We start from the raw sequence: 85,196 nt of genomic DNA, 5'->3' as shown, positions 1-85,196 counted from the left end.
CTTGTCGATCACCTACGTGCCCGTCATGTGCTCGCTGGTGTTCGACCCCGAGAAGCCGGTCAAGCACTCGCCCATCATCACCTGGCTCCACAAGGTGTACCGGCCGCTCCTGGACCGCGCGCTCGGCCTGCGGGCCGTCGTGGTCGGCGGCTCGGCCGTGCTCTTCGCCGTCGCCGTGGCCAGCTTCGGCGGGCTCGGGGCCGAGTTCGTCCCGCGCCTGGACGAGGGCGACATCGCGGTCCAGATCATCCGCCTGCCCTCGGTCTCGCTCACCGAGTCCGTCGAGATCGCGGGCGACGTCGAGCGACGGCTCATGCAGTTCGACGAGGTCGAGACCGTCGTCGGCAACACGGGGCGGGCCGAGATCTCGACCGACCCGATGGGCGTCGAGATCACGGACGCCTACGTCATCCTGAAGCCGAAGGACGAGTGGCCCGAGGTGGACGGCGACGCCCGGACCAAGCCCGAGCTGGTCGAGGCCATGCAGGAGGCCGTCGAGGACGTACCGGCCGGCGTCCAGTTCTACCAGCCCATCGAGATGCGGACCAACGAGCTCATCGCGGGCGCGCGCGGCGACGTCGTCGTCAAGATCTTCGGCGAGAGCTACGACGAGCTGACGCCGCTCGCGGAGCAGGTCCAGGCCATCGTCCAGGAGACGCCGGGCGCTACGAGCGTCTCGATGGACCAGACGACCGGCTCGCCCCAGCTCGTCATTCGGCCCGACCGCGCGGCCTTGGCCCGCTACGGGCTCACCGTCGCCGCGCTCAACCGGATCGTCCAGACGGCCGTCGGCGGCGCCACGGCGGGCGAGGTCTACGAGGGCGAGCGGCGGTTCGACCTCGTCGTCCGGTTCCAGGAGGCCGCGCGGCGGAGCCCGGCCGACATCCAGGCGCTCCCGGTCGTGACGCCGACCGGCGCGCGGGTCCCGCTCGGCCAGCTGGCTGAGGTCGAGGTCACGTCCGGCCCGGTGTCGGTCTCGCGCGAGGAGGGCAGCCGGTTCGTCTCCGTCCAGTCGAACGTGACCGGCCGCGACCTGGCCGGGTTCGTCGAGGACGTCCAGACGCGCGTCGCGGCCGAGGTCGCGCTGCCGCCGGGCTCCCGGATCGACTACGGCGGGCAGTTCGAGAACCTGGAGGCGGCCACGGCCCGGCTGGGCCTCGTGGTCCCGCTCGCGCTGGTCCTCATCTTCGTCCTGCTGTTCCAGACGTTCGGGTCGATCCGGCTCGCGGCGATCATCTACCTCTGCGTCCCGCTCTCCGTCGTGGGCGGCGTGGGGATGCTCTACCTCTTGGGGCTCCCGTTCTCGATCTCGGCGGGCGTCGGCTTCATCGCCCTCTTCGGCATCGCGGTCCTGAACGGGCTCGTGATGGTCGGGGCCATCCGGAAGTTCGAGATCCACGGGCTTCCCCGGCGCGAGGCCGTGCTCGCGGGCGCCGACGAGCGGCTCCGCGCCGTCGTGACCACGGCCACGCTCGCGGGCGTCGGGTTCACGCCGATGCTGCTGGGCAGCGGCGCCGGGGCCGAGGTCCAGCGCCCGCTGGCGGCCGTCGTCATCGGTGGACTGGTGACGTCCACGATCTTGACGCTCTTCGTCCTCCCGACGGTCTACGCCTGGTTCGGGTCCGGGCACGCGCCCGCCAAGCTCCCCGGCGGCGCCGACCCCGGGTCGAGCCCGGGGCAGGCCGTGGACGCCGACCTCGACCACCAGCTCGACGCCGAGATCGACTCGGACTGGGCGCCGAACGCCCCCGACGTCCGGCGCGCCGACGCGGAGGCGCACGGGCCGGACGGCCACGCGCACGGTGACGGCCACGGCGCGGCCCCGTCCGAGCCACGGCGGCGACCGGGGTTGGGTCCGGCCCTCGGGCTCGTGCTGGCGCTCTTGGGCGCGGGCGCGGCGCAGGCCCAGGGGGTCGGGCCGCCGGGCGGCCCCGCCACCCCGCTCACGCTCGCCGGGGCGCTCGACCAGGCCGAGGCCGTGGCGCCGGAGCTCTCGCTCGGCACGGCCGCCATCGCTCGTGAGGCGGCCCGGCGCGAGAGCGCGGGCATCCTGCCCGCGACGGAGTTCTTCCTCGGCATCGACCGCGTGCCCACCATCGACGGCGGGTTCGGGGGGACCGAGACGTCCGTCGGCGTGGGGCAGTCGTTCCGGCTGCCCGCCTTCTACCGCGCCCAGCGCGGGGCGGCCGACGCGCTCCTGCGCCAGGCCGAGGTCGAGCGCGGGGCGCTCCGGCGCGGCGTCCGCCTGCGGGCGGCGCTCGCCTACGTCGAGGCCGTCGCCGCCGACGCCCGCCTCGCGCTGGCGGACTCGTCGGCGGCCGTCGCCCGCTCGTTCGCGTACGCCTCGAACCGGCGCCAGGAACTCGGCGCGACCGGGCCGCTCGAGCCGCTCCAGGCCGAGGTCGCCCTCGCCCAGGCCGACCGCGCCCGCGCCCAGGCCGCGGGCCAGGCCCGCGCCACCCGCGCCGCGCTCGGGACGTACCTCGCGCGTCGCGACAGCATCGCGCTCGCCGACGCGCTCCCTGAGCCGACGGCCGACCTCCCCGACATCGACGCGCTGGCCGCGTCGGGCGCGCTCGACTCGCTCTTGGTGTCCGCCAACCCCCGGCTGGCCGCCGCCGAAGCGGCCGTCCGCGTGGCCGAGGCGGAGGCGCGCGCGGTCGCCACCGAGCGGCTCCCGTCGTTCGGGGCCGAGGCCGCGCTCCAGACCGAGGGCGGCGCCGTCGGCTTCTTGGGCGGGCGCGTCGGCGTGGCCGTCCCGCTCGCGCGGATGGCGAACGACGCGCCCGACCGCGCCGCCCAGTCGGCCGTCGAGGTGGCCCGGTTCGAGCGCGACCGGCTCCTGGTCGGGCTCGCCGCCGACCTCCGCACGCGCGTGGCCTCGCTCCGCGCGGCCGTCGCCCAGGTGCGGCTCTACCAGGACCGGCTGGTCCCCCAGGCCGAGCGCGCTTACGCCATCGCGATCCGCCTCCGCCGCGAGGGGGCCGCGACCTACCTCGAGGTGCTCCAGGCCCAGACGGCGCTCGTCGAGACGCGCGCCGACGCGCTCGAAGCGCGCCTCGACGCCGTCCGCCTCCGCACCGAAGCCGACGCCCTCCTCAACCCCGACTTCTAACCTCATGAACCGCCTCATTCTCCTCCTTGCCCTGATCGCTGCCCCCCTCGCCGGGTGCGGCTCCGACGCCGACTACCCAAGCGACGACCACGCTGGCGACGACCACGCTGGCGACGACCACGCTGGCGACGACCACGCTGGCGACGACCACGCTGGCGACGACCACGCTGGCGACGACCACGCTGGCGACGACCACGGCGCCTCCGACTCCAACTAGACCCGTCTCCGGGCCGCCCCGGATCCCCCGACTCCCATGAACCGACTCCCGCTGTATACCCTCCTCCTCTCTCTCTTTGCCCTCCCCCTCGCGGGGTGCGGCTCCGACACCGAGGCCGCCCCGGTCGAGGACGACCACGCCGGTGAGGCGCCCGGCGCCCACGACGACGAGGGCGGAGCCGAAGCCGAAGAAGAGCACGGCGACGAGATCACGCTCACCCCCGAGCAAGAGGCGACCGCAGAGATCGAGACGGCCGTCGTCCAGGCCGGGGCGCTCGCGGCCGAGATCCGTGTGCCCGCCCGGATCGTCCCGACCGAGACGGGCCAGGCCCAGGTCGGCGCGTTGGTAGACGGCCGGGTCGTCCGGCTCCTGGCGGCCGAGGGCCAGGCGATCCGGCGTGGGGCGGCCGTCGCCGTCATCGAGAGCCCGGAGGTCGCCCAGCTTCAGGGTGAGTACCTCCAGGTCCAAGCGCGCGTGACCCAGGCGGCCCAGCAGCAGCAACGGAGTCGCCAGCTCGCGGCCGAGGACTTGATCTCGGGCACGCTCCTGGAACAGGCCGTCGCCGACGCCCGCGCGACGGAGGCCCAGGCCGCTGCGCTCGCGGGCGAGATCCGCGCCCACGGGGGGGCGGTCCCCTCGGGGCCGGGCGCCGTCACCGGCCGGGTCACGGTCTCGTCGCCGATCTCGGGCGTCGTCTCGGAGCGCCAGGCCGAGCTGGGCGCCTTCGTCCAGGCCAGCGCCCCGCTCTACGAGGTGGTCGCGCCCGGCCAGGTCTACGCCGACGCCAGCGTGTCCCCGGACGTGGCCGCCGCCATCGGGCGCGGCGACGCGGCCGTGATCGAGGCGCCCGGCGGTCGGCGGTTCCGCGGCGTCGTCCAGTTCGTCGGGGCCGAGGTCACGGGCGAGACCCGAACGGCGACCGTCCGGCTCCGCGTGACGAACGCGACGGCTGAGCTGCGGCCCGAGACGTTCGTGACCGTCCTCTTCGACGTCGAGGCCGGGACCGAGGGCGCCGAGGGCCGCACCGCGATCACGGTCCCGACCGAGGCCATCGACCGCGAGGGCGCCCAGGCGTTCGTCTACGTGCCGGTGGACGGCGAGGCGCGGACCTACGCCCGCCGTGCGGTCACGCTGGGCGAGGCGACCGGCGACCGCGTCGAGATCACGGCGGGCCTGGAGCCGGGCGAGCGCGTCGTCGTGGACGGCGTGTTCGCGCTCAAGAGCTTCCGGAGCCGCGGCGAGCTCACCGAGCACGAGCACTGATCTCTCCTCCTCTCATGACTTCCCCCTGACCATGAAACGGACAACCGTCCTCGCTCTCGCCGCCACTGGCGGGCTCCTCCTCTGGCGCCGAGCACGCTCTACCGACGACCCAGGCATCCTCGGCCCCCAGGCCGTCCGCGACCTCTACGACCGGCTCGGGCCCGTCTACGACGCCGCTGCGGCGTGGACCCACCGAATCGGCACCGGCGACTTCTACGGGCGCGCCGTCCGGGCTCTCGACCTCCAGCCCGGCGAGACCGCTGTGGACCTCGGATGCGGGACCGGACCCAACCTACCCCACCTCGTCGAGGCAGTCGGACCGACCGGCCGCGTCGTCGCCGTGGACCTCTCGCCGGGGATGCTCGCCCAGGCCCGCCAGCGCGTCGAGCGCCACGGCTGGGCGAACGTCGAGCTGGTGGAGGCCGACGTACGGGACTTCTCGTTCCCCGAGACCCTCCACGGCGTCGTTGGGCTGTTCGCGCTCGAGATGGTCCCCGAGCACGACGCCGTGATCGCTCGGGCGGTCCGGGCTCTCGTGCCCGGTCGGCGGATCGCCGTCGGCGGGCTCCGCCGCCCCGAGCGGTGGCCCGAGTGGGCCGTCCGGCTGGGCGAGCTCGTCAACCGCCCGTTCGGGGTGAGCCGGGCGTACGAGGATGTCCAGCCGTGGCGCGCGGTCGAGGCCCACGCCGACACGGTCTCGTACGAGGAGGACGTGCTCGGCGCCGTCTACCTCGCCGTCGGCCAGGCCCCCGACCCCGAGTGCCCCCGAGTCCCATGAGCACCTGGATCTGGGCCGCCGTGCTCGTGGCCTCCGCCGTCCTCACCCACTGGGGAGCCGAGCGCCTCGCGAAGCCGCTCGGCAAGCTGACCCGCCAGTGGGGCATCACGGGCGCCGCCGCCGGCGCCCTCGTCGCCCTCTTCACGGCCGGCTCCGAGGTCGGCATCAACACCACGAGCGCGCTCCGCGACGTCACCGACATCGGGCTGGGGATGTCGCTCGGGTCCAACGTCTTCGCCGTCCCCCTCACCGTCCTCGTGGTGTACCTCGCCACGCGGAAGCGGCGGCTCGGGGGCGACGACGGGGAAGGGAACGGCTCGGGCTCCGACGGCTCGGGCTCCGAAAGCGAGTCGGGCTCCGAGGACGGCGAGGCGTCGGAGGAGCACCGGCGCCACGTCGAGCGCCACGTCCTCCACGTCTCGAAGGAGGTCGTCACCGTGCTCACCCTGCCCTACTTCGGGCTGCTCGCGCTCGTGGCCGTGCTCACGCTCCCGGCGCCCTGGCGCGGGCTCCAGCCCGTCGACGCCGTGATCCTGCTCGTCGGCTACGCCCTCTACCTCGCGCAGGCGATTAAGCGGGGGCGGGGCCAGGGCGAGGACGTCTCGTGGTCGCGGAAGGAGATCGCCCTCGCCGTAGCCGGCGTGGCGGCGATGGGCGTGGGGGCCTACTTCGTCGTCCGCGCCAGCGAGAATCTGGCCTCCGGGCTCGGGCTCTCGGAGATCGTGACGGGCCTGTTCATCACCGCCTTCGCCACGGCGCTCCCGGAGCTGTTCGGGGCGTGGAGCATCGCCCGGAGCGGGCAGGTCACGGCGGCGACGTCTAGCGTGATCGGCGACCACGCCGTGACGATGACCGTCGCCCTCGTCCCGCTCGCCCTCGTCGGGCTCCCCGTCGAGAACCTCCGACTCTTCGCCGTCAACCTCGCCTTCGTGGGCGCCGTGCCGGCGCTCTACGCCGCGTTCATCTGGTGGGGCGGGGCGGAGACGGGGTTCCAGCGGTGGCAGGTCGGCGCGCTCGCGGCGGTGGTGCCGGTCTGGGCTGCCGTCGTCTACTTCTGGGCGCTCTAACCGCGGACGGGATGAACCGGACCCCATACCACGTCGAGACCACGGACGGCACCGCCGAAGAGCGGCTCGCGCAGCCGCTACGGCACGGCGACCCGTCCCGGACGGCTCTGCCGTTGGGGGGCCGCCGCTTCCGGGGGAGCGGACGGCCGGGTGGCCGGGCGCAGTCCCTTCCTCTGGGGCCGCCACACCTTCACGTACCGCGAGACGACGTACGACCCGCCGACCAGGAGCGCGGCCACCGCCTGGGCGCCGAGCGACTCGGCCGTGGGGAAGACGGCGAACCACATCCCCATCCACGCCGGGATCGCGACGGGCACGGGCGTCACGCCGACCCACGACGCCTGCTGCATCTCCTGCACGCTCTCGCCCACCATCACGATCAGCACGCCCGCCAGCATGACGCCCGTGAACACGAGCATCTTCTTGTACGGCAGCCGGTGGTGGGCCACGAACGTGAGAACGCCGACGACGGCCGTCAACGCGAGCCCGATGGCGACCCCCTGCGACACGACGCCGGAGCCCGCCTGGAGCCGCATGTTCTGGAGGAACAGGACGACCTCGAACCCCTCGCGGTAGACGACCGAGAACCCCAGGAGCGCGAACCCCCACGCCGCCCGCCGGTCGTCGTCCTCGGCCAGGGCGAGCAGACGCCGACGGCGCTTGTTGTGCATCGAGATCCACCCGGTCCAGTAGACCTTGTGGAAGAACCAGTTCATGATCACCAAGAGCACGACGACGGCCAGCAGCCCCGTCGCCGCCTGGACGTCGAGGGCCGGGGCGTTCACGGCGTCGAGCAGCGCGATCACGGCGAACCACGTCGCCACACTCGCGGCGAACGCCGCGGCGGCCCCCCACGTGATCGGCCGCCGGTAGACCCGGTGCGCGCCCATCATGCTCGCCGTCACGGCGGCGAACACGAGGATGGCCTCCAGGCCCTCCCGGAAGACGATGAGGCCCGTGTTCATCACGACCGCGCCGGCGCTGAGGTCGGTCGCGAGCGGGTCGGGGTTGCCGGCCGACGTCACCCCCTGCCACACGAGGGCGCCGAGCACGGCGAGCGATCCGAACGCGAGCCCGACGGTGAGGGTCTTTCTCATGATCTAATAGTTTAGACTCGATCTAGATAAGGGTGAATCCATCCCCTCACAGCCTCGGTTCGCACGCCTCTCCTCCATTTCACAGTCGGGTCACGGAACGCCTTTTCCCTACGGTCGCCGCCCGCCACCTCCTATGAACCGCACCACCTACCACGTCGACAAGATGGACTGTGCCGCCGAGGAGCGGCTCGTCCGCATGGCCCTGGACGGCGTCCCGGGTGTCGAACGCCTAGGGTTCGACCTCCCGGCCCGCCGCGTGGTCGTCGTGCACACGGGCGACGCCGCGCCCGTGACGGCGGCCCTGGGCGAGCTGGGGCTCGGCGCCGACCCCGTCGGCGAGACCGCCCCGGCGACCGACGGCGACGCGCCGCCCTCGACCGAGGAGCGCGGGCCGCTCCGGATCGCGCTCGCCATCAACGCCACGTTCTTCGTCGTCGAGTTCGTAGCGGGCTTGGTCTCCGGCTCGATGGGCCTCGTCGCCGACTCGCTCGACAACCTCGCCGACGCCCTCGTCTACACGCTCAGCCTCGCCGCCGTCGGCGGGGCCGCGAGCCGCAAGAAGCAGCTCGCGCGGTGGAGCGGCTACCTCCAGATCGGCCTCGCCGTCTTCGGGCTCGTCGAGGTCGTCCGCCGGTTCGCGATCGGGGCCGACGTGCCGGACGTGGCGACGATGGTCGTCGTGGCGTCGCTCACCCTGCTCGGGAACGTAGCGACGCTCCTGGTCCTGCGGAAGGCGCGCGGCGATGGGGAGGCCGAGGCCCACGTCGAGGCCTCGTGGATCTTCACCTCCAACGACGTCAAGGTCAACGGGCTCGTGATCGCCTCGGCCCTGGTCGTCTGGGCGACGGCCTCGCCGGTCCCCGACCTCGTCGCGGGCGCGCTCATCTTCGTCGTCGTCGCCAGCGGCGCCCGGCGCATCCTCGCCCTCTCGCGCTAACCCCCACGAACCCCTCCGACATCATGCACGAGATCCTCCCCCGGACCGACGGGAACGTCCTCGGCGTCCGCGTGAGCGGTCCGCTCACGGCCGACGACTACGTCCGGGTCCGGTCGGCCCTCGGCCACGCGGCGGGCGCGTCCCGCACGGTCCGCCTCCTCGTCCACGCCCCCGCCGCCGGGCACCCCGAGCCCGTTGCGGCTGGCGGAGCCGGCGACTCCGGTCCGTCGCACCCCGTCGCCGTCGAGCGGCTAGCCCTCGTCGGCGACGGCGAGTGGCACACGCTGACGGCCTGGCTGGACCGGCTCTTCGTCCCGGACGAGGTCCGCTCGTTCTCCGAGGCCCTGCTCGACGAGGCGTGGGCCTGGGTCCTGGACGGCGCCGACGCGTCCCACTCCTAGCCCCCCCGACGACCGTGCCCACCCCGCCCCCTGATCCTTGCGGCACGCTGCTGGAAGGCCTCGTCGAGGCCCTGCGCGAGGCCGCCCCCACGCTCAGCGAGGGGCTCCCGTACCCCCAGCGGACCGGGATCGCCGACGTAGTCCCAGGCGAAGCCCTGGTTGACGGCCCCGGGCGGTGCTCGCTCACGGTCACCGTCCGCGCCGTCGGCGGCGTCGAGAAGGGCTACGCCCTCTCGGTCGAGGGGGCCGCCCTCGTCGTCCGCGACGGGGCCGAGTTCGAGGACCGCTTCCGACTGGCGACGGCGCCGGGCGAGCGGCCCCGCGAGGCCGACGTCCAGCGGCTCTTCGACGCGCTCACGGCCGACCTCGGCCTCCACTTCGCCACCGCCTCCTGACCCATGCTCGCCGACGTCCTCCCGTTCCTCGCCATTCCGGCCGTGGCCGCCGTGCTCGGCGGGGTCATCGCCGCGTTCCGCCCTCCCGGAAAGCGCCTCCAGAGCGTGATCCAGCACTTCGCGGCCGGCGTCGTGTTCGCCGCCGTCGCGGGCGAGCTCCTCCCGGAGTTGATGTACGAGGCGGCGGCGCTCCCCACCATCGTCGGGTTCGTGCTGGGCGTCGGGCTCATGCTCGGCGTCAAGAAACTGACCGAGGGCGGTCCCGCCGAAGGGGCGCCCGAGTCCGCCCCGACCAACACGCGGGGGCTCGTGGCGACGGTAGCGGTGGACATCGCCATCGACGGGCTCCTGGTCGGCGTCGGGTTCGCGGCCGGCGCCGAGGCTGGCCTCGTCGTCACGATCGCGCTCTCGCTCGAGGTCCTGTTCCTCGTCCTCGCGACGGCCGCCGCGCTCGTCGGGGCCGGGGCCTCGCGGGGCCGCGTGCTCGCGACGACGGCCGGGCTGACCGTGCTCCTCCTCGCCGGGGCCGTCGGCGGCACGCTCGCCGCGGGCGCGCTCACGGGCGGCGTCCTCGCTGGCGTCCTCGCTTTCGGCGTCGCGGCCCTCCTCTACCTCGTCACCGAGGAACTCCTGGTCGAGGCCCACGACACGCCGGACACACCGCTCGCAGCGGCCACCTTCTTCCTCGGCTTCCTCGCGCTCCTCCTCCTCGAGATGGCCCTGTGACCTCCCCCCGCGTCCCATGAGCGACTTCCTGACCGTGCTCCTGCTGACCGCCCTCCCGGCGGCGGCCAACTTCGGCGGCGGGCTGCTGGCCGAGGTGGTCCCCCCGAGCGACCGCGTCCTCCGTCTGGCGCTCCACGCCGCCGCCGGCATCATCATCGGCGTGGTCGGGATCGAGCTGATGGAGCAGGTGCTCGGCGTGGGGCAGCCGTGGATCCCGATCCTCGCCCTCGTCGCGGGCGGGGCGGTCGCCGTCGGGCTCGACGCGGCCGTCGAGTACGTCCAGGGCCGGTTCGGCGGGGGCGCCACCGACGCGAGCGTGTGGATGATCTACCTCGGCGTCTCGGTCGACCTCTTCTCGGACGGCGTCTTGATCGGGGCTGGCTCGACGATCAGCCTCGGGCTCGGGCTGCTCCTGGCCCTCGGGCAGGTCCCGGCTGACGTGCCGGAGGGGTTCGCGACCATCGCCACGTTCCGCCGCGCGGGGATCCCCCGGCGGCGGCGGGTCCTGCTCGCCGCCTCGCTCGCCGTCCCCATCGTCCTCGGGGCGACGGTGAGTTACTGGGCCGTCCGCGATCTCCGGGAGATCTACAAGGTGTCGCTCCTGGCCCTCACGGCCGGCGTCCTCCTCACCGTCGCCGTCGAGGAGATGGTGACGCAGGCGCACCAGACGGAGGACAGCCGGTGGGACTCGCTCGCGCTCGTCGGCGGGTTCGCGCTCTTCGCCCTCGTTGCCGCCTACTTCGGCTGACGTCTCCTTCTCCTCCATCCCCAGACCCCCATGACCGCGACGCTCTGCCTCCCCTTTGAGGAGGTCTTCCCGGAAGTCGACGAGGCCCACGACGCCTGCGTAGGCCGCCTCGTCGGCACGCTCGAATCTCACGACGGGGTCGCCATCGTCCACGTGGTGACGGGACCCGGCGGCACGCCGACCCGGCTGTGCGTCCACCATGACCCGGCCGTGATCGGCGCCGACTTCGTGCGCGAGGTCGTGGACGCCGTCTCGGAGAGCCTCCGGACCCACTTCGGACACGTCCACGCCCGGACGTCCAGCGTGGGCGAGGCCTGCCTCGCGGCCGAGCGCGTCCGGCGCGTCTCCGGCGTCCGGTCCGTCGAGACGACGGACGACGGGGGCCTCCACGTCGAGTACAACCGGGACCGGACGAGCGAGGCCGCCGTCCGATCCGCGATTGAGGAGGTGTCGCCCTCCGGCGTCGAGCCCGGGGAGGCCGATGCATAGCGCTCCCCTCCGCGTGGCCGCCGCGCTCCTCGTCGCGCTCCTGAAACCCGGGGGCGCCTCGACGGCCCGTGCCGAGGCGGTCCCAGGCAGGGACGTGCCGGTCCGCCTCGCCAGCGCCTCGCTCGCCCTCGTCGCCGTCTGCTTCGGCTAAACCGTGTCCCTAATCCACGTCTCTCTGCTAGCCGCTCTAGGGTCCGCACCCGTCCGCCCGCTCTCGCCGACGCCCCGCGAGATGCGGGGCGTCGGCGCCGCACGCGGTCTGTCCCGGGCGACGCGGCTGCGGACCGCGTCAACGTCCTGAACCCCCCCACTCCATGGCCGTCAAGCTCGCCCCATCCATCCTCGCCGCCGACTTCACTCGCCTTGAGGCGCACGCGCGGGAGGCCCTCGACGCCGGGGCCGACTGGCTCCAGGTGGACGTGATGGACGGCCACTTCGTCCCCAACATCTCGTTCGGGACAGCGGCGGTCGATGCGCTCCAGCGCCTGCGGCGCGAGCGGGGCGTGGTCGTCGACGTCCACCTCATGGTCGAGCGGCCGGAGCGGTACCTGGGGGCGTTCGCCCGGGCGGGCGCCGACGTGCTCACCGTCCACGTGGAGGCGACGGCCCACGTCCACCGGGCCGTCCAAGAGATCAAGGGGCTCGGCGTGCGGGCCGGCGTCGCCCTCAACCCAGCGACCCCGATCTCGGCCGTTGAGGAGGTCCTGCCGGACCTCGATCTCGTCCTCGTGATGTCGGTGAACCCCGGCTTCGGGGGGCAGGCCTTCATCCCCCGGAGCACCGACAAGGTCCGCCGCCTCCGCAAGGCGATGGACGAGGCCGGCTCCGGCGCCCACCTCCAGGTCGACGGCGGCGTCTCGCCCTCGAACGCCCCCGACCTCGTGCGGGCGGGCGCCGACGTGCTCGTCGCCGGGAGCGCCGTCTTCGAGGGCGACGTCCGCGCGAACGTCGAGGCGTTCCGGCGAGTCTTGGATGAGAAGACCTGATACGGCGCGCCCTCCACCACCTCTCACACCGATCGTCATACTCCAGCACCTCTACCCAATGCCCGACCCCCTCCGACTCGACCTCGACGTTCTCTTGCCCGACGCGCCCGACGCCCGGGACGCCTGCGTAACCCGCCTCACCGACGAACTGGCGGCGACGCCCGGCGTCGAGCGCGCCCACGTCGTCCCGGCCGACGGCGACCACCCCGCCCAGCTCTGCCTCCACTACGACCCCGACGCGGTCGCGCTCCCGCGCCTGCGCCGGGCCGCCGAGCGGACGGGCGCCCGCATCACCGAGCGCTACGGCCACGTGCTCTGGGGGGCCGACGGGCTCGGCCACCAGCGCCGCGCCCGGACCGTCACCGAGCGGCTCCGCCAGCGGCCCGGCGTCGTCGAGGCCGAGGCGAACGCGACCGGCCCGATCCGGATCGAGTTCGACCGCGAGGCGACGACGGAGGCCGACCTCCGCCGCGCCCTCGCCGACCTGGGCGTGACCGTCGCCCCGGAGCCCGCCGAGACTCGGGCGCTCGCCGAGAGCCCGCCCCCGGTCGGCGACGACCACGCCGGCCACGATCACGCGCCCGGTGAGGGCCACGCGCCCCAGGCCGAGGACCACAGCGGCCATGACCACGCCCCAGGCGCCCACGGTGGGCACAACCACGGCGGCATCTTTGGCGAGCGGACCGAGCTGATCTTCGCCCTCCTGTGCGGCCTCCTCGTCGGCGTCGGGTGGGTGCTGGAGGCGTTCACGGACGTGACGGAGTGGGTCCCGACGGCGCTCTTCATCGGGGCGTACTTCTTCGGCGGTTGGTTCACCGTTCGCGAGGCCGTCGATTCGATCCGAGCCGGGCGCTTCGAGATCGACTTCCTGATGCTCGTCGCGGCGGCGGGCGCCGCCGCGCTGGGCGAGTGGTTCGAGGGCGCGCTCCTGCTCTTCCTCTTCTCCATCGGCCACGCCTTGGAAGGCTACGCGATGGGCCGCGCGCGGCGGGCCATCGAGGCGCTCGCCGAGCTGGCGCCCGCGACGGCGACCGTCCGCCGCGACGGCGTCGAGACGGAGGTGCCCGTCGAGGACCTCCGCGTCGGCGACACCGTTGTCGTCCGCCCCGACGAGCGGGTGGCCGCCGACGGGTTCGTGATCGAGGGCACGAGCGCCGTCAACCAGGCCCCGGTCACGGGCGAGAGCGTGCCCGTGGACAAGCAGCCAGTGAACGACCCCGACGCGGCGCTCGCCGACGCCGACCTCGCGCCCGAGCACCGCGTGTTCGCGGGCACCATCAACGGGTCGGGCGCGCTCGCCGTCGTGGTCACCAAGACGTCGTCGGAGTCCACGCTCGCCCGCGTCGTCCAACTCGTGGCGGAGGCGGAGACCGAGCAGAGCCCGACGCAGAAGTTCACCGACCGGTTCGAGCGGGTCTTCGTGCCGTCCGTGCTCGCGCTCGTCGTCCTGCTCATCGTCGGCCCGCCAATCCTGAACGCGCTCGGGGTGATCTCCGAGGCGTTCAGCGTCTCGTTCTACCGCGCGATGGCGGTCCTGGTGGCGGCGTCGCCCTGCGCGCTCGCCATCGCCACGCCGTCCGCCATCCTCTCGGGCGTCGCTCGGGCCGGGCGGAGCGGCGTGCTCGTCAAGGGCGGCGGGCCGCTCGAAGCCCTCGGCGGCCTGACCGCCATCGCCTTCGACAAGACGGGGACGCTCACCGAGGGCGAGCCCCGCGTGACCGACGTGGTCCCGGCCGAGGGCGCGACCGAGGCCGAGCTGGTCGAGGCCGTCGTCGCGGTGGAGAAGCTGAGCGAGCACCCGCTCGCTCGCGCCGTCACACGCGACCTCGGGAACCGGGCCACGGGCGGGGCGGCGGCCCAGGACTTGCAGAGCGTGACGGGCCACGGCGTCCGTGCCACAGTCGCGGGCGAGCCCGTCGCCGTCGGCAAGCCGGCCCTCTTCACGTTGGACGGCGGCACGGCCGCGCCAGAAGCGCTCCTGGAGCGCGACCGCCAGCTCAAAGCCGACGGCCGCTCGACGATGCTCGTCCAGCGCGGCGGCCGGTTCCTGGGCGTCGTCGGGCTGATGGACACGCCGCGCGAGAGCGCGAAGGACGTGATCCGCCGCCTCCACGACCTGGGTATCGAGACGACGATCATGATCTCGGGCGACGCCCAGGTCGTCGCCGAGTCGGTCGCCCGCGCCGTCGGCATCGACGAGGCGCGCGGGGATCTCTTGCCCGACGACAAGGTGGCCGCCATCAAGGAGCTCCGCCAGCGGGGCGAGGTCGCGATGGTCGGCGACGGCGTCAACGACGCGCCGGCGATGGCGAACGCGACGGTCGGCATCGCGATGGGCGCGGCAGGCTCCGACGTGGCGCTCGAGACGGCCGACGTGGCGCTCATGGCCGACGATCTCTCGAAGCTCCCGTTCGCCGTCGGCCTCAGCCGCAAGACGCGCGGGATCATCCGGCAGAACCTGTGGATGAGCCTCGGCATGGTCGCCTTCCTGGTCCCGGCGACGCTGTTCGGTCTCGGGATCGGCCCGGCCGTCGCGCTCCACGAGGGGTCCACGCTCGTCGTCGTGTTCAACGCGCTCCGGCTCCTCGCGTACAAAGAGGCCTGATCGCCTCCCCCTCCGGGTCTCAAGGAACGGCCCGGAGTGGAGACGCCGCTCGGCGCTCCTGGGCGCCAACGTCCGACCCCTGGACCAGGACACCGGCCGGTCCGATGCTCGTCTCCGTACCGGCCTGACGAAGGGCCTGGCGCGTGAAGGTCCCTGCACCCACGTTCAGCCCCTACCCTTCAAGGCCCTTGCCTCCCCACCGCGACATGCCCCGCACCATCGACGTCTACACTGCCCCCTGCCCGCTCTGCGACGACGCCGTCAACCTCATCGAGCGTCTGGCCGCGTCCGAGGACACGGTCCGCGTCCGCCCGCTCACAGACGCCGAGGCCGCCGCGGAGGCCGCCGCCCTCGGCGTCCGCGCCGTCCCGGCTGTCGCCGTCGACGGCGCGCTCGCGTCGTGCTGCCAGTCCGGCGGCGTGACGGAGGAGGGCCTCCGCGCCGCGCTCGCCGCGTAGCCGCCGTGGCCCTCACCCGAAGTGCCCTCGCTCGCGCCGTCGGCGTCGCCCCATCGGCGGTCCGCTACTACGAGCGGGTTGGGGTCCTCCCCGAGCCCGCGCGGACGGCGAAGGGGTACCGCGTCTACGGACCCGAGGACGTCGATCGGCTCCGGTTCGTCCGACGCGCCCAGGACCTCGGGTTCACGCTCGCCGAAACCACCGGGCTCCTCGACCTCGCTGTGTCCGCGGGCGACCCCTGCGACGGCGTCCGCGCCCGGGCCGAGGCCCATCGTGACGACGTCGCTGCCAAGGTCCGCGACCTCGAGCGGATCCGCGAGACGCTCGACACGCTCATCGCGGCGTGTCACGACCACGCGCCGACCGCCCCGTGCCCCATCCTCGACGCCCTCCGCCACGATGACGACTCGACCGATGACCACCCCACCGATCAACGCAGCGCCTGATCCGGGCGTCCGCCGGGGCCTCGCCGTCGCCCTCGGCGCGGCCGTCGCCGCGAGCGCCTGCTGCACGGTCCCGCTCCTCCTCGTCTCGCTCGGCGTGGGCGGGGCGTGGGTCGGCTCGCTCACGGCGTTCGAGCCGTTCCGGCCCCTCTTCGTCGCCGTCGCCGTCGCCGCGCTCGGCTACGTCGGCTGGCGGGAGTGGCGGGTGGCCCGCCTCGCAGCCTCGGGCATCGACTGCGACTGCGAGGACGAGGCGGTGCCCCTGCGTACGCGGTACGCCGTCCTCGGCGTCGGCGCGCTCGCGGCCGTCCTCTTGCTCGCCTCGCCGTACCTCGTCCGGGCCTCCGGCGCGCCGACCGACCCGGCCCTCGCCCAGGCCGGCGCTGCGGCCCCGCTCGCGACGGCCCGCGTCACGCTCGCCGTCGAGGGCATGACGTGCGCGTCGTGCGACGCGACTGTCCGCGGCGCGCTCTTGAATGTGGAAGGCGTTGTAGACGCGGCGGTCTCGTTTGAGCCGCCCCGGGCCGTCGTCTCGTTCGACCCTACGCGCGCGACCGTCGCCGACCTCACGGCGGCGACCGCCGCCGCGGGCTACCCCACGCGCCCCGCTACCGATGCCTGACCTCACCCTCATCGTCGGCGGCATGACCTGCGCCGGCTGCGCCCACCGCGTCACCGAGGCCCTCGAGGGAGCCCCCGGCGTGGCCTCGGCCGACGTCCCGGGCTGGGAGTCCGGCAGGGCCGACGTCGCGCTCGACGCGGCCGCCCCGGCTGACCCCGCCGACCTGGTGTCCGCCGTCGAGGCCGCCGGGTACCGGGCTGCGGTCGACGGAGGCGCTCCGCCTGCACCTCCCGCTAATGGCCCCGCTTCGGGGTACGGAGCTCCGGCTGACGAGCAACCCGAGCCTTCGGGCGACGGCGCCCCCTCGTCGACTCCATTGCTCTCGGACCTCCCCACCGACGCCTACGACCTCGTCGTGGTCGGGGGCGGCTCGGCCGCGTTCGCCGCGGCGCTCAAGACGAGCGAGCTCGGCGGGCGCGCGGCCATCGTCAACGACGTCGCGGGCGGGCTCCCCATTGGCGGAACGTGCGTCAACGTCGGGTGCGTCCCGTCGAAGGCGACCATCCGCGCCGCCGAGGCCGTCCACCGCGCCCGGCGCTCAGCGTTCGACGGCGTCGAGACCTCAGGCCGCGTCGTGGACTTCGGTGCCGTCTTGACCCAGGTCCGCGCGCTCGCCAGCGAGCTCCGCGAGGCGAAGTACGTCGACGTCGCGGGCGCCGACGCCGCCGTGACGCTTGTGGCCGGCCGCGCCCGGCTGGCGGGTCGCACGGACGGCCTCCACGCGGTCGAGGTCGACGGCGGCGCGCGGACGCTTCGCGCTCGGGCCGTCTTGGTCGCGACGGGCGCCCGGACGTTCGTGCCCGACGTGCCGGGCCTCGCCGACTCCGGGTATCTCACGAACGAGACCGTCTGGGACCTCACCGAGGCCCCCGACCGCCTCGTCGTGCTCGGCGGCGGGTACGTGGCCGTCGAGACCGCCCAGGCATTCGCCCGTCTCGGCGTCCCCGTCACTCTCCTCCAGCGGTCGCCCCGCATCCTACCCCGTGAGGACGCTGCGCTCACCGACGCGCTCACGGGACACCTGGAGGCCGATGGCGTCAATGTCCGGACCGGCGTCTCGCTCCGGTCAGCCCACCACGACGGCGGTGAGACCATCGTCGCCTTCGAGGCGGACGGGGAGGCGCAGGAGATCCGCGGCTCGCACGTCCTCCTCGCGACCGGCCGCCGCGGCAACACGGCCGACCTCGGGCTCGAGGCCCTCGGCGTCACGCCCGACGCCCGGGGATTCCTCCCCGTCGACGCCACGCTCCGGACGGCGGCCGACGGCGTGTTCGGGGCCGGCGACGTGCTCGGCGACAAGATGTTCGTGTACACGGCGGCCTACGAGGGCGCCCTCGCCGCCCGGAACGCTCGCGACGGGCTCTGGGCCGAGACCGACTACACCGCGCTCCCGTGGGTCGTGTTCACCGACCCCCAGCTCGCGGGCGTCGGGCTCGACCTCGCCGAGGCCGAAGCCGTAGGCATCGACGCCGAGGCGACGACGCTCCCGATGGAGCACGTCCCGCGCGCCATCGCCGCCCGCGACACGCGTGGGTCCATCACGCTCGTCCGCGACCGCGAGTCCGACCGGCTCGTCGGCGCCCGGGTCCTGGCGCCCGAGGGGTCCGAGCTCCTGATGGAGGTCGCCCTCGCGATCCGCCACAGGATCACGACCGAGCAACTCGCTGGCGCCTTCCATCCCTACCTCACGCTCTCGGAAGCCGTCAAGCTCGCCGCGCTCACGTTCCGCAAAGACGTCGGCCAGCTCTCCTGCTGCGCTGCCTGAGGTGCCGCTTCCCGCCCCGCCGGACCCTGCGTGCCGGTTCCGCGGCTCGGGAGCGGCCCGGCCGTCGCGCTCCACGAGGGGTCCACGCTCGTCGTCGTGTTCAACGCGCTGAGGCTGCTGGCCGACAAGGAGACGACGTAGGGGCACGGGTGCGGGGCACGGTGGGTTGACGAGGTCGGCCCGCTGTCTTATCGTACTAGTACGATAACCATTCGCCATGCAGGCCAAGACCGACCTCTTCCCCCCCGACCTCGCCCGCCTCGCCGAGGCGGCCAAGGCGCTTGGTCACCCCGCCCGACTCGCCATCCTCCGTACGCTCGCCGAGCGCGGGACGTGCGTCTGCGGCGAGGTCGTCGAGGAGTTGCCGCTGGCTCAGGCCACGGTCTCCCAGCACCTCAAGGCGCTCAAGGCCGCCGGGCTCGTCCGCGGCGAGGTCGACGGTCCTCGCTCGTGCTACTGCGTCGACGCCCCCGTCCTCCGCGCCCTCGCCGACGGGCTCGCGGCCTTCCTCGGCCCGGTCCTCGACGCCCTCCCCCCCGGTGACGATGGAGCTGACTGTTGCTGACGTGCCGGCCGCCGCTGCTCCGGCCGCCTGGCGGGCCGCGCTCGCCGAGGCCCTCGGCACGTTCGCCCTCGTCTTCGCAGGCACTGGTGCCGTTGTCGTCGAGGCCCAGACCGGCGCGCTCGGCCACGTCGGCGTCGCGCTCACCTTCGGGCTCGTGGTTATGGCCGCGATCTACGCCGTCGGCGAGGTGTCCGGCGCCCACATCAACCCGGCCGTCACCGTCGCCTTCTGGGCCTCGGGCCGGTTCCCCGGCGCCCGCGTGGCACCGTACGTGCTCGCCCAGGTCGCTGGCGCCCTCGTCGCGAGCGGATTTCTGCGAGGGCTCTTCCCCGACGCGACGACGCTCGGGCAGACCCTCCCGGCTGGGACCGCGCTCCAGAGCTTGGGGCTCGAGGCCGTCCTCACGTTCCTGCTCATGTTCGTCATCCTGGGCGTGGCCGTCGGCGCGAAGGAGGTCGGCCTGCTGGCGGGCGTCGCCATCGGCGGCACGGTCGCGTTCGAGGCCATGATGGGCGGGCCGGTCTCGGGCGCGTCGATGAACCCGGCGCGGTCGCTCGGCCCCGCCCTCGTCGCCCTCGACCCCCGCTCGCTCTGGGTCTACCTCGTCGGCCCTGGGCTCGGCGCTCTGCTGGCGGTCCCCGCCTACCGGGCCGTCTACGGCGACCGCGCCCGGCACCCGCTCGCCCGGACCCGATGACGACGGAGCCCACCCGCACCCTTGCCGACGGCGAGCCGCTCCCGTTCGCCACGCGCGACGTCGTCGTGGTCGGCGGCGGCCAAGCCGCGCTCGCGGTCGGCTACCACCTCGCGCGTGAGCTCCGCAAAACGGACGCGACGGTCGCGCTCCTCGACCGCCAGCCGGGGCCGGGCGGCGCCTGGCGGGGCGGGTGGGACTCGCTCCGGCTGTTCTCGCCCGCCGAATGGTCGTCGCTCCCGGGCTACCTCCTGCCCCGCCACCTCGCGGGCCGCGAGGCGGCCGAGTACCCCCACCGCGACGACGTGCTGGACTACCTCGCCGCCTACGAGGAACGCTACGAGCTCCCCGTCTGGCGGCCCGTCCGCGTGACCGGCGTCCGGCGCGTCGACGGCGACCCGGCGGGGCCGCTCTGGGTCGAGACCGACCGCGGTGCCGTCGCGGCCCGCGCCGTCGTCGCGGCGACGGGGACGGCGGGCCAGCCGTTCGTCCCGGAGGTCCCCGGGCGCGGGGCGTTCGGGGGCGTCCAGGTCCACTCGTCGGCGTACCGCTTGCCCGATCCATTCACAGGTTGTCGCGTGCTCGTCGTCGGGGGCGGCAACTCCGGCGCGCAGGTCCTGGCCGAGGTCTCGGCCGTCGCCGACGCCTCGTGGGTCGTCGAGCGCGAGCCCCGGCTCCTGCCCGCCGACGTCAATGGCCGCGTCCTGTTCGACGCCGCAACGGCCCGGTACCACGCGCTCCAGAACGGCGAGGACGCGGGCCGGCCGTACGGCCTGGGCGACATCGTTCAGGTCCCGCCCGTCCGCGCGGCGCGCGAGGCCGGCCGGCTGGACGACCTCCGCTCGCCCATCGCGCGGTTCACAGCCGACGGCGTCGTCTGGACCGACGGTTCCGAGGAGGCCATCGACGCCGTCGTCTGGTGCACGGGCTTCCGCCCGGCCCTCGGTTTCCTCGACGGGTTGGGCGTCGTCGGCTCGGACGGCCGCGTCGCGGTCGGGGGCACGCGCTCGGTCGCCGAGCCCCGGCTCTGGCTCGTCGGCTACGGGTCGTGGACCGGGTTCGCCTCGGCCACGCTCGTCGGCGTCGGCCGTTCCGCCCGCGCGACGGCCCGCAAGGTCGCCGCCGCCCTCGCCGAGACGCCCGCTCCCATCTCCTCCTGACCCCTCCGCTCGTGCCCACGACCCTCGCCGTCTTCTCCGACGTCCACGCCAACCTCCCCGCCCTCGAAGCCGTCCTCCGTGACATCGACGCCCGGCTCGGCCGCGGCGAGGTGGGCGCCGTCTACTGCCTCGGCGACCTCGTGGGCTACGCGACGTGGCCGAACGAGGTCGTGGTCGCCGTCCAGGAGCGGGGCATCCCCACCATCGCCGGGAACTACGACGAGGGCGTCGGGCTCGGCTCCGACGACTGCGGGTGCGCCTACGTCACCGACGAGGACAAGGCGCGCGGGGCCGAGTCCATCGCGTACACGAACGCCACCGTGACCGAGACCACGCGCCAGTACCTCCGCTCGCTCCCGCGCCACGTGCGCGTCACGCTGGCGCCGCCGCGTGAGCGGAAGGCGGAGCCGGTCGAGGTCCTCATGGTCCACGGCAGCCCGCGCCGGGTCAACGAGTACCTGTTCGAGGACCGGCCCGACGACCTGATCGTGAAGCGGGTGACTGAGGCCGGGGCCGACATCATGCTCTTCGGCCACACCCACAAGCCCTACCACAAGGCGCTCGCGGTCGAGGCCGAGGACGGCGAGACCATCTACCGCCACGCCGTCAACACGGGCTCGGTCGGCAAGCCGAAGGACGGCGACCCCCGGGCGTGCTACGTCCTCCTGACCGTGGACGCGGAGCGGCCGAAGACCGACCCGGACTACTGCCAGGTCGAGTTCGTCCGGGTCGCGTACGCCGTCGAGGAGGCCGCGCGCGCCGTCGAGGCCAGCCCGCTCCCCGACGCCTTCGCCCAGATGCTCCGCGACGCCTGAGCCTTGACTGGAGACCCCGAACCCGGCGCGAGGTGGCGTCCGTCGTATCAACAGATCCTCCTTTGGTCGGGGACAGCCCGGCCACCGCGCTCCACGTTGGTCGTATTCAGCGCCCTCCGCTCCCTGGTGCACCGGGAAGCACGGATCCCTCGTGGTGCTACGGAGACTCCACCGGTACCAAGCGCAGCGCAAACGTGCTTCCCCGTTGGGGGCCGTCGCTCTGTGCGGTGACCCGTCCCCCGTAGCGCTCGGCGAGTCGCTGGGCGATGGCGAGCCCGAGCCCGCTCCCGGCCTGGCGCTGGACGGCCGGGTCGTCGGCCCGGTAGAACCGCTCGAAGAGCCGGTCCCGCTCGGCCGGCCCGAAGCCCGCCCCTGTGTCCGACACCGCGGCGACAGCCTCGCCGCCCTCCGGCCGCACGGAGACCGTCACCGTCCCGCCGGGCGGCGTGTACTTGACCGCGTTGTCGAGCAGGTTCTCGAGCGCCACCTCGACGTCGGTCGCGGAGCCGTGGGCGACGACGCCCGCTGTCAGGTCCCGGACGAGTGCCACACCCTTCGCCACCGCCAGCGGCTCCGCCCGGTCGGCGAGGGCGCCTACGAGCGCACCGAGGTCGACGGTCTCACGAGCAGCAGGCGGCCCCTCGGCCTCGGCGCGCGAGAGGGCGAGGAGTCCCGAGATCAGCCCGCCCATCCGCTCGACGTGGCGGTCCAGTCGGCCCACGACCTCGCGGTACCCCGCCGCCTCGCGGTCCCGGCGGAGCGCCACGTCGATCTCGCTCCGCGCCGCCGTGACCGGCGTGAGCAGCTCGTGCGCCGCGTCCGCCCGGAACCGGCGCTCCCGCTCGAACCCCTCGTCGAGGCGGGCCAGGAGCCCGTTGAATGCCGCTGCGAGGTCGCCGAGCTCGTCGTGGGGCGCCTCGCCCGTGGGGAGCCGAGCGCCCCGCTCAGCCGGCCCGATCCGACCGGCCGCCTCGGTCAGCGCCGAGACGGGCCGGAGCGCCCGCCGCGCGAGTCCGTACCCGCTCGCCGCAGCGACGGCTACGCCGAGCGCCACGCCGAGCGCGAGGAGCCAGCCCAGCCGGTGCGTCTCGCGGTGGAGCCCGGACTCGGCCCCCGTCACCGCTACCCAGCCCGTCGTCCGCCCGCCCGTACCCCGCACCTCCGCGTAGCGGGTCCGAACGGGCTCGTCGTCCCCGTGCGTGTGGTACGCCGCGCCGTCGCCCACCCCGGGCGCGTGCGGCGTGGTTTCTGGGAGCCGACCGTTTGAGAAGAGCGCCGCGCCGTCCGGTCCGATCAGGTGGACAGCGTAGGGTGAGGCTTCCGCGGCCTGGACGAACCCGGGCGCCGAGGCCCCTGGCGGAGACCCACCCGCGAGCGCTCCGCCTGGCAGGATCGCCGCGACCCGCTCGGCCTCGGCAGCGAGCGCCGCGTCGAAGTCGCGGTGCAGTGACACGTGGAACCCGACGTACAGGAACGCTACGAACAGCCCGAGCAGCAGCGTCACGCTCAGCCCGTACCACAGCGCGAGCCGCGTCGAGATCGAGAGCCGCGAGGCCGACGTGGGTACGGCCGACATCTAGGTGGCCACCAGCCGGTAGCCGACGCCGCGCACCGTCTCCAGCACCACGCCCGTCCCGTGCGGGACGGAGGCGCCCGCATCGGACAGCTTGAGGCGGAGGCCCGACGCCGTCTGGTCGATCGCGTTGTCGGTCACCTCGAACGCCGAGCCCCACACGCGCTCGGCCAGCCGCGTCCGCGAGACGGCCTCGCCCGCATGGCGCATCAGGAGCTCCAGCAGCCGGAGCTCCTTGTCGCGGAGCCCCAAGTCCACCGGCTCGCCCTCACCCTCGACGACGGCCCGGCGCCACGAGGCGTCGAACCGAACGCGCCCCACCCGGAGCTCGCCAGTCTGGAGCCCAGCCGCCCCGTCGCCGCCCGGCGTCTCGGCGGCTCGCCGGAGCAGTGCCCGCAGCCGGGCCAGCAGTTCCTCGAAGGCGAACGGCTTCGGGAGGTAATCGTCGGCTCCGGCGTCCAGCCCGGCCACGCGGTGCTCGACGCCCGAGAGCGCCGTCAGCATCAGCACCGGGGCCGTCCGGCCCGCTCCGCGAAACTGTTCCACCAACGTCCGCCCGTCGATGTGCGGGAGCCGCCAGTCGACGATGAGCGCGTCGTGGTCACCCGAGAGCGCCTCGGCCAGCCCACGCGCGCCGTCGGGCTCGACCGAGACCGCGTAGCCCTCCTCTTCGAGCCCCCGACGGACGGGACCGGAGATGGACTCCTCATCCTCGACGAGGAGCAGGCGGACGGCCGATGGAGGGACAGAATCGAGCGGCACGGGGACGGTCTCAGGCGAACCTGTCGGATCGGACAGGAAGACGACAGGGCCACCACAGCGGCCCCTGGCGAAGATACGGGCCGACCCTCCTGCGCCCGATGATCGCCTCCGTCCTCGTCCTCCTCGGAGGGTGGTGGGCCGTGGGTCGTGGGCTCAGCGGTGTTTCTCCGTCTATCGGCCGAACGGCCCTGCCCACCTCGGACGAGCCCACCGGATGACCCGACCTCTCCTCACGTTCGCCCTGGCGCTGGCCACGTCCCTGTCGGCGTCGACCCAGCCGGTCCTGACGCCCGCTCTCGTGGACTCTTCCGAGATCGCCGCCGCACCGGCCGACTCGCTCACGCTCGCCGAGGCGCTCGCCTTGGCGCTCGACGCCTCCCCCGACCTCGCGGCGCTCGTCTTCGAGGGTCGCGCCCGTGATGCCCTGGTGGCGCAGGCCGACCGCCGCCTCAACCCGTCGCTCCGGCTCGACACCGAGAACCTCCTCGCCCCGTCGGGCAACGGGCTGAACGGGCTGGACGGCACCGCCAACGCCGCCCAGACCACGCTGGAAGTGGTCGTCCCCTTCGAGCCCAGCCGCCGGGCCGCCCGCGTCCGCCTCGCAGAGGCCGAGCGCGACCTGCTTCCCGCCGCCGAGCGCCGTGTCCGCCTGGACGTCGCCGCTCGTGTGACCGGCCGGTTCGCCATCGCGCTCGCAGCCCAGGAGCGCGCCCGGCTTGCCGCTGAGGTGGCGGGCTTGGCGGGGGAGGTGAGCACGACGGCCCGCCAGCAGGTCGCCATCGGGGACCGCTCGCCCATCGAGGAGACGCGCGCCGAAGTGGCCTTTGCCGTCGCGCGCGCCGAGGTCGCCCGGGCCGAGCGCGAGGCGGAAGGTGCGCGCCGCGCCCTCGCCGCGCTGTGGGGCGCCGCCACCGACCCGCCAGAGGCCCTGGCGGGCGCACTTATGCCCGTTCCGCTTCCGCCCTTCCCCCGTCTGGTGGACGACCTCGACGGCGCGCCCGAGTTGCTCCGCTTCGCCGCCGAGGCGGCCCGCCGCGACGCCGTGGTCGGCGTCGAGCGCGCCGCGTACCGCCTCACGCCGACCGTGACGGCGGGCGTGCGCCGGTACCACGCCCCGGGCGACGACGGCGGTGGGTTCGGGATCGTGGCTGGCGTCGGCCTGCCGCTCCCCGTCTTCAACCGCAACAGCGACGCCGCCCAGGCCGCCGTCGAGCGCCGCGCGGCGCTGGACCCGGAGCGCGACGCCGTCCGCGACTCGCTCGTCTCGGCCCTGGCACCCGCCTACGGCCGACTCGCCGCGGCCCACGACGAGGTCGCCATCCTGTCCGGCACCGCCGTCCCGGGCGCGCTCGACGCCGCGGCCAAGGTGGCCGAGGGCTACCAGCTCGGCCGCTTCGGCATCCTCGACGTGCTCGACGCTCAGCGCGCCTCCGCCCAGGCCCGCGGGCTCTTGCTCGACGCGCTCGCCCAAGCGGCCAGCGCCGCCGCCGACGTGGAGCGCCTGACGGGACGGCCGCTCCCGCCCGCCGCGCCTGAGGTCCCCCGCCTACCTGCTCCCGACCCCTCGACGACCGACCGATGACTCCGTCTGACCCCAGCGCCCCGGCCGTCCACGTGACGGACGCCCCGCCTCCTCCCGGACCGGACGCTCCCGAGCCCACCCACCGCCAGCGGTCGCTAGGGCGCCAGGTCATACCCATCGCGGTCATCCTGGCCGTCGCAGCCCTCGTGGCGTTTTTCGTCCTGCGCGACGAGCCCGCCGTAGCTGGTGGCGAGGAGGCCGAGGCCGTCGAGGTGGACTACCCGCGCGGCCCGCACAACGGGCGCCTGCTCCAGCCCGAGACGGAAGGCGGCCTCGCGCTCGAGGTCACGATCGCCGAAGAGGGTATCCCGCCCGAGTTCCGCATCTACCCCTTCGCGGGCGACACGCCGGTCCTGCCCGGACAGGTCGACCTCACGGTCATCTTGACGCGGCTCGGCAGCATCGACACGCTCGGATTCGAGCGCTCCGGCGACTTCCTCAGGAGCACGTCGACCGTCACCGAGCCCCACTCGTTCGTGGTCGACCTTATTGCGACGTACCAGGGGCAGACCTCGCGGTGGAGCTACGACAGCATCGAGGGGCGGACGACGATGACCGACGACGTGATGGAGCGGGCGGGCGTCGAGATCATGTCCGCCGGACCCGCGACCATCTTGGAAGGGCTCCAGCTCCCCGGCGAGGTCGCCCTCAACACCGAGCGCGAGGCGCACGTCACGGCCCGGTTCCCCGGCGTCGTCTCGACGGTCACCGTCGGCGAGGGCGAAACCGTCCGTCAGGGCCAGCTTCTGGCCGTCGTCGAGAGCCGCCAGCTCGTCGGCGTCGCCGACGACTACGTCCGCGCCGCGCACCGCCTCCACTACGTCGAGCAGGAGTACGAGCGCGAGCGCCAGCTCTTCGAGCGGCGGATCTCGGCCGAGCGCGAGTTCCGCGCCGCCGAACACGAGCTTGAAGAAGCCCGGATCGCGCTCCAGGTCGCCGAGCAGTCCCTCGTAGCAGCCGGCATCCCGCGCGCTCGCGTCAGGGCGCTCGACACCGAGCCGACGGGCAGCCGCGGCGCGCTGGCGAGCCTGGCCCGCGTCGAGGTCCGCGCGCCAAGCTCCGGTCTGGTCACCGCCCGCGACGTGTCCGAGGGCGAATCGGTGTCGGACAGCCGGACGCTCTTCACCATCGCCGACCTGTCGACGGTCTGGGTCGAGGTGACGGTCTACCAGCGCGACCTCGCAACCGTCCGCCCCGGCATGACGGCCATCGTCCGCTCCGACGACACCGGCGCCGCCGTCGAGGGCCGCGTCCGCTTCGTCGGGCCGGTCGTGGGGCAGGAGAGCCGCGCGGCGACGGCTCGGATCGTGCTGCCCAATCCCGGGGGCCGCTGGCGACCCGGCCAGTTCGTCGAGGTCGACCTGGCGACGGCCGTCTACGAGGTGCCGCTGGCGGTGCGGACCGACGCGATCCAGGACTTCCGCGACTTCCGGGTGGTCTATGCCCGCCACGACGGCCAGTTCGAGGTGCGGATGCTGGAGCTGGGCGTGAGCGACAGCACCTACACCGAGGTGCTGGGCGGCATCCGCGTCGGCGAGCCCTACGCGGCGACCAACTCCTTCATCGTCAAGGCCGACATCGGGAAGTCCGGCGCCACGCACGACCACTAGGGCGACCCATGAAGCTTCTCGAAGCCCTCCTCCGCTTCTCGATCCGCCACCGCTGGGCGGTCCTGGTGCTCACGCTCGTGGTCGCCGCCGTCGGCGTGTGGAGCGCGCTCCGGCTGCCCATCGACGCCGTCCCGGACATCACGAACGTCCAGGTCCAGATCAACACCGAGGCCCCGGGCTTCTCGCCGCTCGAGGCCGAGCAGCGGATCACGTTCCCCGTCGAGACGGCCGTCGCCGGCCTCCCCGACCTCGAGTACTCGCGCTCCGTCTCGCGCTACGGGCTCAGCCAGGTGACCGTCGTCTTCGAGGACGGCACTGACATCTACTTCGCGAGACAGCAACTCGCCGAGCGCATCCAGCAGGTCCAGGCGAGCTTGCCGCCCGGCCTGGAACCGGCCATGGGGCCGGTCACGACGGGCCTGGGCGAGATCTTCCTCTACACCGTCGAGGCCGAGCCCGGCGCGACGACGCCCGAGGGCGTGGCCTACACGCCGACCGACCTCCGGACCATCCAGGACTGGACCGTCCGGCCCCAGCTCCGCAACGTGCCCGGCGTGGCGGACGTGAACACGATCGGCGGCTACGAGAAGCAGTTCCACGTCCAGCCCGACCCCGACCGGCTCCTGGCCTACGGACTCACCATGGGCGACGTGGTGTCGGCGCTGGAAGCCAACAACCAGAACGTCGGCGCGGGCTACGTCGAGCGGAGCGGCGAGCAACTGCTCGTCCGCACGCCCGGTCAACTCGGCGGGCTGGACGACCTGGGCGACGTCGTCCTCGACACGCGCACAGGTGGCGCGCCGGTCCGCGTCCGCGACGTGGCCGACGTGCTCCTGGGCGAAGAACTGCGGACGGGCGCCGCCAGCCAGAACGGCCAGGAGGTCGTACTCGGGACGGTCTTTATGCGGACCGGCGAGAACAGCCGGGCCGTCTCCACGCGCGCCGCCGAGCGCCTGGACGAGATCCAGCGCTCACTCCCTGAGGGCGTCGTCGCGCGTGCCGTCTACAACCGCACCGACCTGGTCGACAAGACCATCGCGACGGTCGAGAAGAACTTGGTCGAGGGCGCGCTCCTGGTCGTCGTCGTCCTCTTCCTGTTCCTGGGCAACTTCCGAGCGGCGCTCCTGACGGCCCTCGTCATCCCGCTCTCGATGCTCATGACCATGACGGGCATGGTCCAGGGCAAGGTGAGCGCAAACCTCATGAGCCTGGGCGCGCTCGATTTCGGCATCATCGTCGACGGCGCCGTCATCATCGTCGAGAACTGCCTCCGTCGATTGTCTGAGGCCCAGAAGCGCGCGGGCCGCGTGCTGACGCGCGCCGAGCGGTTCCGCGTCGTGTTCGACGGCACCAAGGAGGTTCGCAAGGCGACCATCTTCGGCGAACTCATCGTCATCATCGTCTACCTGCCGATCCTGACGCTCACCGGCGTCGAGGGCAAAATGTTCACGCCGATGGCGCTCACGGTCATCATGGCGTTGGTGGCAGCCATGATCCTGTCCGTCACGTTCGTCCCGGCCGCCGTCGCCGCGTTCGTGACCGGCCGCGTGTCCGAGAAGGAGAACGTGCTCATGAAGTGGGCGGAGAGGGCCTACCGCCCGACACTCCGCTACGCGCTCTCCAACCGGGCCGTCGTGCTGACGGCCGCCGTCGCCGCCGTCGCGCTCGCCGGGCTCATCGGCACGCGGATGGGATCGGAGTTCATCCCGAGCCTGGACGAGGGCGACATCGCGCTCCACGCGCTCCGTATCCCCGGCACGAGCCTGACGCAGGCCGTCGAGATGCAGTCGGAGTTGGAGGCGCGCATCCGGACGATGCCCGAGGTCGAGCGCGTGTTCGCCAAGATGGGCACGGCCGAGATCGCGACCGACCCCATGCCGCCGTCGGTCGCCGACAACTACGTCATGATGAAGCCGCGCGACGAGTGGCCCGACCCCGACCTGCCCAAGGCCGAGTTCGTCCAGCGCTTGGAAGAGGTCGTCTCGGGCGTGCCGGGCAACAACTACGAGTTTATTCAGCCCATCCAGATGCGCTTCAACGAGCTCATCGCGGGCGTCCGGAGCGACGTGGCCGTCAAGGTCTACGGCGACGACATGGAGGTGTTGAACGAGACCGCAGGCGACATCGAGGCGGTGCTCCAGACGGTCCAGGGCGCGGCCGACGTCAAGGTGGAGCAGACGACGGGCCTGCCACTGCTCTCCGTCACGCCGAACCGCGCGGCGATGGCCCGCTACGGGCTCGACGGCGCGACCGTCCAGCAGACCATCGCCATCGCCGTCGGCGGAATCCAGGCCGGGCAGGTGTTCGAGGGCGACCGCCGCGCGCCCGTCGTGGTCCGCCTGCCCGAGCGGCTCCGCCAGGATCTGAGCGCGCTCGAGCGGCTTCCCGTCGCGCTCCCCGGTGGCGGCGAGGTCCGCCTCGGGGCCGTGGCCGACTTCGAGGTGGCGCCCGGCCCCAACCAGATCAGCCGCGAGGACGGCAAGCGCCTGGTGATCGTGACGGCGAACGTCCGCGGGCGCGACATCGGCTCGTTCGTCCAAGAGGCCCAGTCCCGCATCGACGCCGAGGTGGCGGTCCCGGCGGGCTACTGGACCGGGTGGGGCGGCCAGTTCGAACAGCTCGCCTCCGCGGCGCGGCGCCTGCAACTCATCGTCCCGCTGGCGCTCTTGCTCATCTTCACGCTGTTGTACCTCACGTTCGGCAGCGTCAAGGACTCCCTCATCGTCTTCACCGGCGTCCCGCTGGCGCTGACGGGCGGCGTGGTGGCGCTCTGGCTGCGCGGCATCCCGCTCTCGATCTCGGCCGGCGTCGGGTTCATCGCGCTCTCGGGCGTGGCCGTGCTCAACGGCATGGTCATGATCACGTTCATCAACCAACTCCGCCAGCAGGGGGAATCGCTCGACCGTGCCGTCTTCGACGGCGCCATCGCCCGGCTCCGGCCGGTCCTGATGACGGCGCTCGTGGCGTCGCTCGGGTTCGTGCCGATGGCGCTCGCGACGAGCATCGGCGCCGAGGTTCAGCGGCCTCTGGCGACCGTCGTCATCGGCGGCATCTTGTCCTCGACGCTGCTCACGCTCGTCGTCCTGCCCATCCTGTACCGGCTCGCGCACCGCGAGGGCGACGTGCCCCTGGCCGGTCCGGGCGGCGACGGCCGCTCGGCCGACCCCTTCGGCCCCGAGCCGACCGTTTCCCAGCCGGTGGGCACCGAGCCCACTCTCTCCGATCCGTCTTTTGCCTAGCCCTATGACGTTCCGCCAGCGGCTCGCGCCGCTCTTCCTGTCGCCCTGGTGCGTGCCCGCGCTCGCGGTGCTCGGCCTGCTGCTCTTCCCGAGTGAGGCGTTCGCCCACGGCGTTCCGGAGGGCGACGCGGGCTACATCCAGGCCACGTCGGGCGTGCTGCCCGGGCCGTTCGCCTACCTCGGCGCCAAGCACATGGTCACCGGCTACGACCACCTGCTCTTCCTGCTGGGCATCATCTTCTTCCTCTACCGGAGGAAGGACATCGCCCTCTACGTCTCGCTCTTCGCCATCGGCCACTCGGTCACGTTGATCGCGGGCGTGCTGACCGGCTTCAGCGTGAGCGCCTACCTCATCGACGCCATCATCGGGCTGTCCGTGGCCTACAAGGCGCTCGACAACCTGGGCGCGTTCCGCTCGTGGTTCGGCGTCCAGCCCGACGCCCGCGCGGCAACGCTCATTTTCGGCCTCTTCCACGGGCTCGGGCTGGCGACCAAGATCCTGGAGTTCGACGTCGCGCCGGACGGCCTATTCGCCAACCTCGTCGCCTTCAACGTGGGCGTCGAGATCGGCCAGATCCTGGCGCTTAGCGCCATCCTGATCGCGATGGGCGCCTGGCGCCGCACGGCCAGCTTCTCCCGCTACGCCTACTCCGCGAACGTGGCGCTCATGAGCGCCGGCTTCGTCCTGACCGGCTACCAGCTCGCCGGCTACCTCGTCTACAACTAGCTCCATGTCCAACGTCACCCCGCCCCCCGGCGTCTCCCTCCCGACGCCCCGCGCGCTCGTCCGCTCGACGCTCATCGCGCTCGCCGTCGCCGCCGTCATCCTGGTCGGCTTCATCTTCCCCGCCGAGTACGGCGTCGACCCGACGGGTATCGGCAGCGTCTTCGGGCTGACCGACATGGGCCGGATCAAGGTCCAACTCGCCGAGGAAGCGGCGGCGGAGGACGCCGCTCTCGCCGCCGCGGGCGTGTCCCCGAGCGCGCCCGTGAGCAATCCGCCGGTCGCCCCCGACACGGCCGCCAGCGCCGCCGACGTGCCGACCGAGGCGGACGCCGAGCAGGTCACGCGAATCGCCCTCGACCCTGGCGAGGGCAAGGAGGTCAAGCTCGTGATGGTCGAGGGAGGGCGGGCGACCTACTCCTGGGAGACCGACCGCGGCGTCGTCAACTACGACACCCACGCCGACGCGCCCGGCATCGACTACTACGGCTACGGCAAGGGCACCTCGGTCGCGTCGGACGAGGGCGTGCTCGTGGCCGCCTTCGACGGCAAGCACGGGTGGTTCTGGCGCAACCGGACGCGCGAGTCGCTGACGGTCACGCTTCGCACGAGCGGCGATGTCCAGGGCGTCGTCGGCCCTTGATCCAGACGCCTCCACTCGGCCCATGCCCAATCCCCTCCGCCTTGACCTCCCCGTCCTCCTGCCCGATGCGCCGGACGCCCGCGACGCCTGCGTGGCCCGGCTGACCGACGAACTGGCGGCGACCTCTGGCGTCGAGAGCGCCCACATCGTCCCAGCGGGCAACGACGGGCTCATGGACACGCCTCGCGAGTCCGCGAAGGAGGTGATCCGCCAGCTCCACGCCCCAGGCATCGAGAAGACCATCATGATCTCGGGCGACGCCTAGGCCGTCGCCACGTCGGTCGGCCGCGCCGTCGGCATCGCGATGGGCGCAGCAGCCGGGTCCGACGTGGCGCTCATGGCCGACGACCTGTCGAAGCTCCCGTTCGCCGTCGGCCTCTCGCGGAAGACGCGCGGGATCATCCGCCAGAACCTCTGGATGAGCCTGGGCATGGTCGCCTTCCTGGTCCCGGCGACGCTGTTCGGGCTCGGGATCGGTCCGGCCGTCGCGCTCCACGAGGGGAGCACGCTCGTCGTCGTGTTCAACGCGCTCCGGCTGCTGGCGTAGAGGAGACCGGTGCGTAGAGGCCGACCGACCGCATCGGGTCCGCGCGCCTTACACCGTCTCGCGCGGGCTCGCTTGACTGAGTCCGCCGAGACGGGGGGACGCGCGCGCGTCGGCAAAGTCCACTCTATCTATGATTTCTATTCAAGATGTAGCTTTTAAAAACCTTGCCTAAATCTTTTTCAGAGAACCAGATGTTATCTGGGTCAAGATGATAAACAGGAGCCTGTTCGCACCTGTCGTTACAGCCTATTATCTCGACATCCAGTTTATCTTTTAGATCGTATTTATTGATATAATAATCTAGCCTCTTTCCTTTTTTCTTCCGGCAATTTGCGCCGTTGCACCGGTAGAGGACCGGGTCGCCATCTTCAGAGTCTTCCATAGCAGTATCATTTGACGACGAGCATTGACGGCCACGGCGGCCCCAGACAGGCCCATCAGCACGGCGGCGACGGCGTGACGGAGGATAACGCCCCACGGGGCGCTCACGCCGTTGGGTTGGCGCGCGGCCTCGCCGTTGAGGCAGGAGTGAGGTCAAGGCACGACACGCCAGGGTGCTCCGTGAGCTGTCCGGCCTGCTGCGCGAGGCGGGTTCCTGGTACGCCGGGTGAGCAGCAAGTGAGCGCGGTCACCGGCCCTGATCCAACTCGTCGATGCTTACGCAGCCGTCGCAGGTGGATCCGAATGCAGGGCTTTCGGGCTGAACTCCCGGTCCTCGTAGTACGCGATCCGCCGGGCGAGCACCGGGTCCTCCCCTCGTACGAGAAGGACCTGGTCCCCCCTTCCCAGGCGCCTCAACTCGTCCGGCGTGATGAGCGGGCGCGAGGTCTCCGTCGCCCCGGCGCTCTGCGACCTCGATGCGTGCTTCCCCCGGCTCCGGCCCGACGACTGCGACTGGTGGAACACGGTCGCCGTGCCGGCCATCTTCGAGAGGTACTCGGCCGTGAACTGGTCGGTCGTCCCGAACGCCTGGACGGCGTCGGCGTTGGCGACGAAGGACTCCCAGTCCTTCGGGTAGAGCCGCCGGAGCTGGCCGAGGTCCTGCAAGAACGGCCAGACCTGGAGGCCGTACCCCGCCATCAGGCTCACGGCCCGGCGGACGGGCGACATCGGGCCGAGCTGGGCGAACTCGTCCAAGAGGAACAGCGCGCGCCGCTCAGACGGCGCCGCCCCGCCCGAGAGCGGGCCGAGCCGGGCGAGCGCCGAGATCGTCGTCGCGACGACCAGCCGGAGCCACCGTGCGAAGGCGTCGAGCCGGTCGGGCGGGAGCAGGAGGTAGACCGAGAGCGGCCCGCCGTGGGGGAGCCGCCCGTCGTCGGGGAGCGCGTGGTCGCCGACGCCCCACACGTGGCCGGGGCGGCTCCCCGGCCGGAGGGCGGCCGGGTCGAACGTGGACCGCCCAAGGACGTCGGCCATCCGGGGCGAGTCGAGGAAGTGCGTGTGGCTCTGGGCCGTCGAGACGACCGCCGACCGCTCGCGCTCGTGCTTCTGGTCCATCCGGTTCCCCGTCCGCCGCACGACGGGGTGGTCATGGCCCTTCATCGTCCCGATCAGCGTCTCGAACGCCTTCGCGTCGCTCGTCAGGAGCTCGCGCACCGTCAGGAGCGAGCGGCCCGGCCCGTCGTAGTCGAGCGCGACGTGGAGCGCGAGCCCGGCCAGGAGCGCCTTGGCCTCATCGGCCCAGAACCGGTTTCCGCCCGCGCCCCCGTCCTCGACGACGAGCATCTCGGCCAGGAGCGCCGCGTCGTCGGCCGCGTCGCCGGAGCCGATCTCGACGAGGTCGAGCGGGTTGAGCCGCCCGCGCTCGACGCGGCCCCGCCCAACATCGCCAAACAGCCCGTCCGGCGCGAGCCCGAACGGGTCGAGCGCGACGACGCGGTGACCCAAGACGCCCGCCCGGTAGCGGGCCGTGAGCGTGAGGTTCTCCCCCTTCGGGTCCGTCACGACGACGGGGCCGGGGTGGTCGAGGAGGTTCGGGACGACGGCGCCGACGCCCTTGCCCGCCCGCGTCGGCGCGACCGTGAGCACGTGGCCCGGCCCGTCGTAGCGCAAGAGCGGGCCGGGCTTCTTGGAGCTTCCGCGCGACCGCTCGACGGCGTGGCCCGCGTCCGGCGGCTTCCCGCCGGAGCGCCCCAGGACGAGTCCGCCCTCGGCGTCCAGGAGCGACCGGCCCTCGCCCCAGGTCGCCGTCCCGTGGGCCGACGACGGCTCGACCGCGCGGGGGGACGTGAGCGCGGCCAAGAGCGTGAGGGCGAGGAGCCCCCCGACGGCCCCGGCCTGCACCGCCAGCGCGACCTCGGGCGCATCGGCCCCGGCCGCGCGGGCGACCTGCGAGGTCCAGAGCGCGCCCTGCGACGGGCCGTAGACCGGCCCGGCCCACGCCGGCGCGCATACCACCACGGCGAGCGCGACTCCGAGCGCTGCCCGTCCGCGCCCGTACAGGGCGAGCCCGAGCGCGGCGCTCACCCCGAGTACCAGGGCGCACCGGACGGCGACGAGCGCGGCGCCTGTGAGGTGGACGACGGGCGGACCCAGTCGAGGCGCGTACCCGGCCTTCCAGGCCAGCGCGGCGGCGGCGTAGAGGAGGCCCACGGCGGCGGCCCCGATCAGAACAGCCACTAGCGTGACCGACGACCGCGAGCCCGGAGGTGTCGGGGCGGACACCGGGCTAGCGGGCGCCGCCCGCGCGGCGCGGCGGGGCACCCACCGGCCGACGGGCCGGGGTGAGAGCGTCGGCCTCCGGCGATTCCGCCGGGGCTGCCTCCACGTCGTCGTTGGTCGTAGGACTCTCCAAGCCGCTGGCGGACGGCGCGAGCGGGCTCCACGAGAGGTCGGTGACGTAGACGCCGAGCGGGTTCCGCTCGACGGCCTCCGTCGTCGTCGGCGGGGCTACCGTGACCGAGAGGTAGCCCTCCCACGCCCGCTCCCGTGTCCCCTCGCGCGGCGACTCCTCGCGCTCGTTCCACTGGACTCGGTACGTCGTCGGGCCGCCCTCGGCGCCGCCCGGTACGGGCAAGACGTTCGTGACCTCGACGGCCCGGCGGTACCCCCTCCCCTGCTGGCGCGGGTCGTTGGCCGGGTCGGAGAAGTAGCCTTCGAGGTAGCCCCGGGCGTCGCCCGCGACGTGGGCGTAGGCTCGGTAGACCGCGTCGCGCTGGGCGACCGGATCGGGGTACGCCGTCCGGATGTCGGCGACGAACCGGGCCACGGCCGCCGTCACCACGCGGTCGGCCACGGCGGGGACGGCCTCGGCCGGAGCGATGGCCTCGGCGCGGCCCAGCCGGTCCACCTCGACGACGTAGGGGACGACTCGGCTTTGGAGCGCGAGGGTCACCAGGCCGACGACACAGAGCGCCAGGAGCGCGAGCGACCCGAACGCGACGAGCTGCCAGTTCCGCTTGCCCCTGGCGAGGTCAGAGAACTGGCGGGCGAACTCATAGCGGCCCCGGAGCACCTCCGGCGGCGTCTTCTCGTCTCGCGCCCATCCTGTGGGCGGAGCGTCGAGCGAGGGCGGGCGGGTGCCCGCGACCCCGTCGCCGGACGGCGGGGCGGTGTCGGGACGTCGGGTCAGGCGGCTGAGAAGCGACATGGTGCGTGCGGTCTAAACGGCGCTCAACGCCCGCTCGAACCCGACCGTGAGGTCGCGGGTGAGGAGCGTCGAGACCTTGTGCGGGATGACGACGACGAGGAGCATGAACGTGAGCGAGCCCCCGAGCACAGCGAGCATGGCCGCCACGTCGTCCGGGCTCGACTGGATGACCGGGAGCCACGTCTGGGCCACGTTGAACCCGATCCCGACCAAGAGGAAGAGCGAGAAGAGCCGGATGCCGAGGTTGAACACGTAGGCCACGAACCGGTCGGCGAGGTTGGCCGTCCCCCGGAAGGCGGCGAACCCGAGGACCAGCGCGCCGGCGGCGAGCGCGATGAACGACTCGACGATGACGACCACGACGGCCGCCGCGATCACGGCGTACATGAGCTCGACGAAGAAGGCCGCGAGCGCGACCAGGATGGCCGTCGCGACCAGGCTGAACGAGAGGTCCATCAGGCCCACGCCGTCGAAGAACGAGTTCACCATCGAGGTCGAGAGTTGGACGCCGAGCCCGAGCACGTCGCCGGGGCTCACGACGCCCGGCGCCACGGCCTGCCCCGCCTGCTGGAACCCGTCGATGATGGGCGGGAACCACACCGAGAACGAGGCGATGAGCCCGAACGCGAACGCCAGCCACGCCAGCTTCAACACGAGCGCGCTCAGGATGCGGTCCGGCCCGCTCTCGCGGAGCGTCCAGACGATGGCCGAGAGCGCGATCTCGATGACGGCCAGCACGCCGAACGTGCTGGCGGCGATGCCGAGCAGCGCCGGGCGCGCGGCCACGACCGCCGCCCGGAAGTCCTCGACGATGGTGTCGAGAACGGGCGGCGGGACGACGGGGACCGGGGCGAGCTGGGCGGCGGCCTCGGGCGCGGCGAGGGCAACCACGGCGGCGACCGCAGCGCACCGGCTGACGGTGCGGCCGATCGCGCGGGTTCGTGGGGACAGGGAGGGCATGGCGGGGTCTTCGGGCTGGCGGACGGGCTCTACCGCCGCGTCGGGCGGGCGAACCGGCCGACGGCGGCGCGGGGCCGGTAGGGGCTGGCGAAGGGCAAGTCGCGGGCGAGCAGGACGTAGAACCGGTAGCCCGGCGAGACCCGGACCGTCGGCTCGACGCGCAGGTCCTGGCGGACCGTCTCGGTCGCGATCCGGGAGAGCTCGATGGCGATCTGGCGCGAGGCCACCTCCTGCGGCGACACGTCGAACCCGATCCCCCGGTTGTTCGGCGCCGCCATCTCGACGCCGGCGCCGACGGCCGCCAGCAGGAGCGCCGACCCGAACACGCGGCCGTAGTGGCGGTCCACGCGGTCGGAGAGCCCGGCGTAGCCTTCGAGGTCGGCGCCGGGCAGGCCTGGGAGCTCGACTGAGGTCCCGTCGGGGAACAGCATCTGGGTCCAGGCGACGAGCGCGCGGTCCTGGCCGTAGGCGATCTGGTCGTCGTACTCGCCGACGAGCCGGGTCCCGGCCGGAATCAGCACGTCGCGCTGGGTGGCCGAGTCGTAGACGTTCCGCGTGACCTGGGCGACGACGGGGCCGGGGAGGTCCGAGTTCATCCCGGTCACGAGCGCAGCCGGGATGACCGAGCCAGCGCGGAGCGTGTGTTTCGTGGCCGCTCGGCGGTCGAGGACAGGTTGCGACGACGGGCCGCTGGCGGCGCCCGGCGTCCGTGCCGGGGCCTGGGGCGCGGCGGTGCGTTGAGACGCCAGGGCCGCCGGAGCGCTGCCCGCCGGACTGGCGGCGGGCGGTGCCCCGTTGGTCGGAAACATCGCGGCCACCTCCCGCATGAACGCGAGCTCCTCGGCAGCCTCCGGCCCGAGGTCGGAAGAAGCGCTCGGCGCTGAGGGAGCGGGCGCGGACGAGCCCGCCAGGAGCGGCGACGCGATGGCCCGCTCGTAGGACTCCCGAGCGGGGTCGGCCGTCGAGGTCGCCGGGCTCCCCGCCCGCGCTCCGGTGGACGGCCGCGTGCCCGTCGGCCCGTACGCCTGCGTGGTGGCGTAGCCGTGGGACGGTGCGCTCGACCCGTAGCTCCCGCCGCCGTACGCCCCCGACCCGTAGGCCTGGGAGGCGTAGGGGTCGGGGTATGCCGGGTCCACGGGCGCGGTCGGGTCGAGCGCGGCGTCGTCGTAGTACCCGGCCGTCGCCTCGTCGATGTAGGCGCCCGGGGCCGGGCTCGGCGTGGCCGCCTGGGCGACGGGGTCGGGGGCGTCTCCCCCGCCGAACGCGACCAGGATCAGGCAGAGGACGGTACCGGCGATGAGGAGCCCGGCCATCACGAACTTCTTGTCGATGCCGACCGGCTCGTTCCGGCCGTCCCCCTCCGGGTTCAGGACGTCGTCCGCCCGCCCCGGCTCGGAGGCCACCAGGGGCTCCGGGCCGTCGAGGCCGTCGCCGGCCGCGTGGAGCCCGTCGTTGGTCCACGGCTCGGACGGCGGCGCCAGCGGGCTCGGCACCGGGTCGGTCTCGGGGATCGTCGGGGGGACCTCGGCCTGCGAGGCCGGGTCGAACGGCTCGTCCGGCGGGCCGAACGGTTGGAGGTCGTCGTCGTGGGGGAACATGGCGGGGGTGGTTGCGCGCGCCGACTGGCACCGGGGCGCGTGTGGAGCGCGCGGCTAGTCGGCGACGCGGAGGATGCGGACGGAGCGCTCGACCTGGCGGGTGCCGCCGAGCCCGAGGAACCCCTTGCGGACGGTGGCCCCGATCACGAGCTCCATCACGTCGGCCGTCCGGTCGGTCACGTAGGTCCCGTCGTCGTAGGCGTAGTTGAGCATCTCGCGCTCGCCGCTCGGCCCCTGGACGTAGAGGACGGGGACCGTCCCGCCCCGGAGCTTGTGGGGGTCGAGCTGAACGTAGGTGTGGACCCCGTCGTCGAACACGCGCGCGACGAGCTCGCGGGCCTCGCGGTCGCCGGCCGTCCGGTACGCGAACGAGAGGTCGTCGAGCGAGGCGAGGTCGGCCAGCGACGGCTCCGGCACGCGGGCGGCCTCGGCCGCGCTCGCCGCCAGCGCGTCGTCGGGGTAGTAGAACCGGACGTGCCGGGCGTAGCGCGGCTGGGGGTTCTGCGCCTCGGCCCGGCGGCCCCGCCGGGACCGGGAACGGCGGGGCGCCGGGGCCGAGTCGAGCGTGACGTGGTAGACCCGGCGGTCGGTCGAGATCACGAGGTTCGTCGTCACGTCGTGGGCCAGCGGCTTCACGACGACGAGCGGGGTCCGCCCGGTCGGCCCGGTCTGCGTCTGCTCGATGGCGAACCGCTCGGTGTCGCCGGCGACGACGCCCAGCACGGCCTCACCCTCCTGCAACTCGATCACCGACGCCCGGAGCGGGGCGGCGGCCAGGACCGGCTGGCTGTGCCCGAACGGGAACACCATCGCCGTGGACTGGCGGAGCACGCCGGCCCGCCCGGTCCGCTGGTACTCGCGGACGAGCTCGCCGAGGGCTTCTTCCATCTGGGCCTCCGTGACGATGACGGAACCGGAGGTGAACCCGTCGCCGACGAGCGCGCCGTCGGGGCCGGGCGGCTCGACGGTGGCCGTCGCGCCGGAGGCGAGGACGATGGTCTCGGGACTCGAGGCAGACGGGTCGGCGTCAGGCTGTGCGAGGGCGGTAGGAGCGTGGGCGGCGAAAAGCACCGCCAGCGCGGCGGCGAGAACGGAGCGGGGCGGGGAGGGCATCGGTGGGAGGCGTGTGGTGCACCTCGGTAGGTGCCGGACCCCACTCGACTCCGCCACTCCTCCCCAATCTTTTCCCCGCCGACAAGGTGGCCCCGAACTGCGCGACGCTGTTGACCTGCCGGAGCCCGATATTTATCCGGCTCAGCGCCGTAGAACAATCGTTATATGGCCTCACGCAGCCCCATCTCGACATGACTCTCATCGTGGCAAAGAAGCTGCCCGGCAACCGCTATGCGTTCGTGGCAGACTTCCGTATTTCCTACGGCCGTGGAGGCGTGCTCCAAAGCGACGAGGCGCTAAAATTTTTCGACGCTGGCGGACGACCTGGAGCAAAGGTGGGCTTCTTTGCGGCCGGTGCGGTTGCATTTTGGCAAGTTGCAGCCCCACTTCTCAAGAAGGCGGCCTATCGGGTCTCAGTGCCTGAAGCGCGAAAAAATGGAGGCCCCCTTCATCGGGCTCTGAATCAAGCGGCGGGTTCTGTCGGTAGCGAAGCCAGAGGGGTTGTATTCGCAGTCCAAAAAGATAGAAATCAGACTCGAGTTATGGTTGTTAGGGTTTTCCAACCTCCCAACCCTGTCGCACCGGGCATGGTCGCAGAACTTGAACGCTTCCCTCAAGATGGCTTTTGCGCCATTGGCTCTGGTGCTTCTGTGCCGAACCTTAGAGACTCGGTAGATACTCGAATCGACGCCCTCGGTGACGATGCGAGCACCTACCAGGTGGCAGTTGCGATGCGAGACGCGATTCGGGACACGTTCGAAGCAGCAGGGCCTGATGCCTATCGCCGATACGGCGTCTCACCAGACATGAGCATTGGCCTCATCGAGGGCGGCCATTTCAGACTGGCCGGGGAAACCGGATTCCACCTAAGCTCAAGCGGTGAAGTCAGCCACTACGAGCTCTCGGGTGAACTCGATTCGGGAGTCGAACTCAAGGACAAGATCACAGGGGAGACGCATACCCTCATTCCGATTGACAAGCTGCCCTCTTCGCCAGCCGATAAGCCCCTAGACGTACAACGAAAGGCAGACGATAAATCGCGTGAAGAGTAGTCGTTGCCCCTGTAGGAGCCGGTCACACGGGTAACAGATCGGAGTGGTCACAGGGGTGACGCACCGCGCTCTTACTCGACCGGGTCAGCACCCTTGTCGCGTTCGTCCTCTCGCATGCCCTCGGCCGTCCGCGCTGAGCGTGCGGCGACGACGGCGCTGTAGGCGAGCCCGAAGGCGCGGCCCGCCTCGGCCTCGTCGAGTCGGCCGTCGAGGTCGCGGCGGCCGTCACGGGCGTCGGCGACGTAGGCGGGGTACACGTCGGCGCAGGCGCCCCGGCGTCCGACCACGTCGCCGCGGAGGAGCGCCCGGAGGCAGAGCGCGGAGGCGTCGAGGTAGGCGTCGGTCCGGTCGGTCTGCTCGGCCGTCCAGTAGGCCGAGTCGTAGCCGGGGAGCCGCTCGCACGGTCGGTCGGGGGCGTCCTCGATGCAGTCAGCGAGATGCGCAACCGGGGCGGGCGCCTCGGTAGGGGGCGCCTCGCCGGTGTCGGTCGCGCACCCGGCAGCGACGAGGCCGACGAGGAGCGCAGCCCCAAGAGGTAGCCAGGCACGTTTGGGACCATCGTGGCGGAAGCGAAGCGTGGCCTTCGGCGACGGGGCGGGGAGCTGTGAGAGGGAGGGCATGGGACGGAGTGGATGGGTTCAGGAGGGTCCCCGGCCGTCGCACCAGCCGGGGACCGCGCGGAGAGCGGCTAGAAGATTCCAGTCGCGTTGTAGTCCACTCCGTTCATGCCCGCCGCGTTCGCGGAGGACTGTGCGGCGGCCCGGCGGCCTGCGCCGACCGTGTAGGACCGGCGGGCGGCGACGGCCGCCTGCGCTCGGGCCTGCTGGTCGATCTGGAGCAGCGCCGTTTGGCGGAGGAGCTGGGACTCCTGGGCCTGGTAGGCCTGGACCGTCCCCTGGACCTCGGCGATCCGCTGGGCCGTATCGGCCCCCCGGATCTGGCGGTGGAACTCGGTGAGGTCCGACCGCGCCGCCTGGATCTGGACGGCGTGCTCGCGGATCGAGCGGAGCGTCCCGAGCGCCGAGTCGAGCTCGTCGTCGAGCCAGGCGTCGGTCGTCGCCGCCGTGGCCGTCGGGTCGGCCCCGCGGTAGAACGAGTCGAAGTCGCTCACCAGGGAGGCCGACGAGTAGGCCACGTTCGATCCGGAGACGAGCGTGGCATCGACGGCCGAGACGAAGCCGGTGACGTCGCGGAGGTTGTAGCGCGCGAGCCGCCGGAGGTTGTCCCGGAAGGCGCGGAGCTGGTCCCGGTTCGTCCGGAGCTGGTCCACGATCTTCCGTCCGTTCCAGACGCTCTTGGCGATGTGGGCCGGATCGACGACCGCCCACTGCGCTTTCGCCTCCTGAGCCGGGGCCAGGAAGACGAGGAGCGCGGCGGCGGCCAGGGGCCAGCGCCGGGGTCGCGCGCGGGGCGGGGCCGACCGGGGCCGACCTCTCCGCTGTGAGTGGACCGTTGGCGGTCCGTTGTGGTTGTGCCTGTGCATGGTGCTAGGGCTGTGGGTTAGCGGGCCGACGGGGTCGGCCCTGGAGTGACGCCGACGGGAGTCGCAGGCGCCCGGCCGCCCCGACCCGCCCCGTGAGGGGGGGCAGGCGGTCCGCTTGTTGCCCTCGGTAGGCCGTCCATCGCGTCGGCCTCGGCGGCGAGCCCAGCGAGCCGGAGCCACGCGGCGGGCCACCGCTCGCCCTCGGTCTCCGCCAGCCGCGCGGCCTCGCGGACCGTCTCGTCGGCCGACCGGCCGGGGAGCGTGGCGAGGAAGGCGAGCTCGACCGGCGAGAGGGCGAGGTCGAACATCCGCGCGCCCGACGGCGAGCGGACGTAGTAGTCCCGCTTCTTGCGCGCCCGCGCCAGGCGCGACACCTCGGCCCGGTTCAGCCCGAGCCACGTGTAGAGCGCGGCAGTCTCGGCCTCGACCGCGTCGGGGTTGGGGAGGAAGATCCGGGTCGGGCAGCTCTCGACCAGGAGCTGGGCGTTCTTGACCGCCGGGTCCCGGAACTGCGCGGGCGAGTGGGCGACGACGACGACCGAGGCGTTCCGCTTGCGGAGCGTCAAGAGCCACTGGCGGAGCCGGTCGGCGAACCGTCCGTGCATCAGCGCCGCCCAGGCCTCCTCAATCACGATGAGCGTCGGCGAGCCGTCGAGCCCCTCCTCGACGCGGCGGAACAGGTAGGTCAGTGCCGGGACGAGCACGCGGTCGGACATCCCGACTAGGTGCGAGAGCTCGACGACTTGGTGCCGGACGCCCGAGGCGTCCCCCCCTCCCCCACCGAACGAATCACGGTCGGCGTCGAAGAGCTGGCCGTAGGCGCCCTCCAGCGTGTACGGCCGGACGAGCGCGCGCAAACGCTCGGTCCCGAGGTTGACCAAGAGCGCCGTGAGCGTCCGGCCCTCCGGCGGGTTCTCCGCCAGCAAACCCACGGCATGGGCGACACGGCCCCGCTCCTCGGGGCTCAGCGCTTGGCCCTGGAGCTCGACGAGCGACTCGACCCAATCAACGGCCCACGTCCGCACCTCGGGCCGGTCCACGTCGCGGAGCGGCTGCATCTCGACGGGCCGTCCCGCCGCCAGCGGCCCGGCCAAGTCGTAGTGCGCCGCGCCCATCGCACGACCGGAGACGTAGTGCGAGTAGCCGACGTCGAACGTGACCGTCCGCGCCCCGGCGTAGCGCCGCCACTGCGCGAGCAGGAGGCCGACGAGCACGGACTTGCCCGCGCCGGTCGCACCCACGACGAGGGTGTGGCCGACGTCGCCCTCGTGGAGGCACAACCGGAACGGGGTCGAGCCGTCGGTCTTGGCCCACAGGAGCGGCGGGCTGTCCGGGGGGAACAGCTGCGACGGGACCGCTTGGTGCCCGCCCCACGGGGCCGTGAGCGGTAGGACATCCACGACGTTTTCCGTCGTCAGGAGCGGTCGGCGGAGGTTGGGGTGGCCGTGGCCGGGGAGCGAGCCCAGGAAGGCGTCCACGGCGTTCACGTCCTCGATGCGGCCCGTGAACCCGAGGTCGCGGACGGCCTTGAGGAGCGCCGCCGCCCGCTCGTCGGCCGCCCGCCGGGAGTCGGCCATCACGACGGCGCAGACGGTGAGGTAACCGAACCGGATCTCGCCCCCGCTGTTGGCCGCGCGCGCCGCGCCCGCGTCGTGGACCATCTGGGTCGCGTTCCCGTCCTGGAAGGCGAGGTCGAGCTCGGTCGTCTCCCGCTTCTGCTTCGAGGCCAGGTCCTTCACCCAGTCCCCCGCGCCGCGCCGTTTTTGGAACCACCCGAGCTGGGCCTTCCCGATGGCCTTCACGGCCGTCGTCGGCGAGAGCGGGAGGAACCGGACCGACCAGCGGTACGGGAACGGCAGCCGGAGGGCGGGGTCGGCCAGCCCGGGCCGCGTGGCGTTGGGGTAGCCCTGGACGGCGACCACGCGGACGTGCTTCCCCCCTACTCGAGGCTCGAACCCGCCGACGAACGGCTGGTCGGCGAGCGCGTAGTCGAGGTAGGCGCCGTGGCCCGGCACGCCGACGGCGTGGGGCAGTCCGGTCAAGCACTCATGGAGGTGCCGCAGCAAGTCCGCGCTCCCCAGCCGCTCGACGCGCATGGCGGCCGAGAGCCGGTCGCGGACGCCCCGGAGGTCCCGCTCGAATTGGCCGACGAGCCGGCCCCAGACCTCGGAGGCCGACCCGGCCTCGCGCCCCTTCACGAGCCGTTTCTGGAGCTCGCTCGCGAGCCCTGCCGGCGGCGTGTAGGTGACGGCCAGGACGGACTCGGTCTCGTAGTGCTCGCCGACGGCGGCGTACCGGGCGCGGCGGGCGCCGTCGATGGCCCGGCTCACGGGGTCCGGGAAGTGGCACCGCTCGGCCGGCGCGTAGCCGACCGCGTCGCGGCGGACGGCGTCGGCGTGGACCATCCACCCGTCGCCGAGCGCCGCCAGCGCCGCGTTCGCGTGGCCGGCCAGGTTGATGACCTCGGCGGCCGTGGACGAGGCGAGGTCGCGGCCCCGGACGCGCCAGGCGGCCAGGAACGAGCCGTCCTTCGTCATCACGACCCCCTCCCCCACCAGGAACCCCCAGCCCAGGAGGTCGGAGAGCCCGCGCGGGGCCTTCCGGTGCTCACGGAGTCGGCCGAGACCGGCGGCGCCGAGGGCGCCCGCAGTGAGTCCGGCGGCGGCGGCGATGAGGCTCATCGATTGGGGGTTCTGGGGCTACGCGCCGGGAACGGAGCGTCGGGGTGTCCGCGAGCCCGTGTGGGCCGGGGGGAGCGGGTCGTAGGCGTCGGCCTGCGCGAGCGTCCGCGCGGCGAACTGGGGGAGCAGCTCGTCCACGTCCGAGAGCTTGACCATCAGCGGGTGGACGCCGGCCACGACGCCGACGACGACCAGGACCGACCCGAGCGAGAGCCCGAGGAGGTAGACCAGGCACACGACGAGCGTGACCTCGAGGATGAGGAACGAACGGTCCACACCGGCGAACCGGGGCACCCGAACGAGCGACTGGTGGACCGGGCGCTCGGGGAGCCGGTTAGGAGAAGCCGACTGGGCGGCCTGTGTTGGAGACGGCATGGGTAAATCGAGTCTCGGCCGGGCCGACGGGGCATTCCCCCGCCGACCGTCGCGGCCGGTCTAGAAGGAGGCGCCGGAGATCCCGAGCGTCGCCGCGAACGTGGTCGCGCCGATAGCGATGCCGAGCCCGAGGACGGCCTGGCCGATCCGCTTGGCCCCCTCCTCGTTGCGCGTGAAGGCCCAGATGATGCCGCCCATCGCGATGGCGATCACGGCCACCAACCGGACCGTGTTGCCGGTGAGCGCGTCGGCGAGCGTCTGGAGCGGGCCGTCCCACGGCATCGCGGCGCCGCCGGAGGCCGAGGCCTCGGACGCGGCGAGAACGGTAAGGGCGAGGAGCCCGGCAAGTCGGGCCGTCGAACGGGCGACGGCGCCCGCGCGCGAGGTCCGGGCGTCGTCGGTGGTCTGGGGAGTGAGAGCGTTCATGGGTGCTACCCTGTGGGGTTAGGGGCGGAGTCCGTCCGCCAATGGAGCCGGGCGTCCCCGGCGGGGTGTGGGGCGCGACAGGCGCGCGCCGGTGGGCGTCCCCGTGTCAGATCGGTTCGAGCACGTAGGCCCCGTCGCGGTAGCCGGAGACCCGGACGAGCTCCTCGACGCGTCGGCCGAGGTTGCCCCCCTGGATCACGACGACGACGCCGACGGCCTCGGCCACCAGCTCGTGCTGGGGCGGGACGCCGGCCCGCTGCGCCAGCCGGTCGAGACGCCGGAGGGCGCCCTGGGCATCGGTGGCGTGGACCGTCGCGCACCCGCCGGGGTGGCCGGTCGCCCAGGCGTCCAGGAGGTGGAGCGCGGCCCCGTCGCGGACCTCGCCGACGACGATCCGGTCGGGCGTGCAGCGGAGCGTGAACCGGACGAGGTCCGAGAGCGAGACGCCGTCACCGACCCCCGTGCCGGGCGCCGTGCGGAGCGCGAGGTGGTCGTCGGCCCGGCACTGGAGCTCGGCCGTGTCCTCCAGGACGACGACGCGCTCCTGGGGGTACTGCTCGCTCATCTCCAGCAAGACCGCGTTGCAGAGCGTCGTCTTGCCCGAGCCGGTACCGCCGCACACGAGGACGTTCTCGTGGTCGCGCACGGCGTCGCGGATGGCGTCGCACTGGGCGGGGGTCATCGTCCCGTGCTCGACGTAGCTCGCGAGCGTGAACACGCGCCGGGCCGGCTTGCGGACGACGAAGCACGCGCGGGGCACGAGCGGGGGCACGAACCCCTGGAGCCGGGCGCCCCCGAACGTCTCGTCCGGGAGCTCGGCCTGGACCGAGGGGGCCGTCGGCCCGAGGGCGTCGCCCCGTGAGGCGGCGACGACGCCCAAGAACTGCTCGACCTGGTCGCCCCGGACCGTTGCGCCGAGCGCCACCTTGCCCTTCGAGTGGGTGTCGGCGCGGAGGACGCCGTCACCGGCGTTGACGTAGATCTCGGTCACGTCGTCGTCGGCGAGCGCGGCCAGCACGTCCGCGCCGAGGTAGCGCTCCATGAGCTCTCGGTAGCGGGCCTCCTTTGACGAGTTGAAGGCGGGTTGGGCGGCGACGGTCGCGGACATCTCGGTGTGGTGTAGAGAGCCCGCTCGAGGGGCTCATCTCGGTAGGTGCCGGACTCCACGGGACTCCGCCACTCCCCGAGAGACTTTTTTTGCTCCCGCCTCGGAGCGCCCCACGCTGCATCCCCGTCTTTGTCGTTCGGCACGCTCCCGCGGGACCGCCCCTCACCCCTGTCGCCCGGAAGGCGGGCAGCCATTTCGTCTTTGCTTACGTAGTGCCCAGGCACTTTGATAAAGTGCCTGGGCACTATTGGGTGACTACATCCGCTCGCGAGCAGCGTCGAGGACGCGCCGTGCCTTCTCTCGGTCCTGATCAAGGGCGGGCCAACTCGGGCCTGAGTCCGCCGCTCGGAGGACGGGTTCGAGGACGGCCACCGCCTTGCCTTCCCGCCCCGCCGCGACGAGGGACGCGGCCCTGGCCGTCGCCGCCGACAGGAGGATGCCCCGCGAGAGGCCGACGGCGGGAAGAGTGCGGGCCACCCGGAGCCCGTCAGCACTCCGGTCGAGCGACCCCTCTACGTCGCCAGCTTCGAGGGCCAACTCGGAGAGGCCGGTGAAGGCGAGCGCGAGCGTCTGAGGACCGACGTCGGCCGGACGCATGGCCGCCACCCTGGCGATGGCGGCTTCGGCCCCCGCCTGGTCTCCCGCCCTCCTGAGCGCCCTGCCGTGCCCGAGGAGCGCGTGGGCGAGCGCGGCATCATCGCCGACGTCCTCGGCGTCAGCGGCGACCTCGGAGAGGAGCGCGGCGGTGAGCCGGGGCGCCTCGGGTCCTCGGAGGGTGGCGGCCACTGTTCGAGCACGGAGAGCTCGGGGGTCCCGTCTGCCGAACTGCCGCGCCAGCGTCTCGGCGGCCCGCTCCGCTACTTCCCGTGCGTCGTTCGCGTTGCCCATCTGGCGAAGCGCGTGGGCCTCGGTCAGGAGCCCGAGCGCCACGACCTCGACTCGCGCGTCCGGCGATGCCCCTGCCGCTGGTCGGTCCGCCCCGAGGAGCGCGTCCACGGTTTCGCGCGCCTTCTCAGCCGCCATAGTCGGCTTCCCCTGAGCCGCCAGCACGGCGGACCGGACGATCTCTGCCCGCGAGGCGATCAAGGCGACCGTCGCCGAGTTCTCGGCACGGGGGAACACCGGGACGTGCGAGCCTGCCCCTTCACGCACGTCGCGGCTCCGCTGCACCTCGGCTGTCCAGTCGTGCCTCAGTCGGTTGAGAGTGCTCCGGGCGCTGCGGAGGCGTTCCGAGGCCGCGTCGCGTTCTCCCGAGTAGGCGTGGTAGAGCGCGAGGTCGGTCTCCACGCTGGCGGCGACCGCGCTCCCCTCGCCGTACCGGGAGACCGCGAGGGCCAGGGCCTCAAGGGCCAGCCGGGTCGCGCGGCGGACCCCGTCGGCCGACGGGAGCCCGAGCATGTCCGGGCCGCCAAGACCGGCTGTGCACCGGGCCTGCCCTCGGAGCGCGGCGACGACGACGGGATGGTCCGGCGCGGACGGCGTTCGGAGGAGGGCGGCCCTCCCGTAGAGCGGGAGGGCGTCGGCGCAGTCGCCCCGCCTCACCAGCTCGTCGGCGACCACGAGGTTGAGGTCAGCCTCGACCGCCGGTTGCCCCCGAAGTTCACTCGTGAGTACCCCTCTCGCTCGGCCGAGGAGGTCCCACTCGTCGTAGTCCCCGCCCGAGGGCGAGCGGAGCATTTCCGCGACGGCGCCGACGACCTCCCCCCTGCCCCGCTCCGAAACTTCCAGGTTAGCCCGCCAGCGCTGGTCGGCCGCCGCGAAGGCGAGCACGACCGCTACCACGCTCAGGGCCGCGGCGACGAGACCGACGCGGTGTTGCGCGAGGAACCACAGGCCCCGCGAGACGGGGCCGAGCCCGATCCCCGACGGGGCGCGGCCCGCCAGCACTCGGCGGACATCGGCGTGGAGCGCGTCGGCCGAGGCGTAGCGTGCTTGGGGGGACGGGTCAATGGCCCGCTCGACCACGGCGTCGAGGGAGCGGGCGAACTGCCGCTCCATCCGTAAGCCCGAGACGCGGGACGGGGCGGCGCCCCCGTCGAGCGGCCGACGCTCCGTGAGGAGCTCGTAGAGCACGACGCCGAGGGCGAACACGTCGGTCGCCGTCGTGGTCTCGGCCTCTCGCCCTGCCCCGGCAGGCAACGCCTGCTCGGGCGCAGCGTAGGCCGGTGTCATCGGCCGGAGCCCTTCTCCGGTTGGCCCCTCCCCCGCCCCGCCCCAGCCCGTCGCGTACGCCCGGTCAGCGAGCGGCCTCGCGATGCCGAAGTCGAGGAGGTGGACCCGGTACGTGCCGCTGGGGGCCTTCGAGGCGAGGACGTTCGACGGCTTGATGTCGCGGTGGACGACGAGGTGGGCGTGGGCGTAGCGGACGGCGTCGCAGAGCTGGGCGAACAGCTCGACGCGCTCTACGGCGCCGAGCCCGTGAGCCCGAGCGAAGTCGGTGATCGGGCCGCCCCGCACGTACTCCATCGCGAAGCAGGGGCGCCCGTCATCTGTGATTCCGGTGCCCAAGAGTCTCGGAATCGCGGGGTGCTGGAGGGCTGCGAGCTGGTGCTGCTCGCGCTCGAACCGCGCCGCCGCGCCAGGGGCCTCCGAGGTCAACACCTTCACCGCCGCCTGCTGGCCGGTCTGCGGATCGTCGGCGAGGTACACCTCGCCCATCCCGCCCCGCCCCACCCTCCGACGGATCATGAACCCCCCGGCCCAGGTGCCGACCAGCTCGCGCCGAACTCGTCTTTCCGACTCGAGCCCTCGGTCGCTGCCGCCGTCGTCGGGGAGGGAATCTGATAGGTCTAGTGCCCAGGCACTTAATGAAAGTGCCTGGGCACTATCGGGGACCGTCTCGTCTCGCGATGGAGACTTCTCGATAGACTCCGGCCCGATTGCAGCGAGCAAGTCCTCGACGCCGTCTCGGACGGGGCCGGGCGCTATACGCTCGGCGGCGCCTCGCCTCTCGGACTCTGGGAGCTCCAGCACCCGGTCGATGGCCTGCTCGACCTCCCGCCAGCTCCCGCTCACCCAGTCGGCAGCGCCGGCCATAGTGGGCGGCGGCCCCGACCCCTCGCGGGTCACGTCTCCCTCTCTCTCCATCTCTTTCATGCGGCGTGGGCTGGGCGTCGGAGGTCTCCGCATCGGAGGGCCGGACACGAACCTCGGGGATCAGTCGAGCGGAGGTTCCACCCGGAGGAGGACACCCAGGAGTCCCCGGGCCTTCGTGAGGTCCCGCTCGACCGTCCGGCGCGGGACCTTCATAGTGGCCGACACCTGGCCGACCGTGAGGCCCACCTCGAACCGGAGTCGGACGACCTCGCGGAGGCGGGGCGAGACCCGGCCCAGGCGGTCGAGTGCGCCCGCGAGGTCGAGCGCGCTGTGGACGCCGGCCTCAGGCTGGGCCTCCGCGCTCCCGGAGAGGCGGTCGTCGTCGAGCGTCACGCGGGCGGCGGAGCCCCACCGCTTCTGGCGGTTCCGGGACCGGGCGCGCGCGATGACCACCTGGTTCATCTCGCGGTGGACCCTCCCCATGTGGGCGTCGGGGTCCTCTCGGACCTCGTCGGGGAGCCGGAGGTAGGCCTCGTGGGCGAGCCCGGTCGGCCCCACGGTGCACTCGCTCTCCCGGCGGTGGACCCGGCCGGCCACGTCGCGGAGCCGCTGGTACACGTCGGGCTGCCGTCGCCTCCGGCGGCCGGTGAAGAGGGAGAGCCCTCGCGGGCCGGGGTGTTCTGTCTGTTCAGGGCGCTTCTGACGCGGTGCCATCGTGGACTGGACGGGTGGTGGGATCGTCGTGACCCAAAATGTAATACAAGACATCTGGCGGCAACCCCTTTTTACCGTTTTCGCCGCCAGCCCCCGCCGGGGAGCCTCTTGCTCAGCCCCCGCCCGTGTCAGTCCTCAACCAGAAGCGGCCGGAGCGCCGAGCGGACGTCGGAGACGGGGCCGACGTAGCGGGAGTCGATCGACGTGCGGACCCGGCCGGAATGGAGCCAGTATTCGCCGACGCCGAGGGCGTGCTCGCCGAGGCGGGGAGAGAGCGGCCGCCCTGAGCGGTCCCGGAAGAGGGGCGCGCTGTTCGGGAGCCGGACGCCCTCCACGGCAACCCCCAGGCTGTCCACGACGACGCGGTCCCCGGGGAGCGCGGCGATCTCCTTGCCCAACGGGATGACCCCTCCGGGGCAGTCCCCGTTCGGGAGGTAGTCGGCGACCGCCTCGGCGGCCTCCGGCCCCGGACACGCCTCGACGAGCTGGCCCCGCCGCGCGGTGGCCGGGTCGAAGTCGGAGGCGAGGTAGAGCCCGCGGGCGATGCTCTCGGTGTAGTTGAACCGGACGCCGACGGCGTAGGCCGCCACCGCGACGGCGAGGAGGACGGCCCCCAGCGCGAGGGACGCGCGGGCGAGCGTCCGGAGCCGGCCGCTCACGCCCCGGCCCCCCCGCCGAAGCCGAACGCCCGGAGCGCGTTCTCGACGATGTCGCTCATGTCGGACCCGCGCGGGTCGTCGCCGGACGCCCCGGCCACCTTGACCTCCTTGTGGATGGCGGGGTCGATGTACGAGGTCATCTTCCGCTTCTCGCCCCCCTTGTGGAGGTAGAGCCCGCCCCCGAGGTAGTTGCCCCGATTCGGCGGCACGCCCTTCTTCTTGGCCTTCGACGGGGACCGCTTGGCTGAGGTACCCCCCGACGCCGCTGGTTTCTCGGGCGTCGCCGCCTCGGGCGGCGCCTCTGGAGCAGAGCGCGCTGAAGGGGCCGGTCGGCCCTTGTCGGGCGGGGGCTTGGCGGGGCTGCGGGGCTGCGTGAGCATCCCCAGGAAGTCGATCTTGCGGTCGTCGTCGGCCATGTCGGGGCGGGTTACGCGGCGGCGGGGGAGGGGAGGGCAAGCGAGCCGTGCTCGGATAGCGTGTCGAGGACGGCGCGGTAGTCGTCGGCGAGTCGGCCGTCGGGCCGGTACTCGACGGCCGTGAGTGCGCGGGCGTACGACCGGCTAGCGGCCGAGCTCGTCCGGACGGCGGGAAGCACGTCGCCCTCGGGGTAGTACCCAAAGGCCTGGTGGAGGACGTCTAAGAACTCGGCGGTCTCCGAGTACCGAGCGTCCACGGCGCACGGGAGGTAGAGCACCCGGGGGACCTCGCCGAGCGCGCCCTCGACGGCGTCCACCATCTGCCGGAGCCGGACGATCCCGCGCATCGAGAGCGACGAGAGCGTGACGGGAGCCACGATGAGGTCGGCGCCGGCGACGGCGTTGAGGCTGAGCCGACCGATGGCCGGCGGGCAATCGACGACGCAGAGCCCGTAGCGGTCGGACTTCCGAACGCTGGCGACGAGCTTGCCGACAGCCCAGAGGTCGCCGGACTCGGCCAGCGACTCCTCGAACAGCGTGAGCCCCTCGGTAGCGGGGAGCACATCGATCCGTCCCGACCCCTCACCAATCGCGCCCGGCTCCCGGCCAGTCACGACAGCGTCGGCCCAGCGCCCGCCGCCAGCGAGCACGTCGCTGAGCCCGAGGCCCTCGGGCGCGCGCCCCAAGAACAGCTCGGTCGATGAGCCTTGGGCGTCGAGGTCGACGACGAGCACGTCGGCCCCCCGCTCGGCGGCGGCGGCGGCGACGGTGACGGCCGAGGTCGTCTTGCCGACGCCTCCTTTCTGGTTGGTGAACGCGATCGTCTTCATAGGTCCAGGGGGAGAGGGCGGAGGATACGAAGTGCTCAGGCACTTACGCTAGTGCCCAGGCACCTTATCAAAGTGCCTGGGCACTCAAATTTGGATCGGGTGCAGTCAATGACGGCGATGCTTCGCAAGAACGAAAGTGCGCACCGCGTAGTCGTTGAGAAGCACCCCGTCTGACGCCCCTGAGCGCGCGCGTGCTGCGCGGGGACGCCTGCAAGGTGTCCGAGGTCGCATCGTCCCTCCGCGGCGCCTGGGAGGGCCGTGTCGCTCGCGGGGTGCAGTGCTTAGTCCGGCGTCAGACCGATCGATAAGAGCGCCAGTTGCGGGGCCGCGCCGTGTGGCTCGGGGCCGTGGCGCGGGAACGGCGTCGTGCTCGGCACGCCGTTCCCACTCCACACCCCTCGCCATGAACTCCCCCGCAACCCACGCCGCCGTGCGTGACACGTCCCGCCCCGAGCCGCCGCACGGCTCACGTGCCGAACTCCTCCTCGCCGCTGCCGTCGAGCAGAGGCTCGGGGCGTCGGAGCCCCTGCCGGCCGACGATCTCTTCGCGCTCGCGGCCGACGCCTACGGCGGCACGCTCGCCGAGGGCGCCTTCACGCCCCGCGACGCCTACGACGCCGCCGAGCTCGGCCTCCACCTCCACCTGCTCCGAACCGTCGGGACGATCCCCGCGGAGCCCGACGCCGCGCGGGACGCGCTTGCCGAGGTCGAGCGGCTATCGGACCTCCTGCCGAGCCAGACGCGCCGGACGACGGAGCAGAACGACTACCAGCAGTTCTCGACGCCCGCCGCCTACGCAGGCCTCTGCGCCTGGGTAAGCGGGGTGGGAGAGGGGATGCACGTCCTCGAACCCTCCGCCGGGACCGGGGCGCTCTGCGCCTTCGCGCTCGCAACGGGCGCGGAGGTCCACGCCAACGAGCTGTGTGACCGTCGGGCCGACCTGCTGGCGGTCCTCCTCCGAGAGGCGGGCCAGAACCCCGAGACGCTCACGCGCGAGAACGCCGACCACCTCGACGCCATCTTGCCGCCAGCGGTGCGGGCCGACGTCGTGACCATGAACCCGCCGTTCTCGAAGACCGCCGGGCGTCTTGGGAGCCGCCGCGTCTTGACCGTCGGGACCGACCACGTGCTCCAGGCGCTCCGCCGACTCGACGGGGGCGGGCGGCTGGTGGCCGTCCTCAGCGCGGGCGTCCGGCGCGGCAAGCCGACGCACCGGGCGTTCTTCGAGGTCGTCGACGCCGGTCCGTTCCGGCTCCGGGCCGATGTCGAGGTCGGCGGGGCCGTGTACCGACCCTACGGGACCTCCGTGCGGACCCGGCTCCTGGTCGTGGACCGAGACCGAGCGGAGGCTGGAAGCACGGGGGGACGGGTAGAGGCCGCCGTGGAGACCGTGGGTGAGGCCGTCGGCGTGCTCGCGGGCGTCAAGCGGGAGTAGCGAGAGGGGCGCGAGCAGGTGCGAGTACCTGCTCGCGGCTTCGAGATACTGCGAGCACGGAGTACACGACCGGGGTGAGGGCCGGCCATCGCTGACGCGCAATCGTCCCGGCCCTGGACGGGTGCTCAACGAGCCCGGGCGGGGGTCAGGCCGCTTCGCCCAGCGTCATCACCTCGCTCGCGATCCGAGCGCCGGACGCGTCGCGCGCCACCTCCAGGTCGTAGTGCGCCTGGAGGTTGACCCAGAACTCCGGCGTCGTCCCGAAGTAGCGCGCCAGCCGGAGCGCGGTGTCGGCCGTCACCGACCGCTTCCCGTGCACGATCTCGTTGACTCGGCGCGCGGGCACGCGCATCGCCAGCGCCGCCCTGTTCTGTGACAGCCCCAGCGGGCCGAGGAACTCCTCGGCCAGCACCTCGCCGGGGTGGACGGGGTGGAGCACGTCGCCTGCCCGGATCGGCTGGCGGTCTTTGGAGGGGGAGGGCATAGAGCGGGGGGGCGTTGGCGGCTCGGTGGCCGCACCTCAGGGGAGCGCCACGGCGCTAGTGGTAATCGACGATCTCCACGTCGTAGGCGTCGCCGTCGCGCCACGCGAAGCACACCCTCCACTGGTCGTTGACCCGGACGGAGTGCTGACCGGCCCGGTCCCCCTTCAGGGCTTCGAGCCGGGTCGCGGGCGTCGCGACGGGCGGGCGGAGGTCGCCGAGGTCGGCGGCGGCGTGGAGCATGACGAGCTTACGGAGGGCGCGGCGCTGGACGTCCGGCGGGATCTTCCGGCTCTGACGGCGCCGGAACAGCCGCTCCGTCTCGGCATCGGCGAACGACTTGATCACGGGGCCGACACGGGGCCGACACGGGTTGGGCGCCCGGAGTTTAACGCGTCGCGTCATGGCGTGCAACCGCGCCGTCCGACTCACGACCGCGCGTCGGGGTGCGCCAGGTCCCCCCACGCCCGACCAGCGTCCCGCACCAGCCCCAACAGGCGCCGCCGCCGCTGGCGGTCTCCGTCCGCCGCCCGAGCGAACGCCTCGGCTCCCACGACCGGCACCCCCACCGCCGCCAGCGGCTCGAGCGCCGGGGCCTCCGGCGCCACGTCGGCCGGGTCCACGAACGACGTGCCCAGCGTGTCCAGGTACGCGCCCAGCACGCGCCTCAGCGGCTCGACCTCTGCGGGTGCCATCCGGGCCTCCGGCGCTACGCCTTGCGCCAACAGCAGCAGCGCCTCGTCGAGCGCCGCCAGCATCACCGGCGCCGACGTCCGCCGCTCCCGGCTCTGGAAGAAGTGCAGCGCCGGGTACGCCTCGTGCCGACGCCCGTGCGCCTCCACGAGCGGCACCAGGTTCGCCAGGTGCGTCGCCAGCCCGTCGAAGCCAGACCCGGTCCAAGCCCCCGTCACGACGGCCTGGGGCGTCGCGCCCAGCCCGTGCACTACCCCGGCCAGCTGGCGGGCGCCCGTCACCGCGCCGACCACCTGGAGCACGTAGGTCACCACCAGCGTCACGACCGCGAACCCGTTCAGCGCGACGGCGCTCGCGACGACGCCCCAGGCGCCCGACCCCGGCGCCCACAGCGCGCCGAGCCCGAGCGTCGAGAGGTACGTCCCTACCACGTAGGCCCGCGACCACCCGTCTGCCGGTGCCCCCGTCTTCGGGTCCACGATCGAGGCGGGGTCGGCCGAGAACACCAGCCACCAGCCCAGCCACAGCGCGCCGACCCACCACAGGAACGCGGCCACCAGGACCGTCGGACCCGTCCACCCCGGCGCCCGCCCGCCGCCGACGGCCTTGGCGAGCGCGTAGACGCCCCGCCCGATCCGCCCCGACACCGGACCCGCCCCGCGCGGCGCCACCGTCGTCCACAGCGCGTCCACGAGCGCGAGCGCCACCAGGGCGCCGCCGACCACACCTGCCCAGAGACCGCTCATGTCTTCGCCTTCTGGCGCGCGCGGAGGGGCAGGTCCACGAGCATCGGGAGCCCCTGGATGCCCGCCGCGAGCACGAACGCCCACCCCTCGAACGACCCGTAGGCCACGAGCAGCCCCACCACGGCCGCCGCGTTCGCGAGCGCCCACAGCCCGTAGGCCGCCTTCCGCGCGCCGCCCTCGACCCAGGCCGCCGTCAGCGCGAACCCGACCGCGCCGACGGCGAACCACAGCGTCCGGTAGCTGAAGTGTGTGACGGACTCGCCCGCGAACCCCGTCGCCAGCGCGTTCTCGACCATCGTGACGACCACCAGCCCGACCCAGAGCGCGCTCAGCTTCCCGACATCCGCGCCCCGCTGGCGGGCGGACCACGTCATCCAGAGCGGGACGGCCATCGCGGCCGTCCACAGGCCCAGGATCGGCCAGACGGCGCTGTGCCCGCTCCGGCCCAGGATCTGCGTCAGCAGGTAGGCCAGCGTCACGGTCACGCCCCAGGCGGCCAGGAGGTGCTGCTTGTCCATCGAGCGGTCGTCGTCGTCCGAGTGGGAGTCGTCCATTGGGAGGGGGCGGCGTCCTCTGGGGTGCCGTCGTTGGGAAGAGAGGGCCGGTCTACCCGGACGGCCCCCGTGGGAGTTCGCCGGGCCACCTTAAAAGCCGATCCGGTCCGCCGAGCTCCGGTCCCTCGCGGCGCCGGGGCTCCCCCGACCGTACCGATCGGGTCGCCGCCCGTCCGAGCCCGCACGGCCGGTGTCCGCCGCCGACCGCACGGCCCGACTACTCCGCCGGGGCCATGCGGTACACCGAGCCCGAGGCGTGGCCCAGCTCGGGGCTGGTCGTCACCATGAGGTAGACCTCGCCCGAGAGGTCCTGGCCGAAGCTGAGCAGCAACCCGTCGAGCTCGCCGCCGGGCAGGCTCGGGAACACGACCTCCTCGAAGGGCCAGTCGTCGCCCCGGCGGTCGGCGACGAACACGCGGCCGGGCTGGTGGCCGTCCTCGCCCATCGACCGGCTGTAGTTGCCGAACAGGTACCGCCCGCGGAGGAAGGGGAGCGCGTCGCCACGGTAGACGCAGCCGCCGACGATGGCGACGCCTAGGCCGTCCTCGAAGGCGCCCGAGTTCTTGGCCTCGATGACCGGCATCACGAGCGGGTCGCCCTCCACGGGGTGCCGGCCGTTCGTCGTCGTCGGGCAGTCCTCGTACGGCTCGACCGGGTTCGCCGCGTTGAAGCAGTGGGCGCCCTCCCATACGTTCCACCCGTAGTTGCCGCCCTTTGTGATCACGCTGACCTCGTCGTAGAGGTTCTGGCCGAGGTCGGCGGCGATGAGGTCGCCGCCGTCCGGGTCGAACGCGAACCGCCAGGGGTTCCGGAGCCCGTAGGCCCAGATCTCGCCCTTCACGCCCGGGATGTCGACGAACGGGTTGTCCTGGGGGACCGCGTACGGCTGGCCGCTGCCGTGGTGGCCCTCCCCGCCCTCCGCGTCCACGTCGATGCGCAGGATGCTCCCCAACAGGTTGTTCTCGATGTCCTGCCCGTTCCCGCCGTCGTTGACGTCGTACCAGTCCTCGGGGCGGCCCTGGACGAAGAACTCGTCCTGGTCGTCGCGGAGGCCGCCGTCGCCCATCGCGACGTAGAGCATCCCGTCCGGCCCGAACGCCACCGTGCCCGCGTTGTGGTTCATGTAGGGGTGGTCGTGCTCGATGAAGACGACCTCCGACGACGGGTCGGCCCGGTTGGGGTCGCCGTCCATGACGTGGAACTCGCTGAGCCGGTTCGTGTGGTCGAACCCGTCGGGCGCGCTCTCGCGGAGCGGGGCGCTGTAGAATACGTAGAAGTGGCCGTTCTCGGTGTAGTCCGGGTGGAACGCGAGCCCCAACAGGCCGCGCTCGTCGTACCCCTCGTTGAGCTCTACGAGTTGGTCGCGGAGGTCGAGGAACGGCGTGCCCAGCTTCTGGCCGTCGCGCGTCACGATGTGGATGAGCCCCGTCTGGTCGACCACGAACAGCCGACCGGTGTCGTCGGGCGGCTCCGCGAGCGCGAGCGGGTGCGTAAAGCCGTCGGCGACGAGGTCGAGGCCGACGGCCGGCTGGGCGCTGGCGGACGTGACCGCCAGCAGGGCGAGGAGGAGGGTGGAGAGGAGCCGTCGCATGGCGGGAGGGGTTAGAGAGACAACGAAAGGCCGAGCCGGAGCTGGCGTCCGGCGGCGGGGTAGAGGTAAACGCGCGGGCCGCCGCTGGGCGTCCCGGCGCCGCTGGCGTCGGGGAACCCGGTCGTGGCGTACTCGGCGCCGGTGAGGTTGAACGCCTCGGCCACGACGGACACGGCCCGGTCGGCGACGGGGAGGCGGTAGGCGAGGCGGGCGTCGAGGGCGGCCCAGGACGCGAGGGGGATCGTGTTCGCGTCGTCGAGCCAGACCCGCCCCGCCCCGCGCGCGGTGAGGCTGGCGGTGAGCGGCCCCCGCACGGCGCTGGCGCCGACGGCCCACACGTCGCGCGGGATGGCCTTGAGGAAGCGGCCCGCGAAGTCGCCGCCCTCGACCGTGGCCTCGGTGTAGGTGTACGTCCCGAACACCGAGGCCCCGCCCAGCGACACTGCCAGTCCGGCCTCGACGCCGCGGTGGAGGCTCTCGCCGATGTTGCCGTAGGCGAAGTCCTGCAAGCTGAAGTCGATCTCGTCCTCCATGTCGATCCGGTAGGCGGCGAGCGTGGCCTCGGCCAGCGCCGCCCCGAGGCGGGCCCGGTGCGTGAGCCCGGCCTCGACCGACGTCCCGCGCTGGGGCCGGAGCGCCGCGTTCGAGAGCGAGACGGCGAAGGGCGGGAACGGGACCCCGATCGTCCGCTGGTCGAAGAGCTGGTCGAGCGTGGGCGCCTTGAAGTGACGCCCGGCGTTGACGTAGACGTGGCCGACCTGGCGGGCCGTCGCGAGCCACCGGAGGTTGGCGCCGACGCGCGGGCTCCACGCCGTGTGCGTCGCCTCGGAGGTGGCCGCTTGGGGGAGCACGGCGGCGAACTCGTCGCGGAGCGCGTCGAGGCGGAGCCCGGCCACCAGGCGCAACGCGTCGACGGGCGAGACCTCGGCCTGGACGAATACGCCGGCGGCCCGGCGCGAGCCGTCGCCCTGCGCGGCCGGAGCGGCGTCGGGGTCCGGCGTCGTGCCGAGGTAGTCTTGGGCCGCCCCGGCGACGACCGGCGCGTAGGCCGATCCGAGCGACTGGAGCGAGCCCGTCGCTCCGACGAGCAGGCGGGCAGGGACGCCGAGCGCCGGGCGCTCGCGCGCGAGCGACCCCAGCGTCACGGTCGCGTTCGCCTCCAGCCGCGCGCCGTCGATCTCGCGCCGCTGGGTGTCGCCGAACTCGGGCGAGAGCGGCAACGTCCGCGTGACCTCGGACTGGCGGACCCCGCCGAACACGGCGCCGTCGACCGTGGCCGCCGACGCGGCCCGCCAGCGGCCGTCGAGGGCGAGCTGGTGCCGCCGCTCGTCGGTCCCGTCGAAGCGGTAGAACGGGGCCGACTGGCTCCGGGAGTCGGCGAGCGCTGAGGCGAGGAGCGGGCCGGGCAGGTCGGCCTCGGTCCAGGCGTGGTGCGTCGACATGGCGAGGTCGACGGACCCGCCCCGCGTGAGGTCGACGCGCCCGCCCGCGAGCCCGACCGTCCGCTCGGCGTTGTCGCGGAAGCCGCCGTAGCGCTTGACCGAGCCGTAAGCGCTCGCGTTGCGCCCGGCCACCGCCCCGCCCCCGCTCAGGCTAGCGAAGCCCGTGTCGTACGTGCCGCCCGAGAGCCCCGCCCGGAGGGGCGCCGGCCCCTCCTGGGTGACCACGTTGACGACGGCGCCGACTGCGGCGTCGCCCCACAGCGACGAGGCCCCGCCGCGGACGACCTCGACGCGCTCGATGGCGTCGAGCGCTACGAGCTCCCAGTCGACCACGCCGGTCTCGACGTCGTTGACCGGCCGCCCGTCGACCAGGACCAGGACGTACTCGGCCTCGCCGCCGCCGTAGAACCCGCGGACGGTCGCGGCCGGGGGCGTCCCGGCCCCGTCGCCGTTCAGGAACGCGAACCCGGGCGTGAGCCGGAGCACGTCGGCGAGGGTCTGGACCGGCCGGCGCTCGATATCCTCGGCCGTCACGACCGTCACGGCCGCCGCCGCCCGGTCGGGGTCGAGCGGGACCCGCTCGGCCGTCACGGTCACGCGACCGAGGCGGAGCGTGTCGGCGGGCTGGGCGCTGGCGGCGGCCGGTAGCAGGAGGACGAAGAGGACGAACGGGGTGCGCATCGGCGGGCGGGGCTAAACCTCCTCGACGGTGACCGTCTCCAGCGCGCCGTCGCGGACCTCGCGGCGGGCGCGGAGCCGGACGCCGGCCTCGCGGTCGGACTGGCGGAGCGCCTCCATGACGCGCGGGGTGGCCTGGGGCTCGAGCAGCGCCACGCGACCGTCGTCGCCGACGAGGGCGTAGCCGCTCTCGGCGCAGTGGCCCATCAAGCTGCACGCCGTCGTGTGCGCTCGAGCGCGCTCGGCGTACTCGTCGCGGGGGTACTTCCGGAGGCAGGCGATGTCGAGGACCCAGCCCTCGATGGTCTCAGGGTGCAGGTCGGGCATGTCAGGCGGGGTGGGTGCCGAGCGGGCGGCGCGGGACGGTCGTGCGGTGGTCGGCCTCGTCGCCCAGGAACTCCCCGTTCTGGGTCACCGTCGCGAGCGTGTTCAGCGCCAGCAGCCCGAAGCCGACCTTCGCGACCACGTCCAGGACCGTGAACAGCCCGGCCTCCCAGGCGTCTCCGACCACGTCCAGGCCCTCCGGCGAGATGAGCCAGACGACCGGGTACAGCGTCCACAGGAACACGTGGACGGCGACCAGCCGCTGGAACGCGCCGGCCGACTTCGGGTGCGCCGCGACCGCGCTCCGGCGGTACGGCCCCAGCAGCAGGTACGCCACGGCGAGGTAGGCCCCGCACGAGACGACGTACCACGTCAGCGCCCGCACGTCCTCGGGCAGCAGCGTCGCGATCAGTCCCGTCCCGATCATGAACGTGTTGGCCCCAATGAGCTGCGCCGCGAGCACGTTCCGGCTCGACGCGATGAGCGTGAGGTCCAGGAGCAGGAGCGGCGTCGTGATCCCCCACGTCGCGTAGCGGACCCAGGCCGTCTTCGTCCCGTCGGCCGAGACGAACGACCCGTACCCCATCGCCATCGTGAGGTAGAGCGCGAACGCCACCAGGCAGATGAAGAAGTTGAGGGTGTAGAGGATCTCGCGCGGCCGGTGGTCGGCCTTGGCCGCGCCGATTCCGAAGACCACGGAGCCGAGCGCCATCGCGGCCGTGCCGATCCAGTACCAAGTCGTCGCCATGGGCGGGGGGGAGGGTGGGGCTCCGATCTACCCCGGCGGCGCCCTCGGAGTCCACCCGTCTACCTTAAACCCTGCTCAGGTTGTCGAGAGTCGGGGTTCTCCCGACCGGCCTGTCCGGGCTCCTTCTGAGGCCCCGGCTCGCGCCACCGCGCCTGAAATGCCGTTAAGGTGGCGGCACGCGCGGGCCGTCCCCATAGGTTTGGGCTTTCGGCCGACCCGCCGTGCGGGCCGGTCCCCGCCGGAGCCCCCCGCCCCTCTATGCCCCCGCCCGACTGCGACGTCGCCGTCATCGGCTCCGGCCTGGCCGGGTCTGCCCTCGCGTGCTGCCTGGCCCGGGCCGGCCTCGCCGTCGAGGTGTTCGAGGCCGGGGAGCACCCCCGGTTCGCCATCGGCGAGTCGATGATCCTGGAGACGAGCGAGACGCTCCGGGCGATGGCCCGGCTCTACGACGTGCCCGAGCTCGCGTGGCTCACGGCCGAGCCGTACCTCGGGCGCCTGGGCTCGAGCCACGGGGTCAAGCGCCACTTCGGGTTCCTGCACCACGGGGCCGACGGCGCCCACGACCCCGCCGACCGCCACCAGTCGCTCCAGGCCGTGATCCCGGACGAGCTCCACGGCCACGAGCTCCACCTCTTCCGGCAGGACGCCGACGCGATGCTGGCCGCCGCCGCCGTCCGCTACGGCGCCCGGCTCCACCAGCGGACGCCGGTCGCGGGCGTGGACCTGGACGGCGACGGGGCCACGCTCCACACGCCGCTCGGGGCCGTCCGCGCCCGCTACGTCGTCGACGCCGGGGGGCGGCGCTCGCCGCTGGCGGAGGCGATGGGGCTGCGGACGACGGACGGGGCCGAGACGCACAGCCGGGCGCTCTTTACCCACATGGTCGGGGTCCGGTCGGTCCACGACGCGCCGGGCGCGGCGCGGCGCGACTACGACGTGCCGTTCACGTGGGACGAGGGGACGCTCCACCACGTGTTCCCCGGCGGGTGGACGTGGGTGATCCCGTTCGGCAACCACGGCGGCTCGACGAACCCGCTTACGAGCGTCGGGCTCGTGCTCGACCCGGCCGTCCACCCCGCGGCGGAGGGGCTCAGCCCGGGCGAGGAGTTCCGGGCGTTCGTCGCGCGGTACCCCGCCGTCGCGGCCCAGTTCGAGGGCGCCCTGGCCGTCCGCCCCTGGACCCGCGCGCCGCGCGTGCAGCACGGGTCCAGGGAGGTCGCCGGCCGCCGGTGGTGCCTGCTCGGCCACGCGGCCGGGTTCGTGGACCCCCTGTTCTCGAAGGGGCTCTACGCCTCGACGGCCGCCGCGTCGCTGGTGGCCCACCGGCTGATCCTCGCGCACGAGACGGGCGACTGGGACGGCGTCGACGCCGGCGGCGCCGTGGGACGGCAGGCACGGGGGTTCCTGCGCTCGAACGACCGGCTGGTGGCCCGGTCGTTCCGGGCGTTCGAGACGGCCGAGCTGTGGGCGGCGTTCTCGGTCGTGTGGCTGCTGGGCGCCCACCTCGAGCTCCTGGCGCTGTTCGCTGCGAGGGCCGAGGCGACGGGGGCGGACGGGCGGATCGACCGCGGCGCCTACTTCGAGCGGACGGCCAGCTTGCGGATGGTCGGCGGCGGGTTCGGCGGGTTCGACCGGCTGGAGGCCGAGGCGTACGCCGTCCTCGACGGGCTGGGCACGGCCGCCGAACGGGCCGCCCGGCTCCGGTCGCTCCTGGCCGGGCCGGAGTGGGTGCCCCACGAGTTCCGGTCGGTCCTGGCCGGCGGCAACCACCTCGCCCGCCGCAAGGTGAGCCTGGCCGTGCTCCGCCAGCCCGGCGGGCCGCTCGGGCGCGGGCCGTACCGCCGCCACTTTTTCGGCGTCCGCTCGGGGCTCCGGGTGGCCGGGTTCCTCGCCCGGGAGTGGGCGACGTACCGGCGGCCCGCGCTCGGGACCCTCCCGTAGGGTCCCGAGCGCGCCGACGAGGCTAGGGGCGGCGGTCAGCCGGGCGTGAGCGTGTCGAGCAGGCCGCCGCCCTCTTGCGCCTTCTGGACGGCCGCCCTCGGGCTCGCCTTGCCGAGGTCCGGCTTCTCGCCGCGCGGCGTCATCCGCTCGATCTTGAACGTCGAGCGCCCGTCGAAGCTCTCGCCGCCCGACCAGTTCCCCTCCGGCTGGGGCACCGACTCGTCCTTGCCGAACGTCAAGAACGTGTAGTTGAACTCGGACGGCTCGAGGCTCTGGTCGAAGTTGTTCGGGATCGGGTGGTTCTCGCGCCCCCCGAGCTCCTCCCAGGCCGCGAGCCACTGGTTCTGGTGCATCGTGTCGCGGGCGACGAGGTAGGCCAGCATGTCCTTCATGCCCGCGTCGTCGGTCATCTTGTAGAGCTGGACCGCGAGCATCCGGCCGGTCGACTCGGCGAGCGCGTTGGCCAGCATGTCGGCGGCCACGTTGCCGCTCGCGTAGACGTGGGAGGCGTTGAAGGGGACGCCCGAGGCGTCGACGGGCATGGCCGCCATGCACGTCGTGATCACGTGCTGGATGTTCATGCCGCCCAGGGCCGCGGCGACCATCGGGTCCTTCGCCGCCTGGTCCTGCTCGAGCGGCGCCCCGTCGAGGTTGAGCGCGACCGCCGTCGCCAGCATCTCGATGTGGGCCATCTCCTCGGTGCCGGTCTCGAGGAGCATGTCGCGGTACTTGGCCGGGCCGCGCGCGCCCCACGCCTGGAACATGTACTGGAGGCAGACACGGATCTCGCCCTGGATGCCGCCGATGGCCTGCTGGAGGGCCTTGGCGAAGACGGGGTCGGGCTTGTCGACGCGGACTTCGTACTGGAGCTTGCCGCCGTCGTGGTAGAACATGGGGAGGGGGGAGGTGTGAGGGGAGCGGTTCGTATCCGGCCCCGCCGTTGCCGCTCCCGGCTCCACCTTAAATCGCGCTCAGGTTGGTCCGGTACAGGGGCCTTCCCGATGGGACGGTCGTCTCCGCCCCCACCGGGGCCTCACCCCAAGCACGGCAGCGTGACCCAGAACGTCGCGCCCTGCCCCGGGCCGGGGCTCCCGCACCCGACCGCGCCCCGGTAGCCCTCCACGATCGCCTTGACGATGGCGAGCCCGAGCCCGCTCCCCGGCTCGGCCTGGACCTCCGGCGTGTCGGCCCGGAAGAACCGGTCGAAGAGCCGCTCGCACGTCGCGGCGTCGAAGCCAGGGCCGGTGTCCTGGACCTCCAGTCGGGCCGTCCCGCCCGCGTGCGTCAGCCGCACCGAGACCGTGCCGCCCGGCGGCGTGTACTTGACGGCGTTCCCGACCAGGTTGTCCACGACCTCCGCCAGCGGCGCCGCCTCGGCGGCCATCCGCGCGCCCGGGGCGACGTCGAGGTCGAGGGCCACCCCCTTCGCGTCGGCCTCGGCCCGGACCCGCCCAGCGCGCTGGCGGACCAGGTCGCTGAGGTCGAGCCGGGCCTCGGGGGTCTTGGCCAACGACTCCGCCCGCGCGAGCTGCAAGAGGCCCTGGACCGTCCCCGTCATCTCGGCCACGTCCTCGACAACCCGGCCCAGCGTCTCGCGGTAGGCCTCCGGCTCGCGCTCGCGCCGGAGCGCCACCTCGGCTTCGCTCCGGAGCGTCGCGAGCGGCGTCAACAGCTCGTGCGCCGCGTTCGACGTGAACCGCCGCTCGCGCTCGACCGACGCCTCCAGCCGCGCCAGGAGCCCGTTGAACGTCTCCGCCAGGTCCGTCAGCTCGTCGCGCGTCTCGAACTCCGAGGGCAGCCGCCCGCCCAGCCGCGCCCCGTCGTCCGCCATCCGGCCCGCCGCCTCCGTCAGCACCGCCACCGGCCGGAGCGACCGCCGCGCGAGCCACCACCCGGCGCCGAGCGCGAACAGCACGCTCATCAGCACCCCCAGCGCCAGCATCCGCCCCAGCTCCTGAAGCTCGGCGTGTCGGCTCCACTCGAACCCCGTCACCTCGACGTAGCCCGCTAGCCCCCCGCCGGAAACGACCGGTTGAACGAGCGACCGCGCGGGCTCGCCCGCCCATTCTTCGCTCCGCCGCAACTCCCCAGCGCCCTCCGGAAGCACCACGCCGAACGGCGGCTGCCCGTCGAAGTTGGGCGACCGGTACCGCACTCGGCCGTCCGCGCCCAGCACACGGACGAACGTCCCGTCCGGGCCGTCCATCCGCACCGCCGCCGGCCCCGTCTCCAACGCCGCCGCGTCGACCCCGCCTGGCCCCACGCGGAGCAGGGGCGTCACCACGCCCATCTCGTGGTCGAGGTGGCGGTCGAACGACCGGTGCGCGGCGGCGTGGAAGCCGATGTAGCAGAAGACGGCGAACGCGCTCAGGAGAAGCAGCAGCGTCAGCGCGTACCACAGCGCCAGGCGCGCCGAGATCGGGAGCGAGAGGAGTCGAGCCATGGCCCAAGAACGCGACGCACTGCCCACTACGCGCCCTCGCCCGGCGCGAGCCGGTAGCCCACGCCGCGGATCGTCTCGATGGTCGGGGCGTCTGGGGCGCTCGATGTGCGCTCGGCGTCGGCGAGCCGCTGGCGGAGCCCGCTCACGGTCACGTCGAGCGCGTTGTCGGTCACGAAGAGCGCGTCGCCCCACACCCGCTCGGCGAGCACGGTCCGCGACAGGGCCGCGTCGGCGCTCCGCATGAACACCTCCAGCATGGCGTACTCCTTCGGCCGGAGGTTCAGGACGGCCTCGCCCCGCGCCCCGGCCATCGTCACCTTGCGGCGCTCGCCGTCCAGCGCCAGCGGGCCGACCGAGACCGTCCGCTCCTGGTCGGAGAGCGGCGGGCGGCGCAGGAGCGCCCTCAACCGGGCCACCAGCTCCTCGAAGGCGAACGGCTTCGGGAGGTAGTCGTCGGCCCCGGCGTCCAGGCCCGCGACGCGGTGCTCGACGTCGGCGAGCGCCGTCAGCATCAGGACCGGCTGGTCCTTGCCCGCAGCGCGGATGCGCTCGACCAACGTCTTGCCGTCGCCCTTCGGCAGCCGCCAGTCCACCACGAAGGCGTCGTAGGCGTTGTCCAGCGCCAGCCGCTCGCCCGCCTCGGCGTCGCCCGCCACGTCCACGCGGTACCCCTCCTCCTCCAGCCCGCGGCGGACGGAGTCGGCCAGGCGGGCCTCGTCTTCGATGAGCAGGACCCACATGGGGGCGGAGGGGGGGAGGGACGGGTCGGTCATGGGATACCCACGGGGAAGGGCCGGGGCGGACACCTTAACGCCTTTTCAGGTCCGGCTCAGTCCCATTTCAGGCCCCGTCCCGTTCTATCGGCCCACGATCAACGCTCGCCATGCTCCTCGCCCTCGCCCTCTACTTCGCCGCGCTCGTCGTCGCCATCGCCGCCGTCGGACGCGCGCTCGCGCCGCCGTCGGTCCGCGCCCTCGACGCCGGCCTCCGCCTCGCCCCGTAGCCCCACGCTCATGCTCCCCGACTGGCCGCCCAACGTCCACCCCCTCGTCGTCCACTTCCCCATCGCGCTCCTGTTCGTGGCCGCGCTGGTGGACGCCGTGGCCCTCGTCGTCCGCCGGCGGTACGAGTGGGTCCGCGCCTCCGCCGTCGGGCTCTACGCGCTCGGCGCGCTCGGCGTGGCCGCCGGCTTCGTCACGGGCCGGCTCGCCTCGGACTCGGTCGACCTCCCGGCCCAGGCGATCACGACGCTGAACGCCCACGCCGACTGGGCGCTCTACCTCACGTGGTTCGCCGGGCTCTACGCCGCCGCCCGCGTGGCGGCGCTCTACTGGGACCGCGAGGGTCGCCTCGCCGTCCACCTCCCGCTCGCGCTCGTCGGGCTGGTCGGGCTCGTCCTCGTTCAGCAGACGGCCGAGCGGGGCGGGAGCTTGGTCTACGAGCACGGCGTCGCCGTCGCGGCGGTCTCCCAAGCCGGCCACGCCGGGATGGACATGGGCACGGCGGCCGGCCCCGCCGCCCCGCCCGACACGTCCGTCGCGGCCCGGCTCGACGTGCTCGCGGGCGCCCCCGCCGACGGGGCGACGTTCACCGTGGCGCCGGGCCGACCCACGCTCGCCGTCCTCCCCGACGCGCTCGGCGACCTCGAGGCGCGGGCCACCCTCGACCTCTCCGGCTTCACCGGGACGGCGTCGCTCGTCCACCACGTCCGCGGGCCGGGCGACTACGACTTCCTGGCCCTCGACAAGCCGCCCTCGGGCGAGGTCACGCTCCGCCAGGGCCGCGTCGAGGGCGGCGCCGAGACGACGATGGACAGCGGGACGGCGCCGCTCGACGGCACCGCTGAGATCAAGGCCTACGCCGTCGGCACCCACTTCCGCGGCTACCTCGGCGGCGAGCAGCTCACGCACCCCCACGCCGACGCCGCCCCGCCCGGCCGCGTCGGGCTCCGGCTCGACGGCGAGGGGGCCGTCCGCGTTATCGCCCTCTCGGCCACTCCCGTCGAGTAGCCCAGTCCCGTCTTCGTACTCCACCCCGGGGCCGCCCCTGCCCCTATATCCCCACGCCCATGCGCCCCCTCATCCTCACCGCCGCCCTCGCCCTCCCGCTGGCCCTCGCCGCCTGCGGCTCGGAGGACCCCGACCCCATCGTCCTCGACGCGGCCCCCGAGCCCGCGGCCACCGACGGCCTCGGCGACGCCGACCCGCTCTCGGACCCGGCCGACGAGGTCGCACCCTCGGTGATCGTGGACGAGACGCTCGTGGACGAGCCCGCCCGGCCCGCCCCGGCCCCGCCCGTGCCCCCGGCGGTGGCTCCCGCCCCGGCCCCCGACGCCCACCCCGACGGGGAGCACACCATGGACGACGGGACGATGATGGACGGCAACATGCCCATGGACCACGACATGGGCGGGATGCCGATGGACCACGGCGACGACGGCCACTCGCACGACGGCTGACGGCGCCGGGCGCGCGGGCCGTTCGCGCGCTCTTCGCCCGGCACCTTAGCGCCTTTTAAGGTGCCGGGCCGCACTCCCGCGCGCCGCGACCGTTACAGACACCCGCCCCCGACCCCACCCCGATGGACCGCCGACTCTTCCTCCGCAACGCCTCCGCCTTCGGCGCCCTCGCGGGCCTGAGCGCGATGACCCCGTCCTGGGCGCGCTCGGCGCTCACCCTCGGCCCCGCCCGCGTCGAGGGGCTCGCGCCGACCGTCCGACGGCCCGGCCTGGTCGAGTACGACCTCACCATCGACCGGACGCGGCTGGCGTTCGGGGGCAAGACGGGCACGGCCGTCACCATGAACGGGTCGGTCCCCGGCCCGCTCCTGCGGTTCACTGAGGGCGACGAGGCCGTGATTCGCGTGCACAACCGGCTCGATGAGCAGACGTCGGTCCACTGGCACGGGCTCATCCTTCCCAACAACATGGACGGTGTGCCCGGCGTCAACTTCCCCGGCATCGAGGCCCGCTCGACGTTCGAGTACCGCTACCCGATCCGCCAGTACGGGACGTACTGGTGCCACAGCCACTCGGCGTTCCAGGAGCAGCTCGGCCACTACGCCCCGTTCATCATCGACCCGGCCGGGCCGGAGCCCTACCCCTTCGACCGCGAGATGGTCGTGGTCCTGTCGGACTGGACGTTCGAGGACCCGCACGACGTCCTGGACAACCTCAAGAACCGGGCGAACTACTACAACTTCCAGCGGAACACGCTCGGCGACGTCATCGGCGGGGAGGTCAGCCCCTCGGAGTTCCTCTCCTGGGAGCGGATGCGGATGGACCAGACCGACATCTCGGACATCACGGGCGCGACCTACACCTACTTGATGAACGGGCAGGCGCCGGACCCCGGCTGGTACGGCCAGTTCCGGCCCGGCGAGCGCGTCCGCATCCGGTTCGTCAACGCGGCGGCCATGACGTTCTACGACGTCCGCATCCCGGGTTTGCCGATGACCGTCGTCCAGGTCAACGGCCAGCACGTCGAGCCGGTCGAGACCGACGAGTTCCGGATCGGCGTGGCCGAGACCTACGACGTCGTCATCGAGCCGGGCGACCGGGCCTACACCCTCTTCGCCGAGACCATGGACCGCTCGGGCTACGCCCGCGGCACGCTCGCGCCCCGGCCCGGCATGACGGCGGCCGTGCCCGAGATGCGCGACCGGCCCTCGCTGACCATGATGGACATGGGGATGGACCACGGCGCGATGGGAGGCATGGAGGGGATGGACCACGGCGGCATGGACATGTCCGGCGCGGCAGCAGGAGGCGCCGCGGGCGGCACGGACCACTCGCAGATGAGCGGGATGGACCACTCGGGCATGGCCATGGGCGCCGCCGCCGGCGCGATGGCGATGGGGGACACGGCCGGGGTCCGCCCGCCGGGCGCGCTCCCCGAGCCCACCATGCACGGCCCCGACGACCACGGCCTCGCCAACGCCATGGCCCCGATGGAGACCCGCAGCCGGCTCATGGAGCCCGGCGTCGGGCTGGGCGACGACGGCCGCCGCGTCCTCGTCTACGCCGACCTCAAGGCGCTCTACCCCGAGCCGCGCCGGGCGCCCGACCGCGAGGTCGAGCTCCACCTGACGGGCAACATGGAGCGCTACATGTGGTCCATCGACGGGAAGACGTACTCCGAGGAGCCGCTCATCCCAATGGTTTACGGCGAGCGCCTCCGGTTCACGATGGTCAACGACACCATGATGAACCACCCGATGCACATCCATGGGATGTGGATGGAGCTCGAGAACGGCCAGGGCGAGCGCATCCCGCGCGTCCACACGGTCATCGTCAAGCCGGCCGAGCGGGTCTCGCTCCTGATCGACGTGGACGCGCTCGGGCCGTGGGCCTTCCACTGCCACATCCTCTACCACATGGACCTCGGCATGTTCAGGGTGGCCATGGTCCAGCGGCCCGACGACTGGGAGCCCGAAGTGCTCGCCTCGATGTACCCCTCGGGGCTCCCGGCGGGCTTCCCGCGCCGCGACCTCGCCCGAGGCTAGACCGCCCCACCGGCCCACCCCGATCTCCCACGCTATGACCCGCCTCTCGACCCTCCTCGCCGCCGCGCTGGCGCTCGCCGCCGGCGCGGCGGCCCAGGACGCGCCCCCGTTCCCGGAGTACCCCGACTTCCGGCCCGGCGCCGTCGCCGCGGCCGACCAGAAGCTGTACTCGCTGGCGCTCCTGGACCTGTTCGAGGCCGCGCCGGCCGCCAGCGGCGTCCCGGCGCGCGTCGAGGGGCTCTACCGGATCGGCAACGACTACACCCGGCTCTACATCAAGGGCGAGGGCGAGGGACTCGTCGCCGACGGCGAGGGGGAGGTCGAGGGCCAGGCGCTCTACAGCCGCCTGATCACGTCCTACTTCGAGGCGCAGGCGGGCGTCCGGCTCGACACCGAGTTCGGCGGCGGCGAGTTCCAGGCCCGGCCCTTCTTGGTAGTGGGCTTGGAGGGGCTGGCGCCGTACTTCTTCGAGGTCGAGCCGGCGCTCTTCGTCTCGTACAAGGGCGACGTGTCCGCCCGGTTCGTGGGCTCCTACGACCTCCTCCTCACCCAGCGGCTCGTCGCCCAGCCACGGCTCGAGACCAACGTCGCCGTCCAGCGCGTCGAGGACTGGGGCGTCGGCTCCGGGCTCAACGACGTCGAGCTCGGGCTCCGCTTCCGCTACGAGATCACGCGCGAGGTGGCCCCCTACGTCGGCGTCAACTGGACCACGCTCTACGGCGACACCGCCGACTTCGCACGCGAAGAGGGCGGCTCGGCCTCCGAGGCCACCCTCGTCTTCGGGCTCCGCCTGTGGCGCTAGCCCGCCCCGTGGCGTTAGCCCGCCACCCCTCTCCACACTCTAGAACCCCACACCCATGACCCGCACCCTCCTCTTGGGCGCCGCCTTGCTGGCCGCGCCCGCCGCCCTCGCCCAGCAGCACGGTGACCACGACCACAGCCAGATGGACCACTCCCAGATGTCGGGGATGGACCACGGCGCGATGGACCACGACGCCATGATGGCGCTGCACCAGCGCATGATGGCGGACTCAGAGATCCACGCCCGGATGAAGGCCGACCCCGAGATGCAGGCGCTGATGGCCGAGGTGATGCCCCAGATGGACCACTCCGGCATGGACCACAGCCAGATGCAAGGCATGGACCACTCGGGCATGGAGATGCCGATGGACGCGGACGCCCGGGCCGCCATGATGGCCCAGATGCGCGAGCGGATGGCCGCCATGCCGCCCGCCGAGCGCGCCGACATCATGGGCCGGATGCAGGCCGCCCACGCCCGCCTGATGGCCGACCCCGCCGTCCACCAGCGCATGATGGCCGACCCCGAGATGCGCCGGATGATGGAGGCCATGCCCGAGGGCACGATGGACCACGGCTCGATGGACGGCATGGACCACGGTCAGATGCAGGGGATGGACCACTCGCAGATGAGCGGCATGGACCACAGCCAGATGCAGGGCACGGCCACTGGCGCTGCCAGCGGCGCCGCCTCAGGCATGGACCACTCCCAGATGTCGAGCGCGGACCACGCCGCCGGCGTCGCGATGCAGCGCCGGAACGCCGGTACCCCAGACGAGCGCCGCGCCATGGCCGCGGTCAACCCCGAGGCGTTCGACGCCTCGGCCACCGCCGACCGCTTCCACGCCGCGCTGGCGGCCGGCGACCGCCAGGCGATGGAGGCGATCCTGGCCCCCGACGCCGTCGTTCTGGAGGGGGGGCGCAACGAGTCCCGCGCCGAGTATCTCTCGCACCACTTCGCCCGGGACGCCGAGTACCTGAGCGGCACCACGCCCGAGCCGCTCTACCGCCGCACCGGCGTGGCCGGCGACGGCGCCTGGGTCGCCTCGACGCAGCGCGTCGGCGACGCCGAGATGGCCGAGCTGCTCGTGATGAAGCGGACCCCCGACGGCTGGCGCGTCGCCGCCGTCCACTGGTCGTCCGCCCGCTAGCCACGTCGGTTCTGCCGGAGTCCGATGGTCCACCCCGAGCCGGAGGTGTGCCAACGCGGCATCCTCCCGTCGTAGACGTGGGTGGACTCTTGCGACCGCTAATCCCATAACAGAGTGTCTCGAAAGGTCGCAGTATTTGGCGCCGGCATCGCCGGTCTCAGCGCAGCGCATGAGTTCGTCCGACGGGGGTACCAGGTCGAGGTCTACGAGCGGAACGACTCGGCGGGCGGCTTCTTCCGCAGCGCCCGTCGCGACCAAGACAACCTGCCGACGGAGTACTCGTGGCACGGGTTCGGCCCCTGGTACCACAACACGTTCGACCTGCTCCGGCAGATCCCCTTCGACGCCACCAGCACGCTCTACGACCGCGTGCTCTCGCGGCCGATGGACTACGCGGTCGTGCCGGACACAGCCGACGACGACCTCGACACGGCGGACCTGTTCGACAAGCCCCAAGCGTTCCGGATGTCCACCCGCGACAAGCTCTCGCTGGGGTGGGGCATCCTCAAGGTCTGGTCGGCGAACGCCCGGTCGAAGGAGCGCTACGCCCGGGCGAACGCCGCTGCCTACTGGCAGCCTCGCATGACGAGCGTCGGCCACTCGACGTGGCGCGCGCTGTTCGGCCCTTGGATCGGGTCGGACTGGCCCTACGCCTCGCTGCACCACGTGGGCCTGTTCTTCGGGCGCAACGTCCGCTCGGGTCCGTCGCACCATCACCCCGCCGACGAGGACGGTCCCGCCTGGGCGCACGAGCCGCTCGGCGGCTGGTCGCTCCTGCGCGGGCCCAGCAACGAGTGGTGGTTCGACCGCTGGGTCGCCGACCTCGACCAGCGCGGCGTCACGTTCCACTGGGAGACGCCGCTCGACCAACTCCACGTCGACGGCGACCGCATCTCCGGCGCGACGGTGGCGCCCGACACATCGGTGGAAGCAGACATCTACGTCCTGGCTGCGACTCCGTTTGCGGCCGCCCACATCCTCGCCCGGACCCCAGAGCTGGAGCAGGAGCCGGAACTCGCGAAGTTTCGGCCCCTGATCCAGGACGGCCCCCACACCCAGGTCTCGTTCCGGATCGCGTTCGGCGAGCGCATGGCGTGGCCGCGTGAGCGTACCGCCATCGCTCTCGCCGACTCCGCCTTCAACATCACGCTCTTCGCCAACGAGCAGGCGTGGTCCTCAGACGTAGACCTCGGCCGGGACGTCCAGTCGCTCTGGACAGGCACCGCCTGCGTGTCGACCGTGCCCGGACCCATGCACGGCAAGCCGCTGCGGACCTGCACGGAGGACGAGTTCCTTGACGAGGTGCTCGCCCAGGTCTATGCGTCCGAGGCGCTCGACCTGATGATCCGCTGCGCGAACGACGGCCGCAGGCTCCGGGACTTCAGCATCCTCACCACCGAGGTGTGGCACGAGTGGCACTTCTCCCCGGACGGCATCACGCCTGACCAGCCCAAGTGGGTCACCACCACGAACACCCGCGCACACCGCCCCGCCCAGGCCACCTCCATCGCGAACCTCGTGCTGGCGGGCGCCCATACGGAGACCGAAGCGGACATCTGGAGCATCGAGGGGGCCGTCGAGAGCGGGCGCCGCGCCGCCCAGGTCTTCGAGCCGAACGTCGCCGTCCACGCGCAACACAAACCTCCGCTGCTCCGACTCACCTCTCGACTCGATGACGGCCTGCATGCACTCGGCCTGCCTCACGTTCTGGACGTGGTCGGTGTCGGCCTGGGTGCCGGACTGGTCCGGCTCGCAACTCGCGCGTGGCCTCGGCGAGGCACGAGGCGGGACGAGGAGCCCCTCTCCCCACGGCCGCCCTGCACCGGATGACGTCGCACCGCCCCTTCGCGCTTCTCCTCGGCGGCGGCGGCGCCCGCGGGTTCGCCCACGTCGGCGTGCTCCGGGCGCTCGAAGCAGACGGGCTCCGGCCGGCGGCCGTGGTCGGCGTGTCGATGGGGGCCGCCGTCGCCGCCGCGTACGCGCTCCGCGACGACTGGTACGACGCCGTGCTGGCCATCGGCACGCGGGCGTTCCCGCCGCCGCCGCCCGACGGGGGGGAGGGCTCGACCTTGGCGTGGTTGCGGGCGCGGCGGATGGGGGCCGAGTTCGCCGTCCGCCTCGTCACCGGGTGGGGCGTCGGCGTGCCGGCCTACGACGCCGGCCGCCAGGCACTCGCCACGCTCACCGCCGGCCGCGACCTCGCCGAGGCCCGCCTCCCCGTCGCCATCACGGCCACCGACCTCCGCACGGGCGCCCGCCACGCGATGCGCGACGGCGACGCGGCCGACGCCGTCTACGCCAGCTCCGCGCTGGCCGGCGTCCTGCCGCCCCTCGAACACGGGGGGCTCCTGCTCGCCGACGGCGCCTACGCCGACCCCGCCCCGGTCGACCTCGCCCGAGCGATCGGCCCGCCGTTCGTCGTCGCCGTCGACGTGGGGCAGCCGCGCCCGGCGCCGACCATCGACAACGGCCTCAACGCACTCCAGCGCGCCTCCTACGTCACCAGCCGGAGCCTCGCCCAGGCCCGGTTCGCCCAGGCCGATCTGGTCCTCCGGCCCCAGTTCCAACGGCCCGTCCACACGCTCGACTTCGGCGCGCGTCGCGAGTGCGCGGCGGCGGGAATCTGGGCCGTCCGGGCCGCCCGCCCAGCGCTGGCGGCCCGTCTCAGCGGGCACCGCCAGTCGGCGGCCTGAGGGCGGACCGGGCGCCCAGGGGGGCGGGCGGTAACCTGAGCGGCTTTTAAGATTCGGGTCCGACCCCGTCCGGCACGTGGCGCGTTCGACGCCTCCAACGATCCGCCCCGGCCGCCTCATGGACCACGAACAGGACCCCGCCGACCTCCCCGGCTTGAAACAGGCCGAGCTCCGCGAGGCCGCCCACGAAGGCCCCCACGGCTCCCACGACGACGGCCGCACCGGCCCCGTCGAGGACCACGACGCCCACGGGATGGCCGGCCGCGGTCCGGCTCCGAACGCCGGCACGGACCACGCGGCGATGGGCCACACCGCCGAGGAGCACGCCGCGATGGGCCATTCGAAGATGGACCACGGCAGCGGGGGAGGGGGGCACCACGACCACCACGCGATGATGGTCGAGGACTTCAAGCGGCGGTTCTGGGTCTGTCTCGGGCTCACCGTCCCCATCCTGGCGCTCAGCCCCATGCTCCAGATGTGGGCGGGCGTCGACTGGGCGTTCCCCGGCTCGGTCTGGCTCCTCACAGCGCTGGCCTCGGTCGTCTACGTTTACGGCGGCTGGCCGTTTTTGAACGGGGCGGTAGAGGAGCTGGGGAAGCGGCGGCCGGGCATGATGACGCTGGTGGCCCTCGCCATCACCGTCGCGTTCGTCTACTCGATGGCCGTCGTGCTCGGCCTGGAGGGCAACCTGTTCTTCTGGGAGACCGCCACGCTCGTCGACCTCATGCTCGTCGGGCACTGGGTCGAGATGCGGAGCGTGATGGGCGCCTCCCGCGCGCTCGAGGAGCTGGCCCGGCTCATGCCCGACGAGGCCCACCGGCTCACGGCCACGGGCGAGACCGAGGAGGTGCCCACGAGCGCGCTCCGCCCCGGTGACCGCATCCTGGTCAAGGCGAGCGAGAAGGTGCCCGCCGACGGGACCGTCCTCGACGGCCGCTCCGCCGTCAACCAGGCCGCGCTCACCGGCGAGTCCGTGCCGGTCGAGAAAGGGCAGGGCGACGAGCTCATCGCCGGGTCCGTCAACGGCTCCGGCGCGCTCACCGTCGAGGTCACCAAGACCGGCGCCGACGCCTACCTCAACCAGGTCGTCACCCTCGTCCGCGAGGCGCAGGCCTCGAAGTCGAAGACCCAAGACCTCGCCAACCGCGCCGCGTTCTACCTCACCGTCACGGCCATCTCGGTCGGCGCGCTCACGTTCCTCGCGTGGTGGCTGCTGACGGCCGAGCCGCTGGCGTTCGCCATCGAGCGGGCCGTGACGGTCATGGTCATCGCGTGCCCCCACGCGCTCGGTCTCGCCATCCCGCTCGTCGTGGCCGTCTCGACGTCGATCAGCGCCCGCAACGGGCTCCTGGTCCGCGACCGCGCCGCCTTCGAGCGCGCCCGCGACCTCGACACGCTCGTCTTCGACAAGACGGGCACGTTGACCGAGGGCCGGTTCGGCGTCACCGAGATCCTAGCCGCCAGCGGCACGTCCGACGACGACCTCCTGGCGCTCGCGGCGGCCGTCGAGGGCGGCAGCGAGCACCCCATCGCCGCCGGCGTCGTCCGCTCGGCCCAGGACCGCGGCTTGGCGCTTCCCGCCGTCCAGGGCTTCCAGGCCATCACCGGCAAGGGCGTCCGCGCAACTGTCGACGGGCGTACCGTCCAGATCCTGAGCCCCGGCGCCATCGAGGCCGAGGGCGTCCGCTTTTCCGACGCGCTCCGCCAGCGGGCCGATACGCTGGGGACGGAGGGCCAGACGGTCGTCTACGTCGTCGAGGGCGACGGCGCCCAGGCCCGACCGCTCGGCGCGCTCGCGCTCGCCGACGTCGTCCGCCCGGAGTCCAAGGAGGCCATCGACCGCCTCCACGAGCTCGGCCTCACCGCCGTCATGCTGACCGGCGACAAGCGGGAGGTCGCCGAGCACGTCGCCCGCCAGCTCGGCATCGACCGCGTCATCGCCGAGGTGCTCCCCGACGGCAAGAGCGACGTGATCCGGCAGCTCCAGGCCGAGGGCAAGGTCGTCGCCATGACCGGCGACGGCGTCAACGACGCGCCCGCCCTCGCGACGGCCGACGTCGGGCTCGCGGTCGGCGCCGGGACGGACGTGGCCGTCGAGACGGCCGACATCGTCCTCGTCGAGTCCGACCCCCGCGCCGCCGTCCGGGTGATCGCGCTCGCGCGCGCCACCTACCGCAAGATGGTCCAAAACCTGTGGTGGGCCGCCGGCTACAACATCGTCGCGATCCCGCTCGCGGCCGGCGTCTTGGCTCCGTGGGGCATCGTCCTGAGCCCGGCCGTCGGCGCGGTCCTGATGAGCCTGTCCACGGTCGTCGTCGCGGTCAACGCCCGCCGACTGCGCGTCGAGTAGCCGCCCCCGTGATGAGCACTCCCGACCTGCACACGGGGACCGTCGAGTGGTTCGACGTCGAGCGGGACCTCGGCCTCGCCTCGTGCGACGACGGCTCGCTCCCCTGCACCGTCCACGGCCGGAGCGCCCGCGCCAGCGGCGTGCCGACCCTCGCCGTCGGCGACCGCGTGGGGTTCCGCGTCCGGGGCGAGGGCGGGCACCGAACCGCCTACGACCTCACGCGCCTCTCTAGCCCCCGGGGCCGACTCGGCGACGGCGGGGCGCTCCCTCCAGCCGCGTAACTCCTCCCGTCCCTGACGCTCGCGTCTGTCCTATGGCCTACGTCGTCGCCCAGCCCTGCGTGGGGTGCACCTTCACCGACTGCGTCGAGGTCTGCCCCGTCGACTGCTTCTACGTCGGACCCAACTTTATCGCCATCGACCCCGACGAGTGCATCGATTGCAACGCCTGCGCGCCGGCCTGCCCCGTCGAGGCGATCTACCCCGAGGACGAGCTGCCTCCAGAGTGGGCGCACTACGCCGAGTGGAACGCGTACCTCGCGCCTCGCTGGAAGGCCCTCGGGCACAACCTCGTCGAGAAGCGCCCGGGCTCGCCGCCAGCGACGGACCTCACGTGCGCGGACGCCGAGCGTTCCGAGGACGACATCCTCACGTGGCCCGACGACGACGGGTAGCTCGTTCACGCCGTGAGACGCCCCCGGTGGAGCCTGAGCCTCGCCGTCTGGCCTGCCGTACCCCACTGACGGGCGCCTCCGGTCGCTCGGACGGCGGGCCAGTGCCCTTCCCGCTGGAGCCGCTCCACCTCGCCGTACCGCGAGGCGATGTGCGACCCGCTAGGCGCGTAGGACGGACGCTTACCGGGCCGTGCGACGCGGGGTACAACGTGGCCCCCGACGTGCCCGTAGCGCCTATCCAGACCGCCTCAACGGATTTCCAGGTAGGCTCCTCGAACGGCCCGTGTGCCCGGCTGTTGGTCTCTCAGCACCCCGCCACCCAGACCCTCACCAGCGTCCGGGCGACGTGCCCCCCTTTAACCACAGGCCCGACCGGGTCCGTCCCCCCACGAAAGCACTCGCTCTCCTCATCGCGCCCGTCGCCGTCCCCGCCCTGTCCGGCTGCGACTCCAACGGCGACAACGTGGACACCTTCACCGTCCAGTTCGCCGCCCTCAACGGCAGCGGTGTCACCGGCACCGCCCGGCTGACGATGGACGACGACGACCTCACCGTCGAGATCGACGGCCAGAACCTCGACGCCACCGCCCACCCCCAGCACATCCACGGCGTCCCCGGGGGCACCGTCACGGCGCAGGCCGTATGCCCGATGACGGCCGACGACGCCAACTCGGACGGCTTCGTCGACGTGCTCGAGGGGCTCCCGCGCTACGGCGGCATCCTCCTCCCGCTCGACGACGACATCTCGACGCAGGCGCAGAACATCCCCGGCTTCCCGACCGGCGCGTCCATCGATTACTCGGAGTCCACGACGACGGCCGCCTTGCGCTCGGCGCTCGTCAAGGACGACGCGGACGCCTCGGACCCGATCGTGACGCTGGGCGCGAGCGGCACCGTCGACCTCGGCGACTACGTCATCGTGATCCACGGCACGACGGACGCGCTCCCGGCCACGGTCGGCTCGCTCCCGGGCCTGCCGAACCAGGCGACGCTCCCGGTCGCGTGCGGCCGGATCGTCCGGGGCTAGACCCGCCCCGGCGGCTCCCCCGAGCGCCCGGTCCTCACGTAGGGCCGGGCGCTCACGCGTTCGTGCGGCCCCACGCCGCTGGCGGTCGTCACCAGTGGGGGAGGCGCTACATCGGGAGTCCCCTGGTCTGCCCGCCGCGGCTTCGATTGAGGCCCAGGCGCGGCACCTGTGAGGGTTTTAAGGTTCTCGCGCCGAACCGCCCGGAAGGCCACGCCGTGAGACGCCAGCCACTCCGGCACACCCCTTACACATCCTCTCCCCGTTGCCATGCGCACCCAAGACATCCTCTCCAAGCACCCCAACCCCTCCGACCAGCTCGACGCCGTCGTCGCGCTCGTCAACTCCGCCTTCGCCTGCGAGCAGTGTTGCACGTCGTGCGCCGACGCCTGCCTCGACGAGGACGGCGACATGGACCTCCGGTACTGCATCCGGACCAACCTCGACTGCGCCGACATCTGCGCCACGACGGGCCGCGCGCTCTCGCGCCAGACCCAGCCGAACGCCCAGATCCTGCGCGCCCAGCTCGAGGCCTGCCGCGTCGCCTGCGACGCCTGCGCCGACGAGTGCTCCAAGCACGCCGACATGCACGACCACTGCCGCGTCTGCATGGAGTGCTGCCGCGAGTGCTCGAAGGCGTGCCAGTCGCTCCTCGACGCCATGCCCCAGGCCTAAGCCGCCCGGCCCTCAGAGAGACGGCGCGGCTCCAAGAGGAGCCGCGCCGTCGTGCGTTCGGTGGACGCGCCGACCTACTGGACGACGACCGACTGGACGACGGGCGCGCCGCCCGACGTGAGCGGCTGGTCGGGCGTTCCCGCGCCTCCGAACTCGAACCGGCCGATCTCGCCGGTGTCGTCGTGGAGCATGGCGTGCACCGTGGTGCCCGAGGCGGGCGCGGTCCTGTCGAGGTGGACCGGCACGCGCTCCGTCACCCCGTGCATCACGAACGAACGGCCGAGGACCTGCGAGGCGTCCGGGCCGCCGTTGGGGGCCGAGGGGTGGACCACCACCCAAGCGTCCGAGCCCACCTTCACCTCGTCGAGGATCAGCACGTCGCCGCGCATCGGCGACGCCCCGGCGGTCAACGCCGGAGCCCCCGCAACGTCCTCGGAGCCGCCCTCCACTTCAGGAACGGTCGGCGGTAGCGGAGACGCCTCGTAGTCGGCGTCGTCCAAGTCCCGGATGAGGGCCTCCATCTCGGCGATCTCCCGGCGCTGAGCCAGGATGATGTCGTCGGCCAGCCGGCGCACGCGCGGGTCAGAGATCGTCGCCTGCTCCGAGGTCAGGATCGCGAGCGAGTGGTGCGGGATCATCGCCTCCATCCAGTCCACATCGTCGACGCTCGTTTGAGTCCGGAGCAGCCAGAAGCCCAGCACGAACAGGGCGGCGCTCCCGGCGAAGATGGCGATGTTCGTCTTGCGGTCCTTGTACATCCCCAGCATGAACGCCAGCATGATGACGGCCATCGCGGCGCCCATGTAGAGCGCCATGAAGGACTTCGTCGCGCTCCACCACACATGGTCTACCTGATAAACCGTGGTGTACATCAGCGCGAGCATGACGAGCGTCGAGGTGACGATCATCGCGAAAAACCGAGGGTAGGAGGCCTTCATCGACATGTCGAGTGGTGACGGGCGCGCGCGCGCCCAGGGACGATCCTACCGGCTTGTCGCGGCGAGGATCGGCGGACAGGGCTCACCTGAGCAGCTTTTAAGGTTGGTAGGCGTCGAGCGGATCCGAGGAGAGCTCGCTCGACGTCTACCCATGAGAGACGATGCCTCTAGGCGGCATCGAACACGGGCCGGAAGCCCGCGCCCTCGACGGCGCCGCGCACGACCTCTCGGTCCGCCATGCCCGAGAGGCGTACGACCGCGTCGCCGCTGAGGTCGAGCTTGTCGACGGTCACGCCGGGCATCCGCTCCAGCGCGCGCGTCGCCGAGGCGACGCAGCCGCCGCAGGTCATGCCCTCGATGCCGAAGCGTAGGGTCTGGTCGTCGGTGTTCTGAGTAGTGTGCATGGTGGGGGTGGGGAGTGAAACGGGGGGATCGGGTGGGGGAGGGGCGCACGAGCAGTCGAGGCACCCCGCGCACGCGCGGCATACGTCGGCGAGACGCTCGCCTAGCTGGCGGCGCGCGCGGTGGCGCCGAACGCGCAGGGCGCCGGCCGACACGCCGAGCCGCCCCGCCAGCGCGGCGGGCGGCTCGCCGCCCAACTCAGCGCGGAGGAGGTCGGCATGGGCCGGGTCGAGGTCGTCCAAGAGCGGCCGGTAGCACGCGCACAGCGTGGCCTCCTCACCCGGCGGCATCACGGCGTCCGGCTGGTCGGCCGCCCAGGCGTCCTCGCGGCGCCCGGCCGCCTCGGCGCGCCGGTGGACGTCGGTGGTCGCGTTGCGGACGACCCGCCACAGCCAGCGCGTGAGGCCGGCCTGGTCGTCCAGCTCGGGCGCGTGCTCGGCCAGGCGGAGCAGGGCGTCCTGGACCACGTCCTCGGCCGCCCCCGGCCCCAGCCGCTGGCGGACGTAGGCGACCAGCGCGTCGCCCTGGGCGGCGAGCGTCTGGTCGAGCAGGGCGGGGGAGACGGACATGGGGGCGGGGGTGTTCACCCAGACAAACGCAGCGAGGCCCGGGGCGTTACCGGCCGGTGGGCGAGGCCGCGACGGCCGGCGGGGCGAAGCGGCGCAACCGGAGCGCGTTCGTGAGCACGAACACCGACGAGAGCCCCATCGCCGCCGCGCCCAGCACGGGCGAGAGCAGCACGCCGAGCGCGGGGTAGAGCACGCCCGCGGCCACCGGGATCAGCACGACGTTGTAGGCGAAGGCCCAGAACAGGTTCTGCTTGACGTTGCGGAGCGTGGCCGCCGAGAGCGCCCGCGCCTCGACGAGCGCCGTCAGGTCGCCGCGCATGAGGACGACATCGGCGGCCTCGATGGCGACGTCGGTGCCGGTCCCGATGGCGACGCCGACGTCGGCCTGGGCGAGCGCCGGCGCGTCGTTGATCCCGTCGCCGACGAAGGCGACGCGGGCGGGGCGTCCGTCCCGGCCGGTCTCGGCCTGGAGGTCGGTCACGGCCTGGGCCTTGTCGGCCGGGAGCACCTCGGCGAGCACCTCGTCGATGCCGAGCCCTCGGGCCACGGCCTCGGCGGTCGCCCGGTTGTCGCCCGTGATCATGGCGACGCGGAGGCCGGCCCGGTGGAGCGCGTCGATGGCCGCCGGCGTCGTCGCCTTGACGGGGTCGGCGACGGCGAGCGCGGCTACGAGCCGGCCGTCCACGGCGGCGTAGAGCGGCGTCTTGCCCTGGGCCGCGAGCGCGCCCGCGGCCTCCGCCAGCGGCGCTACGTCGAGCCCGATCTGCTCCATGAAGCGGTCGGCGCCGACCTCGACGCGGCGCCCCTCGACGGTCCCCCGCACGCCGAAACCGGGGACGGCCTGGAAGTCGGACGCCGCCGGGAGGTCGATCCCGCGCTCGTCGGCCGCCCGCACAATGGCGGCGGCGACGGGGTGCTCGCTCGGGACCTCGACGGCGGCGACCAAGCGGATCAGGTCGTCCTCGCTCAGGTCGTCCTCGCTCCCGCTAGCTGGCGCTGTCCCTGGCGGGGTGGCGGCGTCCACCAGCGCGACGTCGGTCAACGTCGGGCGGCCCTCGGTGAGCGTGCCCGTCTTGTCGAGGGCGACGACGTCGGCCTCGGACAGCGTCTGAAGCGCCTCGCCCTTGCGGAACAGGACGCCCAGCTCGGCCGCCTTCCCGGTCCCGACCATCACCGAGACCGGGGTGGCGAGCCCCATCGCGCAGGGGCACGCGATGATCAAGACCGAGACGGTCGCGACGAGGGCGTACGTCAGCGCGGGGGCGGGGCCGACGGCGAGCCAGATCCCAAAGACCAGCGCGGCGATCACGAGCACGACCGGCACGAACACGGCCACCACGCGGTCGGCGAGGGCCTGGATCGCGGGCCGCGACGCCTGAGCATCCTCGACCAGCCGGACGATCTGGGCCAGCACGGTGTCGGCGCCGACGTGCGTCGTCTCGACGAGCAGCGCGCCGGCCTGGTTGACCGTCCCGCCTACGACCGCCCCGCCCTCGGTCTTCTCGACCGGGACCGGCTCGCCGGTCACCATCGACTCGTCCACGTACGACGTGCCCTCGGCTACGACGCCGTCCACCGGCACCTTCTCGCCCGGCCGCACGCGGACGACGTCGCCGACGGCCACGTCGTCGATGGAGACCTCCGTCTCGACGCCGTCCCGGACGACGCGGGCCGTCTCGGCGCGCAGCCCCAGGAGCGCGCGGACGGCGTCCGACGTCTGGCCCTTCGCCCGGGCCTCGAACCACTTGCCCAACAGGATCAGCGTGATGATCGTCGCCGACGCCTCGTAGTAGACGTGGACGGCCCCCTCCGGCAGCACGCCCGGCAGGAACGTCGCGACGACGGAGTACCCGTAGGCCGCCGTGGTCCCGAGGGCGACGAGCGTGTTCATGTCGGGCGACCCGTGCCGCGCCGCCGCCCACCCCGCCCGGTAGAACCGCCAGCCCGGCCCGAACTGGACGGCCGAGGCGAGCGCGAACGAGACGAGCCAGCGCGTCTGCATCGGGACGAGCCCGTCGATCCAGGCCATCCCGCCGGGGACCAGCATGGGCACCATCTCCAGCAGGAAGAGCGGGAGCGTGAGCCCGGCCGCCCACAGCAGCCTCCGCCGGAGCCGTCGGCGGTCGGCGGCGCGGGCTTGCTGCTCGGCGTCCTCCGTGCTCGCCCCGCCCACGGCATCGACCACGTCGTACCCGGTGTCGCGGACGGCCTCGTAGAGCGCCTCGACGTCGGTCCCGGCCGCGTAGCGCACGCGCGCCCGCTCGGTCGCCAGGTTCACGCTCGCCTCGACCACGCCGTCCGCACCCTGGAGCGCCTTCTCGACCCGGCCCACGCACGCCGCGCACGTCATCCCGCCGACGGCGAAGGTCACCTCCTCGGTCCGCACGTCGTAGCCCGCCTTCTGCACGGCCTCGGCCAGCGCCAGCGGCGAGGTCTCGGTCGCGTCGAAGGCGACCGTCGCCCGCTCGGTCGCCAGGTTCACCGTCGCCTCCTGGACGCCGGGCACGGCCCGGAGCGCCTTCTCGACGCGCGTCGAGCACGCGGCGCACGTCATGCCCTCGACGCCCAGCGTCGCCTGCGAGGCGGCCACCGCGGGCGGGGGCGTGGCCGCGCCGTCGCCGGACGGGGGGGCGGAGAGGGAGGGGGGCGGGGCGGGGTGGGACATCTCGGAGGGGGCGTTTCCTCGACAAACGCGGCCGACGGCCGACCCGTTACGGGGGCGTCCTCGGCGGCTCGGGGAGAACGGCTCCAACGCGGCCGGACCGTGAACGGACGATGCATCCGCCCCAACCTGAGCGCCTTTTAAGGTGGGCGGGCGCAGAACCGGCCGATCCTAGGCGTACTGACCCCGTGACCCGACGCCCACTCCCGTATCGCGCGCTGGCGGCCTTGCTCGCCGCCGCCCTCCTCGCCCTCGCCGCCGGCCCCGCCGCGGCGACGGTCGCGGACGCGCTGGACTGCTGCGGCGACCGCTGCGCGATGGCCGACCACGGCCCGTCACCGGAGACCCCGGCCGGCGCGGCCGAGTGCTGCGTCCAGGCCCCCGCCACGGCCCCCGACGCCGCGACGCTGACGGCGCCGCCGCCCGCCGCCGCGCTCTTTTGGGCGGTCGTCCCCTACGCCGCCCGGCACGCGGCGGCCCCGCGTGAGACGGCGCCCCCGCGCGGCACCGGCCCGCCGCCCGGCACGCGGCGGCACCTCGCCCTCTCGGTCCTGCTGGTCTGAGCCGACCGCCTGCTCTGGACGCCCCCCCGCGTCCCCGGACGCCCACGCCCGTCCGTTCCGCACGCCGTCGCTCTCCCCCAGACCATGCCCTCCCCGCTCGCAGCACGCGCCGTGCTGCTCGCCTGCCTCGCCGTCCCGGCCCTCGCGCCGTCGGCCCGGGCACAGGCCCCCGACACGCTCCGCCTGGACGCCGTCCTCTCGGCCGTCTACGCCGACAACCCGGCGCTGGCCGCCGCCCGGCTGGACGCCCGCGCGCTCGCCCGGCGCGGCGACCAGGTCGGCGCGCTCCCCGACCCGACGGCCTCCGTCATGGTGGCTCCGTACCCGGTCCTCTCCGCCCGGGGCACGCTCCGGTCGCAGTGGCGCGTGGAGCAGCCGTTCCCGTGGCCCGGCACGCTGGGCCTGCGCCGCGACGCCGCCGCCGCCGCCGCCGAGTCGGCCCGCTACCGGGCCGAGGCGACGGCCCTCGACCTCGCCCGGGCCGCGACCGTCGCCTACGCCGCGCTGTACCGGACGCAGGAGGCCGCCGCCGCCGTCCGCGCGTTCCAGGCCCGCTTGGACGCCTTCGCCGAGGCGGCGGCGGTCCGCTACGAGGTCGGGCGCGGCCCGCAGGGCGCCATCCTGCAGGTCCAGCTCGAGCGCCAGCGGCTCGCCGAGCGGCTCCTCGACCTCGACCGGCGGCGGGAGGCGGCCGTCCAGGTGCTCGCGCGGCTCCTCGACCGGCCGGGCCTGGCCGTGACGGGCCGCGTCGTGGCCGAGGCCCCGGCGCTCGCCGATGTGGCCGCGCTCGACGCGCTCGCCCTCTCGCTCCGCCCCGAGCTGGCGGCGGCCGAGGCCGCCGTGGTCCAGGCCGACGCCGAGGTGGCCCTCGCCCAACGGGCGTTCTACCCCGACCTCGGCGTCGGCGTCGTCTACACCGACGTCGGCGCCGCCGACGCGCCGCCGACGGCCACGGGCCGCGACGCCCTCGGCGTGATGGTCTCGGCCCGCATCCCGCTCCAGCAGGGCCGGATGCGCGCGCGGCTCGACGAGGCCCGGCTCCGCCGCCAGGC

The 85,196-nt window shown here is 73.2% G+C and carries 76 protein-coding genes and 3 pseudogenes; 45 read left to right on the top strand and 34 right to left on the bottom strand.

What is annotated here, in order from left to right; translation table 11 throughout:
* The 5 genes from RQM47_RS15800 to RQM47_RS15780 all read left to right on the top strand — a co-directional run.
* Positions 1 to 3,115, top strand: a 3,115-nt coding sequence (locus RQM47_RS15800; RefSeq protein WP_314009547.1) for a CusA/CzcA family heavy metal efflux RND transporter, incomplete at its 5' end; no start/stop codon positions are given.
* A gap of 4 nt (positions 3,116 to 3,119) precedes the next feature.
* A complete protein-coding gene (locus RQM47_RS15795) occupies positions 3,120 to 3,332 on the top strand; it encodes a hypothetical protein (protein WP_314009546.1) in 213 nt (70 codons plus the stop codon).
* Between the two features lie 36 nt (positions 3,333 to 3,368).
* On the top strand, positions 3,369 to 4,595 hold the full coding sequence (locus RQM47_RS15790; protein ID WP_314009544.1) for an efflux RND transporter periplasmic adaptor subunit: 1,227 nt from the start codon (positions 3,369 to 3,371) through the stop codon (positions 4,593 to 4,595).
* A gap of 31 nt (positions 4,596 to 4,626) precedes the next feature.
* Positions 4,627 to 5,373, top strand: coding sequence for a class I SAM-dependent methyltransferase (locus tag RQM47_RS15785; RefSeq protein WP_314009543.1), 747 nt, complete (start codon positions 4,627 to 4,629; stop codon positions 5,371 to 5,373).
* Positions 5,370 to 6,440 carry a hypothetical protein gene (locus RQM47_RS15780; protein ID WP_314009541.1) on the top strand — a complete coding sequence of 357 codons (1,071 nt, stop codon included), beginning with the start codon at positions 5,370 to 5,372 and terminating at the stop codon, positions 6,438 to 6,440. The genes RQM47_RS15785 and RQM47_RS15780 overlap by 4 nt, the downstream gene beginning before the upstream one ends.
* Positions 6,441 to 6,517: 77 nt before the next feature.
* On the opposite strand, the gene RQM47_RS15775 is transcribed toward RQM47_RS15780, so the two are convergent.
* On the bottom strand, positions 6,518 to 7,537 hold the full coding sequence (locus RQM47_RS15775) for an FTR1 family protein (RefSeq protein ID WP_314009539.1): 1,020 nt from the start codon (positions 7,535 to 7,537) through the stop codon (positions 6,518 to 6,520).
* Between the two features lie 133 nt (positions 7,538 to 7,670).
* Between RQM47_RS15775 and RQM47_RS15770 the strand changes: the two genes are divergently transcribed.
* From RQM47_RS15770 to RQM47_RS15690, 17 genes and pseudogenes are all read left to right on the top strand, one after another.
* A complete protein-coding gene (locus RQM47_RS15770; RefSeq protein WP_314009537.1) occupies positions 7,671 to 8,474 on the top strand; it encodes a cation transporter in 804 nt (267 codons plus the stop codon).
* Between the two features lie 23 nt (positions 8,475 to 8,497).
* A complete protein-coding gene (locus tag RQM47_RS15765) occupies positions 8,498 to 8,875 on the top strand; it encodes an STAS/SEC14 domain-containing protein (RefSeq protein WP_314009535.1) in 378 nt (125 codons plus the stop codon).
* A gap of 14 nt (positions 8,876 to 8,889) precedes the next feature.
* Positions 8,890 to 9,270: a hypothetical protein gene (locus tag RQM47_RS15760; RefSeq protein WP_314009533.1), complete on the top strand. Its 381-nt coding sequence runs from the start codon at positions 8,890 to 8,892 to the stop codon at positions 9,268 to 9,270.
* Positions 9,271 to 9,273: 3 nt separating this feature from the next.
* On the top strand, positions 9,274 to 9,996 hold the full coding sequence (locus RQM47_RS17510) for a ZIP family metal transporter (RefSeq protein WP_409946002.1): 723 nt from the start codon (positions 9,274 to 9,276) through the stop codon (positions 9,994 to 9,996).
* A 16-nt stretch (positions 9,997 to 10,012) separates the two neighbouring features.
* On the top strand, positions 10,013 to 10,744 hold the full coding sequence (locus RQM47_RS15755) for a ZIP family metal transporter (protein WP_409946001.1): 732 nt from the start codon (positions 10,013 to 10,015) through the stop codon (positions 10,742 to 10,744).
* A 30-nt stretch (positions 10,745 to 10,774) separates the two neighbouring features.
* Positions 10,775 to 11,233, top strand: a complete 459-nt coding sequence (locus tag RQM47_RS15750; RefSeq protein WP_314009532.1) for a hypothetical protein — start codon at positions 10,775 to 10,777, stop codon at positions 11,231 to 11,233.
* Entirely contained in the window at positions 11,226 to 11,384 is a 159-nt protein-coding gene (locus tag RQM47_RS15745) for a hypothetical protein (RefSeq protein ID WP_314009531.1), read from the top strand. Before RQM47_RS15750 ends, RQM47_RS15745 begins: the two co-directional genes overlap by 8 nt.
* Before the next feature lie 163 nt (positions 11,385 to 11,547).
* Positions 11,548 to 12,219: a ribulose-phosphate 3-epimerase gene (gene rpe / locus RQM47_RS15740; RefSeq protein ID WP_314009530.1), complete on the top strand. Its 672-nt coding sequence runs from the start codon at positions 11,548 to 11,550 to the stop codon at positions 12,217 to 12,219.
* Between the two features lie 58 nt (positions 12,220 to 12,277).
* Positions 12,278 to 14,824, top strand: a complete 2,547-nt coding sequence (locus RQM47_RS15735; RefSeq protein ID WP_314009529.1) for a heavy metal translocating P-type ATPase — start codon at positions 12,278 to 12,280, stop codon at positions 14,822 to 14,824.
* Between the two features lie 206 nt (positions 14,825 to 15,030).
* Entirely contained in the window at positions 15,031 to 15,282 is a 252-nt protein-coding gene (locus RQM47_RS15730; RefSeq protein ID WP_314009528.1) for a thioredoxin family protein, read from the top strand.
* 5 nt (positions 15,283 to 15,287) lie between these two features.
* Entirely contained in the window at positions 15,288 to 15,728 is a 441-nt protein-coding gene (locus RQM47_RS15725) for a MerR family transcriptional regulator (protein ID WP_314009527.1), read from the top strand.
* Positions 15,697 to 16,308, top strand: a pseudogene (locus RQM47_RS17505) (mercuric transporter MerT family protein); the annotation flags it as partial. The gene RQM47_RS15725 and the pseudogene RQM47_RS17505, both read left to right, overlap by 32 nt.
* Positions 16,309 to 16,339: 31 nt before the next feature.
* Entirely contained in the window at positions 16,340 to 18,112 is a 1,773-nt protein-coding gene (gene merA, locus RQM47_RS15710) for a mercury(II) reductase (protein WP_314009526.1), read from the top strand.
* A 217-nt stretch (positions 18,113 to 18,329) separates the two neighbouring features.
* Positions 18,330 to 18,677, top strand: coding sequence for a metalloregulator ArsR/SmtB family transcription factor (locus RQM47_RS15705; protein ID WP_314009524.1), 348 nt, complete (start codon positions 18,330 to 18,332; stop codon positions 18,675 to 18,677).
* Positions 18,658 to 19,374, top strand: coding sequence for an MIP/aquaporin family protein (locus RQM47_RS15700; protein ID WP_314009522.1), 717 nt, complete (start codon positions 18,658 to 18,660; stop codon positions 19,372 to 19,374). Before RQM47_RS15705 ends, RQM47_RS15700 begins: the two co-directional genes overlap by 20 nt.
* Positions 19,371 to 20,531, top strand: coding sequence for an ArsO family NAD(P)H-dependent flavin-containing monooxygenase (locus tag RQM47_RS15695; protein WP_314009521.1), 1,161 nt, complete (start codon positions 19,371 to 19,373; stop codon positions 20,529 to 20,531). Before RQM47_RS15700 ends, RQM47_RS15695 begins: the two co-directional genes overlap by 4 nt.
* A gap of 11 nt (positions 20,532 to 20,542) precedes the next feature.
* Entirely contained in the window at positions 20,543 to 21,346 is an 804-nt protein-coding gene (locus RQM47_RS15690) for a metallophosphoesterase family protein (RefSeq protein ID WP_314009519.1), read from the top strand.
* Between the two features lie 157 nt (positions 21,347 to 21,503).
* Here the strand turns inward: RQM47_RS15690 and RQM47_RS15685 are convergent, their stop codons facing one another.
* Positions 21,504 to 22,922: an ATP-binding protein gene (locus tag RQM47_RS15685; RefSeq protein WP_314009518.1), complete on the bottom strand. Its 1,419-nt coding sequence runs from the start codon at positions 22,920 to 22,922 to the stop codon at positions 21,504 to 21,506.
* The gene (locus RQM47_RS15680) at positions 22,923 to 23,681 is read right to left on the bottom strand and encodes a response regulator transcription factor (protein ID WP_314009517.1); all 759 of its coding nucleotides are present in this window, start codon (positions 23,679 to 23,681) and stop codon (positions 22,923 to 22,925) included.
* Between the two features lie 214 nt (positions 23,682 to 23,895).
* Here RQM47_RS15680 and RQM47_RS15675 point away from each other — a divergent pair, with 214 nt between their 5' ends.
* The 6 genes and pseudogenes from RQM47_RS15675 to RQM47_RS17500 all read left to right on the top strand — a co-directional run.
* Positions 23,896 to 25,263, top strand: coding sequence for a TolC family protein (locus tag RQM47_RS15675; RefSeq protein WP_314009515.1), 1,368 nt, complete (start codon positions 23,896 to 23,898; stop codon positions 25,261 to 25,263).
* Positions 25,260 to 26,873 carry an efflux RND transporter periplasmic adaptor subunit gene (locus RQM47_RS15670; RefSeq protein WP_314009514.1) on the top strand — a complete coding sequence of 538 codons (1,614 nt, stop codon included), beginning with the start codon at positions 25,260 to 25,262 and terminating at the stop codon, positions 26,871 to 26,873. Before RQM47_RS15675 ends, RQM47_RS15670 begins: the two co-directional genes overlap by 4 nt.
* An 8-nt stretch (positions 26,874 to 26,881) precedes the next feature.
* Positions 26,882 to 30,112, top strand: coding sequence for a CusA/CzcA family heavy metal efflux RND transporter (locus RQM47_RS15665; RefSeq protein ID WP_314009512.1), 3,231 nt, complete (start codon positions 26,882 to 26,884; stop codon positions 30,110 to 30,112).
* Between the two features lie 4 nt (positions 30,113 to 30,116).
* Positions 30,117 to 30,839 carry a HupE/UreJ family protein gene (locus tag RQM47_RS15660; protein WP_314009510.1) on the top strand — a complete coding sequence of 241 codons (723 nt, stop codon included), beginning with the start codon at positions 30,117 to 30,119 and terminating at the stop codon, positions 30,837 to 30,839.
* 4 nt (positions 30,840 to 30,843) lie between these two features.
* Positions 30,844 to 31,479 (top strand): hypothetical protein, encoded by a 636-nt coding sequence (locus tag RQM47_RS15655; protein WP_314009509.1) that lies wholly within the window; start codon positions 30,844 to 30,846, stop codon positions 31,477 to 31,479.
* Positions 31,480 to 31,636: 157 nt separating this feature from the next.
* A pseudogene (locus tag RQM47_RS17500) lies at positions 31,637 to 32,026 on the top strand (heavy metal translocating P-type ATPase); the annotation flags it as partial.
* A gap of 124 nt (positions 32,027 to 32,150) precedes the next feature.
* Here the strand turns inward: RQM47_RS17500 and RQM47_RS15640 are convergent.
* From RQM47_RS15640 to RQM47_RS15615, 6 genes are all read right to left on the bottom strand, one after another.
* Positions 32,151 to 32,408, bottom strand: a complete 258-nt coding sequence (locus RQM47_RS15640) for a (2Fe-2S) ferredoxin domain-containing protein (RefSeq protein ID WP_314009504.1) — start codon at positions 32,406 to 32,408, stop codon at positions 32,151 to 32,153.
* Between the two features lie 275 nt (positions 32,409 to 32,683).
* Complete coding sequence (locus RQM47_RS15635; RefSeq protein WP_314009502.1) at positions 32,684 to 34,690, bottom strand: type IV secretory system conjugative DNA transfer family protein; 2,007 nt, start codon at positions 34,688 to 34,690, stop codon at positions 32,684 to 32,686.
* 4 nt (positions 34,691 to 34,694) lie between these two features.
* The gene (locus RQM47_RS15630) at positions 34,695 to 35,615 is read right to left on the bottom strand and encodes a VirB8/TrbF family protein (RefSeq protein ID WP_314009501.1); all 921 of its coding nucleotides are present in this window, start codon (positions 35,613 to 35,615) and stop codon (positions 34,695 to 34,697) included.
* Between the two features lie 12 nt (positions 35,616 to 35,627).
* Complete coding sequence (locus RQM47_RS15625) at positions 35,628 to 36,575, bottom strand: type IV secretion system protein (protein WP_314009500.1); 948 nt, start codon at positions 36,573 to 36,575, stop codon at positions 35,628 to 35,630.
* A gap of 29 nt (positions 36,576 to 36,604) precedes the next feature.
* A complete protein-coding gene (locus RQM47_RS15620) occupies positions 36,605 to 38,173 on the bottom strand; it encodes a TrbI/VirB10 family protein (protein WP_314009498.1) in 1,569 nt (522 codons plus the stop codon).
* Between the two features lie 54 nt (positions 38,174 to 38,227).
* The gene (locus RQM47_RS15615; RefSeq protein ID WP_314009496.1) at positions 38,228 to 39,286 is read right to left on the bottom strand and encodes a TrbG/VirB9 family P-type conjugative transfer protein; all 1,059 of its coding nucleotides are present in this window, start codon (positions 39,284 to 39,286) and stop codon (positions 38,228 to 38,230) included.
* 191 nt (positions 39,287 to 39,477) lie between these two features.
* Here RQM47_RS15615 and RQM47_RS15610 point away from each other — a divergent pair, with 191 nt between their 5' ends.
* On the top strand, positions 39,478 to 40,338 hold the full coding sequence (locus RQM47_RS15610; protein ID WP_314009494.1) for a hypothetical protein: 861 nt from the start codon (positions 39,478 to 39,480) through the stop codon (positions 40,336 to 40,338).
* A gap of 71 nt (positions 40,339 to 40,409) precedes the next feature.
* Here RQM47_RS15610 and RQM47_RS15605 read toward each other — a convergent pair whose 3' ends face one another.
* The 11 genes from RQM47_RS15605 to RQM47_RS15555 all read right to left on the bottom strand — a co-directional run bounded on the left by RQM47_RS15605 (position 40,410) and on the right by RQM47_RS15555 (position 52,066).
* On the bottom strand, positions 40,410 to 40,958 hold the full coding sequence (locus RQM47_RS15605; RefSeq protein ID WP_314009492.1) for a hypothetical protein: 549 nt from the start codon (positions 40,956 to 40,958) through the stop codon (positions 40,410 to 40,412).
* Between the two features lie 68 nt (positions 40,959 to 41,026).
* Positions 41,027 to 41,821 (bottom strand): type IV secretion system protein, encoded by a 795-nt coding sequence (locus tag RQM47_RS15600; protein ID WP_314009490.1) that lies wholly within the window; start codon positions 41,819 to 41,821, stop codon positions 41,027 to 41,029.
* Between the two features lie 17 nt (positions 41,822 to 41,838).
* Positions 41,839 to 44,502 (bottom strand): hypothetical protein, encoded by a 2,664-nt coding sequence (locus RQM47_RS15595; protein ID WP_314009489.1) that lies wholly within the window; start codon positions 44,500 to 44,502, stop codon positions 41,839 to 41,841.
* An 18-nt stretch (positions 44,503 to 44,520) separates the two neighbouring features.
* Positions 44,521 to 44,877, bottom strand: a complete 357-nt coding sequence (locus RQM47_RS15590) for a VirB3 family type IV secretion system protein (RefSeq protein ID WP_314009488.1) — start codon at positions 44,875 to 44,877, stop codon at positions 44,521 to 44,523.
* A 60-nt stretch (positions 44,878 to 44,937) separates the two neighbouring features.
* The gene (locus RQM47_RS15585; protein WP_314009486.1) at positions 44,938 to 45,303 is read right to left on the bottom strand and encodes a TrbC/VirB2 family protein; all 366 of its coding nucleotides are present in this window, start codon (positions 45,301 to 45,303) and stop codon (positions 44,938 to 44,940) included.
* A 106-nt stretch (positions 45,304 to 45,409) separates the two neighbouring features.
* Positions 45,410 to 46,411, bottom strand: a complete 1,002-nt coding sequence (gene trbB, locus RQM47_RS15580; RefSeq protein WP_314009485.1) for a P-type conjugative transfer ATPase TrbB — start codon at positions 46,409 to 46,411, stop codon at positions 45,410 to 45,412.
* 255 nt (positions 46,412 to 46,666) lie between these two features.
* Entirely contained in the window at positions 46,667 to 49,447 is a 2,781-nt protein-coding gene (locus tag RQM47_RS15575; RefSeq protein WP_314009484.1) for a serine/threonine-protein kinase, read from the bottom strand.
* 120 nt (positions 49,448 to 49,567) lie between these two features.
* Positions 49,568 to 50,065 (bottom strand): ECF-type sigma factor, encoded by a 498-nt coding sequence (locus RQM47_RS15570; protein ID WP_314009483.1) that lies wholly within the window; start codon positions 50,063 to 50,065, stop codon positions 49,568 to 49,570.
* Between the two features lie 224 nt (positions 50,066 to 50,289).
* Positions 50,290 to 50,820, bottom strand: coding sequence for a S26 family signal peptidase (locus tag RQM47_RS15565; RefSeq protein ID WP_314009482.1), 531 nt, complete (start codon positions 50,818 to 50,820; stop codon positions 50,290 to 50,292).
* Positions 50,817 to 51,236 (bottom strand): hypothetical protein, encoded by a 420-nt coding sequence (locus RQM47_RS15560; protein ID WP_314009481.1) that lies wholly within the window; start codon positions 51,234 to 51,236, stop codon positions 50,817 to 50,819. Before RQM47_RS15560 ends, RQM47_RS15565 begins: the two co-directional genes overlap by 4 nt.
* 11 nt (positions 51,237 to 51,247) lie before the next feature.
* Positions 51,248 to 52,066 carry a ParA family protein gene (locus tag RQM47_RS15555; protein ID WP_314009480.1) on the bottom strand — a complete coding sequence of 273 codons (819 nt, stop codon included), beginning with the start codon at positions 52,064 to 52,066 and terminating at the stop codon, positions 51,248 to 51,250.
* Between the two features lie 403 nt (positions 52,067 to 52,469).
* Between RQM47_RS15555 and RQM47_RS15550 the strand changes: the two genes are divergently transcribed.
* Complete coding sequence (locus tag RQM47_RS15550) at positions 52,470 to 53,501, top strand: class I SAM-dependent methyltransferase (RefSeq protein ID WP_314009478.1); 1,032 nt, start codon at positions 52,470 to 52,472, stop codon at positions 53,499 to 53,501.
* 145 nt (positions 53,502 to 53,646) lie between these two features.
* Here the strand turns inward: RQM47_RS15550 and RQM47_RS15545 are convergent, their stop codons facing one another.
* The 8 genes from RQM47_RS15545 to RQM47_RS15510 all read right to left on the bottom strand — a co-directional run bounded on the left by RQM47_RS15545 (position 53,647) and on the right by RQM47_RS15510 (position 60,759).
* Positions 53,647 to 53,985 carry a HigA family addiction module antitoxin gene (locus RQM47_RS15545; protein ID WP_314009476.1) on the bottom strand — a complete coding sequence of 113 codons (339 nt, stop codon included), beginning with the start codon at positions 53,983 to 53,985 and terminating at the stop codon, positions 53,647 to 53,649.
* A 55-nt stretch (positions 53,986 to 54,040) separates the two neighbouring features.
* Positions 54,041 to 54,331: a type II toxin-antitoxin system RelE/ParE family toxin gene (locus RQM47_RS15540; protein WP_314009474.1), complete on the bottom strand. Its 291-nt coding sequence runs from the start codon at positions 54,329 to 54,331 to the stop codon at positions 54,041 to 54,043.
* An 80-nt stretch (positions 54,332 to 54,411) separates the two neighbouring features.
* Positions 54,412 to 55,422: a hypothetical protein gene (locus tag RQM47_RS15535; protein ID WP_314009472.1), complete on the bottom strand. Its 1,011-nt coding sequence runs from the start codon at positions 55,420 to 55,422 to the stop codon at positions 54,412 to 54,414.
* Positions 55,419 to 55,976 carry a hypothetical protein gene (locus RQM47_RS15530; protein WP_314009471.1) on the bottom strand — a complete coding sequence of 186 codons (558 nt, stop codon included), beginning with the start codon at positions 55,974 to 55,976 and terminating at the stop codon, positions 55,419 to 55,421. Before RQM47_RS15530 ends, RQM47_RS15535 begins: the two co-directional genes overlap by 4 nt.
* 217 nt (positions 55,977 to 56,193) lie before the next feature.
* Complete coding sequence (locus RQM47_RS15525; protein WP_314009470.1) at positions 56,194 to 57,567, bottom strand: PQQ-dependent sugar dehydrogenase; 1,374 nt, start codon at positions 57,565 to 57,567, stop codon at positions 56,194 to 56,196.
* 11 nt (positions 57,568 to 57,578) lie between these two features.
* Positions 57,579 to 59,690 carry a TonB-dependent receptor gene (locus RQM47_RS15520; protein WP_314009468.1) on the bottom strand — a complete coding sequence of 704 codons (2,112 nt, stop codon included), beginning with the start codon at positions 59,688 to 59,690 and terminating at the stop codon, positions 57,579 to 57,581.
* Positions 59,691 to 59,702: 12 nt separating this feature from the next.
* Complete coding sequence (locus RQM47_RS15515; protein ID WP_314009466.1) at positions 59,703 to 60,014, bottom strand: hypothetical protein; 312 nt, start codon at positions 60,012 to 60,014, stop codon at positions 59,703 to 59,705.
* Position 60,015: 1 nt separating this feature from the next.
* Entirely contained in the window at positions 60,016 to 60,759 is a 744-nt protein-coding gene (locus RQM47_RS15510; protein WP_314009464.1) for a bacteriorhodopsin, read from the bottom strand.
* 258 nt (positions 60,760 to 61,017) lie between these two features.
* Between RQM47_RS15510 and RQM47_RS15505 the strand changes: the two genes are divergently transcribed.
* Positions 61,018 to 62,700, top strand: coding sequence for an NAD(P)/FAD-dependent oxidoreductase (locus tag RQM47_RS15505; protein WP_314009462.1), 1,683 nt, complete (start codon positions 61,018 to 61,020; stop codon positions 62,698 to 62,700).
* Positions 62,701 to 62,735: 35 nt separating this feature from the next.
* Here the strand turns inward: RQM47_RS15505 and RQM47_RS15500 are convergent, their stop codons facing one another.
* The 3 genes from RQM47_RS15500 to RQM47_RS15490 form a co-directional block, all read right to left on the bottom strand.
* Positions 62,736 to 63,593 (bottom strand): manganese catalase family protein, encoded by an 858-nt coding sequence (locus RQM47_RS15500; RefSeq protein WP_314009460.1) that lies wholly within the window; start codon positions 63,591 to 63,593, stop codon positions 62,736 to 62,738.
* A gap of 140 nt (positions 63,594 to 63,733) precedes the next feature.
* Positions 63,734 to 65,143, bottom strand: coding sequence for a sensor histidine kinase (locus RQM47_RS15495; RefSeq protein ID WP_314009458.1), 1,410 nt, complete (start codon positions 65,141 to 65,143; stop codon positions 63,734 to 63,736).
* Between the two features lie 26 nt (positions 65,144 to 65,169).
* A complete protein-coding gene (locus RQM47_RS15490; RefSeq protein WP_314009457.1) occupies positions 65,170 to 65,916 on the bottom strand; it encodes a response regulator transcription factor in 747 nt (248 codons plus the stop codon).
* A 240-nt stretch (positions 65,917 to 66,156) separates the two neighbouring features.
* Here RQM47_RS15490 and RQM47_RS15485 point away from each other — a divergent pair, with 240 nt between their 5' ends.
* The 12 genes from RQM47_RS15485 to RQM47_RS15430 all read left to right on the top strand — a co-directional run bounded on the left by RQM47_RS15485 (position 66,157) and on the right by RQM47_RS15430 (position 79,010).
* Positions 66,157 to 67,152, top strand: coding sequence for a DUF2231 domain-containing protein (locus RQM47_RS15485; RefSeq protein WP_314009456.1), 996 nt, complete (start codon positions 66,157 to 66,159; stop codon positions 67,150 to 67,152).
* A 59-nt stretch (positions 67,153 to 67,211) separates the two neighbouring features.
* Positions 67,212 to 67,601: a hypothetical protein gene (locus RQM47_RS15480; protein WP_314009455.1), complete on the top strand. Its 390-nt coding sequence runs from the start codon at positions 67,212 to 67,214 to the stop codon at positions 67,599 to 67,601.
* A gap of 122 nt (positions 67,602 to 67,723) precedes the next feature.
* A complete protein-coding gene (locus tag RQM47_RS15475; protein WP_314009454.1) occupies positions 67,724 to 69,646 on the top strand; it encodes a copper resistance system multicopper oxidase in 1,923 nt (640 codons plus the stop codon).
* Between the two features lie 34 nt (positions 69,647 to 69,680).
* Complete coding sequence (locus RQM47_RS15470) at positions 69,681 to 70,448, top strand: copper resistance protein B (protein ID WP_314009453.1); 768 nt, start codon at positions 69,681 to 69,683, stop codon at positions 70,446 to 70,448.
* Between the two features lie 55 nt (positions 70,449 to 70,503).
* Positions 70,504 to 71,595, top strand: coding sequence for a YybH family protein (locus RQM47_RS15465; protein ID WP_314009452.1), 1,092 nt, complete (start codon positions 70,504 to 70,506; stop codon positions 71,593 to 71,595).
* A gap of 114 nt (positions 71,596 to 71,709) precedes the next feature.
* The gene (locus tag RQM47_RS15460; protein ID WP_314009451.1) at positions 71,710 to 73,425 is read left to right on the top strand and encodes an FAD-dependent oxidoreductase; all 1,716 of its coding nucleotides are present in this window, start codon (positions 71,710 to 71,712) and stop codon (positions 73,423 to 73,425) included.
* Positions 73,422 to 74,288 (top strand): patatin-like phospholipase family protein, encoded by an 867-nt coding sequence (locus RQM47_RS15455; RefSeq protein ID WP_314009450.1) that lies wholly within the window; start codon positions 73,422 to 73,424, stop codon positions 74,286 to 74,288. Before RQM47_RS15460 ends, RQM47_RS15455 begins: the two co-directional genes overlap by 4 nt.
* A 253-nt stretch (positions 74,289 to 74,541) precedes the next feature.
* Positions 74,542 to 76,638, top strand: coding sequence for a copper-translocating P-type ATPase (locus tag RQM47_RS15450; RefSeq protein ID WP_409946005.1), 2,097 nt, complete (start codon positions 74,542 to 74,544; stop codon positions 76,636 to 76,638).
* Positions 76,639 to 76,649: 11 nt separating this feature from the next.
* A complete protein-coding gene (locus tag RQM47_RS15445; RefSeq protein WP_314009448.1) occupies positions 76,650 to 76,919 on the top strand; it encodes a cold shock domain-containing protein in 270 nt (89 codons plus the stop codon).
* Between the two features lie 32 nt (positions 76,920 to 76,951).
* Positions 76,952 to 77,311 (top strand): ferredoxin family protein, encoded by a 360-nt coding sequence (locus tag RQM47_RS15440; protein ID WP_314009447.1) that lies wholly within the window; start codon positions 76,952 to 76,954, stop codon positions 77,309 to 77,311.
* Between the two features lie 346 nt (positions 77,312 to 77,657).
* A complete protein-coding gene (locus RQM47_RS15435) occupies positions 77,658 to 78,338 on the top strand; it encodes a hypothetical protein (protein WP_314009446.1) in 681 nt (226 codons plus the stop codon).
* 267 nt (positions 78,339 to 78,605) lie between these two features.
* Positions 78,606 to 79,010: a four-helix bundle copper-binding protein gene (locus RQM47_RS15430; RefSeq protein ID WP_314009445.1), complete on the top strand. Its 405-nt coding sequence runs from the start codon at positions 78,606 to 78,608 to the stop codon at positions 79,008 to 79,010.
* Between the two features lie 485 nt (positions 79,011 to 79,495).
* Here RQM47_RS15430 and RQM47_RS17495 read toward each other — a convergent pair.
* The 3 genes and pseudogenes from RQM47_RS17495 to RQM47_RS15415 form a co-directional block, all read right to left on the bottom strand.
* Positions 79,496 to 79,948: pseudogene (locus tag RQM47_RS17495) on the bottom strand (DUF305 domain-containing protein); the annotation flags it as partial.
* Between the two features lie 167 nt (positions 79,949 to 80,115).
* Complete coding sequence (locus tag RQM47_RS15420; protein WP_314009443.1) at positions 80,116 to 80,919, bottom strand: sigma-70 family RNA polymerase sigma factor; 804 nt, start codon at positions 80,917 to 80,919, stop codon at positions 80,116 to 80,118.
* Positions 80,920 to 80,965: 46 nt separating this feature from the next.
* Positions 80,966 to 83,584, bottom strand: a complete 2,619-nt coding sequence (locus tag RQM47_RS15415) for a heavy metal translocating P-type ATPase (RefSeq protein WP_409945989.1) — start codon at positions 83,582 to 83,584, stop codon at positions 80,966 to 80,968.
* Positions 83,585 to 83,769: 185 nt separating this feature from the next.
* Here RQM47_RS15415 and RQM47_RS15410 point away from each other — a divergent pair, with 185 nt between their 5' ends.
* Together RQM47_RS15410 and RQM47_RS15405 are read left to right on the top strand one after the other, a co-directional pair.
* Positions 83,770 to 84,144: a hypothetical protein gene (locus RQM47_RS15410; RefSeq protein ID WP_314009441.1), complete on the top strand. Its 375-nt coding sequence runs from the start codon at positions 83,770 to 83,772 to the stop codon at positions 84,142 to 84,144.
* 84 nt (positions 84,145 to 84,228) lie between these two features.
* The coding region (locus tag RQM47_RS15405; RefSeq protein ID WP_314009440.1) for a TolC family protein at positions 84,229 to 85,196 on the top strand (968 nt) is incomplete at its 3' end.

It is taken from the genome of Rubrivirga sp. S365 (assembly GCF_032248475.1).
Taxonomy (GTDB): Bacteria; Bacteroidota; Rhodothermia; order Rhodothermales; family Rubricoccaceae; genus Rubrivirga; species Rubrivirga litoralis.
Note: the sequence above shows the minus strand (reverse complement) of the source record. Positions and strands in the feature narration are given on the sequence as shown.

Bases quoted from the DNA above. Each gene is read 5' to 3' on its own strand.
- RQM47_RS15795 (WP_314009546.1), top strand. From the start codon at position 3,120: ATGAACCGCCTCATTCTCCTCCTTGCCCTGATCGCTGCCCCCCTCGCC.
- RQM47_RS15790 (WP_314009544.1), top strand. From the start codon at position 3,369: ATGAACCGACTCCCGCTGTATACCCTCCTCCTCTCTCTCTTTGCCCTC.
- RQM47_RS15785 (WP_314009543.1), top strand. From the start codon at position 4,627: ATGAAACGGACAACCGTCCTCGCTCTCGCCGCCACTGGCGGGCTCCTC.
- RQM47_RS15780 (WP_314009541.1), top strand. From the start codon at position 5,370: ATGAGCACCTGGATCTGGGCCGCCGTGCTCGTGGCCTCCGCCGTCCTC.
- RQM47_RS15775 (WP_314009539.1), bottom strand. From the start codon at position 7,537: ATGAGAAAGACCCTCACCGTCGGGCTCGCGTTCGGATCGCTCGCCGTG.
- RQM47_RS15770 (WP_314009537.1), top strand. From the start codon at position 7,671: ATGAACCGCACCACCTACCACGTCGACAAGATGGACTGTGCCGCCGAG.
- RQM47_RS15765 (WP_314009535.1), top strand. From the start codon at position 8,498: ATGCACGAGATCCTCCCCCGGACCGACGGGAACGTCCTCGGCGTCCGC.
- RQM47_RS17510 (WP_409946002.1), top strand. From the start codon at position 9,274: ATGCTCGCCGACGTCCTCCCGTTCCTCGCCATTCCGGCCGTGGCCGCC.
- RQM47_RS15755 (WP_409946001.1), top strand. From the start codon at position 10,013: ATGAGCGACTTCCTGACCGTGCTCCTGCTGACCGCCCTCCCGGCGGCG.
- RQM47_RS15750 (WP_314009532.1), top strand. From the start codon at position 10,775: ATGACCGCGACGCTCTGCCTCCCCTTTGAGGAGGTCTTCCCGGAAGTC.
- RQM47_RS15745 (WP_314009531.1), top strand. From the start codon at position 11,226: ATGCATAGCGCTCCCCTCCGCGTGGCCGCCGCGCTCCTCGTCGCGCTC.
- rpe (WP_314009530.1), top strand. From the start codon at position 11,548: ATGGCCGTCAAGCTCGCCCCATCCATCCTCGCCGCCGACTTCACTCGC.
- RQM47_RS15735 (WP_314009529.1), top strand. From the start codon at position 12,278: ATGCCCGACCCCCTCCGACTCGACCTCGACGTTCTCTTGCCCGACGCG.
- RQM47_RS15730 (WP_314009528.1), top strand. From the start codon at position 15,031: ATGCCCCGCACCATCGACGTCTACACTGCCCCCTGCCCGCTCTGCGAC.
- merA (WP_314009526.1), top strand. From the start codon at position 16,340: ATGCCTGACCTCACCCTCATCGTCGGCGGCATGACCTGCGCCGGCTGC.
- RQM47_RS15705 (WP_314009524.1), top strand. From the start codon at position 18,330: ATGCAGGCCAAGACCGACCTCTTCCCCCCCGACCTCGCCCGCCTCGCC.
- RQM47_RS15700 (WP_314009522.1), top strand. From the start codon at position 18,658: ATGGAGCTGACTGTTGCTGACGTGCCGGCCGCCGCTGCTCCGGCCGCC.
- RQM47_RS15695 (WP_314009521.1), top strand. From the start codon at position 19,371: ATGACGACGGAGCCCACCCGCACCCTTGCCGACGGCGAGCCGCTCCCG.
- RQM47_RS15685 (WP_314009518.1), bottom strand. From the start codon at position 22,922: ATGTCGGCCGTACCCACGTCGGCCTCGCGGCTCTCGATCTCGACGCGG.
- RQM47_RS15675 (WP_314009515.1), top strand. From the start codon at position 23,896: ATGACCCGACCTCTCCTCACGTTCGCCCTGGCGCTGGCCACGTCCCTG.
- RQM47_RS15670 (WP_314009514.1), top strand. From the start codon at position 25,260: ATGACTCCGTCTGACCCCAGCGCCCCGGCCGTCCACGTGACGGACGCC.
- RQM47_RS15665 (WP_314009512.1), top strand. From the start codon at position 26,882: ATGAAGCTTCTCGAAGCCCTCCTCCGCTTCTCGATCCGCCACCGCTGG.
- RQM47_RS15660 (WP_314009510.1), top strand. From the start codon at position 30,117: ATGACGTTCCGCCAGCGGCTCGCGCCGCTCTTCCTGTCGCCCTGGTGC.
- RQM47_RS15655 (WP_314009509.1), top strand. From the start codon at position 30,844: ATGTCCAACGTCACCCCGCCCCCCGGCGTCTCCCTCCCGACGCCCCGC.
- RQM47_RS15640 (WP_314009504.1), bottom strand. From the start codon at position 32,408: ATGGAAGACTCTGAAGATGGCGACCCGGTCCTCTACCGGTGCAACGGC.
- RQM47_RS15630 (WP_314009501.1), bottom strand. From the start codon at position 35,615: ATGTCGCTTCTCAGCCGCCTGACCCGACGTCCCGACACCGCCCCGCCG.
- RQM47_RS15625 (WP_314009500.1), bottom strand. From the start codon at position 36,575: ATGCCCTCCCTGTCCCCACGAACCCGCGCGATCGGCCGCACCGTCAGC.
- RQM47_RS15620 (WP_314009498.1), bottom strand. From the start codon at position 38,173: ATGTTCCCCCACGACGACGACCTCCAACCGTTCGGCCCGCCGGACGAG.
- RQM47_RS15615 (WP_314009496.1), bottom strand. From the start codon at position 39,286: ATGCCCTCCCCGCCCCGCTCCGTTCTCGCCGCCGCGCTGGCGGTGCTT.
- RQM47_RS15610 (WP_314009494.1), top strand. From the start codon at position 39,478: ATGACTCTCATCGTGGCAAAGAAGCTGCCCGGCAACCGCTATGCGTTC.
- RQM47_RS15605 (WP_314009492.1), bottom strand. From the start codon at position 40,958: ATGCCCTCCCTCTCACAGCTCCCCGCCCCGTCGCCGAAGGCCACGCTT.
- RQM47_RS15600 (WP_314009490.1), bottom strand. From the start codon at position 41,821: ATGCACAGGCACAACCACAACGGACCGCCAACGGTCCACTCACAGCGG.
- RQM47_RS15595 (WP_314009489.1), bottom strand. From the start codon at position 44,502: ATGAGCCTCATCGCCGCCGCCGCCGGACTCACTGCGGGCGCCCTCGGC.
- RQM47_RS15590 (WP_314009488.1), bottom strand. From the start codon at position 44,877: ATGCCGTCTCCAACACAGGCCGCCCAGTCGGCTTCTCCTAACCGGCTC.
- RQM47_RS15585 (WP_314009486.1), bottom strand. From the start codon at position 45,303: ATGAACGCTCTCACTCCCCAGACCACCGACGACGCCCGGACCTCGCGC.
- trbB (WP_314009485.1), bottom strand. From the start codon at position 46,411: ATGTCCGCGACCGTCGCCGCCCAACCCGCCTTCAACTCGTCAAAGGAG.
- RQM47_RS15575 (WP_314009484.1), bottom strand. From the start codon at position 49,447: ATGGCCGGCGCTGCCGACTGGGTGAGCGGGAGCTGGCGGGAGGTCGAG.
- RQM47_RS15560 (WP_314009481.1), bottom strand. From the start codon at position 51,236: ATGGCCGACGACGACCGCAAGATCGACTTCCTGGGGATGCTCACGCAG.
- RQM47_RS15555 (WP_314009480.1), bottom strand. From the start codon at position 52,066: ATGAAGACGATCGCGTTCACCAACCAGAAAGGAGGCGTCGGCAAGACG.
- RQM47_RS15550 (WP_314009478.1), top strand. From the start codon at position 52,470: ATGAACTCCCCCGCAACCCACGCCGCCGTGCGTGACACGTCCCGCCCC.
- RQM47_RS15545 (WP_314009476.1), bottom strand. From the start codon at position 53,985: ATGCCCTCCCCCTCCAAAGACCGCCAGCCGATCCGGGCAGGCGACGTG.
- RQM47_RS15535 (WP_314009472.1), bottom strand. From the start codon at position 55,422: ATGAGCGGTCTCTGGGCAGGTGTGGTCGGCGGCGCCCTGGTGGCGCTC.
- RQM47_RS15530 (WP_314009471.1), bottom strand. From the start codon at position 55,976: ATGGACGACTCCCACTCGGACGACGACGACCGCTCGATGGACAAGCAG.
- RQM47_RS15525 (WP_314009470.1), bottom strand. From the start codon at position 57,567: ATGCGACGGCTCCTCTCCACCCTCCTCCTCGCCCTGCTGGCGGTCACG.
- RQM47_RS15520 (WP_314009468.1), bottom strand. From the start codon at position 59,690: ATGCGCACCCCGTTCGTCCTCTTCGTCCTCCTGCTACCGGCCGCCGCC.
- RQM47_RS15515 (WP_314009466.1), bottom strand. From the start codon at position 60,014: ATGCCCGACCTGCACCCTGAGACCATCGAGGGCTGGGTCCTCGACATC.
- RQM47_RS15510 (WP_314009464.1), bottom strand. From the start codon at position 60,759: ATGGCGACGACTTGGTACTGGATCGGCACGGCCGCGATGGCGCTCGGC.
- RQM47_RS15505 (WP_314009462.1), top strand. From the start codon at position 61,018: ATGCCCCCGCCCGACTGCGACGTCGCCGTCATCGGCTCCGGCCTGGCC.
- RQM47_RS15500 (WP_314009460.1), bottom strand. From the start codon at position 63,593: ATGTTCTACCACGACGGCGGCAAGCTCCAGTACGAAGTCCGCGTCGAC.
- RQM47_RS15495 (WP_314009458.1), bottom strand. From the start codon at position 65,143: ATGGCTCGACTCCTCTCGCTCCCGATCTCGGCGCGCCTGGCGCTGTGG.
- RQM47_RS15490 (WP_314009457.1), bottom strand. From the start codon at position 65,916: ATGACCGACCCGTCCCTCCCCCCCTCCGCCCCCATGTGGGTCCTGCTC.
- RQM47_RS15485 (WP_314009456.1), top strand. From the start codon at position 66,157: ATGCTCCCCGACTGGCCGCCCAACGTCCACCCCCTCGTCGTCCACTTC.
- RQM47_RS15480 (WP_314009455.1), top strand. From the start codon at position 67,212: ATGCGCCCCCTCATCCTCACCGCCGCCCTCGCCCTCCCGCTGGCCCTC.
- RQM47_RS15475 (WP_314009454.1), top strand. From the start codon at position 67,724: ATGGACCGCCGACTCTTCCTCCGCAACGCCTCCGCCTTCGGCGCCCTC.
- RQM47_RS15470 (WP_314009453.1), top strand. From the start codon at position 69,681: ATGACCCGCCTCTCGACCCTCCTCGCCGCCGCGCTGGCGCTCGCCGCC.
- RQM47_RS15465 (WP_314009452.1), top strand. From the start codon at position 70,504: ATGACCCGCACCCTCCTCTTGGGCGCCGCCTTGCTGGCCGCGCCCGCC.
- RQM47_RS15455 (WP_314009450.1), top strand. From the start codon at position 73,422: ATGACGTCGCACCGCCCCTTCGCGCTTCTCCTCGGCGGCGGCGGCGCC.
- RQM47_RS15450 (WP_409946005.1), top strand. From the start codon at position 74,542: ATGGCCGGCCGCGGTCCGGCTCCGAACGCCGGCACGGACCACGCGGCG.
- RQM47_RS15445 (WP_314009448.1), top strand. From the start codon at position 76,650: ATGAGCACTCCCGACCTGCACACGGGGACCGTCGAGTGGTTCGACGTC.
- RQM47_RS15440 (WP_314009447.1), top strand. From the start codon at position 76,952: ATGGCCTACGTCGTCGCCCAGCCCTGCGTGGGGTGCACCTTCACCGAC.
- RQM47_RS15430 (WP_314009445.1), top strand. From the start codon at position 78,606: ATGCGCACCCAAGACATCCTCTCCAAGCACCCCAACCCCTCCGACCAG.
- RQM47_RS15420 (WP_314009443.1), bottom strand. From the start codon at position 80,919: ATGTCCGTCTCCCCCGCCCTGCTCGACCAGACGCTCGCCGCCCAGGGC.
- RQM47_RS15415 (WP_409945989.1), bottom strand. From the start codon at position 83,584: ATGTCCCACCCCGCCCCGCCCCCCTCCCTCTCCGCCCCCCCGTCCGGC.